Origin of the sequence: Bradyrhizobium sp. B039, assembly GCF_038965675.1 — a bacterium.
GTDB classification, from domain to species: Bacteria; Pseudomonadota; Alphaproteobacteria; order Rhizobiales; family Xanthobacteraceae; genus Bradyrhizobium; species Bradyrhizobium diazoefficiens.
The window spans coordinates 7910899-8026241 of sequence record NZ_CP152416.1 but is presented as its reverse complement, the minus strand read 5'-3'; the positions used below and the strand labels follow the sequence as shown (position 1 = coordinate 8026241).

At 61.7% G+C, this 115343-nt stretch carries 86 protein-coding genes, 1 other RNA gene and 5 pseudogenes (2 of these 92 only partly in view); 42 read left to right on the top strand and 50 right to left on the bottom strand.

The window, feature by feature from the left end; genetic code table 11:
* On the bottom strand, nt 1-536 hold the 5' end (the start) of the coding sequence (locus AAFG50_RS37800) for a diguanylate cyclase (RefSeq protein ID WP_028173459.1). The gene continues 961 nt to the left of window position 1, outside the view; the window shows 536 of its 1497 coding nt (coding positions 1-536); it begins with the start codon at nt 534-536; the stop codon falls past the left edge of the window.
* Between the two features lie 153 nt (nt 537-689).
* On the opposite strand from AAFG50_RS37800, the gene AAFG50_RS37795 reads away from it, so the two are divergent.
* A complete protein-coding gene (locus tag AAFG50_RS37795; protein ID WP_028173458.1) occupies nt 690-956 on the top strand; it encodes a hypothetical protein in 267 nt (88 codons plus the stop codon).
* Nucleotides 957-998: 42 nt separating this feature from the next.
* Here the strand turns inward: AAFG50_RS37795 and AAFG50_RS37790 are convergent, their stop codons facing one another.
* Together AAFG50_RS37790 and AAFG50_RS37785 are read right to left on the bottom strand one after the other, a co-directional pair.
* Nucleotides 999-3875: an EAL domain-containing protein gene (locus tag AAFG50_RS37790; RefSeq protein ID WP_028173457.1), complete on the bottom strand. Its 2877-nt coding sequence runs from the start codon at nt 3873-3875 to the stop codon at nt 999-1001.
* 139 nt (nt 3876-4014) lie between these two features.
* Complete coding sequence (locus AAFG50_RS37785; RefSeq protein ID WP_028173456.1) at nt 4015-5013, bottom strand: NAD(P)H-quinone oxidoreductase; 999 nt, start codon at nt 5011-5013, stop codon at nt 4015-4017.
* A 113-nt stretch (nt 5014-5126) separates the two neighbouring features.
* On the opposite strand from AAFG50_RS37785, the gene AAFG50_RS37780 reads away from it, so the two are divergent.
* Nucleotides 5127-5318 carry a DUF1192 domain-containing protein gene (locus AAFG50_RS37780; protein ID WP_011084320.1) on the top strand — a complete coding sequence of 64 codons (192 nt, stop codon included), beginning with the start codon at nt 5127-5129 and terminating at the stop codon, nt 5316-5318.
* 578 nt (nt 5319-5896) lie between these two features.
* A complete protein-coding gene (locus AAFG50_RS37775) occupies nt 5897-6406 on the top strand; it encodes a DUF1465 family protein (RefSeq protein ID WP_011084322.1) in 510 nt (169 codons plus the stop codon).
* A gap of 207 nt (nt 6407-6613) precedes the next feature.
* On the opposite strand, the gene rpmE is transcribed toward AAFG50_RS37775, so the two are convergent.
* A complete protein-coding gene (rpmE, locus tag AAFG50_RS37770; RefSeq protein WP_011084323.1) occupies nt 6614-6841 on the bottom strand; it encodes a 50S ribosomal protein L31 in 228 nt (75 codons plus the stop codon).
* A 201-nt stretch (nt 6842-7042) separates the two neighbouring features.
* Here rpmE and AAFG50_RS37765 point away from each other — a divergent pair, with 201 nt between their 5' ends.
* Nucleotides 7043-8893, top strand: a complete 1851-nt coding sequence (locus tag AAFG50_RS37765; protein WP_028173455.1) for an ABC transporter ATP-binding protein/permease — start codon at nt 7043-7045, stop codon at nt 8891-8893.
* A 196-nt stretch (nt 8894-9089) separates the two neighbouring features.
* Here AAFG50_RS37765 and AAFG50_RS37760 read toward each other — a convergent pair whose 3' ends face one another.
* Genes AAFG50_RS37760 through AAFG50_RS37750 form a run of 3 tightly spaced genes read right to left on the bottom strand, consistent with a single transcriptional unit; the run spans nt 9090 to nt 11588 of the window.
* Nucleotides 9090-9536, bottom strand: coding sequence for a GNAT family N-acetyltransferase (locus AAFG50_RS37760; RefSeq protein ID WP_028173454.1), 447 nt, complete (start codon nt 9534-9536; stop codon nt 9090-9092).
* Nucleotides 9536-10564 carry a peptidoglycan -binding protein gene (locus AAFG50_RS37755; RefSeq protein WP_011084326.1) on the bottom strand — a complete coding sequence of 343 codons (1029 nt, stop codon included), beginning with the start codon at nt 10562-10564 and terminating at the stop codon, nt 9536-9538. Before AAFG50_RS37755 ends, AAFG50_RS37760 begins: the two co-directional genes overlap by 1 nt.
* Before the next feature lie 4 nt (nt 10565-10568).
* On the bottom strand, nt 10569-11588 hold the full coding sequence (locus AAFG50_RS37750) for a hypothetical protein (protein ID WP_038965387.1): 1020 nt from the start codon (nt 11586-11588) through the stop codon (nt 10569-10571).
* Nucleotides 11589-11773: 185 nt separating this feature from the next.
* Here AAFG50_RS37750 and AAFG50_RS37745 point away from each other — a divergent pair, with 185 nt between their 5' ends.
* The 5 genes from AAFG50_RS37745 to AAFG50_RS37725 all read left to right on the top strand — a co-directional run bounded on the left by AAFG50_RS37745 (nt 11774) and on the right by AAFG50_RS37725 (nt 18491).
* Nucleotides 11774-11926 (top strand): hypothetical protein, encoded by a 153-nt coding sequence (locus tag AAFG50_RS37745; RefSeq protein WP_162185889.1) that lies wholly within the window; start codon nt 11774-11776, stop codon nt 11924-11926.
* Complete coding sequence (locus AAFG50_RS37740; RefSeq protein WP_028173452.1) at nt 11923-12963, top strand: cyclopropane-fatty-acyl-phospholipid synthase family protein; 1041 nt, start codon at nt 11923-11925, stop codon at nt 12961-12963. Before AAFG50_RS37745 ends, AAFG50_RS37740 begins: the two co-directional genes overlap by 4 nt.
* A 347-nt stretch (nt 12964-13310) precedes the next feature.
* Complete coding sequence (locus AAFG50_RS37735; protein WP_028173451.1) at nt 13311-13718, top strand: hypothetical protein; 408 nt, start codon at nt 13311-13313, stop codon at nt 13716-13718.
* Nucleotides 13719-14138: 420 nt separating this feature from the next.
* Nucleotides 14139-15332: an efflux RND transporter periplasmic adaptor subunit gene (locus tag AAFG50_RS37730; protein ID WP_011084331.1), complete on the top strand. Its 1194-nt coding sequence runs from the start codon at nt 14139-14141 to the stop codon at nt 15330-15332.
* 6 nt (nt 15333-15338) lie between these two features.
* Complete coding sequence (locus AAFG50_RS37725; RefSeq protein ID WP_271552296.1) at nt 15339-18491, top strand: multidrug efflux RND transporter permease subunit; 3153 nt, start codon at nt 15339-15341, stop codon at nt 18489-18491.
* Nucleotides 18492-18623: 132 nt separating this feature from the next.
* Here the strand turns inward: AAFG50_RS37725 and AAFG50_RS37720 are convergent, their stop codons facing one another.
* The 8 genes from AAFG50_RS37720 to tkt form a co-directional block, all read right to left on the bottom strand.
* Nucleotides 18624-19415 (bottom strand): inositol monophosphatase family protein, encoded by a 792-nt coding sequence (locus tag AAFG50_RS37720; protein ID WP_028173448.1) that lies wholly within the window; start codon nt 19413-19415, stop codon nt 18624-18626.
* A gap of 98 nt (nt 19416-19513) precedes the next feature.
* Complete coding sequence (locus tag AAFG50_RS37715) at nt 19514-20578, bottom strand: tetratricopeptide repeat protein (protein ID WP_028173447.1); 1065 nt, start codon at nt 20576-20578, stop codon at nt 19514-19516.
* Nucleotides 20579-20586: 8 nt separating this feature from the next.
* Nucleotides 20587-21273 (bottom strand): thiamine phosphate synthase, encoded by a 687-nt coding sequence (locus AAFG50_RS37710; protein ID WP_028173446.1) that lies wholly within the window; start codon nt 21271-21273, stop codon nt 20587-20589.
* A 3-nt stretch (nt 21274-21276) separates the two neighbouring features.
* Nucleotides 21277-22302: a class I fructose-bisphosphate aldolase gene (locus tag AAFG50_RS37705; RefSeq protein WP_028173445.1), complete on the bottom strand. Its 1026-nt coding sequence runs from the start codon at nt 22300-22302 to the stop codon at nt 21277-21279.
* Between the two features lie 239 nt (nt 22303-22541).
* Nucleotides 22542-23609 (bottom strand): class II fructose-bisphosphate aldolase, encoded by a 1068-nt coding sequence (gene fba / locus AAFG50_RS37700; RefSeq protein ID WP_011084337.1) that lies wholly within the window; start codon nt 23607-23609, stop codon nt 22542-22544.
* A gap of 54 nt (nt 23610-23663) precedes the next feature.
* Nucleotides 23664-24860 (bottom strand): phosphoglycerate kinase, encoded by a 1197-nt coding sequence (locus tag AAFG50_RS37695; protein ID WP_011084338.1) that lies wholly within the window; start codon nt 24858-24860, stop codon nt 23664-23666.
* Nucleotides 24861-24999: 139 nt separating this feature from the next.
* On the bottom strand, nt 25000-26007 hold the full coding sequence (gap, locus tag AAFG50_RS37690; protein WP_028173444.1) for a type I glyceraldehyde-3-phosphate dehydrogenase: 1008 nt from the start codon (nt 26005-26007) through the stop codon (nt 25000-25002).
* A gap of 149 nt (nt 26008-26156) precedes the next feature.
* Nucleotides 26157-28172, bottom strand: a complete 2016-nt coding sequence (gene tkt / locus AAFG50_RS37685) for a transketolase (RefSeq protein WP_074076589.1) — start codon at nt 28170-28172, stop codon at nt 26157-26159.
* Nucleotides 28173-28568: 396 nt separating this feature from the next.
* Between tkt and AAFG50_RS37680 the strand changes: the two genes are divergently transcribed.
* The 5 genes from AAFG50_RS37680 (at nt 28569) to AAFG50_RS37660 (ending at nt 31280) form a co-directional block, all read left to right on the top strand.
* Nucleotides 28569-28859: a DUF4164 domain-containing protein gene (locus AAFG50_RS37680; RefSeq protein ID WP_011084341.1), complete on the top strand. Its 291-nt coding sequence runs from the start codon at nt 28569-28571 to the stop codon at nt 28857-28859.
* The gene (locus AAFG50_RS37675) at nt 28856-29239 is read left to right on the top strand and encodes a cell division protein ZapA (RefSeq protein WP_028173442.1); all 384 of its coding nucleotides are present in this window, start codon (nt 28856-28858) and stop codon (nt 29237-29239) included. Before AAFG50_RS37680 ends, AAFG50_RS37675 begins: the two co-directional genes overlap by 4 nt.
* 274 nt (nt 29240-29513) lie before the next feature.
* Nucleotides 29514-29674, top strand: a non-coding RNA gene (gene ssrS / locus AAFG50_RS37670) — 6S RNA.
* Nucleotides 29675-29881: 207 nt separating this feature from the next.
* A complete protein-coding gene (locus tag AAFG50_RS37665; RefSeq protein ID WP_028173441.1) occupies nt 29882-30478 on the top strand; it encodes a 5-formyltetrahydrofolate cyclo-ligase in 597 nt (198 codons plus the stop codon).
* Entirely contained in the window at nt 30456-31280 is an 825-nt protein-coding gene (locus AAFG50_RS37660) for a TIGR00282 family metallophosphoesterase (protein ID WP_028173440.1), read from the top strand. The genes AAFG50_RS37665 and AAFG50_RS37660 overlap by 23 nt, the downstream gene beginning before the upstream one ends.
* 207 nt (nt 31281-31487) lie before the next feature.
* On the opposite strand, the gene AAFG50_RS37655 is transcribed toward AAFG50_RS37660, so the two are convergent.
* The 5 genes from AAFG50_RS37655 to AAFG50_RS37635 all read right to left on the bottom strand — a co-directional run bounded on the left by AAFG50_RS37655 (nt 31488) and on the right by AAFG50_RS37635 (nt 39467).
* A complete protein-coding gene (locus AAFG50_RS37655) occupies nt 31488-32831 on the bottom strand; it encodes a cytochrome c (protein ID WP_028173439.1) in 1344 nt (447 codons plus the stop codon).
* The gene (locus tag AAFG50_RS37650; RefSeq protein ID WP_028173438.1) at nt 32828-34996 is read right to left on the bottom strand and encodes a xanthine dehydrogenase family protein molybdopterin-binding subunit; all 2169 of its coding nucleotides are present in this window, start codon (nt 34994-34996) and stop codon (nt 32828-32830) included. The genes AAFG50_RS37655 and AAFG50_RS37650 overlap by 4 nt, the downstream gene beginning before the upstream one ends.
* Before the next feature lie 8 nt (nt 34997-35004).
* Nucleotides 35005-35469 (bottom strand): (2Fe-2S)-binding protein, encoded by a 465-nt coding sequence (locus AAFG50_RS37645; protein WP_028173437.1) that lies wholly within the window; start codon nt 35467-35469, stop codon nt 35005-35007.
* 705 nt (nt 35470-36174) lie between these two features.
* A complete protein-coding gene (locus AAFG50_RS37640) occupies nt 36175-37599 on the bottom strand; it encodes a methyl-accepting chemotaxis protein (RefSeq protein WP_028173436.1) in 1425 nt (474 codons plus the stop codon).
* Between the two features lie 119 nt (nt 37600-37718).
* The gene (locus AAFG50_RS37635; protein ID WP_028173435.1) at nt 37719-39467 is read right to left on the bottom strand and encodes a methyl-accepting chemotaxis protein; all 1749 of its coding nucleotides are present in this window, start codon (nt 39465-39467) and stop codon (nt 37719-37721) included.
* 205 nt (nt 39468-39672) lie between these two features.
* Here AAFG50_RS37635 and AAFG50_RS37630 point away from each other — a divergent pair, with 205 nt between their 5' ends.
* The 7 genes and pseudogenes from AAFG50_RS37630 to AAFG50_RS37600 all read left to right on the top strand — a co-directional run.
* Nucleotides 39673-40419, top strand: coding sequence for a YebC/PmpR family DNA-binding transcriptional regulator (locus AAFG50_RS37630; RefSeq protein WP_011084350.1), 747 nt, complete (start codon nt 39673-39675; stop codon nt 40417-40419).
* 240 nt (nt 40420-40659) lie between these two features.
* Nucleotides 40660-41187 (top strand): crossover junction endodeoxyribonuclease RuvC, encoded by a 528-nt coding sequence (ruvC, locus tag AAFG50_RS37625; RefSeq protein WP_011084351.1) that lies wholly within the window; start codon nt 40660-40662, stop codon nt 41185-41187.
* Between the two features lie 185 nt (nt 41188-41372).
* Nucleotides 41373-41990 (top strand): Holliday junction branch migration protein RuvA, encoded by a 618-nt coding sequence (ruvA, locus tag AAFG50_RS37620; RefSeq protein ID WP_011084352.1) that lies wholly within the window; start codon nt 41373-41375, stop codon nt 41988-41990.
* Nucleotides 41991-42010: 20 nt separating this feature from the next.
* The gene (gene ruvB, locus AAFG50_RS37615) at nt 42011-43042 is read left to right on the top strand and encodes a Holliday junction branch migration DNA helicase RuvB (RefSeq protein WP_171463833.1); all 1032 of its coding nucleotides are present in this window, start codon (nt 42011-42013) and stop codon (nt 43040-43042) included.
* A gap of 93 nt (nt 43043-43135) precedes the next feature.
* Nucleotides 43136-44005 carry a DUF6869 domain-containing protein gene (locus AAFG50_RS37610; RefSeq protein ID WP_028173434.1) on the top strand — a complete coding sequence of 290 codons (870 nt, stop codon included), beginning with the start codon at nt 43136-43138 and terminating at the stop codon, nt 44003-44005.
* Between the two features lie 85 nt (nt 44006-44090).
* On the top strand, nt 44091-45008 hold the full coding sequence (locus AAFG50_RS37605) for a metallophosphoesterase (RefSeq protein WP_028173433.1): 918 nt from the start codon (nt 44091-44093) through the stop codon (nt 45006-45008).
* A gap of 39 nt (nt 45009-45047) precedes the next feature.
* Nucleotides 45048-45167, top strand: a pseudogene (locus tag AAFG50_RS37600) (acyl-CoA thioester hydrolase); the annotation flags it as partial.
* On the opposite strand, the gene AAFG50_RS37595 reads toward AAFG50_RS37600, so the two are convergent.
* A complete protein-coding gene (locus tag AAFG50_RS37595; RefSeq protein WP_011084356.1) occupies nt 45140-46843 on the bottom strand; it encodes a recombinase family protein in 1704 nt (567 codons plus the stop codon). The pseudogene AAFG50_RS37600 and the gene AAFG50_RS37595 sit on opposite strands and share 28 nt — an antisense overlap.
* Nucleotides 46844-48504: 1661 nt before the next feature.
* Here AAFG50_RS37595 and AAFG50_RS37590 point away from each other — a divergent pair.
* A protein-coding gene (locus AAFG50_RS37590) for an IS3-like element ISBj3 family transposase (protein ID WP_085973330.1) occupies nt 48505-49640 on the top strand; the annotation gives its coding sequence in 2 pieces (ribosomal slippage) (nt 48505-48763 and nt 48763-49640; 1137 coding nt in all).
* Here the strand turns inward: AAFG50_RS37590 and AAFG50_RS37585 are convergent.
* The 4 genes from AAFG50_RS37585 to AAFG50_RS37570 all read right to left on the bottom strand — a co-directional run bounded on the left by AAFG50_RS37585 (nt 49637) and on the right by AAFG50_RS37570 (nt 52678).
* A complete protein-coding gene (locus tag AAFG50_RS37585) occupies nt 49637-49873 on the bottom strand; it encodes a hypothetical protein (RefSeq protein ID WP_018646715.1) in 237 nt (78 codons plus the stop codon). The genes AAFG50_RS37590 and AAFG50_RS37585 overlap by 4 nt on opposite strands.
* A 13-nt stretch (nt 49874-49886) precedes the next feature.
* A complete protein-coding gene (locus tag AAFG50_RS37580; RefSeq protein ID WP_011084360.1) occupies nt 49887-50300 on the bottom strand; it encodes a hypothetical protein in 414 nt (137 codons plus the stop codon).
* Nucleotides 50301-50969: 669 nt separating this feature from the next.
* Nucleotides 50970-52004, bottom strand: a complete 1035-nt coding sequence (locus AAFG50_RS37575; RefSeq protein ID WP_011084361.1) for an IS110 family transposase — start codon at nt 52002-52004, stop codon at nt 50970-50972.
* A gap of 470 nt (nt 52005-52474) precedes the next feature.
* Nucleotides 52475-52678 carry a hypothetical protein gene (locus AAFG50_RS37570; protein WP_131233107.1) on the bottom strand — a complete coding sequence of 68 codons (204 nt, stop codon included), beginning with the start codon at nt 52676-52678 and terminating at the stop codon, nt 52475-52477.
* 471 nt (nt 52679-53149) lie between these two features.
* Between AAFG50_RS37570 and AAFG50_RS37565 the strand changes: the two genes are divergently transcribed.
* The 3 genes from AAFG50_RS37565 (at nt 53150) to AAFG50_RS37555 (ending at nt 54119) form a co-directional block, all read left to right on the top strand.
* Entirely contained in the window at nt 53150-53383 is a 234-nt protein-coding gene (locus AAFG50_RS37565; protein WP_011084363.1) for a hypothetical protein, read from the top strand.
* Between the two features lie 246 nt (nt 53384-53629).
* Complete coding sequence (locus AAFG50_RS37560; RefSeq protein ID WP_018646717.1) at nt 53630-53755, top strand: hypothetical protein; 126 nt, start codon at nt 53630-53632, stop codon at nt 53753-53755.
* A gap of 64 nt (nt 53756-53819) precedes the next feature.
* Nucleotides 53820-54119, top strand: a complete 300-nt coding sequence (locus AAFG50_RS37555) for a hypothetical protein (RefSeq protein WP_018646718.1) — start codon at nt 53820-53822, stop codon at nt 54117-54119.
* A gap of 694 nt (nt 54120-54813) precedes the next feature.
* On the opposite strand, the gene AAFG50_RS37550 is transcribed toward AAFG50_RS37555, so the two are convergent.
* Together AAFG50_RS37550 and AAFG50_RS37545 are read right to left on the bottom strand one after the other, a co-directional pair.
* Nucleotides 54814-54993, bottom strand: coding sequence for a hypothetical protein (locus tag AAFG50_RS37550; RefSeq protein WP_074077659.1), 180 nt, complete (start codon nt 54991-54993; stop codon nt 54814-54816).
* Between the two features lie 1981 nt (nt 54994-56974).
* Nucleotides 56975-58104, bottom strand: a protein-coding gene (locus tag AAFG50_RS37545; RefSeq protein ID WP_109866565.1) for an IS3-like element ISRj2 family transposase whose coding sequence is annotated in 2 segments (ribosomal slippage) — nt 56975-57852 and nt 57852-58104 — 1131 coding nt in all. Because the reading frame shifts where the segments join, the coding sequence is not laid out codon by codon here.
* A gap of 102 nt (nt 58105-58206) precedes the next feature.
* Here AAFG50_RS37545 and AAFG50_RS37540 point away from each other — a divergent pair.
* The 4 genes from AAFG50_RS37540 (at nt 58207) to AAFG50_RS37525 (ending at nt 63020) form a co-directional block, all read left to right on the top strand.
* Nucleotides 58207-58368, top strand: a complete 162-nt coding sequence (locus AAFG50_RS37540) for a Flp family type IVb pilin (RefSeq protein ID WP_011084366.1) — start codon at nt 58207-58209, stop codon at nt 58366-58368.
* 178 nt (nt 58369-58546) lie between these two features.
* Nucleotides 58547-60109 (top strand): EAL domain-containing protein, encoded by a 1563-nt coding sequence (locus AAFG50_RS37535; protein WP_231166598.1) that lies wholly within the window; start codon nt 58547-58549, stop codon nt 60107-60109.
* Between the two features lie 388 nt (nt 60110-60497).
* Nucleotides 60498-61520 carry a cytochrome c peroxidase gene (locus AAFG50_RS37530; RefSeq protein WP_011084368.1) on the top strand — a complete coding sequence of 341 codons (1023 nt, stop codon included), beginning with the start codon at nt 60498-60500 and terminating at the stop codon, nt 61518-61520.
* A gap of 507 nt (nt 61521-62027) precedes the next feature.
* Entirely contained in the window at nt 62028-63020 is a 993-nt protein-coding gene (locus AAFG50_RS37525) for a hypothetical protein (protein ID WP_018646721.1), read from the top strand.
* Between the two features lie 4 nt (nt 63021-63024).
* Here AAFG50_RS37525 and AAFG50_RS37520 read toward each other — a convergent pair whose 3' ends face one another.
* Nucleotides 63025-63384 carry a methylamine utilization protein gene (locus tag AAFG50_RS37520; RefSeq protein WP_014498121.1) on the bottom strand — a complete coding sequence of 120 codons (360 nt, stop codon included), beginning with the start codon at nt 63382-63384 and terminating at the stop codon, nt 63025-63027.
* Between the two features lie 646 nt (nt 63385-64030).
* On the opposite strand from AAFG50_RS37520, the gene AAFG50_RS37515 reads away from it, so the two are divergent.
* Nucleotides 64031-64885: a Crp/Fnr family transcriptional regulator gene (locus AAFG50_RS37515; protein ID WP_306328939.1), complete on the top strand. Its 855-nt coding sequence runs from the start codon at nt 64031-64033 to the stop codon at nt 64883-64885.
* A gap of 208 nt (nt 64886-65093) precedes the next feature.
* Here the strand turns inward: AAFG50_RS37515 and AAFG50_RS37510 are convergent, their stop codons facing one another.
* From AAFG50_RS37510 to AAFG50_RS37495, 4 genes are all read right to left on the bottom strand, one after another.
* Nucleotides 65094-65585 (bottom strand): hypothetical protein, encoded by a 492-nt coding sequence (locus tag AAFG50_RS37510; protein WP_014498119.1) that lies wholly within the window; start codon nt 65583-65585, stop codon nt 65094-65096.
* Nucleotides 65586-65930: 345 nt separating this feature from the next.
* Nucleotides 65931-66263: an avidin/streptavidin family protein gene (locus AAFG50_RS37505; RefSeq protein ID WP_231088703.1), complete on the bottom strand. Its 333-nt coding sequence runs from the start codon at nt 66261-66263 to the stop codon at nt 65931-65933.
* A 367-nt stretch (nt 66264-66630) separates the two neighbouring features.
* Entirely contained in the window at nt 66631-67107 is a 477-nt protein-coding gene (locus tag AAFG50_RS37500; protein WP_225895088.1) for a hypothetical protein, read from the bottom strand.
* Nucleotides 67108-67336: 229 nt separating this feature from the next.
* Entirely contained in the window at nt 67337-67531 is a 195-nt protein-coding gene (locus AAFG50_RS37495) for a hypothetical protein (RefSeq protein WP_014498117.1), read from the bottom strand.
* 293 nt (nt 67532-67824) lie between these two features.
* Here AAFG50_RS37495 and AAFG50_RS37490 point away from each other — a divergent pair, with 293 nt between their 5' ends.
* The 3 genes from AAFG50_RS37490 to AAFG50_RS37480 all read left to right on the top strand — a co-directional run bounded on the left by AAFG50_RS37490 (nt 67825) and on the right by AAFG50_RS37480 (nt 72398).
* Nucleotides 67825-67962, top strand: a complete 138-nt coding sequence (locus AAFG50_RS37490) for a hypothetical protein (RefSeq protein WP_155256745.1) — start codon at nt 67825-67827, stop codon at nt 67960-67962.
* A 43-nt stretch (nt 67963-68005) separates the two neighbouring features.
* Complete coding sequence (locus AAFG50_RS37485; RefSeq protein WP_014498116.1) at nt 68006-68230, top strand: hypothetical protein; 225 nt, start codon at nt 68006-68008, stop codon at nt 68228-68230.
* A gap of 1339 nt (nt 68231-69569) precedes the next feature.
* Entirely contained in the window at nt 69570-72398 is a 2829-nt protein-coding gene (locus AAFG50_RS37480) for a hypothetical protein (protein ID WP_342714089.1), read from the top strand.
* A gap of 210 nt (nt 72399-72608) precedes the next feature.
* On the opposite strand, the gene AAFG50_RS37475 is transcribed toward AAFG50_RS37480, so the two are convergent.
* The 5 genes from AAFG50_RS37475 to AAFG50_RS37455 form a co-directional block, all read right to left on the bottom strand.
* Nucleotides 72609-73922 carry a hypothetical protein gene (locus AAFG50_RS37475; RefSeq protein ID WP_161170733.1) on the bottom strand — a complete coding sequence of 438 codons (1314 nt, stop codon included), beginning with the start codon at nt 73920-73922 and terminating at the stop codon, nt 72609-72611.
* Nucleotides 73923-73936: 14 nt separating this feature from the next.
* Complete coding sequence (locus AAFG50_RS37470) at nt 73937-74677, bottom strand: hypothetical protein (protein WP_225895087.1); 741 nt, start codon at nt 74675-74677, stop codon at nt 73937-73939.
* A gap of 166 nt (nt 74678-74843) precedes the next feature.
* Nucleotides 74844-75455 carry an amidase domain-containing protein gene (locus tag AAFG50_RS37465; protein WP_011084384.1) on the bottom strand — a complete coding sequence of 204 codons (612 nt, stop codon included), beginning with the start codon at nt 75453-75455 and terminating at the stop codon, nt 74844-74846.
* 118 nt (nt 75456-75573) lie between these two features.
* On the bottom strand, nt 75574-83694 hold the full coding sequence (locus AAFG50_RS37460) for a hypothetical protein (RefSeq protein ID WP_231166597.1): 8121 nt from the start codon (nt 83692-83694) through the stop codon (nt 75574-75576).
* Nucleotides 83695-83708: 14 nt separating this feature from the next.
* Entirely contained in the window at nt 83709-96014 is a 12306-nt protein-coding gene (locus AAFG50_RS37455; protein WP_028175392.1) for a hypothetical protein, read from the bottom strand.
* Nucleotides 96015-96162: 148 nt separating this feature from the next.
* Between AAFG50_RS37455 and AAFG50_RS37450 the strand changes: the two genes are divergently transcribed.
* Nucleotides 96163-98001 (top strand): hypothetical protein, encoded by a 1839-nt coding sequence (locus tag AAFG50_RS37450; protein ID WP_011084387.1) that lies wholly within the window; start codon nt 96163-96165, stop codon nt 97999-98001.
* On the opposite strand, the gene AAFG50_RS37445 is transcribed toward AAFG50_RS37450, so the two are convergent.
* Nucleotides 97912-99369 (bottom strand): hypothetical protein, encoded by a 1458-nt coding sequence (locus tag AAFG50_RS37445; protein WP_053815124.1) that lies wholly within the window; start codon nt 99367-99369, stop codon nt 97912-97914. The two genes, AAFG50_RS37450 and AAFG50_RS37445, sit on opposite strands and share 90 nt — an antisense overlap.
* Nucleotides 99370-99602: 233 nt before the next feature.
* Here AAFG50_RS37445 and AAFG50_RS37440 point away from each other — a divergent pair, with 233 nt between their 5' ends.
* From AAFG50_RS37440 to AAFG50_RS37430, 3 genes and pseudogenes are all read left to right on the top strand, one after another.
* Nucleotides 99603-100034, top strand: coding sequence for a transposase (locus AAFG50_RS37440; RefSeq protein WP_011084389.1), 432 nt, complete (start codon nt 99603-99605; stop codon nt 100032-100034).
* A 26-nt stretch (nt 100035-100060) separates the two neighbouring features.
* A pseudogene (tnpB, locus tag AAFG50_RS37435) lies at nt 100061-100383 on the top strand (IS66 family insertion sequence element accessory protein TnpB).
* 125 nt (nt 100384-100508) lie between these two features.
* A pseudogene (locus AAFG50_RS37430) lies at nt 100509-101075 on the top strand (IS66 family transposase zinc-finger binding domain-containing protein); the annotation flags it as partial.
* Nucleotides 101076-101081: 6 nt separating this feature from the next.
* Here the strand turns inward: AAFG50_RS37430 and AAFG50_RS37425 are convergent.
* Nucleotides 101082-101679, bottom strand: a pseudogene (locus AAFG50_RS37425) (IS66 family transposase); the annotation flags it as partial.
* On the opposite strand from AAFG50_RS37425, the pseudogene AAFG50_RS37420 reads away from it, so the two are divergent.
* Both AAFG50_RS37420 and AAFG50_RS37415 read left to right on the top strand, forming a co-directional pair.
* Nucleotides 101680-102000 (top strand): annotated as a pseudogene (locus AAFG50_RS37420) (transposase domain-containing protein); the annotation flags it as partial.
* Between the two features lie 40 nt (nt 102001-102040).
* Nucleotides 102041-102388: an HAD hydrolase-like protein gene (locus AAFG50_RS37415; RefSeq protein WP_011084395.1), complete on the top strand. Its 348-nt coding sequence runs from the start codon at nt 102041-102043 to the stop codon at nt 102386-102388.
* 165 nt (nt 102389-102553) lie between these two features.
* Here AAFG50_RS37415 and AAFG50_RS37410 read toward each other — a convergent pair whose 3' ends face one another.
* The 6 genes from AAFG50_RS37410 to AAFG50_RS37385 form a co-directional block, all read right to left on the bottom strand.
* Entirely contained in the window at nt 102554-103159 is a 606-nt protein-coding gene (locus tag AAFG50_RS37410; RefSeq protein ID WP_011084396.1) for a hypothetical protein, read from the bottom strand.
* A gap of 290 nt (nt 103160-103449) precedes the next feature.
* Entirely contained in the window at nt 103450-104571 is a 1122-nt protein-coding gene (locus AAFG50_RS37405) for a hypothetical protein (RefSeq protein ID WP_028175393.1), read from the bottom strand.
* Nucleotides 104572-104582: 11 nt separating this feature from the next.
* Nucleotides 104583-105386 carry a hypothetical protein gene (locus AAFG50_RS37400; RefSeq protein WP_014498104.1) on the bottom strand — a complete coding sequence of 268 codons (804 nt, stop codon included), beginning with the start codon at nt 105384-105386 and terminating at the stop codon, nt 104583-104585.
* Complete coding sequence (locus tag AAFG50_RS37395) at nt 105383-107116, bottom strand: ankyrin repeat domain-containing protein (RefSeq protein WP_028175394.1); 1734 nt, start codon at nt 107114-107116, stop codon at nt 105383-105385. Before AAFG50_RS37395 ends, AAFG50_RS37400 begins: the two co-directional genes overlap by 4 nt.
* 510 nt (nt 107117-107626) lie before the next feature.
* The gene (locus AAFG50_RS37390; RefSeq protein WP_011084400.1) at nt 107627-108481 is read right to left on the bottom strand and encodes a site-specific integrase; all 855 of its coding nucleotides are present in this window, start codon (nt 108479-108481) and stop codon (nt 107627-107629) included.
* Complete coding sequence (locus AAFG50_RS37385) at nt 108459-108854, bottom strand: hypothetical protein (RefSeq protein ID WP_011084401.1); 396 nt, start codon at nt 108852-108854, stop codon at nt 108459-108461. The genes AAFG50_RS37390 and AAFG50_RS37385 overlap by 23 nt, the downstream gene beginning before the upstream one ends.
* A gap of 161 nt (nt 108855-109015) precedes the next feature.
* Here AAFG50_RS37385 and AAFG50_RS37380 point away from each other — a divergent pair, with 161 nt between their 5' ends.
* Complete coding sequence (locus AAFG50_RS37380; protein WP_028170338.1) at nt 109016-109204, top strand: hypothetical protein; 189 nt, start codon at nt 109016-109018, stop codon at nt 109202-109204.
* Between the two features lie 414 nt (nt 109205-109618).
* Here the strand turns inward: AAFG50_RS37380 and AAFG50_RS37375 are convergent, their stop codons facing one another.
* Nucleotides 109619-110023, bottom strand: a complete 405-nt coding sequence (locus AAFG50_RS37375; RefSeq protein WP_161170732.1) for a hypothetical protein — start codon at nt 110021-110023, stop codon at nt 109619-109621.
* Nucleotides 110024-110146: 123 nt separating this feature from the next.
* Between AAFG50_RS37375 and AAFG50_RS37370 the strand changes: the two genes are divergently transcribed.
* Nucleotides 110147-111118 (top strand): Ku protein, encoded by a 972-nt coding sequence (locus tag AAFG50_RS37370; RefSeq protein ID WP_028175395.1) that lies wholly within the window; start codon nt 110147-110149, stop codon nt 111116-111118.
* Here AAFG50_RS37370 and AAFG50_RS37365 read toward each other — a convergent pair.
* Entirely contained in the window at nt 111105-111341 is a 237-nt protein-coding gene (locus AAFG50_RS37365; RefSeq protein ID WP_011084405.1) for a helix-turn-helix transcriptional regulator, read from the bottom strand. The two genes, AAFG50_RS37370 and AAFG50_RS37365, sit on opposite strands and share 14 nt — an antisense overlap.
* Before the next feature lie 98 nt (nt 111342-111439).
* Between AAFG50_RS37365 and AAFG50_RS37360 the strand changes: the two genes are divergently transcribed.
* Entirely contained in the window at nt 111440-111883 is a 444-nt protein-coding gene (locus AAFG50_RS37360) for a hypothetical protein (RefSeq protein ID WP_014498101.1), read from the top strand.
* A gap of 288 nt (nt 111884-112171) precedes the next feature.
* Here the strand turns inward: AAFG50_RS37360 and AAFG50_RS37355 are convergent, their stop codons facing one another.
* From AAFG50_RS37355 to AAFG50_RS37345, 3 genes are all read right to left on the bottom strand, one after another.
* Complete coding sequence (locus AAFG50_RS37355) at nt 112172-112771, bottom strand: hypothetical protein (protein ID WP_011084407.1); 600 nt, start codon at nt 112769-112771, stop codon at nt 112172-112174.
* 72 nt (nt 112772-112843) lie between these two features.
* Nucleotides 112844-113938 (bottom strand): DUF3800 domain-containing protein, encoded by a 1095-nt coding sequence (locus tag AAFG50_RS37350; RefSeq protein ID WP_014498100.1) that lies wholly within the window; start codon nt 113936-113938, stop codon nt 112844-112846.
* Between the two features lie 944 nt (nt 113939-114882).
* Nucleotides 114883-115343, bottom strand: partial view of an AAA family ATPase gene (locus AAFG50_RS37345; RefSeq protein ID WP_202557266.1) — the 3' end only. Its footprint extends 1960 nt past the window's final position; only the last 461 of its 2421 coding nucleotides appear in the window; its start codon lies beyond the right edge, outside the window; it ends in the stop codon at nt 114883-114885.

Here is a 115343-nt window from a genome sequence, read left to right as displayed (position 1 = left end):
CCGTCGGTGTCGCTGATGCGCCGGCTGAGCACGATGGAATAGGTGCCGCGGAACAGCATCGGCCGGCTGATGAAGAGGCCCGCTTCCGGATTGTCGTGATGAACCCTAAAGTAGTCCTCCTCGCTCCGGCTCTCCGGCAGGGGATCGAGCGTGGAAGCGTCGATGGTCAGCCTGCCCTCGGCATCGAACACCTGGATCGCGCCGAAATGCCGTGCCGTGGTCGCATGGTCGAACAGGATGAGGTGGCGGACCGTCTTGGAGACCGTCGCGAGCTCGGGCAGCAGCATGTTGTTGGCGACCGCCTTCAGCGACAGGTCGTAGATCTCGATGTTGCGGCTGACGTCGGACTCGATGGTCGTCGCCAGGTTTTCCAGCGTCTGGCGGGCGAGTGCCTCCTCGCCGCGGCGCATGTCGAGCATGACGTTGACGCAAATGGTGGAAAAGCCGATCACCGTCACGACGGACGATATGATCAGCAATTTCGCCGAGATCCGCCACGGCCGGCGGGCCGTGACTTCGCGCCATCCAGACAGCATCGTTTGCTCCCGATCCTAGTGGATGCGCCCGAAAGCTTGAGTAGTGTTTAAGGTAGGACGGCACTGCCGCAATGAGTTAAGAAACGGTTGATGCGGCTCACGGTTTTGGGCAGGCCTGATCGGGCAAATCCGGCTTCGGACGAGAGGACGACGGTGAACGACTACGACGCGTTGCGCGACTATCTGCTGCGGCAGAAGCAGGACGAATTCGTGCTGAGCTTTGAACAGATCGAGGAGATCATCGGCGCGGCCCTGCCGCGTGCGGCGAATCGCGCCTCATGGTGGGACAGCCTGCGCAGCCCCGACATCCAGATGCCGCAGCGCGAGGCCTGCCTCGCCGCCGGGTTCGTGGCGACACGGATGCCGGACGGCGCGAGCGTCAGGTTCACGAAAAAGAAGAAGAACGACCGGCGGCGGTGAAGCTGCCGACCTCGAGGTTGATGTGGCGCGCGAGTCGCGAGTTCAGCTCGCCGCTTCCAGCCGCACTTCCGTCAGCAGGCGCATCGCCGCATCGGCGTCCATCGGCTCGCCGAAGGCAAAGCCCTGCGCGTATTCGCAGCCCATCTGGTAGAGCTCGACCGCGTCGGAATCGGTCTCGGCGCCTTCGGCGACCACGTCCATGCCGAGATCGTGCGCGAGCGCGATGATCGACTTCAGGATCACCGGGCGGGTGCCGCGGTTGGTGGTGCGCACGAACGACTGGTCGATCTTGATCGTGTCGAACGGGAAGCGCTGGAGATAGGCCAGCGAGGAATGGCCGGTGCCGAAATCGTCGAGCGACAGCCCGGTGCCGAGTTCGCGGATCCGCGTCAGCATCTGCGCCGCGTGCTCCGGGTTCTCCATCACCAGCGATTCCGTCAATTCCAGCTTCAGCGTGCCGCGCGCCACCGACGAGCGCGACAGCACGGTGCGGATGTCGTGGATCAGGTCGTGGCGCAGCAATTGCCGCGAGGAGACGTTGACGGAGGCGAAGATCGGCTCGCGCGAGCGCATCGCGCGCTGCCAGATAGAGAGCTGCTTTGCGGTCTGGTCGAGCACGAACATGCCGAGGTCGACGATCAGGCCGGTCTCTTCGGCGATGGTGATGAATTCCGACGGCGCCATGCGCCCGAGCTTGGGGTGGTCCCAGCGCGCCAGCGCCTCGAAGCCGGCGACGGAGCGGTCCTCCAGCCGGACGATCGGCTGGTAGAGGATGGTGAGCTCCTGCCGCTCGATGGCGCGGCGCAGCTCGCTTTCCAGCGTCAGGCGGTCGGTCTTGCGGGCGCGCATCGCCGGCTTGTAGACGTCGATGCGATCGCCGCCGATGCGCTTGGAGTGATACATCGCCAGCTCGGCATCCTTGATGATCTCGTCCGTCAATTGCGTCTGAGGATCGGAAAGTGCGAGCCCGATCGAGGCCGTGAGAAAAATCTCGCGCTCGTTGAAGGCGATCGGCGCACGGATGGTCTTGCGGATGGTCTCGGCGAAGGCGGTGATGCGGGCGGGATCCTGCTCCGACAGCAGGATCAGGCCGAACTGGTCGCCGGCGAGCCGCGCCAGCGTGTCCTGCGGCTTCAGGATGCGGGTGAGACGGCGGGCCAGCGTCAGCAGGATGGAATCGCCGACCGCGATGCCGACGGAATCGTTGACCTGCTTGAAGCGGTCGAGGTCGATCACCATCAGCGTCGGCCGCAGCGTCGGCATGGTCTTGGCGAAATGCGCGACCGCGCCTAACCGGTCCATGAACAGCTTGCGGTTGGGCAGGCCGGTGAGGTTGTCATGCACGGAATCGTGCAGCAGGCGCTCCTCGGCATTGCGCAGCTCGGTGACGTCGGTGAGCGTGCCGACCACGCGCGAGACCTCGCCGTCGGAGCCGACCACGGGACGCGCCTTCAGCGCGAACCACATGAAATGACCGTCCGGGGTGCGCAGGCGGAAGTCCTGCACCAGGCGGCCGCGGCGCTGGTCGAGCACGCTGTCGAGCGCGGCGCGGAAACGGTCCTGGTCAAGCGGATGCAGCACTTCCAGCCAGGACGCCGCCGGGCCTTCCAGCGTGCCGCGCTTGAGGCCGAGCAGGGCTTCGGTCTCGGGGCTGGTGAAGACCTTGTCGGCGGAGACGTCCCAGTCCCAGATCAAATCGCCGGAACCGGCGAGTGCCAGTGCGCGCCGCTCGATGTCGGAGACGACGCCGGTGGTGGCGCCGCCGCCGGCGAAGGCGTGCTGCATCACCGTGAAGCCGATCAGCATCACGATCAGGACGAGGCCGCCGAGCAGCGCCGGGCCGACGATGTCGTTGGTGACGGAGCCCGCCACCGTCATGCCGGCCGCGACCACCCAGACCACCAGGAGGAACCAGGTCGGGATCAAGAGCACCGCGCGGTCGAAGCCGTGGGTGGAGAGATAGACGATCAGGGCGAAGCCGGCGAAGGCGATCAGCACCAGCGAGATGCGCGCGATGCCGGAGGCCACCGCCGGGTCGAACAGCGCCAGTGCGACCAGCGAGCCGAGGAAGGCGAGCCAGCCCACCGTGATGTGCGAATAGCGCACATGCCATCGACTGAGGTTGAGATAGGCGAACAGGAACACCAGCAGCGTCGCCGCCAGGATCGCTTCACCCGCCGCGCGCCAGATGCGCTCGGCGTTGTTCGACATGTCGAGCACCTTGCCCCAGAAGCCGAAATCGACGCCGATATAGACCAGCACGGCCCAGGCCAGCGCCGCTGCCGCCGGGAACATGATGCTGCCCTTCACCACGAACAGAATCGTGAGAACGAGCGCCAGCAGCCCCGAAATGCCGATCACGATGCCCTGGTAGAGCGTGAAGGAATTGACCTTGTCCTTGTAGGCTTCCGGCTCCCACAGATAGAGCTGCGGCAGCTTGTCGGTGCGCAGCTCCGCGACGAAGGTGATGACGGCGCCGGGGTCGAGCGTGACGCGGAAGACGTCGGCGGTCGGGCTTTCCTGCCGCTCCGGCCGGTCGCCGGTCGAGGGCGTGATGGTCGCGATGCGCGACAGCCCGAGGTCGGGCCACAGCAGCCCCGAGGAGACGATGCGGTAATGCGGGGCGACGATCAGGCGGTCGAGCTGGTCGTCGGTGTTGTTGGCGAGCGCGAACACCACCCAGTTCTGGCCGCCCTCGCGGGCGCGCACCTCGATGCGGCGGACGATGCCGTCGGTGCCGGGCGCGGTCGAGACCTGGATGCGGTCGGCATCGCTGCGCTGATGCTCGAGCACGCCGGTGAGGTCGATCGCGGGCGCGTCACCGCGGACGCTGACGGCGTCGAGCGCGCGCGCCGGAAGCGCGGCGACAAGAATCATGAGGCCCAGCGCGATGGGCGCGAGGCACCTGATCAGACGCAAGGTCAGTTCTCCGCGTTCGACGCAAACTTCGTGTGCAAGGCGATTTCAGACCGGACGGAATTGGTTCGGTGCGTCGCGATAGATGCCACGAAAGCAAGGAAAATCAAAGGGTTTCCGGCGTCCTCTATGGGTCAGAGGCCTAGGCCTCCAACACAATTTTGCCAATATGTGCGCTCGTCTCCATGCGCCGGTGGGCATCGGCCGCCTTTTCCAGCGGGAAAGCGCTGTCCATCACCGGTTTGACCCGGCCTTCGCGCAGAAGCGGCATCACTTTCGCCTCGATCGCGGCCACCATCGCCGCCTTGTCCGCATTACTACGGGGGCGCAGCGTCGAGCCGGTATGCGTCAGGCGCTTGACCATGACCTTGGCGATGTTGACGCTGACCTTGGGGCCGTTGAGGGTCGCGATCTGGACGATGCGGCCGTCAACCGCGGCAGCGTCGTAGTTGCGGTCCACATACTCGCCGGCGACCATGTCGAGGATCAGGTTGACGCCGGCATTGCCGGTCTCCGCCTTCACCACGGCGACGAAGTCTTCGGTCTTGTAGTTGATGGCGCGGTCGGCCCCGAGCTTGAGGCAGGCATCGATCTTGTCCTGCGAGCCGACGGTGACGAACACCTTCGCGCCGAACGCCTTCGCAAGCTGGATCGCCATGGTGCCGATGCCGGAGGAGCCGCCGTGGATCAGCAGCGTCTCGCCGGCCTTGAGGCCGCCGCGCTCAAACACGTTGTGCCAGACCGTCATCAGGGTTTCCGGCAGCGCGCCGGCTTCCTTGATCGACAGCGCCGGCGGCACGCTCATCGCCTGGGCGTCCTGGGCGATGCAGTACTGCGCATAGCCCCCGCCGGCGACCAGCGACATCACCTTGTCGCCGATCTTGTGCCGCTTGGCATTGCTGCCGACGGCGACGACTTCACCGGCGATTTCCAGGCCCGGCAGGTCGCTGGCGCCGGGCGGCGGCGGATAGGCGCCGGAACGCTGCGCCACGTCGGGCCGGTTGACGCCGGCGGCCTGCACCTTGACCAGGATCTCGTCGGGACCGGGCTGCGGCACGGTCCGTTGTTCCGGCACCAGCACCTCCGGTCCGCCGGGCTTGGAGATGGCGACCACGGTCATTTGCGCGGGCAGCTTGTCCATGATGTGTCCTTGAGCAAAGGTGCGGGAGGAGACGAGGCCATTGCTTAGCCAGCGCGGTCCAAGCTGGCAACCGCCTCAGCCGTGTGCCCGGTGCGAACGCAGGAGGAACGATCATGGCGACGGAAGACGACGACCGCCCGCGCAAGAAGATCACGCATGAAATCGGACAGGATCTCTCACTGTTGTCCGTGGAGGAACTGACCGAGCGCGTCGCCCTGCTCAAGACCGAGATCGCAAGGCTGGAAGAAGCCGCCGCCAAGAAGCGCGCCTCGCGCGACGCGGCGAACAGTATTTTCAAGTCGTAGCGGCTGTCGCTCCACTCTCGTGTCCAGGACGTGGCGCCCGAACTCTCCTCGTCGTCATTCCGGGGCGGCGCGATAGCGCCGAGCCCGGAATCCATAACCACCGGCTTTTGCAGGGGGCAGGCTGACAGAGCCGGGTCGCCTCATCCGCTCGTGGTTATGGATTCTCAGATGCACAATTGCGCATCATAGCTCGCGACTTCGGCGCGCCCCGGAATGACGAGGGGGAGTTTGTTCCGCAGTGCACTCGGCCACTGACCGACATGGCTAACGAACCCTCAAAAAATTCGCTCGTTTACCGTCGATTAAGCTTTCGGCTTTATGACTGGAACTGTCCTCGTTTGGACACCGAGTGGCTCCTGTCCACTCTGTTTGACGCCTCCCTGTTATCAACTTTCAAAGCCGCCGGTCTTCCGGCGGCTCTTTTTTGCGTCTCGTTGCGGTTGAATTCCGAGGAAAGACCCGCGGAAACCATATCCGAGCTTGTCGCTGGACTCCGCGTCCCGCCCGCGCAATGATTTGTTCATCATAAAGCCGGCGCAAAGCCGGACAGGTAAACAGTTGCGTAAGGGGCGTTAACCATGGAACGTTTGCAAGCCGACGGCGCTCTCGTTCAACTCAGCGAGCGGTTCACCAATTCGGCTGCGTTCGGCACGCTGTTCCGCGAGGGCATGGACCTCGTCGAAGAGACCGCAGCCTATCTCGACGGCGCCGGCCGTACCGAGGCCAAGGCCCTCGATCGCGCCGTCAGCCTCACCTACGCGACCGAGAGCATGCGCCTCACCACCCGCCTGATGCAGCTCGCCTCCTGGCTGCTGCTGCACCGCGCGGTGAAGGAAGGCGAGATGACGCTGGTCCAGGCCAACCGCGAGAAGACCAAGGTCAAGCTCAGCGCGGCCGATCCCGGTCCCGCCGACACCATCGAGAAGCTGCCCTCGCAGCTGCAGGATCTGATCCATCGCTCGATGAGCCTGCAGACCCGCGTGCGCCGCCTCGACACCACCATCCACACCCCGCCGGCCGAGCACATCGCGATCGGCAACCCGTTGGTGCCGCACCTCAACGCGCTGAAGGCCGCGTTCGAGCGGTAAGCCCTATCGACAATCTCGGTCGTCATTCCGGGAGGCGCCTCTTGGCGCGGGCCCGGAATCCATACTCCCGATCGTGGTTATGGATTCTCAGATGCGCAATTGCGCATCATAGCTCGCGACTTCGTCGCGCCCCGGAATGACAGCCGAAAAAACAAAAACGCCCCCGGTCTCCCGGGGGCGTTTTTCGTCGCGGCCGAAACGGCCGGATCAATCCTTCTTGAGGAAGCCCGAGAACTTCTTCTGGAAGCGCGAGACGCGGCCGCCGCGATCCATGATCTGGGCGTTGCCGCCGGTCCAGGCCGGGTGCGACTTCGGGTCGATGTCGAGGTTCAGCGTGTCGCCTTCCTTGCCCCAGGTGGAGCGGGTCAGGTACTCGGTTCCGTCGGTCATCACGACCTTAATCGTATGATAATCCGGATGAATTTCGGCTTTCATGGCAATTCCTAGGGCGACCTGCGCCTTGCTTGAGTGGCTATCGAATGACGGATTTGGCCGGCTCTATACCCCAGCGGACCCTTCAAAACAAGCCATTGTGGGCAAAGGAGAACCGGGCCGTCCCCTAAGGGACATCCCGGATTTGCCACTCCCCCCGCACCGGCCTATGTGGAGCACATCTGTCTCCCTGGGTCCGATCTCATGAGCGCTGTGGAACGGCTTGACGACCAGTACCGCGACGAGCGCGATGCCGCGCCGCCTGAGGCCCCGTCCATCGAAGCCGAGCTGATCGAGCAGCCCGCCAAGGGCCGCGCCAAGCTGCGGCCGCTGCTCGCGCTCGCGCCCTATGTGGCCCGCTATCGCGGCCGGGCCGCGCTCGCCTTCGTCGCGCTCACGATCGCCGCGCTGACCACGCTGCTGGTGCCGGTCGCGGTGCGCCGGATGATCGATTTCGGCCTGACGCCTGAGGGCATCGAGCTGATCAACAGCTACTTCTCGGTGATGATCGCGGTCGTCGCCGTGCTCGCGCTGGCGAGCGCCGCGCGCTACTACCTCGTGATGACGATCGGCGAGCGCATCGTCGCCGACCTCAGGCGCGATGTCTTCGCTCATTTGCTGTCGCTGTCGCCCGCCTTCTTCGATTCCGCGCGCAGCGGCGAATTGATCTCGCGGCTCACCGCCGACACCACCCAGCTCAAATCCGCCGTCGGCGCCTCGGTGTCGATCGCGCTGCGCAACCTGATGATGTTCTTCGGCGCGGTGGCGATGATGGTCATCACCAGCCCGAAGCTGTCGGGCTTCGTGTTGCTGGCCATTCCCCTGATCGTGCTGCCGCTGGTCGCCTTCGGGCGCTGGGTGCGGCGTCTGTCGCGCAATGCGCAGGACACGCTCGCCGAGGCCTCCGCCTATGCGGGCGAGCTGGTCGGCGCGATCCGCACCGTGCAGGCCTATACCAGCGAAGGGTTGGCTGCGAAGCGCTTCGGCGGCGAGGTCGAGCAGGCCTATGAAGCCGCGCGCACCTCGACGCAGGCGCGCGCCGTGCTCACCGCCATCATCATCTTCATCGTGTTCGCAAGCGTGGTCGCGATCCTCTGGATCGGCTCGCATGACGTGCTGACCGGCGCGATCTCGCCGGGGCGGCTCGGCCAGTTCGTGCTTTATGCCGCGTTCGCGGCCGCCGGCCTCGGCCAGCTCAGCGAGGTCTGGGGCGAAGTCTCGGCGGCCTCAGGCGCTGCCGAGCGGCTGTTCGAGATCCTGCATGTGCAGCCCGACATCAAGGCGCCCGCCTCACCGCGCGCGCTGCCGGTGCCGGCGCGCGGCGAGGTCGGGTTCGACCAGGTCAGCTTCGCTTATCCGGCACGGCTCGACGTCAAGGTGCTCGACGCCGTGTCGTTCACCGTGCGCCCCGGCGAGAAGGTCGCGATCGTCGGTCCCTCCGGCGCCGGCAAGAGCACGATCTTTCATCTGCTGCTGCGCTTCTACGATCCGCGCAGCGGCGCGATCTCGCTCGACGGCGTGCCGGTCAGGTCCGCCGATCCCCGTGATTTCCGTTCCCGCATCGCGCTGGTGCCGCAGGAATCGAACGTGTTTGCCGCGAGTGCCCGCGAGAACATCCGCTTCGGCCGGCCCGATGCGACCGATGCCGAGGTCGAGCGCGCCGCCGAGCTCGCGCATGCCGCCGAGTTCGTCCGCCGCCTGCCCGAAGGCTTCGACACCCCGCTCGGCGAGCGCGGCGTGACGCTGTCCGGCGGCCAGCGCCAGCGCATCGCGATCGCGCGCGCGATCCTGCGCGATGCGCCGCTGCTGCTGCTCGATGAAGCCACCTCCGCGCTCGACGCCGAAAGCGAGACGCTGGTTCAGACCGCACTCGAAGAGCTGATGAAGCACCGCACCACGCTGGTGATCGCCCACAGGCTTGCCACCGTGCTCTCCTGCGACCGCATCCTGGTGATGGACCAGGGCAAGATCGTCGAGCAGGGCACGCATGCCGAGCTGGTGGCTGCGAACGGGCTCTACGCGAGGCTCGCGAGGCTGCAGTTCGAGGGGGCGTGACGAGCGAGACACCCGCCGGCTGCCCTAAATTCGGTGTCGTCCCGGCGAAGGCCGGGACCCATAACCCCAAGAAGAAGTTTGTCGAAGACTCGTAGTGAAGAGTCCTCTCACGGTACGGTCACCTGCGCCTATCGATAGATCACGCGGTATGGGTCCCGGCCTTCGCCGGGACGACGCCGGAGAGATTGGCGCGCGCCTACGGCCTCCACACCATCTTCAGCACCGGCCGTCCCGAGGTCGGATTCACGTCGTCGCCGGCATGCGCAAAGCCGTTGCGCTCGTAGAAGCGGATGGCGCGCGTGTTGTCCTTGTTGACGAGCAGCGTGACGCCAGAAGGTGACAGGCGCTTGGCTTCCTCCACCAGCAGCCGCGCGGCATCCGAGCCCCAGGATGCGGGATCGACCACGAGCTGGTCGAGATAGCCCTCGCCGTCGATGGTGACGAAGCCGGTTAGCGCGCCGTCCGCCTCCGCAACCACGATCGAGGCCTTCGGCACCAGATCCTTGCGCCAGCGCTCGCGCCACCAGTCCAGCCGCGCCGCGAAGTCGATCTGCGGGTAGGCCTGCTGCCAGGTGCGATGCCAGAGGTCGATGGCGGCAGCCTCGTCCTCGGCGCGATAGGGGCGGAGGTGGAGGGCGCTCACTACCGCTCCGTCAGCTTCAGCTCGATGCGGCGGTTGCGCTTGTAGGCGTCCTCCGTGTTGGCGGTGTCGAGCGGCTGGAATTCGCCGAAGCCGGCGGCGACGAGGCGCTGGGCCGGCACGCCGAGCGAGATCAGGTACTGCACCACCGAGATCGCGCGCGCCGCGGACAGGTCCCAGTTCGACTTGAAGCTCGCACCGCTCACGGGGCGCACGTCGGTATGACCGTCGACGCGCAGCACCCATGCGATCTCGGCCGGGATCTTCTTGTCGAGCTCGATCAGCGCGTTCGCCACCGTGTCGAGCTCGGCGCGCCCCTCGGGCAGGAGCGTCGCCTGGCCGGTGTCGAAGAACACCTCGGACTGGAATACGAAGCGGTCGCCGACGACGCGGATGTCCGGGCGGTTGCCGAGGATGGCGCGCAGGCGGCCGAAGAACTCCGAGCGGTAGCGCGACAATTCCTGCACGCGCTGCGCCAGGGCGACGTTCAAGCGAGAACCGAGATCCGCGATCCGGTTCTGCGATTCCTTGTCGCGCTTCTCGCTGGCATCGAGCGCCTCTTCCAGCGCGGCGAGCTGCCGCCGCAGCGCGCTGATCTGCTGGTTCAGCACCTCGATCTGCGCCAGCGCCCGCGCCGAGACCGCCTTCTCCGAGTCCAACGCCTTGCCGAGTTCGGTGGACTTGCCCTGCGCGTCGTTGCCGGCGGCAGCCAGGCCGTCATAGAGGCCCTTGATGCGGTCGCGCTCGGACTCCGCCGAGGCGAGGCCGGCCTTCAATTGCGAGACCTGGTCGTCGAGCGTGAGCTTGCCGAGCTTCTCCAGCGAGAGCAGCTCGTTGAGCTGGGCGATCTTGGCGTTGAGCTGCTCCAGCGCCTTGTCCTTGCCGCTCACCTCCTGCGACAGGAAGAACTGCACGACCAGGAACACCGACAGCAGGAACACGATCGACAGCACCAGCGTCGACAGCGCGTCGACGAAGCCGGGCCAGTAGTTGAAGGCGCCGTCGCTGCGGCGGCCGCGCGCTAGAGCCATGTCGCTAACCCTTCTCGGGCTGGCGCGCGAGCCGCTCCAGCAGGCGGCGGATCTCGCGGTTCTGCTCGCCCTGGCCGTCGGCCCATTCGCGGATCATCTGCTGCTCGGTGCGCATGTGCGAGACCAGCGCCTGGATGGCTTCGGCAAGGCTCGCCATCGCCGCCGTGGTGCCGCGGCTGGCGCTGCCTTCCTCCAGCACGGAGCGCAGCCGCTCGACGGCCGCCTGAAGCTCGCCGCTGGCAACACCCCCGCCGGTGGCGGCCACGGTCACTTCGCCGCGGCCATATTCGCGCACGGTGGTGGCGAGCCAGTCCTCGAGGTCGGTGTAGAAGCGGTTCTGGGCCTGGCTCGATTGCAGGTCGAGGAAGCCGAGGATCAGCGAGCCGGCGAGGCCGAACAGGGAGCTGGAGAACGAGATGCCCATGCCGCCGAGCGGGGCGGCGAGGCCCTCCTTCAGCGTGTCGAACAGCGCCCCGGAATCGCCGCCGACCTTGAGCCCGTCGATCACCTTGCCGACCGAGCCGACGGTCTCGATCAGGCCCCAGAAGGTGCCGAGCAGGCCGAGGAAGACGAGCAGGCCGGTCATGTAGCGGGAGATGTCCCGGGCCTCGTCGAGGCGGGTCGCGATCGAATCGAGCAGGTGCCGCATCGTGGTCTGGGTGATCGTCATCCGCCCGGTGCGCTCGCCGCCCAGGATCATGGCCATCGGCGCCAGCAGCTTGGGGTGCCGGGCCGGGGCAAGGCCGGGATCGGCGATGCGGAAATTATTGACCCAGGACACCTCTGGGTAGAGCCGGATGACCTGGCGGAAGGCCAGCACGATGCCGATGAACAGCACCGCCCCGATCAGGGCGTTGAGGCCCGGATTGGCGAAGAAGGCCTGGATGATCTGCTTGTAGAGCACCACGCCCACCAGTGCGCAGAGCACCAGGAAGACCAGCATCCGCACCAGGAAGACGCTGGGCGAGGATAGCTTGGTGTATTCGATGTCCATGGGGGAGCGGGGCGAGGCGCCTGACGGCATGTCCGGTATCATCCGTTACGAAAGCTTGCTTGCGGCGCGCACTATGGCACAGCGCCAGCCCAAAAAAAGCGCCGGATGCGCGGATTCCGTGGAGAGCTTCCGGAACCCAAAGCCGAAACCGCGCTTTGATAAGGACGTATTTTGCAAAACTTCGGCAATCCGCAGGCTTAGGTCGGATTTTTTGCATGGTGACGGATCTCGGGGGACTGGACGTCATCGCGCCGTTGCTCGCGGTCCTGATGGCGTTCGCCTGCATCCGGCCGGGCGGCAACGCCCGAATCTGCCCGTTGCTTCTTCCGCGTCCCGAACCAGACATGACCAGGGGAGTGGCCGCATGAGCGTCGTTTCCGCGATCATCGGGACTGCCGAACGCGTGCCGCTGCCTGATGTCGTGATCCGCGCCGCGATCCAGCGTCTGTGCTCGCGGACGGCGACCCGCATCTCCGCCCTCGGCGCGGACGACGAGGCCGCCTTCGCCGGGCGGATGATGCTGCGGCCGATCGCCGAGGACGTCGATGCCGCCAATGCCGGGCACGACGAGGCGCCCGCATCCTTCATCGCGCAGGCGCTCGGCCCCAACCGCAAATACTCGTCCTGCTTCTACACGACCGATGCGACCACCCTGCGGGAGGCGGAAGAGGAGGCGCTGCGCCAGACCGTCGCGCATGCCGGTCTCGCCGACGGGCAGACCATCCTCGAGCTCGGCTGCGGGTGGGGCTCGCTGTCGCTCTGGACGGCGCGGCAGTTTCCGCACGCCAGGGTGACGGCGGTGTCGAACTCGCAAGGCCAGCGGGCCTATGTCGAGGAGCAGGCGCGGCTGCGCGGGCTTTTGAACCTGCGCGTGGTCACCGCCGACATGAACGTGTTCGCGCCCGAGGGCCAGTTCGACCGCATCGTCTCGGTCGAGATGTTCGAGCACGTGATGAACTGGCGCAAGCTGATGACGCGCCTGCGGTCATGGCTCGCGCCCGAGGGGCGCCTGTTCATGCACATCGTCACCCATCGTTCCGGCTCCCATCTGTTCGACCGGGCCAATCGCGAGGACTGGATTGCGCAGCACGTCTTCACCGGCGGGGTGATGGCGAGCCATCACCTCGTCAGGCAATTCGACGACATCTTCACGGTCGAGAAGGAATGGTGCTGGAGCGGCACGCATTATCAGCGCACTGCCAACGACTGGCTCGCCAATTTCGATGCGCATCGTGACGCGATCGAGGCTTCCTTGCGCAACGTCCATGGCGACGAGACCGCCTTGTGGATGCGGCGCTGGCGCTGGTTTTTCCTCGCGACATCGGGCCTGTTCGGCTACGCCGGCGGAACGGAATGGGGCGTCAGTCACTACCGGATGAAGGCGGCGGATGAGGGGGTTTCATAGTCCCGCGTGCCCAGCGCATGCATGAGGTCCGCTGTGCCCCCATAGCGGCGCGATGGCGGACCTCATCCGAGGTCCGAATTGGGGCCAATTCCGGACATTCCTAAGGGGCCGCAGTGTCTTCGTGCGACGCCACCTGTTTCCCGGATGCGTCAGGTGACGTAGAATGTCACTGCCCCTTGAAGCGGGACGTGCCGAAATCACCGTCCGGGCAAACGAGAGCACGGGTGCTATCGGCAGGCACACTCCTCTTAGAGGCCGTTCTTTTTTCGGTCTCGCACCACCGTTCACCACGAACTTTGCGCGCTGCGTTTGCGGCGGCTCGTTCGAGTAATGTCGGGAGGAAAGCAATGAGCAAGGTCAATCGAAGGTCCGCACTGGGAATCGGGTTGGCTGCAGTTTCGGCTGCTATGGTCAAGCCAGCGGCCGCTCAAGCCACAAGCTACAAGGATACGACGCCTTGGCCAGGTGTCGTGGTGCGTGAATATGAAGGCGAAACACCATCCCTGATCCCAGGTTTTAAGACCGTCTCAATGCGCGATATCATTATGCAGCCGGGGTCGAAGACCATGGGCCCCCCGATGATGAATGCCATGGTCTGCCATGTCACCGAAGGGGAGCTTCGGCTTGAGCAGGAGGGAAAGACCTTTACGGGCAAGAAGAATTTTGTCTGGACCTGCAACAAGGAAACAAAAGAACAGGCGTACAACGACGGGAGTGTGGTCGCGATTATGCGGATCACCGACCTGAAAGCTTAAGGCTCGTTTCTTCGCAAGAGATCTATTGTGGGAGCGGATGGCGCATGCGACGACGCGCCATCCGCGTGCAGGACCGCTTCGGGTCACGAGCGGTGATGCTATGATTGATCGCAAAACTTCCGCTTGGCCGTCAGTAGCTGAATGTCGTTTGCGCCCTCGTGAACGCACGTCCCGGCTCGAAACGTTTGATTGCGATGTTCTGTCGCAGCGCGCGGCGATGGAACTCGACTCACAATCCGGTGAGAGCCGGAAAGTGACCTGAACTCAGCACGATAGGTCATGTGACATTGGGCCGCCCGCGCCACGCGTTGCATCGCAGCAGGCGCATTCTATTTTGACGACATCAGCCGCGCGTGATTTGCCCAGAACGGGCCCGCGCGGAGCGTGACCAGTTTCAACAACATCGGGGCACTTAACTTCATGTCAGGACTTCGTGCGCGATCGGCATGCGTTGCAATGATGCTCGCGGCCTTTGCGCCGCTGCTCGCGGGCTGCGAGGAATCCAGCTCGGCCGTGTCCGCCGCCCAGCCTGCCGATCCTGACGTCAGCATCGTCGTCGTCAAGCAGCAAGCCCGCGCCGTGGTGCGCGAATTGCCCGGCCGCATCGCGCCGACGCGCGTCTCCGATGTGCGGCCGCGCGTCTCCGGCATCGTGGTCGAGCGCCTGTTCCGCCAGGGCAGCGAGGTCAAGGCGGGCGATGCGCTCTATCGCATCGATCCGCGTCCGTTCGAGGTCGAGGTGATGGCCAACGAGGCGGCGGTCGCCAAGGCCGAAGCCGGGTTGATGCAGGCCAAGCAGCAGGCGCACCGTATCGCCACGCTCACCAGCCAGCGTGCAGCGCCCGAAGCCGAGAACGAGAAGGCGGTTGCCGCCGAACGCCAGGCCCATGCCGAGGTCGAGGGCCGCAAGGCCGACCTCGCGCGTGCCAAGCTCAATCTCGACTATGCCACCGTGCGCGCGCCGATCGACGGCGTGGTTGGTGCAGCGCTCGTCAGCGAAGGCGCGCTCGCCGTGCAGAACGAGACCAACCTCGCCACCATCCAGCAGCTCGATCCGATCTATGCCGACTTCACCCAGTCGGTGAACGAGCTCAACCAGCTCCGCCGCGCCTTCGAGAGCGGCGATCTCGATCGCATCGAGGCCGATGCCGTCAAGGTGCGCCTCGTGCTCGACGACAACACCCTTTATTCGCTCGACGGCAAGCTGCTGTTCTCTGAAGCCAAGGTCGACGCCCATACCGGCCAGGTGACGCTGCGCGGCGAGTTCCGCAATCCGAAGCGCGAGCTGTTGCCGGGCATGTATGTCCGCGTCCGCCTCGACCAGGGCCTCGATAGCGACGCCATCGCGGTGCCGCAGCAGGCGATCCAGCGCAATGGCGGCGGCGGCAGCGAGGTGTTCGTCGTCAAGGATGACAACCGCATCGCGGTGCAGCCGGTGCGCACCGGCTCGGTGCAGGACGGCATCTGGTTCGTCACCGATGGCCTCAAGGCCGGCGACAAGGTCGTGGTCGAAGGCTTCCAGAAGTTCGCGGCCGGCGACAAGGTCAAGCCGCAATCCTGGTCGGAGGCGGACGCGACCGCAGATAACCGTCACGCTCAGAAGCTGACGCGGTAACGTGCCATGGCGAGTTTCTTCATCGACAGGCCGATCTTCGCCTGGGTTGTGGCGCTGTTCATCTGTCTGATCGGCGCGATCTCGGTGCCGCTGCTGCCGATCGCGCAATATCCGATCATCGCGCCGCCCTCGATCTCGATCTCGACCAGCTATCCTGGCGCCTCGCCGGAGAACCTCTACAACAGCGTCACGCGCCTGATCGAGGAGGAGCTCAACGGCGCCTCCGGCATCCTCAATTTCGAATCGACCAGCGACTCGCTCGGCCAGGTCGAGATCATCGCCAATTTCCAGCCCGGCACGGATACCAGCGCGGCGTCCGTCGAGGTGCAGAACCGCATCAAGCGCGTCGAGGCGCGGCTGCCGCGCGCGGTGATCCAGCAGGGCATTCTGATCGAGGAAGCCTCGAGCGCGGTGCTCCAGATCATCACGCTGAACTCGACCGACGGCAGCCTCGACGAGGTCGGCCTCGGCGACTTCATGATCCGCAACGTGCTCGGCGAGATCCGCCGCATCCCCGGCGTCGGCCGCGCCACGCTGTATTCGACCGAGCGCTCGCTTCGCGTCTGGGTCGATCCGGCCAAGCTCGTCGGCTATGGACTGACCGCCGACGACGTCAACAAGGCGATATCGGCGCAGAATGCGCAGGTCGCCTCGGGCAGCATCGGCGCCGAGCCGTCGACCTCGACCCAGCGCACCTCCGCGCTGGTGCTGGTCAAGGGCCAGCTCTCGTCCCCCGATGAATTCGGCGCCATCATCCTGCGTGCCAACGCCGACGGTTCGACCGTGCGCCTGCGCGACGTCGCGCGCATCGAGGTCGGAGGCCTCAGCTACCAGTTCAACACCCGCCTCGACGGCAAGCCGACCGCGGGCCTGTCCGTGCTGATGTCGCCGACCGGCAACGCGCTGGCGACCGCGAGCGCGGTCGAAGAGAAGATGAAGGAGCTGTCGCGCTTCTTCCCGGCCAACATCTCCTACGAGATCCCCTACAACATCACGCCCGTGGTCGAGGCCTCGATCAAGAAGGTGCTGTCGACGCTGGTCGAAGCCGTGGTGCTGGTGTTCGTGGTGATGTTCCTGTTCTTGCAGAACATCCGCTACACCATCATTCCGACCATCGTGGTGCCGGTGGCGCTCCTGGGCGCCTGCACCACGCTGCTGCTCGCCGGCTACTCCATCAACATGCTCTCGATGTTCGGCATGGTGCTTGCCGTGGGCATCCTCGTCGACGATGCCATCGTCGTGGTCGAGAACGTCGAGCGCATCATGAGCGAGGAGGGGCTGCCGCCGAAGGAGGCGACGCGCAAGGCGATGTCGCAGATATCGGGCGCCATCATCGGCATCACGCTGGTGCTGATGGCCGTGTTCGTGCCGATGGCGTTCTTCCCCGGTTCGGTCGGCATCATCTACCGCCAGTTCTCGGTGACCATGGTGGCCGCGATCGGCTTCTCCGCCTTCCTCGCGCTGTCGCTGACGCCGGCGCTGTGCGCCACGTTGTTGAAGCCCGTGGCCAAGGGGCACGGCGATTCCAGCAACGTCGTGTTCAGCCGGTTCAATCACATGCTGGAGGCCGCTCGGTTTCACTACGGGCGCACCGTCGGCTTCTCGCTGAAGCGCACCGGCCGCCTGATGCTGGTCTATGTCGCGCTGCTCGTCGGCCTGTCCTGGGCCTTCGTCAACCTGCCAGGCGGCTTCCTGCCCGTCGACGACCAGGGCTTCGTCACCACCGACGTGCAGACGCCGTCGGACTCCTCCTACGCCCGCACCGAAGCCGTGATCGAGAAGGTGGAAAAATATCTGGCGCAGCGGCCGGGCGTCGACAACGTCACCTTCCTCACCGGCTTCAGCTTCTCCGGTCAGGGCATGAACACCGCGCAGGCTTTCATCACCTTGAAGGACTGGTCGGAGCGTGGGCCGAAGGAGTCGGCCGCCGCGATCGTTGCCGACATCAACCGCGATTTGTCGTCGTCGATCCGCGATGCGAAGATCTCCGCGCTGCAGCCGCCGCCGATCGACAATCTCGGCAACTCCTCGGGCTTCTCGTTCCGTCTCCAGGACCGCGGCCAGAAGGGCTATCCGGCACTGATGCGCGCCGCCGACCAGCTCATCGCGGAAGCCAATGCGAGCCCGGTGCTGCAGAAAGTCTATGTCGAGGGCTTGCCCGAGGCGGGCGTCGTCAATCTCGTGATCGATCGCGAGAAGGCCGGCGCCTTCGGCGTCACCTTCGAGGACATCAACAACACCATCTCGACCAATCTCGGCTCGAACTACATCAACGACTTCCCGAACCGCGGTCGCATGCAGCGCGTCGTGGTGCAGGCCGACGCCCGCGACCGCATGCGCACCGAGGACATCCTCAACTACAACGTCAAGAACAGCCGCGGCCAGCTCGTGCCGTTCTCGTCGTTCACCACGGTGGAGTGGGCACGCGGCCCGACACAGATCGCCGGCTTCAACTACTATCCGGCGGTGCGCATCTCCGGTGAGGCCAAGCCCGGCTTCACCTCGGGCGACGCCATCGCCGAGATGGAGCGCCTTGCCGGCAAGCTGCCGCGCGGCTTCGGCTATGAATGGACCGGTCAGTCGCTCCAGGAGAAGCTGTCGGGCTCGCAGGCGCCGTTCCTGCTCGCGCTCTCGGTGTTCGTGGTGTTCCTGTGCCTCGCCGCGCTCTACGAGAGCTGGACCATTCCGCTCGCGGTGCTGCTCACCGTGCCGCTCGGCATCGTCGGTGCCGTGATCGCGGCGATGCTGCGCGGCCTGCCCAACGACGTCTATTTCACCGTCGGCCTGATCACCATCATCGGGCTTGCGGCCAAGGACGCGATCCTGATCATCGAGTTCGCCAAGGATCTGCGCAAAGAAGGCAAGCCGCTGGTGGACGCGACCATCGAGGCCTGCCGCCTGCGCTTCCGCCCGATCCTGATGACCGGTCTTGCCTTCATCTGCGGCGTGCTGCCGATGGCCATCGCCCACGGCGCCGGCGGCGCCAGCCAGCAGGCGCTCGGCAGCATCGTCATGGGCGGCATGATCGCGGTGGTGATCCTGGCGCTGCTGATGGTGCCGGTGTTCTTCGTCTCCGTGCAGCGCGTGCTGGCGGGTGATCGGGAGAAGGTGGCGGCGGAAGGCGAGGCCTACGGGCCCCCGGCGCCGGTGAAGCTATAGGGCAAACTGTCATGCCGGGGCGCGCATCGCGCGAACCCGGAATCCATCGCGCCACCATTGACTCGGATCAATGGATTCCGGGCTCGCGCCAAGAGGCGCGCCCCGGAATGACGACGTGGACGGGGCGGCGCGCTACGCAGGCTTCCGCAAAATCTTCACCAGCTCCCCGTGCACGAACTCGTTCCCGCACACCACATGCCCGGTCACCAGCGCATCGCCTGTCGTGTCGATGTCGCTCACCGTGCCGCCTGCCTCGCGCACCATGATCATGCCGGCGGCGATGTCCCAGGATTGCAGGTTGCGCTCCCAATAGCCGTCGAGGCGGCCGGCGGCGACGAAGGCGAGGTCGAGGGAGGCGGCGCCGAAGCGGCGCAGGCCCGCGACGCGGTCCTGGATCGCGGTCATCTCGCGGCGGAATTCCTCGTGGTCGCCGCGGCCGATATGGGGCAGGCCGCAGGCCACCACGCATTCGTTGAGCTGGCGGCGGCCGGCCACGCGCAGGCGCTGGTCGTTGAGGAAGGCGCCCTTGCCGCGCTCGGCGATGTAGAGCTCGTCATTGGCGGGGTTGTAGATCACGCCGGCGATGATCGTACCCTCGCGGGCGAGGCCGATCGAGATCGCGAATTGCGGGATGCCGTGCAGGAAGTTGGTGGTGCCGTCGAGCGGATCGACGATCCAGGTGTGGCTCTTGTCGGTGCCCTCGCGGGTGCCGCCTTCCTCGCCGATGAAGCCGTAGCCGGGCCGCGCCTTGGCGAGGTCCTGATAGAGGATCTCCTCGGCGCGCTTGTCGGCGAGCGAGACGAAATTCGCCGGCCCCTTGAGCGAGACCTGCAGATGCTCGATCTCGCCGAGATCGCGTTTGAGGCTGCGGCCGGCGCGGCGCGCGGCCTTGACCATGACGTTGATAGTGGCGGAATACAGCATGAGCTTCCGGTCTTGATCGGGGGAAATGGCGCGAAAACGCGCCTGTTTGGGGGATTGGGTGCCCTGTGGGGGGCCCAACGTCAAGTCATTGCGTCAGGTCATTTGGCGCCGAGCCATTTCCTGGCGGCGGCCTCGGCCTTGGCCCGGTCCTCGGCCGGCAGATCGGACAATTGCTTGTCGAGCTCCGGATCGCCCTTGCCGCCGGTCTTGGCCACCAGGTGCCATTTGAACCCCTCGACCTTGTCCACGGGCGTGCCCATGCCGTTGATCAGCACCCAGGCCAGCCGGTTCTGCGCGATCGCGCTGCCCTGGCGGGACGCCTTGCGGAGCAGGGCTACGGCCGCCGGTTGGTTCTTCGGCGTGCCGGTGCCGTTGAACAGCGCGATGGCGTATTCGACCTCGGCATCGACATTGTCGGTCAGCGAGGCCGCCTGGAGCAGCCGCACCGCGCGTTCCGGGTCCTTCGGCACGCCGGTGCCCTCCTTGTAGAAGGTCGCCAGCGCGTATTGCGCCTCGGGCAGGCCGGCGTCCGCCGCCTGCCGTAGCAGCTCGGCGGAACGCTTGACGTCCTGCGGCAGGGTCTGGCCGTCGAGATAGAGCAAAGCGAGGTTATAGGCAGCCTTGGGCTCGCCGAGCTTGGCGGCGGAAGCCATCAGCTTCACCGCCTCGCCCTTGTCGACCGGGCCGCCGCGGCCGGCGATGCGCATCATGGCGAGCGCGAACATCGCCTCGCGGTCGCCGGCGTCGGACGCACGCTTGTACCATTCGAGCGCCTTGGCGTAGTCGCGCTTGATGCCCATGGCGTTGGAATAGAGCTCGCCCAGCATGGTCATCGCCTTGGGATCGCCCGCCTGGGCGCGGGCGGTGGCGAGCTCGAACGCGGTCTTGTACTGGCCGCGCTGGTAGGCGCCGAACACCAGGTCGACATTGGAATTGTCGGTCGGAGGCGCCGGGATCACGGTCGCGGGCAGCGCCGGCTTGGGGGAGGCGGACGGCTTCGGCGCCGGCGCGGCCTCCTTCTTCTTGGGGGGCGCGGGCGGCTTGGCTTTCTGCTTCTCGGCCGGCGGGCTCGGCGTTGTGGCCGGCGGCGCGATCTGGAGTTGCGCGGCCGCGGGCACCGTGAGCAGCAGCGTGGCCAGGATGGTGATGCGCGGGAGCTTCATGTCGGGCGCTAGCCGTGCTCGCCCGCGGGATTTTGGCTTGCGAGCGCAGCCGCATGGGCCTTCTTGATCGTGGCGTCGGCCTCGATCAGTGCGGCCTTGGCCCCGCGCGGATCGGCCCAGACGAACTCGCCGACCAGCACGAAATCGGCGCCGCTGGCGGCGAAATCGTAGGCCTCTTCCAGCGAGGTCGCAAAGCCGACGCAGGGCGGCTCGAACAGCTCGGCCCACCAATCCAGCCGCTCGGCGATCGCCTCGGACGACGGACGCTGGCCCTTTGCATCGGGCTCGCCGAACAGCAAATAATCCGCGCCAATTTCGCCCGCATCCATGGAATGGTGCCGTGTCGTCAGCCCGCCGACGCCGGCGATGCGATCGGGCTTGAGCGATGGCAGCGCCTCTTTCAGCGCGGCGATGCCGGGCAGGTGCGCGCCGTCGGCACCGCCGCGCGCGACCAGTTCGGCATGGCCGTCGATCAGCAGCGCGGCGCCGGCCTTCTGGACCGGCGGCGCGAGTGCCTTGATCCACGAGATCATGGTGCGCTGGTCGGTCTCCTTCAGCCGCACCAGCACGGCCGCGACGTCGGCGGCCGCGAGCAGGCCCGGCAACTCGGCGACGAGCGAAGCTGGGTCATCGACAACAGGCGTCGCGAGATAAAGGCGCGGCGCCGGGCGCGGCGGAGGCGATTTGTTCGACAAGGTCTAGGCCGCTTTCTTTTCCAGGCTGCTTTGCCATTCGCCTTTGGAGGCGAGGCCGTTCATTCGTGCACGATGGCTGAAGGCGCGCTGGCCGGCCGCGACGTTCTCGGCCTTGCCGGACCAGGCCTTCTGCGGCGCGGCCTGAAGCGCGCGGCCGTAGGAGAAGGTCAGGCCCCAGGGCAGCGGGCCGAGCTTGTGCATGGCGTTGAGATGCGCGGTTGCCTCTTCGTCCGACTGGCCGCCGGAGAGGAAGGCGATGCCGGGCACCGCCGCCGGCACACAGGCCTTGAGCAGCCGTATCGTCTTCTCCGCGACCTCCTCGACGGGGGCCTGCTTCGCGCACTTCTTGCCCGAGATCGCCATGTTCGGTTTCAGCACCATGCCTTCGAGCGCGACGCGCTGCACGCGCAATTCCTGAAACGTCTTGTTGAGCACGCGCTGCGTGACCTCGTAGCAGCGGTCGATGTCGTGATCGCCGTCCATCAGCACTTCCGGCTCGACGATCGGCACGATCCGCGCGGCCTGGCACAGCGCCGCATAGCGCGCCAGTGCGTGGGCGTTGACGCTGATCGCCGTCATCGAAGGAATGCCGCTGCCGATGTCGATCACCGCGCGCCATTTGGCGAAGCGCGCGCCGCGCTCGTAATATTTCTTCAGCCGCTCGGCGAGCTTGTCGAGCCCGACGGTCACGAGCTCGCCCGGGCACATCGGCAAGCCTTGCGTGCCTTCGTCGACCTTGATGCCCGGGATGGCGCCGCTACTCTCGATCAGCTTCACCAGCGGCGTGCCGTCCTTCGCATCCTGCCAGATCGTCTCGTCATAGAGGATCACGCCGGAGATGTACTGGCTCATGGCTTCCCTGGATCGGAACAGCATCTCGCGGTAGTCGCGCCGGTTCGATTCCGTCGATTCCACGCCGATCGCGTCGAAGCGCTTCTTGATGGTGCCGGAGGATTCGTCGGCGGCAAGGATGCCCTTGCCGGGCGCGACCATGGCGGTCGCGATCCTGTTGAGCTCAGTCAGATCCATCGAGAGGTCCTCCCAAAACGATTCTGCCCTTGCCCGTGAAAATAGACCGTTCTCGGGCAAATGCCGAGTTAACGTTCGTCGCAGGGGTAAGGGGGTTCTCTGTCATTCCGGGATGCGCCGAAAGGCGCAGGCCCGGAATCCATAACCCCAGGCTGTGGTTATGGATTCCGGGCCCACGCTTCGCGTGTCCCGGAATGACGGGAGGGTGTGTCCGGAGGCCTTACGCCACCGCGCGATCGCTACGCGACGCGGGGGTCGAGCTCACCCTTGGCGTAGCGCTTGGCCATCTCGGCGGTGGTCAGGACCTTCTTGATCTTGGAGGCCTGGCCGGCGGTGTTGAACTCCTGGAGCCGCTGCTTGCACAGCTTGGTCATCGCTTCCATCGCCGGCTTCAGGTACTTGCGCGGGTCGAACTCTTCCGGATTGTCCTTCAGCACCTTCCGGATCTGGCCGGTCATCGCCATCCGGTTGTCGGTGTCGATGTTGATCTTGCGCACGCCGTTCTTGATGCCGCGCTGGATCTCGGTAACAGGCACGCCCCAGGTCGGCTTCATCTTGCCGCCATAGGTGTTGATGATGTCCTGGAGGTCCTGCGGCACCGACGACGAGCCGTGCATGACGAGGTGCGTGTTCGGCAGCTTGCGGTGGATCTCCTCGATCACCTTCATGGCGAGGATGTCGCCGTCCGGCTTGCGGGTAAATTTGTAAGCACCGTGCGAAGTCCCCATCGCGATCGCGAGCGCGTCGACCCTGGTCTCCTGCACGAACTTCACGGCCTCGTCCGGATTGGTCAGGAGCTGGTCGTGGCTGAGCTTGCCTTCGGCGCCGTGGCCGTCTTCCTTGTCGCCCATGCCGGTCTCGAGCGAGCCGAGCACGCCGAGCTCGCCCTCGACCGAGATGCCGCCGAGATGGGCCATGTCGGTCACGGTCTTGGTGACGCCGACATTGTAGCCCCAGTCGCCGGGGGTCTTGCCGTCGGCCTTGAGCGAGCCGTCCATCATCACCGAGGTGAAGCCGGCCTGGATCGCGGTCATGCAGGTCGCCGGCTCGTTGCCGTGGTCGAGATGCACGCAGACCGGGATGTGCGGGTAGATCTCGGTCACCGCGTCCATCATGTGCTTGAGCATGACGTCGTTGGCGTAGGAGCGCGCACCGCGCGAGGCCTGGATGATGACGGGCGCATCGACCTGGTTGGCGGCGTCCATGATCGCCAGCGCCTGCTCCATGTTGTTGATGTTGAAGGCCGGTACGCCGTAATCGTTCTCAGCCGCATGGTCGAGCAATTGACGTAACGTGATCCGAGCCATGTGTCTTTTTCTCCGGTTTGGGCCTTCAGGGCCCGCTAGCTACTTGTCGACTGACTACTTGATGCGCAGGACCTCGACGCCGGGCAGTGGCTTGCCTTCCATCCATTCAAGAAATGCGCCACCGGCGGTCGAGACATAGGTGAAGTCACCGGCCACGTGGGCCTGGTTGAGGGCCGCGACGGTGTCGCCGCCGCCCGCGATCGAGATCAACTTTTTCGCCTTGGTGCGCTCGGCGGCGTGCTTGGCGGCCGCGACCGTGCCGCGGTCGAACGGCTGCATCTCGAAGGCGCCGAGCGGCCCGTTCCAGACCAGCGTCGCCGCGTCGTCGATCGCCGCGTGCACGCGCGCGACCGATTGCGGGCCGACGTCGAGGATCATGCCGTCGGCCGGGATCGCATCAAGGCCGTAGGCGTGGGACGGCGCGTTGGCCGCGAAATGATAGGCGACGGTGGCGTCGACCGGCAGGATGATGGCGCAGTTGGCGGCTTCCGCCTTCTCAATGATGCGCAGCGCGGTCGGCGCGAGATCCTTCTCGGCCAGCGACTTGCCGATGCCGACGCCCTGGGCGTGCAGGAAGGTGTTGGCCATGCCGCCGCCGATCACCAGCGCGTCGACCTTGCTGACGAGATTTTCGAGCAGGTCGATCTTGGTCGAGACCTTGGCGCCGCCGATGATCGCGATGACCGGCTTGGTCGGCGAGCCCAGCGCCTTCTCCAGCGCATCGAGCTCGGCCTGCATGGTGCGGCCGGCGTAGGCCGGCAGCTTGTGGCCGAGGCCTTCGGTCGAGGCGTGGGCGCGGTGCGCGGCCGAGAACGCGTCATTGACCCAGATGTCGCCGAGCTTGGCCAATTCCGCGACGAAGGCGGGATCGTTCTTTTCCTCTTCCTTGTGGAAGCGGGTGTTTTCCAGGCACAGGATGTCGCCGTCCTTGAGTGCCGCCACGGCCGTGGCCGCGGGCTCGCCGATGCAGTCGTCGGCAAACGCAACGGGCTTGTTCAGGACCTTCGACAGCGCCTCGGTGACGGGCTTGAGCGACTCCTTGGCGTCGCGTCCCTTCGGCCGGCCGAAATGCGCGAGCAGGATCACCTTGCCGCCCTTGTCGGCGAGCTCGGTGATGGTCGGCGCGACGCGCTCGAGCCGGGTTGCGTCGGTGACGCGCCCGTTCTCCATGGGCACGTTGAGGTCGACGCGCAGCAGCACGCGTTTGCCCTTCACGTCGACGTCGTCGAGGGTGCGGAATTTGTTCGCCATGGGATGGCCTCAACCATTTGGACTGTCATTCCGGGGCGCGCTTAGCGCGAACCCTGGTGCGCAGTTGCGCACCTGAGAATCTCGAGATTCCGGGTCTGGTCCTTACGGACCATCCCGGAATGACGAAACCGCTGCGGAGTTAGATCACCTTCGCGATCGCGACCGCGGTGTCGGCCATGCGGTTCGAGAAGCCCCACTCGTTGTCGTACCAGGACATCACGCGCACCAGCGTGCCGTTCTGCACCTTGGTCTGGTCCTCGTGGAAGGTCGAGGAGTGCGGATCGTGGTTGAAGTCGATCGAGACGTTCGGCGCATTGGTGTAGCCGAGGATGCCCTTGAGCTGCTGCTCGGAGGCGCGCTTCATCGCCGCGTTGATTTCCTTCACGTCGGTGGCGCGCTTGGCAATGATCTTGAGATCGACGACCGAGACGTTCGGGGTCGGCACGCGGATCGCGACGCCGTCGAGCTTGCCCTTCAGTTCCGGCAGCACGAGGCCGATCGCCTTGGCGGCGCCGGTCGAGGTCGGGATCATCGACATCGCCGCCGCGCGGCCGCGATAGAGATCCTTGTGCATGGTGTCGAGCGTCGGCTGGTCGCCGGTATAGGCGTGGATCGTGGTCATGAAGCCGGTCTCGATGCCGACGAGATCGTTCAGGACCTTGGCGACCGGCGCGAGGCAGTTCGTCGTGCAGGAACCGTTGGAGACGACCAGGTGATCCCTGGTCAGCGTGTCGTGGTTGACGCCGTAGACGATGGTGGCGTCGGCGCCGTCGGCGGGCGCGGAGACCAGCACGCGCTTGGCGCCGGCGGTCAGATGTGCGGAGGCCTTGTCCTTCGAGGTGAAGATGCCGGTGCATTCCAGCGCGATGTCGACGCCGAGATCCTTCCAGGGCAGCTTCGAGGGATCGCGCTCGGCGGTCACCTTGATCTTGCCGCCTCCGAGGCTGATCGAATCACCGTCGACGGTGACGGTGCCGGGGAAGCGGCCGTGAACGCTGTCGAAACGGAGCAGATGGGCATTGGTCTCGACCGGGCCGAGGTCGTTGATGCCGACCACCTCGATATCCTTGCGGCCGGACTCTGCAATCGCCCGCAGGACGTTGCGGCCGATACGACCAAAACCGTTGATTCCAACGCGGACTGCCATCTTTCGTCTCCTTCAATGACCGTTGTCGTCCCGCCGGACGCGCGGCTAACGCGTCAGCGAGGGTTTTTTAGGGCGGACGCCCGGTTCGGCCGGGCGGTGCTTGATCATATGGGACGTTACGTAGTCCTTTTTTTTGGCAAGCTCAACTCTCAGGATACGCGCTTCAGCACGGCGTTAACCGCAGCCTCGGCGGTAATGCCGAAATGCTTGTACAGGTCCTTCGCCGGCGCGCTCGCGCCGAAGGAATGCATGCCGACAAATTCGCCATCCTGGCCGATCACAGCATCCCAGCCCCAGCGCACGGCGGCCTCGATAGCGACCTTCACCGGCGCGTTGCCGATGATCTCGGCGCGCTTGGCTTCTGGTTGCGCTAACAAAAGCTCGAGCGAGGGCACCGACACCACCCGTGACGGGATGCCGCGCTCGGCGAGCTGCTTCTGGGCGGCGACCGCGATTTCGACCTCGGAGCCGGAGGCGAACAGCGTCGCCTTGGCTTCGCCCTGCGCCGGAACCAGCTCGTAGGCACCGGCCGCGCAAGGATTGTCGTTCGGCGCGGTGGTGCGGAGCTGCGGCAGGTTCTGCCGCGTCAGCGCCAGCACCGTCGGGCCGTCGATGCGGTTGAGCGCGAGCTCCCAACACTCGGCGACTTCGACGGAGTCGCAGGGACGGAACACGCGCATGTTTGGAATGGCGCGAAGCGCGGCGAGATGCTCGACCGGCTGATGGGTCGGGCCGTCTTCGCCGAGGCCGATGGAATCGTGCGTCATCACGTAGACGACACCGGTGCCCATCAGCGCGGCAAGGCGCATCGCCGGACGCGCATAGTCGGTGAACACCAGGAAGGTTGCGCCGTTCGGCGCGAAGCCGCCGTGCAGGAAGATGCCGTTCATCGCGGCGGCCATGCCGTGCTCGCGGATGCCGTAATGGATGAAGCGGCCCTTCGGCGTCTTGGCCGAGAAGGCGGTCGCCGACTTCGCCTTGTTGTTGTTGGAGCCGGTGAGGTCGGCCGAGCCTGCGAGGAATTCCATCGGCATGGCGCCGGCAATGACTTCGATCACCGCTTCCGAGGATTTGCGGGTGGCCGCAACCAACGGCTTTTCCAGTAGCTCCTTCTTGTACGCGCGCACCGCCTTTGCGAGCGAGGCCGGACGCTCATGGCGCAGGCGGCGCTCGAACTCGGCGCGCTTGCGGCTGCCGAGCTCGCCGAGCCGTCCTTCCCATTCCTGCCGAGCCGCAGCGCCGCGGCTGCCGGCCGCGCGCCAGGCTTTCAGCACGTCGTCGGGCACCGAGAACGGCTCGAGCGAGATGCCGAGATTTTCCTTGGCGGCCTTGAGCTCCTCGGCGCCGAGCGCCTCGCCGTGCACCTTCGACGTGCCGGCCTTGTGCGGCGCGCCGAAGCCGATGGTGGTGCGGCAGGCGATCAGCGTCGGCTTGTTGGACTTCTTCGCGCGCGTGATGGCCGCTGTGATGGCGGCCTGGTCGTGGCCGTCGATCTTCTCGGCGGCCCAGCCGGCGGACTTGAAGCGCTTCACCTGATCGACGGAATCGGCGATCGAGGTCGGGCCGTCGATCGAGATGCCGTTGTCGTCGTAGAGCACGATCAGCTTGTTGAGCTTCCAGTGCCCGGCCATCGCGATCGCTTCCTGCGACACGCCTTCCATCAGGTCGCCGTCGGAGGCGAGCACGAAGGTGTGGTGATCGACGATCTTCTTGCCGAACTCGGCGGCGAGCATCTTCTCGGCGAGCGCCATGCCGACCGCGGTCGAGATGCCCTGGCCGAGCGGACCGGTGGTGGTCTCGATGCCCTTGGTGTGGAAGTTCTCCGGGTGGCCAGGCGTCAGCCCGCCGAGCTGGCGGAATTGCTTGAGCTGGTCCAGCGTCATGTCGGCATTGCCGGTCAGGTACAGCAGCGAATAGAGCAGCATCGAGCCGTGGCCGGCCGACAGCACGAAGCGGTCGCGGTCCGGCCAGGCGGGCGCGGCGGCGTCGAATTTCAGGAACTGCGTGAACAGCACCGTGGCGATGTCGGCGGCGCCCATCGGCAGGCCGGGATGGCCCGATTTCGCCTTCTCGACAGCGTCCATCGAAAGGCCGCGGATCGCGTTGGCCATACGGGAGTGGTCGACCTGCGTATGGGCCATACGGGAGGCATCGAGCTGCATCATGATGAAAATCCGTCTGGAATGAGGTGCTTGATGGCCGTGTGCGCCGCGCTGGATCGAGCCTGGCGGTCACGGGAGGTTGGGGGCTGGATAGCATCTCGGTTCCGGGAGTCCAAGGCAATCAAACGCCGGTTTGGCCGCAAAAGTTGCCTGGGGCATGATCCGGAAAAGCCGCAGCCGCGGATCATGCAGATCTGGAACCAGCCGGCCGCCATGCCGAGGGCCGATCTAGCGGTGCATAGTTTCGCGGCGACATTGCGCTGGGCTAGCTTGCCACGTAAATTTCTGCTTCTAACCGCTTGCCGAACCGAGTCTTTTGCCGGGCGGCAAGCCCCGATGCAAAGGCCACCAAGGTCCGCCGCTGACCGCATGAACGATCGCGTATCCAACAGTTCCGCCATGACGGAGTCCTCCGCCGTCGAGATCGAGATCGCGACCCGCAGGCTCATGGCGGCGCTCGACGCGCTCGAGAGCGCGGTGGAGCGCCGGCGCGACGCCGATCGCGACGAGAACGAGCTCGCCGCGCGAATCCAGGCGCTCGGCGCGGACCGCTCGCGGCTTGCCGATGAGCTCGATGGTGCGCTGGTGAAGGCGCGCAAGCTCGAGCGCACCAATCGCGAGATCTCCGATCGGCTGGATTCCGCGATCGTCACGATACGCTCGGTGCTCGATACCGGAGAGGATGGATGAGCCACATCAACGTCACCATCAACGGCCGGCAATACCGCATGGCCTGCGAGGAGGGCCAGGAGGTGCGGCTGCTCAAGCTCGCCGAAAGCCTGGAGACGCGGATTCAGTCGCTGCGCGGAAAATTCGGCGAGATCGGCGATGCGCGCCTGACTGTGATGGCGGCGCTGACCGTCTGCGACGAGCTGGTCGACGCCGGCAACCGCGTCCGCACCATGGAGCAGGAATTGACCGAGCTGCGGGATTTCCGCAATGCCGCCGTCGAGCGCGCCAGGATGACGCAGACCGCGGTGGTGAACGCGCTGAACGCCGCAGCCGAACGCATCGAGAAGTCGACCCAGGTCCTGAACCGGACCGTCGGAGGCGGCATCGCGATCGGGTAGGGACCGCGGAAGACTCGATCAGTTGGTCCGCTCGATGTAACCGCGGGCTCAACCTCTCCCGCTTGCGGGAGAGGTCGGCGCGAAGTGCCGGGTGAGGGCTCTCACCTCTTGGGGAATCTCAGTGCGGAGACACCCTCTCCCCAACCCTCCCCCGCAAGCGGGGGAGGGAGCGCACTTCCGCCGTGGCGGCAGGAAGGACTGATTTCATTGCACCGAAGCTCGGCAGCCCGTCGGCGGGCTGGCGGTTCGTCAGTATCGTTGTTACATTGCAAAGGCGAGGCTGCGACGCGCGTCCGGAGCCATATATCCCCGGGGCCTTATCGATCCTTTAGGGAACTGTCCCTGGCCGGGCCCGTGGGCCCGGACATATGGTGCCCACCTACTTTCGTAGGGAACTCCGGGATCGAGTGCTTCAACGGCGTCCGCGGCTTCGCACTTTTGTTTGCTTGGTTTGTGCTTGTCGAAATTGCGTCCCCGACACGCTTGCGGTTCAATTGAGTCTCGGTGTCATGCCCGCGAAGGCGGGCATCCAGTACGCCGCGGCGTCTCGGTTCTTGCAACTCGCGTCTCTGGAATACTGGATCACCCGCTTTCGCGGGTGATGACAGCGGAGCGAGGCTCTGCCTTCGGGGGAAAGCGCGCATGTCCAATTCGAAAGCCGAGCTCCGTGCCAAAGCCCTCGCCAAACGCGACGCGCTGAGCGAGAAGAAGCGCGCCGCCGCTGCCACCAAGCTCGCCAAGCGCGGGCTGCCGTTCAAGCTGCTGCCCGGCAGCATCGTCTCCGGCTATTCGCCGATCCGCAGCGAGATCGACCCGATGCCGCTCTTGAGGAAGCTCGCCGAGGAGGGCGCAAGGCTGGCGCTGCCCTGTGTCACCGCGCGCGGCCAGTCGCTGGTCTTCCGTATCTTTCATCCGAACGACCGGCTGATGCTCGGCCCGCTCGGCATTCCCGAGCCGTCGCCGGCAGCAAGCGAAGTCATCCCCGACATCATGCTGACGCCGCTCGCGGCCTTCGACCGGCTCGGCCACCGCATCGGTTATGGTGCCGGGCATTACGACTTCACCTTCGCTCACTTGCGCAAGACCAAGCAAATCGTCGGCATCGGGCTTGCGTTTGCCGCGCAGGAGATCGAGGCGGTTCCGGCACTATCCCACGACGTCGCGCTGGATTATGTGCTAACGGAATCGGACGTGTTCGATTTCCGGAGTTCTGAAGTTGCGCATTCTCTTCGTGGGTGATGTCGTCGGCCGTGCGGGGCGCACGGCCATCGCCGAATATCTGCCCGGCATGGTCAAGGACTGGTCGCTCGATTTCGTCGTCGTCAACGGCGAAAATTCCGCCGGCGGCTTCGGCATCACCGAAGCGATCTATCAGGAGTTTCTCGATGCCGGCGCCGACGCGGTGACGCTCGGCAATCACTCCTGGGACCAGCGCGAGGCCCTGGTGTTCATCGAGCGCGCCGACCGCCTGGTGCGGCCCGCGAACTATCCGCGCGGCACGCCCGGCCGCGGCGCGGCGCTGGTCGAGACCAAGAACGGCAAGCATGCGCTCGTCGTCAATGCTTTGGGCCGCGTCTTCATGACTCCGTTCGACGATCCCTTTGCGGCGCTGGAGCGCGAGCTCGGCGCCTGTCCGCTCGGCGTTGCAGCGGATGCGATCGTCGTCGATTTCCATTGCGAGGCGAGCAGCGAGAAGCAGGGCATCGGCTTCTTCTGCGACGGCCGCGCCAGCCTCGTCGTCGGCACCCACACCCATGTGCCGACCGCCGATCACCAGATCCTCAACGGCGGCACCGCCTACATGACGGATGCCGGCATGACCGGCGACTACGATTCCATCATCGGCATGCAGAAGGAAGAACCGCTGCGCCGGTTCACGTCGGGGATTCCCTCCGGCCGGTTCGAGCCGGCGGCCGGAGTGGCGACGCTCAGCGGCGTTGCGATCGAGACCGACGATGCAACGGGCCTCGCGCTGCGGATCGCGCCGGTGCGCGTGGGCGGCCGGCTGGAGCCGGCGACACCGAGGTTCTGGTTGAGCTGACGGTCGCGCTACACACTCGCTGTCGTCCCGGCGAAAGGCCGGGACCCATAACCCCAGGGAGAAGTGTGGGGCACAGCTCCCACTCCGAGTCTTCGCCACACTACTCCCTGTGGGTATGGGTCCCGGATCTGCGCTTCGCTTGTCCGGGACGACGGCGGAGATTGATGCGCGCGATTGCGCATCAATCTCGCGGCGGATGGCTGCGCGCTACTCCGCCGTCTGCTCCCTCAGCTCCGCCACATCCTTCGCCGTCAGCTTCGAGCCCTTCGCGCCGAACCGCGCCGTCACATAGTTCGCCACCGCCGCGATCTCGTCGTCGGTGTAGGCGTTGCCGAACGCCGGCATCGACAGCGCACCATCAGGCGTATGGCGCCTGGTGCCCGAGATCACGATCTGCGCGACGTTGGTGGCGGTGGGGTCGTTGACGGCCCAGGTGCCGGTGAGTGTCGCCATCGGCGACACCGGGCTCTCGCCGCTCCAGCCGTGGCAGCTGGCGCAGGCGCTGGCGAACACCTTCTTGCCGCGGGCGTCGGCCGTCACGCCGTCCTTGTGCGAGGCGGGCGCGACCGGCGCCGTGGTGGCGGGGAGGTCGGGCGAGGGCTGCGGCGGCACGCTGCGCAGGTAAGCAACGATGCTGCTTATGTCCTCGGGGGCGAACTGGCTGAAGCTGTGGTCGACGGCTTCACCCATCGGACCCGAGGCCGAGCCGTGGCCCGGCGCATGGCCGAGCGACAGATACGAGATCAGATCCGCGTCGCTCCAGTTGCCGAGACCTGTCGCCTTGTCCGACGAGATGTTGAAGGCGCGCCAGCCCGCCGTGATAGCGCCGGTGAACTTCTTGCGGTTATCCAGCGCGAAGCCGAGATTGCGCGGTGTGTGGCACTCGCCGCAATGCGCCAGCGCTTCGGCGAGATATGCCCCGCGATTCCATTCCGGGCTCTTCGACGTATCCGGCGCAAAGCGCGTGTCCGGATTGAACACGGCCGACCAGAAGGTCATCGCCCAGCGCTGGTTGAACGGGAACGACAGCGTGTTGTCGGGCGCCTTGGCGCGCACCGCCGGCAGGCTGAACAGATACGCTTTCACCGCGAGCACGTCCTCGTCGGTCATGAAGGTGTAGGACGTGTACGGCATCGCCGGATAGAGCCGCGCGCCGTCATTGCGTTTGCCGTGCTGGACCGCGTTCAGAAAATCCTGGTCGCTGTAATTGCCGATGCCGGTGTCCTTGTCCGGCGTGATGTTGGTCGAATAGAGCGTGCCGAACGGCAGCTTGAAGGCGAGCCCGCCGGAATAGTCCTCCTCGCCCGGCTTGGTGTGGCAGACCATGCAGTCGGCGGCCTTCGCCAGATATTCGCCGCGTTCGACCAGGCTCGCTTTCTCCAGCTTTGCCGGCACGCCGGTCGGCTTTCCGGCGCGGTAATCCGCCAGCGCCACTTTCGTGCCGCCGGCAAAGTCGAGCGGGCCGGGCCCGCGGACGAGGAAGACGCCAAGCGCCACCGCGACGATGGCGATCACAACGATACTTGTGAGGATACGCATCGTGCCGCTCATGCCTTCTTCCCCGCAGCCAGCAGTTTCCGGTCGATCGGGAGGCGCCGCAGCGCCACGCCGGTTGCGGCGTAAATCGCGTTGCGCAGCGCCGGCGGCCCCGCCGTCGTGCCGGTCTCGCCAATTCCGCCGGGTGCCTCGCCGCTCTTGACGACGTGAACCTCGATCTTGGGCGTCTGATGGATCCGCAGCATCCGATAGTCATTGAAGTTGGATTGCTGGACGCGCCCCTTTTCGATGGTGATCTCGCCGTAGAGCGCGGCGGTAAGGCCGAAGATCAGCCCGCCCTCGACCTGAGCCACGATCGTATCGGGATTGACGGCGATGCCGGTATCCACCACCGAGGTCGCACGGCGTAGATTGATCTCGCCTTGCTCGTCGACCTCAGCTTCCACAACGGTTGCGATGAAACTACCGAAAGACGGCTGCAAGCACACGCCGCGCCCGACGCGCGCCGGCAAGGGTTGACCCCAATTGGCTTTCTCTGCCGCAAGATTGAGGACGGACAGGAAGCGCGATTGATTGGCCAGCATTCCACGGCGAAACTCGACCGGGTCCTTGCCCGCCTTGCGCGCCAGTTCGTCGATGAAGCATTCGACCGCGAACACGTTGTTGTTGGGCCCGACCCCGCGCCAGAACCCCGTTGGTATTGCCGGCGGTTCGGCCCGCACATATTCGACGTGGACATTCGGGATGTCGTAGGGCACGTCGGTGGCGCTGTCGATCGCGTCGATATCGATGCCCTTCTGGAAGGCCGGCGGCAGCCAGCGCGCGATGATCGCAGCGCCGGCAATCTTGTATTTCCAGCCGACGATCTTGCCGGCCGACAAGGTCGCCGCGATCGTATCGCGATAGACCGGTCGATAGACGTCGTGCTGAATGTCCTCCTCGCGGGTCCACACGACCTTGACCGGCCCGTCGACCTCTTTGGCGATGCGAACGGCCGCGACCACCATGTCAGGCTCGAGCTTGCGGCCGAAGCCGCCGCCCAGCAGGTGCTGGTTGACGGTCACCTTCTCGACCGGGAGCCCGGCCGCCTTTGCCGCCTCCGACTGCACGCGCGCCATGATCTGCGTTCCGGTCCAGATTTCGCAAGAATCGGGCGTGCAATGCACCGTGGCGTTCAACGGCTCCATCGTTGCGTGGGCGAGAAACGGCAGCTCGAACGAAGCTTCGAGTTTTTCGCCGCTCGCGAGACCCTTGGCGATGTCGCCGGTGGATCTGGCGACCACGCCGTCCTTTGCGCTGGCGGCGCGCAAATCGTCCCAAATCGCCTTCGAATTGAGCTTTGCGTTCGGTCCCTCGTTCCACGTGATGTCGAGCGCATCCAGGCCCTTTTTCGCCGCCCACATGTGATCGCCGACGACGGCGACGAGATCGTCGAGCACGACGATCTTTCGCACGCCCGGAATCTTCTTCGCGGCACGATCATCGACCTTGCCGACCTTGCCGCCGAAAACCGGGCACTGCGCCAGCGTTGCGAACTTCATGTTCGGCACGATGGCGTCGATGCCGTAGACCGCCTTGCCGTTGACCTTCTCGGGTGTATCGAGCCGCTTGAACGGCTGGCCGATATAGACGAAATCCTTGGGGTCCTTGAGCGGGACGTCCTTGGGCGGCGTCTGGCCGCTCGCGGCAGCCGCAAGCGCGCCATAGGAGAGCGTCCGGCCGCTCGCCTTGTGGGTCACCTCACCCTTCGACGTCGTGCAACTGGCGGGATCGACGTTCCATTGCGCAGCTGCAGCCTGCACCAGCATGGCACGCGCGCTGGCGCCGGCTTCACGCAGCGGCTTCCAGAATGCCCGGACCGATGTGGAGCCACCGGTCGCCTGAATGATGAAAATCGGATTGCCGTAGAGCTTCTCGTTGGCCGGTGCGTGCAGCAGTTGGACTTTCGACCAATCCGCGTCGAGCTCTTCCGCCAGGATCATCGAGATCGCGGTGTAGATTCCCTGCCCCATCTCGACCTGCGGCATCACCAGCGTGGTCGCACCTTCAGGGTCGATCCGGATGAAGGCGTTGGGCGCGAACTTGCCATCGGTCGTATCCTTCGGCTGCACCGGCTCGTTGACGGCGGCGCGCAGCGGCAGGTGGAAGGCGAGCAGGAAGCCGGTGGCAAGGCCGCCGGTCAGGAGCGTGCGGCGGGAGACGCTGTTGTGTGCATTCATGGCGGACCTCACGACTGACGGCCGGAGGCCGCCTGCTTGATGGCCTCGCGGATGCGCACATAGGTGCCGCAGCGGCAGATGTTGCCGGCCATGGCGGCGTCGATGTCGGAATCATCAGGGTTGGGCGTTGCCGCCAGCAGTGCCGCGGCCGACATGATCTGGCCGGACTGGCAGTAACCGCACTGGATCACTTCGGCATCGAGCCAGGCCTTCTGCACCTTCGCGCCCGTAGGCGTGCTGCCGATATGCTCGATGGTGGTGATGGTGCGGTTCTGGACCGCGCTCACCGGCAGCACGCAGGAGCGCACCGCCTTGCCGTCGACATGCACCGTGCAGGCGCCGCATTGCGCGATGCCACAGCCGAACTTGGTGCCGGTCATCCCGAGGATGTCGCGCAGCACCCACAGCAGCGGCATTTCCGGCGGCGCGTCGAAGGATTTCGTTTCGCCATTGATGGTGAGAACAGTTGCCATATGCATCCCCTTGCTCGACGATCGCTTGCGGCGATCAATTCGGCGAATTTCCGCGCGACCATAATCATAACGACGCGAAACGATGAAGCGTCGAAATTCCCGGCAATGCATATTTGCGCGACTGACGCGTCAGGCCATGACGTTCACGAATTTGTGCGGCGGCTCATTGGTATGATAATCGTCATATTGTGGCGCATTTTCGCCGCGCGCGCCGTGAATCGCCGCAGATGATCGTGCGAATGCGCAAAATCATGCGATCACGAAATTCGTGCGATTGGGAAAAGCGAGCGACGGCAAGCACGGTGCACGGGATCAATTGCAACGGCCAATAGCCGGATGGCCGACGTGCGCGATGATGACATCATGCTCCTGTTTTGCCCGACGGAGCAATGGCCGCACTAGGCGCTTGGAACGTTCTCCGCAATCCCTGGCAATCCCGACGCGGAGACACCCCCACCCCAGCCCTCCCCCGCAAGCGGGAGAGGGAGCCGAGTGCCGATGCCGCCGCATCATGCACACCACATGCGATAGCCCTGCCCACAAGGGGGGAGGGAACGGAGAGGGTGCTGCTGTCGGCCGCACTAGCTTCGATCTCATCCCATGAGGCTTCTAAGCCATTGATTCCGCGTGCCCCGGCTACTGTGCATGGGGTTGTTTTTCAGGTTTTTGATTGAAGGGCCGCAGGAGCGGCCGTCGCGAGATCCTTCAGCCGTGCCGGAAGCCCATCCGGAACGCGCCCCAGTGCTTGCCGCGGATCATGATCGGCGAGGACAGATCCTTCATCAGCACGAACTGCCCGCCGCCCATGTCGCGGCGGTAGGTCTGGAGCAGGAACGGCTTGGTGTTCGCAGCGACCTTCTTCACCGCGCGATCGGTGAACAGGCGGCGGTTGCGACAATTGGCGTTGTTCCAGACCGGGTCCTTGCCCTGTGGCAGGCGGTAGTTCGGATTGTGGGTCGGCAGGTAGCCGCCCTTGGCCCAGGCGACGCAGAACACGATGCGGGGATCGGCTTTCTGGATCGGGTCCTGGATGGCGGGCAGCACGCGATCGGTGAAGTCGACGTAGCTGGTGAGATACTGCTTTGGATCGGTGCCGGGAATCTCGCGGTACTTCTCGTCCATGAGCTGGTCGAGCGTGATCTCGCCGCGATCGATCGCGGCCTCGAACTCGGCCGAGATCCGCTTGGCGGTCTCGACGACCGCGCGGATCAGCGGCGCGTCCGACGTCTCCACGCCGCTGTCGGCGATCATCGCGATCAGGCCTTCGGAGGTGTCGAGCAGCTTGGCCACCCGCTCGTCGGTGTATTTGAGGTCGCGCGAGGAGAGGTCGACGCCCTTGGCGAGCTCGTTGAGCTCGCTGATGACGGTGTCGCAATGGCCGAGATTGGAGGTCGCCGCGCGCGCGACGCTGTCGATCTCCGCTTCCACGGAGGCGAAGCCCTGCTGGACGCGCGAGATGATGCTTGAGATCTGCTGGGCGCCTTCGCCGGCGGTCTTCGCGCGCTGCGAGGCGTCGCTGCTCTCGCCGATCAGGCCTTCGATCTGGCCGTCGAGATCGCGCACGGTGTCGGAGATCTGGTGCGTCGCCTGGCGGGTGGCTTCGGCAAGGTTCTTCACCTCGCTTGCGACCACCGCGAAGCCGCGGCCGGCATTGCCGGCCCGCGCTGCCTCGATGGTGGCGTTGAGAGCGAGCAGGTTGGTCTGCTTCGCGATCGCCTCGATCGAGCCGGACACCTTGGCCACCTGCGCCAGCGCCGAGCCGACCGCGCTCAGGCGCGCCTCGATCCGTCCAACGGCCGCGACAAGCTCGGAGATGTGGCTGACGGCGGTATCGACCGCGCTGCGCGACTGCGCGATCTCGCCGACCGCCGCGGACGTCGTCGTTTGCACCGCCTGCGACGCATTGGCGATGTCGTGGTTGGCCGAGACCATCGTCTCCGCCGTCTCCTGGAGGTGATGGAACCGTTCCGACTGGTTCGCGACGCGGTTGGCGACTTCCTGGACGTTGCCGGCGATGTCGGCGAGCTCGACGCCGAGACCGCCGATGCGGTCGGCGAGCTGGTCGATCAGGCGTTCAGCCAGCGTCCGGTCCGACCCGGTGTCCAATACTGCAAGTTGTGCCAGAGACATGTACGGGTTTTCTCCAGTCAGAGCCGTGGATTGGCTCTCGGCGGCATTCCCATTCCAGTTTCGACCTTAGAGGATGATTCGCGAGCGGCGTCTTGCCCAGGAGTGCACGAGAGCGGGCACTACAGCTTGTAAGCTGTGCGGAATCCGCCCCAGTGCCGGCCCTGCACGCGGATCGGGACGTCGATTTCGCGCATCATCACCGTATTCCCGTTACCCATGTCGCGCGCATAGCTCTGGACCAGGTACGAGCGCAGGTTGCGCGCGGCCGCGAGCCCCGCCGGATCGTTGAAGATGCGCCGGTTGCGGCTGTTGGCCGTGTTCCAGGCGGCGTCGCCCGGCCGCTGCGGATGCGAATAGATCTTGTTGTGCACCGGCAGGAAGCCGTTGCGGTCGACCATGGCGCAGAACGCCATGCGCGGTTCCTTGGCGAGAAACGCTTCCTGGAACGGCGGCAGTGCGCGGTCAGCCCAGTCCAGATACCTGGTGCGGTATTGCTGTGGATTGGTGCCTGCGATCTCCACATAGTCGGTGTCGAAAAGGTCGTCGATCCCGACCTCGCCGCGTGCAACCGCCTGCTCGAAGATTTGGGTCAGCGCGTTGCCCGCTTCCATCGCGCGGGTGACGAACTCCGTGTTCTCCTCGTGGATCGACCACAGCCGGTCTTCGATCTTCTCGCGGAGCTCGGCATCGGGATTGACGAAATGCGCGCGGGCTCCGGCCTTGGACTGCTCGACGACGCGCAGGCGGCAGGCGCCGACCAGTTCGAGGCTGCCTTCGATGATCGCTTGCGGCGTCAGCCGGCCCGAGCCCGCACCGCCAATCAGCACGCCGTCCATCGCGATCTCGTAGACCGGCATCACGCCGCGCGCGCTCTCGAATTTGAGATGGCAGGGCAGCCGCTCGGTCTTGCGGCGGTCGTCGTGCTCGCTCTGGCGCAGCAGCACCGCGCAGCGCGATTTCAGCTTCTGTGCGAAGGTGGTGACCGCCTTGCCGGCGCTGGCGACGTTCTCGCCATGGGTCTCGGCCGCCTTGGTCGCGGCATCGATCTCGGCCGCGCTCTGGCCGACCGAGACGATGAACTCCGAGGCGCTGGCGGCATTGCCGGAGACTTCGCTCGTGGTGGCATTCTGCTCGGCGACCGCGCCATTGACGGTTTCGAATACCGGGCGGATCGCCTCGATCGCCTGCGAAATGCGGTGCACGGCATCGGCGGAGCCGGCGGCGTCGCGCTGCAGCGCGTCGATCTTCTTGGTGATCTCTTCCGTCGCGCCTTGGGTCTGCACCGCGAGTGCTTTCACTTCGGTCGCGACGACCGCAAAGCCCTTGCCCGCAGCGCCCGCGCGCGCGGCCTCGATGGTCGAGTTGAGCGCGAGCAGCGTCGTCTGCCGCGCGATCTGCGCGATCAGATTGACGACGTTGCCAATGGCGGCGGAGGACTCGCGCAGTCGGTCGACATTGGCGCGGGCTTCCTGCGCCGCGGCACTGGCCTCGTCGGCGAGCTTGCCGGCCGCGCGAACCTGCGCGCCGATGCCCAGCGCGGACTGGGTGAACTTGTCGGCGGCATGGGCGAAGGTGGATGCGGTCGACTGTGCGGCGTTGGTGCGGCCGGTCAGGGCGTCGGTCCGGTCGCGGATGGCCGCAAGCGTCGTGGCGGTCGCTTCGGCGCCGCCGGCCACCGAATTGGCGGCGCGCTCGAGCTGGCGAATCATCGCGCCCAGCTCGAGTTCCAGCAGTTCCAGGATTTCCCTGGCAGAATCGCTCTCAGCGGCCGGGCCGGGCTCGGAATGGGCCGGCGGCGCCGCAGCCTGCGGGGCGGCCGCGGGCGCAGCCATGTCCGGCAGAGGCTTCCGAAATAGTCCGAACGCCATCAGGTCTCTCTTGTCGGGGGACGGTCGTACGCTATTTTCGCAGGCCGGAATGAAGTCAGGGTTAACGATGCCTGACATCTGGGCAAGGGCCACTACGGTGTTACCTTAAAGTCGTAGAGCCTCTTTCATTCCGGTGGGTTGGCGGCCTATAAGGCCGCGCTTCCCACGCTCACCTTAGGCGCACGATTCCTTTACGAGACCACGCATGGCCGGACATTCCCAATTCAAGAACATCATGCACCGCAAGGGGCGGCAGGATGCCCAGAAGTCGAAGCTGTTCGGCAAGCTGGCGCGGGAAATCACCGTCGCCGCCAAGCTCGGCACGCCCGACCCCGCCATGAACCCGCGCCTCCGCGCCGCCGTGATCGCCGCGCGCGCGGAGAACATGCCGAAGGACAATATCGAGCGCGCCATCAAGAAGGCGCTCGGCAGCGACGGCGAGAACTATGACGAGATCCGCTACGAGGGCTATGGCCCCGGCGGCGTCGCCGTCATCGTCGAGGCGCTGACCGACAACCGCAACCGCGCCGCCTCCGACATCCGCTCCTTCTTCACCAAGTCGGGCGGCAATCTCGGCGAAACCGGTTCGGTCTCCTTCATGTTCGACCGCACCGGCATCATCGAATACGACCGCAGCGTCGCTTCCGACGACGCGGTGCTCGATGCCGCGATCGAGGCCGGCGCAGACGACGTCGTCTCCGGCGAAGGCGGACACGAGATCTACGCCTCGACCGAAGGCTATCGCGACGTCGCCAAGGCGCTGGAAGCCAAGTTCGGCGAGCCGCGCAAGGCCGCGCTGATCTGGAAGCCGCAGAACACGGTCGCCGTCGATGACGAGACCGGCGAGAAGCTGCTCAAGCTGATGGACCTGCTCAACGAGCACGACGACGTCCAGAACGTCTACGCCAATTTCGAGGTGTCGGACGCGCTTGTTGCCAAGATGGGCGGGTAGGGGACACACGAACGGTGTGCGCCCTCGCCCCGCTCTGCGGGGAGAGGGTTGGGGTGAGGGGCTGTTTCCGCGTCGGCGGTGATAGAGGGACTCGTGGAGAGTCCCCCTCACCCGGAATCCGCGCTTCGCGCGCATTCCGGCCTCTCCCCGCAAGCGGGGAGAGGCGAAGAGCGACACTTCCCCTGTTACTTCCGTTCTGTTTCTGTTTCCCCCGCCGCAGCCAGCCGCTATCACTGGCCCATGACTGCGCTCCCGATTCGTGGCCCCGTTCGCATCATCGGCATCGACCCTGGCCTCCGCCGTACCGGCTGGGGCGTGATCGAGGCTGAGGGCAACCGCCTGATCTATGTCGCCTGCGGTTCGGTGGAACCGCCGGACGACCTGCCGCTGTCCAGCCGCCTGCTCGCGATCCACGAAGGGCTCGCCTCTGTCCTATCCGATCACAAGCCGATGGAAGCCGCCGTCGAGCAGACTTTTGTGAACAAGGACGGCGTTGCGACGCTGAAGCTCGGCCAGGCCCGGGGCGTCGCCATGCTGGCGCCCGCAATGTTCGGCATCAGCGTCGCCGAATATGCGCCGAACCAGGTGAAGAAGACTGTGGTCGGCGCCGGCCATGCCGACAAGCAACAGATCGCGATGATGCTGAAGATATTGCTGCCGAAGGCCGAACCGCCGTCAGCCGACGCTGCCGACGCGCTCGCCATCGCCATCACCCACGCCCATCACCGCCAGAGCACGGCGCTCAGGCTGAAGGTGGTGGGAGTTTAAGTTCGAGTCATGAGGCGCAACATGAGCCGCACGCACACTCTTCTCCCTCCCCCCTTGTGGGGGAGGGTTGGGGAGGGGGGTAGCCCCGGGCGCCGGCGTCTGTGGCTTACCCCCCTCCCGGATCGCCTTCGGCGATCCGACCTCCCCCACAAGGGGGGAGGTAACAAGAAGAGCGCTGCGCAATCATGATCGGCAAGCTGAAGGGCCTGATCGATTCCTACGGCGAGGATTTCGTCATCCTCGACGTCGGCGGCGTCGGCTACCAGGTGCACTGCTCGACGCGCACGCTGCAGCATCTGCCTTCGCCCGGCGAGGCCGCCGTGCTGTCGATCGAGACCTATGTCCGCGAGGACCAGATCAAGCTGTTCGGCTTCCGCACCGACCAGGAGCGCGAATGGTTTCGCCTGCTCCAGACCGTGCAGGGCGTCGGCGCCAAGGTCGCGCTCGCCGTGCTCGGCACGCTGGCGCCCTCCGACCTCGCCAATGCGATTGCGCTGCGCGACAAGGCCGCGGTGGCACGCACGCCGGGCGTCGGCCCCAAGGTGGCCGAGCGCATCGTCACCGAATTGAAGGACAAGGCGCCGGCCTTCGCCAATGTCGATCCCGCCGTGGTGCATCTTGCCGGTGCCGTCGACGACCAGCGCGCGCCGCGCCCGGTGGCGGATGCGATCTCCGCGCTGGTCAATCTCGGCTATGGCCAGCCGCAGGCCGCCGCGGCCATTGCATCGGCCTCGCGCAGTGCGGGTGAAGGCGCCGAGACCGCGCAGCTCATTCGCCTCGGCCTGAAGGAACTCGCGAAGTGAGCGATCCCAAGGCCAACCGCATGGTCTCGCCAGAGCGCCGCAGCGACGATGTCGGCGACACCGCGCTGCGCCCGCAATCGCTGTCCGACTTCGTCGGCCAGCAGCAGGCGCGCAAGAACCTCTCGATCTTCATCGAGGCGGCGCGCAAGCGCGGCGAGGCGCTGGATCATGTGCTGTTCGTCGGCCCCCCCGGCCTCGGCAAGACCACGCTGGCGCAGATCGTGGCCAAGGAGCTCGGCGTCGGCTTCCGCGCCACGTCGGGTCCCGTGATTGCCAAGGCCGGCGATCTCGCCGCCCTGCTGACCAACCTCGAAGAGCGCGACGTGCTCTTCATCGACGAGATCCATCGCCTGAGCCCTGCGGTGGAAGAAGTGCTCTATCCCGCGATGGAGGATTTTCAGCTCGACCTCATCATCGGCGAGGGCCCGGCGGCGCGCTCGGTGAAGATCGAGCTGTCGAAATTCACCCTCGTCGGCGCCACCACGCGTGCGGGCCTCCTCACCAATCCCTTGCGCGACCGTTTCGGCATTCCGGTCCGGCTGAATTTCTACACGATCGAGGAGCTCGAAAGCATCGTCAGCCGTGGCGCGCGCGTGCTGAACGTCGGCATGAGCGCGGACGGCGCCAACGAGATCGCGCGCCGCGCCCGCGGCACGCCGCGCATCGCCGGGCGCCTGCTCCGGCGCGTGCGCGATTTTGCTTCCGCCGCGGATGCCGACACGATCGATCGCAAGATCGCCGATCACGCGCTGAGCGCGCTCGAGGTCGACGCCGCGGGCCTGGACGCCATGGACCGCCGCTACCTCACCACCATCGCGATGAACTATGGCGGCGGTCCCGTCGGTGTCGAGACGATGGCCGCAGCGCTCTCCGAGCCGCGCGATGCGATCGAGGACATCATCGAGCCCTATCTGATCCAGTGCGGCTATCTCCAGCGCACCCCGCGCGGCCGCCTGCTCACCTCGCACGCCTTCCGCCATCTCGGTCTCGCCGAACCCAATCGCGATGCGGCGCAGTTCGGCCTGTTCGGCACCGACGAAAGCGACGACTGATCGCCGAAGTCGATGAACCCGCAGGTTCCATCCCAGCACTAATCCGAACGCGCGGCGAACGGGATCGCCGTACACGGACTGGAGTGGGAAGGAATGGAGCCGACGGACGACACGAGGCTGCTCAAGACCATCGCGGCCGCGCCGCAGCTGCGCACGCCTGACGAAACCGAGGCGTTGCTGGATTCGATGCCGCTTGGCGAGCTGGCGTCGATGTGGTGCGCGCTTCAGCGCGTCAGCCGTCGCGACCAGATCGGCAGCATCTGGGCCATCAAGGTCTATTTCGACCATCTGCCGCATCGCAAGCCGCAAGCCGCGCTCAATCTCGTGCTCGATGTGCTCAAGACCGAGGCCGACAAGCCGACGGTGATGCAGCTGAACGACAAGTTCCTGCTGGCGCTATTCTATGCGCATGGCAAGGAGATGATGGCGCGTGTCGAGCAGGAAGCCGCGCACAATGACAGGCTGCGCTGGCTGCTAGGCGGCGTGCATGTCGGTCCCGACGATCCCTTGATGTCGCGTATTGCAAGCCTGGCCGATCGCGAGGCGTGGCATGCCGACCATCTGGCGCAGCGCACGCCGCGCGAGCCGCTCGATTGCGCCAACATGTCGGTTGCCGAGCTCGCGGGCGCCTGGGTCGAGCAATATTCCAGATCCGAGCGCGACCAGGACGACAATCTGTTCGCGATCATGGATTTCGAGCGCGACCTGCGCGAGGACGATCCCGACAGGATGATCGACCTGATCCTGGAGATCCTCAAGATCGAGTCCAACCCGGTGCTGCTGTCGCTGCTGGCCGCCGGTCCCCTCGAGGACGTGATCAGCGCCGGGACGATCGACCGCATCGAGCGCGAGGCGCGCGCCGACGCACGTTTTCGCGACCTGCTCGGCGGCGTCTGGTACTACCGCGCGCCCGACGAATTGAAGGCGCGGCTGGATGCGCTTATCGGCGAGAGCCGATGGTAGCGCTTGTGCAGACGGTCTGCACAAGAGTACCCCAATTCCGCTTCAATCGGACCGCATCAAGACGCCGTAGCAGAAGCGGGCTTCCATGATCACGCGCCGTCATCTCATCCGTTCCTTCGGCGGCCTGTCCGCTCTCGGCTTCTCGACCGCCGCCTACGGCGTCGGTATCGAGCCCCACCGGCTCGGCGTCACCCGCTATCATCCGACCCCGCGGCAATGGCCGGCGGATCTGCCGCTCAAGATCGCTGTGATCGCCGACGTCCATGCCTGCGATCCCTGGATGTCGCTGGAGCGGATCGAGGCCATCGTCGACCGCGCCAATGGTTTGAACGCCGACCTCGTCGTGCTGCTCGGCGACTATGTCGCCGGTCTTCACCAGGTCACGCGCATCATTCCCGCGAAGGAATGGGCCAGGGTGCTCGCGGGCCTGAAGGCGCCGCTCGGCGTCCACGCCGTCATGGGTAATCACGATTATTGGGTGGACACGGCCGTGCAGCAGGCCGGGCATGGCCCGACGGTGGCGCATCGTGCGCTCGAGGCGGCCGGCATTCCCGTCTACGAGAACGACGCCGTGCGCCTCACCAAGGACGGCCGCCCGTTCTGGCTCGCCGGCCTCGGCGATCAGCTCGCTTTTCTGCCGGCGCGGCGCTTCCGGAGCACGGGGCGCTTCGGTGCCGACGATCTCGCCGCGACGCTCGCCAAGGTCACGGACGATGCGCCAATCATCCTGCTCGCGCACGAGCCCAACATCGCGCCGCGCGTGCCCGCGCGCGTCGCGCTGCAACTGTCCGGCCACACCCATGGCGGCCAGGTTCGCCTGCTCGGCTGGTCGCCCGCCGTTCCGCGGCAGCACGGCCTCCGGCTCGCCTATGGTCATGTCAGGCTGAAATGCGACGTCATCATCTCCGGCGGCCTCGGTTGCAGCTTCATGCCGCTCCGTGTCGGCGTGCCGCCGGAGATCGTCGAGGTGACGCTGGGAAGGACGGGGCCGGCGGTGGCGTAACCCGCGCTTGCACGGCCGGCTGTTTTTGCGCAAAACGGGCTGGTTGCAAAAAGCGAAGAGGCTCGCGACGTGACTGCCCATCTCGACGGCGAGATCCGCGACGGCCGCCACCACATGCAGGTCCGCGTCTACTACGAGGACACGGATTTCTCTGACTTGACGTTATCATAGTAGACGAACGCACTGATCTCTCTCGTCTTGCGTCGATTTTCGGGGAAAAGATTCATGCTAGAAAGGGAAGCGCTGTTCAGGTACGGAGTATATTCGTAGGGCATCCGCTTGCGAACCGGATGCACCACGATGCTGTCGATCAAGTTGCGAAAGGCGACGCGGGTTTCGATGGCCTTCGGATTAATCCTCAGCGCGGTGACCAGTCTCTTGGCCTCCGAATGATATCGGTCACCGAACTTTGGATGGTCGAACGGGATCACGTTTTCGCTGCCACTACCCAGCAGCCGCAAGCGCTCCTTAACGGTTTCCCGTTCCACATCGCACTCATCGATCCGCTTGAGCAACTCATCCGGCTTGCGACGGCTGTTTGCGATGGCATATGACAAGCGTTCGATCTCAGTGGTCAACGTACGGAGTCTACGCTCTAAATTTGCGTGTTCGCTGTTCTTTTTCCGATCGTTCTTACGCTCCTCCTTCCAAGCACGCATCGCCTCTTCAATCGCTTTGGGCGAAAGCAATTTTAATTCCATTTTGCTTGAGACATCCTCAAGTAGCACGTCCATGTCAAAGCTCCGAGTGTGCTCACACGTGCCTCGTTGATGCGCATTGGCGCATGCGGCGCGCGGAGCGCCATTCCTGGAGGATTGAGCGATTCGCATATTCCCGTTGCAGACACCACACCGGAGGACCCCAGCAAGTGGGTGCTCATTATTGCGCGGGATCACAGGACGGCGCCGCGGCTTGCCCGTCGGTCCGAACATATGGATGGCGCGGCCGCTGCGAACCTTCTGCGCCCTGTCCCAAAGCACTTGCGGAACAATCCGCAACTCGGGCTTCTTGACAATGATGTGCCGGTCGTCCGGATTGCGGCGTTTCTGTTTCTTCTGCGTTTCCGGGTTCAGAATTGTTGATCGAACGTTCCAATGTATTTCGCCGATATACAGCTCGTTGCCGATAATGCCGCGACCGTGGCGACCGCCAGTTATGCACTGATGATTCCAGGTCGTGCGACCAGCCTTGTTCTTGTGACGGGTGGCGCCAGGCGAGGGCAAGCCTTGGCGCGTGAGATCGGCCGCAATATCTCGGGTTGAACGCCCCGATACATATTCGGTGAAGATGCGGACCACGATCTTCGCTTCGTTCTCATCGATCACGCGCTCACCGGGCGCGCCCGGCCTTGGCCGGTAACCGTAAGCGTATGAGCCAGGAATTCTTCCACTAGCGACAGCATTATCATGGCCACGCCGAACCTTGTCGGCGAGCTGCGGCTTATAAATCGTGTTGTAGAGACTTGCGATGCTGATGTCGGTGGCAGTCGCGTAAACGCCTTTCTGATCCATCAGCTCAACGCCATTGAACTCGAAAACTTGCTTGAGACGCTGGATGGTTGCGGGATCGCGCGACAGGCGATCGAAATGCTCAACGATCACAACATCAAAATCATGGTTTCGCACGCCATTGAGCAATTGCTGATAGCCGTCCCTCGCATTTTCGGTTAGGCCAGACTTCGCGGCATCAACAAATGCACCGATGACATCTAGGTCGTTGCGTGCCGCGATCTTCCGGCAGAGCAATAGCTGACCGTCAATCGAGGTCGCCTTTTGCATGTCGCTCGAATAGCGGGCGTATAACACGGCCCTCTTTTTTATTGGCCTCGTCATCATGCCCTTCCTCCTTTTGGCTGCTCCAAACCGTCGTTTTCGTCTCGTGCAATCTGCCGTCCGATGGCGCGCGCCAGCTCAAGCCAAACTTCCTCATTGTCAGGATTATCCCAACCCTGAGGGTGGGAAGGATCAAGCGGTCGGATGATCGCCTTCTGCCTCCGAGGCGATCGGATTCGAGTACGCATATGGACCGACCGGCAAACGTTAACGTAAATTGTCGCCCAGCGCGATAGCTGGGCTGTGATCACTTGCGGCGCCTGCTTCTGTTATTCGGAGCGTCGATCGCGCCGGCAGACACCCCCCGCTGATTTCACAATTTTCGTCGGCGTGGTGTTCAGGTTCAGATCGTCCTTCAACCACATCTTTCGTCAGCCTTGGCCGTGCGCCGACAGAAATCACAGAAGGTCCACACTTGACGTTTGCCTCTGGAGTGCTCACGGAAGTCTCGATCTGAGTAATTGTGGGTCCAATCATGTTGACCGCTGCAGCGGTTAATGAAAATGAGAGTTTTCTGGTGTCGCGGTGCTCCACATCGGGCGTTAGCGCATTCCTGCGATACCGGTCGTAGGCGAGAGAATTCTTGCCAAACAAGGCGGAGTAAAAAAACTTGCGCCTGACGGCGACGAAAGTCCGATGCCCGTGTCCATATTTAGCGGTGCAGTTATCCGCTCCGTCTGATGCCAGCGGTTGCCGCAGACGAGACGGCTTCATTGATCAGTGAAATCCGGCGGTCGGCCGACAAATCGTGGCGCACGACGCTAGATGCGGTTGTCCTGATCTGAGTATACGCACGGAGGAATTGCTGAGACGCCGCCTGTTTTAGCCACTACCTTCGACGCTTGGGGAGATATGGAAGACCACAAGGGAGGCCTTCTTCGGCCGGTGCCGCAAAATGCGGTGGAGTCTGAAAAGACAATCTTTTTGCAGGAGCCCATCCAATCGCGAAAATTTTCCACGAACCGGCCTCGCAAGCGCTGATCTTCACCGTGGAAACGCGTCTGATGGGCGATGCGGCGGCTTGTTGCTCCCGGTGGATTGCGTTGCTTCAATCCTTGTCGTCTCCGAGGAAGCGCAGGTCAGCAGATAATCGTTCGCCGCCTTCTGATCGTCGCCCGAACCAAGGAGCCGATTGGCCGCCGGCAGGGCACTCACAGCGGTGAGCGAGTAAGCAGTACCTGCTCTCCATTGTCCCCCACGTCCTCTATACAAGCCTTATTGCCGGCCTGGTCGGCGTGTTCTACTGGGGTCTCCCCGGACTCTGACACCATTGATTGGTGTGCTGTTCCCGGAAGTGGTGCGAGTGACTGTCTTCGTCGCCTCCGCCATCACGGGCGTCCTGACGCTGCGAGTTGAACCGACTAACGGGTAGTGTCTCAGTTTGAAATTTAGCGAGACTTTGTCGGGGGGCGCGGATGAAAAAGAGGAACTTTCTCAGTGACCGTCAATCTCGCGCATGAGCAGGTAGCGCCGTAGCACTGCCGCCGCCTCCTGCTCTGAGACTCCGCTCGTTTGCTTGCTGGGCTGGCCGTCGATGATCGGCGAGTAGGCTGCCGCCTGCCTGACCGCGTGAAGGTAGAGCTGGCTCCGGAAATCTGGACAGGGCGGTAAGTGGAGTTTCTGCCTGACGGCGGGCAAGATTGTCCCGCGAATCAGGAGAGACGATGAGCAGACGAGCCCGCCGGCAACACGCACCGGCATTCAAGGCCAAGGTGGCGTTAGCGGCGATCAAGGGCGAGATGACGCTGGCCCAGCTGGCTGAGCATTTCGACGTGCACCCGAACCAGATCACGCAGTGGAAGTCCCAGCTTCAGGAGGCGGCGGCCGAGGTGTTTGGTCCTGGCGGTGGCAACAGAGCGAGCGAGTCCGCGGTAGACGTGAAAACGCTGCACGCCAAGATCGGGGAGCTGACGCTTGAGAACGATTTTTTAGAAGGCGCGCTCAGCAAAGCCGGCCTGCTGAGCGCAAAGCGATGATCGACCGTGAGCACGACCTGCCGATCACCAAACAGGCGGAAGTTTTGAAGATCAGCCGTGGCAGTATCTATTATCTACCACGTCCGGTGTCGCCCGCCGACCTCGCGATCATGCAGCGGCTTGACCGGCTGCACCTGGAGTTTCCTTTCGCCGGTTCGCGAATGTTGCGAGACCTGCTGGCTGCCGAGGGGTGCAAGATCGGCCGCCGGCATGTCAAAACGCTGATGCGGCGGATGGGGATAGAGGCGCTCTATCGCCGGCCGCGTACCACCAAGCCCGAACCCGGGCACAAGATCTATCCGTATCTGCTGCGCGGGATGGAGATCACAGGCCCGAACCAGGTCTGGGCGATGGACATCACCTACATCCCGATGGCGCGCGGCTTCGTCTATCTCGCGGTGGTGCTGGACTGGTTCAGCCGCCGGGTGCTGTCGTGGCGCGTCTCGATCACTATGGAAGCCGCATTCTGCGTCGAGACGCTGGAGGACGCTCTCGCTCGCCATGGCAAGCCGGACATCTTCAATACCGACCAAGGCTCGCAGTTCACGGGCGCCGCGTTCACCGGCATGCTCGCCAGTCATGGCATCGCCATCAGCATGGACGGTCGGGGCGCCTGGCGCGACAACGTGTTCGTCGAGCGTCTGTGGCGCAGCATCAAATACGAAGAGGTCTATCTGCGCGCCTACGACACCGTGTCCGACGCCCGCGCCTCGATCGGCCGATACCTCGCCTTTTACAATGGCCGGCGTCCCCACTCGAGCCTTGACGGCGGCACCCCCGATCAAGCTTACTTCAGCCCGCTGCCGTTCCGCGCGGCAGCCTAACTCTGGCAGAAACTCCACTTATCGACGCGGAATTGCTGTTCAGATAACCGGGGCCAGCTCTGGTGCCGCATCTCGTCATCGGTCATGCGCCGGTTGAAGTAGAAGCAAAGCGTCTTCTCGCTTTCGGCATCGCGGCCAGCGGCGGGGCAGCGCAGCGGCTCCTGTTTCGCGCCGCTGACAAGCCGCAGCGCGGGCCCGGGGTGCGGTGTTCCGGTCTTGGGGGTGTCGGACACGGGACGATCTCTCTCAACGTGTGGGTGAGGCTACGGGCGGAGTTTTGGGCAGGCGGCAGGCGCGCTTCTCCGCATCCACGGCGATCGCCGAGAGCGTTTCGTTCTGATCAATGAGAAGAGAGATCGCCTTCGTCGCCCAGTCCTCGTAGGTCAGGGTGCCGGTTTCCCACAAGAAGACAAGCGCGCGGGCGACCGCGTTATGGCGGGATAGTTCCTGCAGCTTGCAGAAAAGCTCGGCGTTCATTTGTACGGGCATGATCTTCTCTTCGTCAGTGTCGGGGTTTTCAGTCGACACTAGTCCAAGCAATGCCGGCTCGAGTCTGTCGGCGCGATCTTTCGTGATCTCACGTTCGGCACGCGACACGCGCTCACCGAGTTCGCCGAGGGCTTTTCGCTGCCTAGCGAGCTGCTTCTGCAGATACGCCATGCTGATCTATGCTCGCTCTGCTTTGTCATCGCGGGCGATCCTGCGTCAGTCGTCGGTGTGTGAGCCGAGTATGCGGAGCCGGAGCATCTCCTTCGTTTCTGCCATCGTTTCGGGGCATTTAACACCACAACCGGTTCCATAATCGGCGCCGATGGGCCACCTTTTGCCGTCTTTCTGCATGATCGGCGGAGGGTTAATAAACCCGGGTGGCGCTCACCCTCATCTGGCGGTCCTTGCAGTTTTTCCAGTTGCGCCGGGTCCCAACGAAATCCCTTCAGGCGATAGGGCGGCGCGCGCGGGATTTCGGAGGCACAATGGTGGACCCAGTAGCTGCAACTCTCTGGTGCTTTTCGTGGTCTGTTTCAAAAACCGCTTGCATCTCGCGGGGCGTCCACAGATGGGTTCACGGCCTTCTGTAATGGGCCCGATGATGTCAAGCCTCCCGAGTGAACGTCTCGTCGCCGAGCTCATGCTTCTGTCCGTGGTCAACGCCTGGCCGCCACATCATGCTGTCAGAGGGAGCGGTGAGCCTATCTAGATGCGCGGGGTTCGTCAGATGACGACCACTGGCCGTGTAACGGCTTCACCGGATCCACCGTCCCGGCGACGGGACTTCGGGCACCGAGCTTCAGTTCAGCTCGGTTGCGTTCTTGATCTCCTAGACGTTTTCTATGCTGCGATCGGGCCGGCGTCAGTCCATCGGTAAGTTGTGCCGTCGATCCAGATCCGATGCAGGATCACTGCGAGCTTGCGTGCCAGGGCGACCTTTGCGCGCTTTGAGCCTCGCCGCTTGGCGACGTCCATCCCCCAGCGCTTGAGTTTTGAGAACCGCGTGATGCGCGACAGCAGAACATTGGCGGCTTCATACAACACCGTGCGCACCGTCTCGTCGCCGGCCAACGTGATCCCGCCTGTGACGTCCTTTTCTCCCGATTGATATTTCTTTGGCGTAAGCCCGAACAGCGCGCCTGCCGCCTTCGATTTTACGATGCGATGAGGGGCATCAATCGCCGATTTGTAGGTAACAGCCACCAGGGGGCCAACGCCCGGTACTGTCATCAGCCGGCGACAGACTGCATCGTCACGCACAATTGCCAGTACAGCCTTGTGCAGCCTTCCGTACTCTGCCTTCAAGGCCGATCGTGCCGAAAGCATCGCACTGGCAATACGCTCCAATGTCGCTTGCCCCGCAACCAACTCTCGGATCCGCGCTTCGAAACTCCTCCGCGTCACCGGGCCAACCTTCAGCCCGAAGCCGCGCAAAATCCCTCGGATACTTAATTCCACATCGATAAGTCGCCCGAGAAGCTGTTTGCGTGCGATCAGGAGTGCCCGGATCTCCTGGGCGCCGACCGACTTCGCGTGTACCGGCTGGAACCATCCCATCCGGATCAACTGGGCGATCCCGCGGGCATCCTTGCGATCAGTCTTCACCGTCATTGCAGACAATGCGGCCTTAACATGTCGCGTCTCGAGCAGGACTGCCTCGAGCCCCGCTCCTTTCAAGCCTGCATGCAGCCATTGCGACAGCGGCCCCGCTTCCAGCCCAATTCGCTTTGCTGCAAAGCCAAGCCTCTCGAAAAACTCGACTAAGGCGTCGGGTTCGCTCGCGACCTTCGCTTCCTTCAGGATCTTACCCTGGGCATCCACAACGCACACGCTCGACAGTTCCAATGACACGTCGATTCCGGCATAGTTCTCCACGGCTGTCCTCCGTCTCTAGATGCTTGGGGCCGACTCAAGTCGTGACCCCGTTTCATCATCTATCGGGGGACAGCCACCATCATGACCCCTTGCTCGAAGCAGGGCCCATTACGGCATCTAGTTCTACTTGGTGGGAAACAGGCTCTCCACGATTCGAAAGTCAGAAAGTTATTCGTCACGCAATCGCGCGAGACATCGGCACGACCACGCCGTCCGCAGCGCGCTTGCCATCGCAGAACGCGGCCCAATCAGCCATCATCGTGCGCCGCTTCGACCGCGCCGATATAGGTCTTGATGGACATGGTGCAATCGGGGTTCTTCGAAATCGTGCCTGACGGTGGCGTTGCAGGCAAGTCTAACTAGGGAAAACGAGCCCTCCCTCAATCGGCTCGGTGGTCCCACAACTCGGGGCGGCTGCCCCGGCAGATGATACGTCAGTAGTGGCCGAGACGTCTGATTTGGAAGCGCTGTCACACGCTTACGTAATAGGCCTCACCTCGGTCCCTGCGTGTAACGACCACGCAGGTTGTACCCCGCAGCAGAGGTTGAGCACTCGCCAGATCTTTTGCTAAGCGTTCTGCCGCACGGAAGGCTTGCAGCTCGTCTTCGAATGCTAACCCGCCGGGGTCGTCGACATTCTGCTTGCCTGCCAGATTAAAGTAGAAACGGGCCATTCGTTCGCTTCGTTGCCCCACGGGAATAATGATAGTATTGGGCAATTAAGCAGAAGTTCTCTGATGTAGGGCCTCATGATGCCGAAATTCTGCGAATGATTGGCAAAATGCGAAGCGCTTCCGTGCGTGGGCTTTGGAACGGATTGAGCCCGCACGAATTGCTGCCGACGCCGAGAACGCCTCGTTCTATGGTCCAGAGATGCAGTGCTATTTGTTCTGCTCGGCTGCGCTGGCCGAAACCGCTGCAAAGCGGATGCTGCGTCCTATCGGCTGGCGAAGGCTGTCTGCCAAGACGTCACCACGTTTCATGGCACAGAGCGAGATACGTTATCGATCGGATTCCACGGGGCGCGACAACACGGCCGGACCCAAGCTGATTGAGCAGAAAGACGGCGGATCACAACCATCAAACGCTGCTAAGCGTCATGGTTGCAATGCTAAAGTGCCTCGCCGACCGGCTGGGGGAACAACGTGGTTAAGGCAATTCGTAACACCGTCATGGCACTTACTTTTGTCGGCGTCGCCGGCAGCAACATGTTTTGGAATTTCATGAATGATTATATCGCCTGCGGCCTTGCGCTGGCGGCTTCAGTCACCGCCGGCTTTTGCGTTGAGCGCGTCTTCATCGAGCGGTCCCGTCGCGAGATGATCCGCCTCCACGGCGCGGACTGGCATTCGGCGGAGGACCGACAGCCCGGCGCATGAACGCCACTCCTCGCACGCTCGTCATCTTCATCATTGGATTCTTCGCATTCGATCCCAGGGACCTGCCCTGATGACAAAGCCGTCCCAGCCATTCCGGATCGCTCGCGTCGAGCGGCTAGTGGAGCTGCTTGAGGCAGACTACAGAATGGCAGTTGATCCGAATACCAGTGAGAGCAACACGAAATCGGAGGCGTCCGATCCGGAGGTGCTTGATTGCCAAGTGCTACCCGGTCCTGATCCAGGAGGATGCGAGCAGGCGCCTTCGTTGCGAGCGAACCCTACGGCATGGAGGTCTCGACCAAGGCGGTCGGCACGCCCGAGGAAGCGATAACGATCTGGAACGGCGACCGCCACAAGCTGACCCCGACGTAATCGAGCTACGCAATGACCAAGGGGCCGCGCTTGGCTAGAGCTGGTTTGTGCAGCAGCGCCAGGAGTGGATTCGGAAACCTTGCGCGTGTTCGGCTTCATCAACCGCGAGCACAAAGTCAAAATCTCGACGCCGCAGGGCTCGAGCGACGTGCAGTTGTTTCAGCGGCGGCGTTCGGGCGTGATATATTTCAGCACTTCCGCCAAGCGCTACCAGCCGGTGATCGAGTTTGCCTCCGGCATCGAGCCGGTGCAGCTGAGAAGGAGAGACGACCGTCAAGGCGCCGCGTTCGTCGAGAGAGTTGGCCGTCAGGGCGATGTGGACGGACTGCAAGTGATCCTTGGTCTTGGGCATGAGGAGCAGTGATAAGCGCTTCCTCCTTGGGCCACGTGACCTGGTTATCCACGCCGATCTGGAGAGGTGGGAGCCGTTGCGGACGCAGAGTGTTTCCGGCAACACTCCTGCTCGGCTTCCTCGGGGGCGTACTCTGAGGCGTCGCCGTCAAGCAGCGCGAAAAAGCGCGCGGGCAGCTCACACTCCCGAGCCAGCCGGCGAAAGTACTCTTGAGTAAACGACATTTCGCCCAATGCCGGCCCGCCCATCCGGTTGCGGTCAGGATCGAAATCCACTTCGCGCCCCATTGAGAGGAGCGAGACAGCTTCCCTTGGTACAAAATAGGCGCGCCGCTTTTCTCCGTTGCGGTGGTAGACTAGGCCTGCACCAATGGGCCTCACAACTCGCCGGCGCGGCGACGGCATTGCTTGCTGGCGTTGCCGTCGCAAATGCGAGCCACTGCTCTCGCAAGAATGTGCTCGGCACGTCGCGCGTGATCGCTGTCGATGCGAAGGAATATCCACGCGTCGGGCGACGCGCGATACGCCAAGCTCGATGCCGGTCTGAACCCTCAAAGTTCCGGCTATAAAATAGGAGCCTCGCCCCTATGGAGATAGGGGCGAGGCTGCTCCCTGCCCCCGGCGGGAGCCGCGCTGCAAAGAACAGCGCGCTACGGCGCAACGTTCGTTTCCCTCCGGGGCTGGTCGTTCGGTGGGCCGACAGAGACTCACGCGCGTTCCGATTTTCGGTCCTCGGCGGCTCTTACGACGTTGCGCAACGCAATTTCAGAAAGGCGAATAACCAGCTGTTTGAGACGAGCAATCTGTTGCTTGCAGTGCTCCAGTTCGAGCTGTTCGTCCGTCATCACAGATACTTCATGGCGATTTCCGTTGTCGTCATGATTCATATCGAACCTTTTCCGAGCAAGTGAGTACGAACGAAGAGTTTCCCTGTGCTCGCCAACCATTAATAGTCAAATCAGGGCGGCGGCGACAAACACAGCACGGGACGTACGAACGATCCCGTTACTCGCCCGAGCGTGTTGCTTCGGCCACAGATTTGAACGTTATGTACAAAATATCGTCCGCTCGGCTATGACTCTCGTGCTTTACGCAGCGGTCGCATCGCATTCTCCCCCATTAGAAGCTCGGAATCGCGCCCATGCCCCTTTTCCGGATATTGAATGAGACCTATTGCAAAATGCCTCGACACCGGAACTCTACTTTAACGCTGTACTGCGCCGAATTCGCATGCGGGATGCTATCAAGGCCTCTATCGCTTTGGTGCTTCCATCTCGGAGGGGGCGGGCACTTCCAAGCCCGGCGCAGCAGAACCTTGAAAACGTATTGATCAAATCTAGAAACTTATTGGGCGTCAGTTGCGATCGCAAACGCGACCGTCATTAACGAGAGGTGTGTGGGGTGTGCATCGAGATTGTTTGTTCCTGAATAGTGGCGAAGCTCCGCTTGACGATTATTCTCGAGCTTTCGAGCGAGCAGTACCTAATTATTCTAACACTGTGAGCGCGCTCGCCGAGCTGCGCTCGATTGAAACCCGGAGGCGCCATTCAACCCAGCCCAGCGCTTAAGTATTCATTACATTGGCCTCGGATTCTTGCGCTTGCAGCTAGCTTGATCAGTGGGTCGGCATAGTTTGCTGATCTGGAGGCTTGTTTGACATTCGGCAGTTGGCGCGAGTGGCAGCGGGGCAAACGGTCGACTGTCAGGCAACATCGGCAACCGTTCAGACGGGCGCCTTCCTGCCGATAACAGAGACGCAACTGCGCAGCAGGCCGAAACCACAAAAATGGTCGATCGCTTAGCCCTTCTCGCGACGGTACTGATCACTCCATCAAAGCTGGTCTCGATCTGTAAAGACGGAGTGGCAGATTGGGGAAGCACTTGTCGGATCGATGTAGCCAAGCTGAGAAACGTTGTCGCGATTGCGGAAGCTGGCGATAAGAGAAGTTCACTTCCTCGATGAAGTCGACGCTTCGGCGACCAACATGTGCCATCATAAAGCGGATCGCCGGCCGGTTTGACCACCTGCAATCTGCTACGGGCCTGTTCGGCTGCCTATTGCAATTATCGCCTGATCCGGTCGTCCGGCCATGAATGCACGGTGGCGGCGTCTCTGATCCTAAGGAAGCCTAGCGATCTGGTGAAGACGAACCGCCGGGACGCTGTTTCTCGCCCGAGTGCTACTCGCCGGCGAGGAAGCGTCCGGTCCCTGCACGTCGCGCAGCTCTGACAAGATTTCCCCAGCTTCCACGGCAGCAGTTCAACGAGGACGGTTGATCGAGTGTTCCGTCAACCATGCGGGGGTGACGGGTCATGCAGGTAGGCGGAGCCCAAACTCCCTAGCGTGCAGGTTTATGGCCACTGCCGAACTATCCCGAACCGTTCTCCAGGAGATATTGTGAGAGCACACGATGATCCCGATACTCTGCGGGAAATCCTTAGAAGGCCAGCAGGGGGCCTATCCTCGACCGGGCATCCGACCGCGCGGCCGTGTTCGGCGCGATACTCCTCGGGCGAGATGTCGATCGCCAACGCCGAGATCGCCACCTGCACCCGCCTGAGACTAGTAACTGGACGACGAGAGGTTCACCGCGACTTTACAAAGTGTGCGCGTATTTGTACGTTCCGTACAAAGTTTTGGCGCCACACCAAACGGATTCTCGAATGAGATTCTGCCGGCTTTAACAAATTGCCGGTAAATCCCGAGCGTTAGATCTTAGAAAGAGCTGGCCCCGGTTGTTTGGACAGCGCCCCGCTGGATTTAAGTGGATTCCTGCCGGGTTATGCTGAACGCGGGGCTTTACGATTTTGTCGTTGCGTCGGGAGGGCGTAGCCCGACCAGAGCGACGACAAAATCGTCGGCGACGGTCATGCGGCCATCACCATAGCTTGCGTGCCGAAGTAAGCCTCGTCGGGCGTGCGCCCGTCAAGGCTCGAGTGAGGGCGTCCCTGATTGTAGAAGGCCAGATACTTGGCAATTGACGCTCGCGCCTCGGACACGCTGTCGTAGGCGCGGAGATAAACTTCTTCGTATTTGACCGTGCGCCAGAGCCGCTCGACAAACACGTTGTCGCGCCAGGCGCCCTTGCCATCCATGCTGATGGCGATCTTCGCGTCCAGCAGCACATCGGTGAACTCGAGGCTGGTGAACTGGCTGCCCTGGTCCGTGTTGAAAATCGCGGGCCTGCCGTGCTTCGCCAACGCCTCCTGGACCGCTTCGACGCAGAAGGCCGCCTCCATTGTGATCGAGACGCGATGGGCCAGGACCCGTCGGCTGAACACATCGACGACCGCCGCGAGATAGACGAAGCCACGCCGCATCGGAATGTAGGTGATGTCCATTGCCCACGCATGGTCGGGCCGCTCGATCTTCAATCCGCGCAACAGGTACGGGTAGATCTTGTGACCCGGAGCCGGCTTGCTCGTGTTCGGGCGACGATAGACCGCCTCGATCCCCATGCGCTTCATCAGCGTCGCGATGTGGCGGCGACCGGCGTATACCCCCTCCCGCCGCAGCAACGATCGCAGCATACGCGCTCCCGCGAAGGGATAATCGAGATGCAGCTCATCGAGCCGACGCATCAAGGCAAGGTCCTCGGCCGAAACTGGCCGAGGTTCATAGTAGACCGTGCTGCGAGCCAGCTTCAGGACCTTCGCCTGGCGCACGATAGAAAGATCATGACCGCGGTCGATCATCGCTTTGCGCTCAGCAGGCCCGCCTTGGTGAGCGCGCCGGACAAAAAATCGTTTTCCAACGCCAGCTCGCCGATCTTGGCATGCAACGCCTTCAAATCGACCGGCGTCTCGGCCGATGTCTTGTCATGCCCAAACACGCCGGCGGCGCCTTCCAGGAGCTGGTTTTTCCAGATCGTGATCTGGTTCGGATGAACATCAAACAGTTGCGCCAGCTCCGCCAGTGTCTTGTCTCCTTTGACCGCAGCCAAAGCAACCTTCGCCTTGAATGCCGGAGAATGCGTCCGGCGGCTCTTCTTCGTCATCTTCGCTCCTGATTCGCAGCAAGAATCCTCGCCGCTGTCAGGCAGAAAATCCACTCAAGCTACTGTCCGAATTTGCGGGGCCAGCTCTGAAGGGCACGCACCGTGAAAACGCTAGTACACTTTTTACGCGATGAGTCCGGGGCTACTGCCATAGAATATGGGCTGATAGCGGCGGGTATTTCGCTTGCAATCATCGCGGTCGTGAATGGGCTAGGCACTAAACTCAATACGAAATTCGCTTCGATCAGCAGCTCTCTGAAATAATCAAAAGCCGCCTCCCTTGGCGACCTCTTTTCTCCACCGCATGTGCAAGAACAGCTCTAGTCAGAGGCGAGCTAGTTCTCTGAATTCGGCGGAACTTGAGAATTGGTGCGGCGAGGGGGTGAACGGATCGTCTCGATGCTGCTGCTCGGAAATTCTTGTTTTAGCGAAAGACACCTGGATGAGTCTTTTGGTCGTCGGCAGATTTGCCAATCAATCGAAAGTGGTCCTTGAGGCATTTCAGTCCGTGACGGCCTGTTTCTCCCGCTTTGTCTCGGCTCGAGGGTCGATCCGAATTGCGATCTTGTGCTTTTGTCTTGCGATGAGCGCGATCGCAGTGAGCCTCGGAGGGTATTCCGTCCTTGGTATCCGGCACGCAGGCGACCTGGTTGCGCGGACTTTCGATGAGTCCTTGATGTCGATCAACTACGCACGTGCGGCTGGTGCCGATTTTGCCGCGATGCGCGTGGCATCTTCACACGTCACAAGGCAGCCGTCGGCCCGTCCTCGACTAGATGATGAAATCGACAAGCTGGCGAAGACGCTTTCGGAAGATGTCACTATTGCGGCTGAAAGGTCGCAATCAGCGCGAGCTGCGAAGGCAGCCGCAAAAGTTAAAGAAGCTGCAAACGCCTGGGTCGCGATTCATCGCCGTCGCTTTCAAGCTGATGGCACCGGGAATAATGAAGCGAGCGCTCGGGAAATCGATGACGTTGACCAGCTCTCAAACGTCGTAAATCAGCAGATTGAATTGCTGGTGAACTATACGGCCGGGGATGGTTTTCTATTCCGTCAGCGAGCCCTTGCCGCGATCAAACGGGATCTGCAACTGAATGTGGTGGCGCTGACCGTTGCGCTCCTTCTGTCCGGGCTTTTTTCGTGGTTGCTGGCACGGCGGATTATCGGGCCTGTCGCCATTGCGTCGAAAGCGGCAAGTTTGCAGAGCCGCCGCGCGCTCGAACTCGATCTTCGCGAGGCCATGGACAAGGACGAGTTCACTCTGTTCTATCAACCCATTTATGACCTGCGGATGGACCGGATCAGCGGCTTCGAAGCATTATTGCGCTGGCCTCATCCGAAGCGTGGCCTGGTGCCACCCGACCAATTCATTCCCATTGCAGAAGACATCGGTCTCATCACTCCACTGGGTGAGTGGGTTCTCAACCGCGCCTGCGAGCAGGCGGCCGGTTGGCCGAGCGAGCTCAAGATTGCCGTCAATGTCTCGGCGACTCAGATTCGGGATCCAAGATTTGCAGAGGTTATCGCCAACGCGCTTGATGCTTCAACGCTGGCCCCGCACCGGCTCGAATTGGAAATCACGGAGTCTGTTCTCCTTGGAAACAGCGCCGAGACGGTTGCAACACTGCACAAGCTGAAGGCGCAGGGGCTGAGCATCGCCTTAGATGATTTTGGTACTGGATACTCCTCGCTGAGCTATCTGCGCAGCTTCCCCTTTGACAAGCTCAAGATCGATCAGTCATTCGTCCGTGATGCAACAGCGACAAATGGATCTAAATTAATCGTAAGAGCCATTACCAGCCTTGGAAGAAGCCTTGGCATAACAATAACGGCGGAGGGGGTCGAGACGATTGAACAGTTGGATCAAATAAGGGCGGAAGGGTGCAACGAGGCGCAGGGATTCCTATTCAGCCGCCCGGTCCCTGCTACCGAGATCGCATCAACGATCCTGAATCTGAGAGGCGGCCTCGCGAGACGTCATTTAAGCGGTGCGATGACCGGCTAAGACGAACCAGGACTTTCCTGAGTGTTGTTCGGTCCTGAGTTCGCTCTCGCCGTTGGGTTTCAATGCGTTCAGGATCCACATGGTGCGTCGACATGTTAGCAACCGAGCCACAAAGGTTCCGATCGTCGGGCGCGATCATAATCAACGGCGCTATCAGCGCGCCGCAGCTCCTGCCTACGGTTTTGTTGAGCGCTCTGAAATGAAACTCATCGAGGGCTTCCATTATAATGTCACACGGGCCCACTTCATCAATTGTTGGCGCGCCCCAGTCATGGAGGCGCAAGGGTTCTCTGAAGGAGATTTCGATTAATCGCCAGCATCCGATACTTGCTATTAAGGCTTTTTTTCCGGGGTTGCCATATAGGAGCACTATATCGTCGAGGAGCCGATGAGGATCTGGGTCAGCTTAGCTTTGCTCGCGGCCCTTTTTCCGCTGGGCCAACCTTTTGCCTCGGCAGCGGCGGAGACATCAGCGGATGCCACGGCGCGCGCCAGCTATCGTCGGCCGGCGGCGATCCCTTTTCCCGATCGTAATCCCTACACGGTGCCGAAAGCTGCTCTCGGGGAAAGACTCTTCTTCGATGCGCTGCTCTCGAAGTCCCGCACCCGTTCCTGCGCAACGTGCCACAATCCGTCGCTTTCCTGGGGTGATGGCCTCGCGCGTGCGGTCGGCGAGGATCCCAGCGGCCTGCCATTGCGTGCGCCGACCCTGATCGACGTGGCGTTCACCGAACCGTTGGGGTGGGACGGCAAATTCAAGACTCTCGAAGCCGTCACGTTCGGGCCGATCACAGGCCGGCCCAACATGAATTTGACGGAATCAGAATTGATCGCGCGTCTCTCCGCTATCCCGGCCTATGCTGATGCATTCGCAGCCGCATTCGGGGACGGTGCGATCACGCGACCCAGGATCGAAGCCGCGTTGGCGACTTTTGAACGAACCATCGTGGCTGGCGAAGCGCCATTCGACCGGTGGATCATGGGAGACGTGACATCCGTCAGCGCCGCGGCAAAACGCGGCTTTGAGATTTTCAACGGCAAAGCCCATTGCTCAAACTGCCACAGTGGACCATCGTTCACTGACGGATCGTTTCACGATATTGGCGTCGCAAGGAACGACGACGTTGGACGCGGTCGGCTTTTTCCGACGTCGCAAAAGCTGCGGTACGCATTCAAAACGCCGACACTGCGCGATGTCGCGCGGCGTGCTCCCTACATGCATGATGGATCGGTCGCAACCCTCGAAGAGGTCATCGAACTCTATGACAAGGGTGGGATTGACCGTCCGAGCCGCTCGCCTTCAATAAAGCCTCTATCTCTGACGGAAAGCGAAAAGGCGGATCTGATCGCTTTTCTTCAGACGCTCACCGCATCCTCGACGGATACGACTTTTCCCAGGTTGGCGCGATGACCGGTACCCCGATCGCGCGGTCGGGGAGGCTCTCAGGGGAAGTGCGGCAATGCCGCTCCCAGCAAGCCCAACACGAGGATGAGGAAACCGCCCGCCCACGTCTCCAGGGTTTCACTGCATGCTGTGAGCCGCATCGCGGTGCGGGCCAGCGCAGAGCCGACTGGCACCCTCTTCGTACGAAACGCACCAAACATGGACTACTCCGGACATCCGTTTTTTGTCTGACATTCAGTACGACACTTGCATTGAAGGCCCGTCGTCAAAATCTGTAAAATTGAAGGGACGTGCGCGATAGTCTCGCCGCACAAATCCTTGCCGGCGTGTCCCCATTAACCCAGCAAACAACCTTCGGATGCGAGCGCCGTCACATCCTTAAGATTTGTGCTAAGTTGAACAAATCGTCAGAGGCGGGCGCTTTTCCAAAAGGGGTGGTTTTTTATGTTCAGGTCTCCGACGCGGGATGCCTTTGCGGCATTCCGGAGAAGCTCCCTTTTTGCAAGGTCCATCGTGGCACTTTCTTTCTGGTTCTTGGGAACACAAGGTGCCAGTGCCCATGTCAAATGGTTCTGTGCCTATGACGCTGCCGGCCAGCCCCGATGCCTCGAAAACGTACTGTGCCAGGATTTTGAACTGCTGTTGGCTCTTGCCCTGCTCTGGTTTTTTTCCGGCTGCATGGTTGAACGGACGTCTTTGGCTGAGCTGGCGGCCCGCTCCCTCAACCGCTTCACGGACGGATTGCGACTACACACTGAGGAAATCATCCGGGCTGTCTGCGGATTTTTCTTCATCTCGCTTTGGGCGGTGGGCGGTATCTTGCTGACCCCGGAATTGAAAACGACTTCGTCAATGGTTGGGCCTTTGCAACTCGCCATCGCAGCAGGCCTGCTGTCGCGCCGCACGATGCCCTTCTCCGCGGCGGGAATTGTCGTTCTGTTCGGGCTCGCCGTTCGAGATTACGGCACGTTTCATCTGGCCGATTATCCGATCTTTTTGGGCCTTGCGGCCTACCTCGCCCTCGCTGGCTTGCAAAAAGATCTGTTCGGCGTTCCGCCACTCGATGTCGTGCGCTACGCAACCGCCGTCACGTTGATGTGGGCTTCGGTGGAAAAGTGGGCCTACCCGGAATGGAGCTTCCCACTTCTGATCGAGCACCCCGGCATGACGCTCGGGTTCGATAGTGAGTTCTATATGCGCGCCGCTGGCATGATCGAATTCACGCTCGCGTTTGCCCTAGCTTGGACGCCCTTGGTCCGGCGCGTTGCGGCTGCCATACTGCTTGGAATGTTCATCAGCGCGTGCTTCGAATTTGGCAAGCTTGATGTGATCGGGCACTCGGCGATCATCGTCGTACTGGTCGCGATACTTTCCGATAATCAGCCGAGGGAAGCCGACTATCGCGCTCCCTGGCTCGCTCCGGCCGGACTATGTGCGGCGTTGACGGTTACGCTGTTCGCCTACTATGTCGGTCATGCAGCGATCTTCAACACCTCAATTCTGTAGGGCCCTACTTTTTGACGTGCACGCCAAGCTTCATCTTGGGATGAATGCCGCACAACACAGTGTAATCACCAGCCACAGAAAAGACGACGTCGAATTGGCTGCCTGGCTGTTGATCGCCAGAATCGAACTCGAAGGTGTCTGAGCTCAAATAGGTGTGGTGCATGAGCTCACCGTCATCGTTGATAAACCGTAGGGTCTCGCCGCGCTTTATTACGATTTCTTGGGGTCTGAATTCTCGGTCCTTTTGCGAAATTACATAGGGGGTGGCGCCTAGAGCGGCTCCAGCGAGGAGCCCTCCCACTATTGCGGCTATCATCTGAAAACCGAACTTGCCTGTGCGTGAAGGTATTAGCCTTTCTCTCATTCCGACCTCACTGAAGCTAAATTCTATAAAAATGCGACCTTACCGCGGACCGCCGGAGCCCGGGACTAGCGACCCTTATGACAGATTGATCTTTATTTTGCGCCTCGGTTCCAATCATTATTAGAGGAAAACTGACGCGAGGCAGGCGGCCGGCTGTGTCCACGCAGCATGTTTGCGCTTTGGCGGTGCGAGGGGACTGCCAGTCGTCGCCAGGTGTCCCTGCGGCGAGACAAACGGTGCTCCCTCATGGCATCAGCGGTTGAAAAGGTTGATTGATTGTCTTGAGATCATCAGAGCAAAACTCGTGTGGGTCACAATGAATTTCGGCATAGAGGGAGCATGACTAAACTCTCGCCTGACATCTGAAATGTTCTCTGGCGAGGCGCGGTTGCCTTAGTGGTGCTGTGTTCGTCTCACGCAACGGACTTCGCAATCCCCGGCCAGGCGGTAACAGCGTGGCGCGCTGGTCTGACGGCGTTCCGGCGCCGACGAGTCCAAGGCGAGTTGCTCCACACCCCGGTCGGTCCCCGTCAGGCGTTGAAATTCGTCAAAGACGCCGTCTTAAGGCCGGATTTGTGCTCAACGCGCTGCACATTGCAGGAATCCGTATGGGTATTTGGCTACGTTTCCAGCAGATATCCACGCTATGAGGACGCACTGCACTATGACCAATCGGGTGCCAGCCGTCCTTGAACCGCGGGACAGCTCGGGTGACCCCGCTCTCGCAGGAGTTACCGGCACACAGCCGACGCTTCGTCGGCTCGATAGCCTGCGACCTAATACGCGGCCCCCTGTCAGAAATGCTATCCTGTCCAGAATTTCTCCGGACGGCCTCGCGGCATTGGGGGAGTGCCTTGAGCCGATCGTCCTGAAAGAGCGTATGGTTCTGCAAGAGCCGAAAAGGCATGTAGAGCACGTCTACTTCGTGGAGTCGGGCCTCGTCTCGCTAAGGGTTGTCGCGGCGGGGAGCATGCTTGAAACGGCCGTCATAGGATATCGGGGTGTGGTCGGTGCTTCGTTCTTGTGGGGAGGACATCTTTCGACGCATCAATCTGTGGTGTTCTTTCCCGGAAGCGCGTACAGGATCCGTGTTGAGGAATTGCGCCGGCTAGTAGAAGAGCGTCCTGAGATCCGAGAGCATCTCTTTGAGTACGTTCAAGCGCTGACATTTCAGTGCGTTCAGACAGGATTGTGCGGGGTTCGGCACGATCGTGAACAGAGGCTCGCGAGCTGGCTTTGTTTGGCGAGTGATGCTGCTGACGTTCGTGTGCTGCCAGTTACCCATGACTACCTTTCGTCTGTCTTGGGACTTCGTCGCGCTGGGGTGACGCAGACTCTAAGCCGATTCGAAGAACGAGGGCTGATCCGCAAGATGCGCGGTGTCTTGGAGATTGATGAACCCAAGTGCCTCGAGAAAAGGGCATGTTGTTGTTACAAGCTCATTTCAGGCGCCTATGCCTCGTCTCAGTCCGCGATTCCAGCAAAAGAGCTGATGGGGTAACAACGTCGCATAGGCTTCACCTCTCCAGTTCATATCGAGACGACTTGCCGAACACGGTATTGCTGCGCGGAGCGAAGAGCCGAACAGCATTTGCGCTTGACTCCTACTCAAACAAAGCAAGTTTGAGGATAGAGGTTCTAACATCGATGGCGCCAGAATCGCCTGGCAAGTGCACCGTCGCGAGGATTGCGGGAGGTGAGGAGCTTTTTCAGTCTTGCGCCGGCCCGTAGTCGCTCGCCAGGAACTGATCTTGTGTCCACTGCCTCAACGCATCATCGTTGATTGTCGAGTTGACTAGGGCATTCCAGTTCTCACCTGCCTCTTTCCATTTCGTTCTCCGGTCCGGAAGGCTCCGCAGTAACCGGAATGCGCTCGTTGCAATCTTGCTTGCCTCTTTACCTTCAGCAGCCTCGCGGATCACGTCCTTGAAAGTTTGCTCCGGAAAGATCCACCCGGCGCCCGTGAAGCGCTCAGCAAAGATGTATTCGAATGAGGCCCGAAACGTAACGGCTGCTAGAGCATCCTCGTGTTCCGTGCCTTCACTACGCACGTCAAACCATTGCAACAGTCTTCGGACAGCGGCAGCGGGAGCAAACTGGCGATCACCGAGAGTCAGAGATACGAACATGTACGCGATGTCTGATTGAAGTTCGTTGTCCAGGGACACGTACCAGTCTTTAATCGCTTGAATAGGTGACATAAAATAATCCCGAGAAACGACGCCAAGGCACGTGCTGAGGATCTCCTCGAGAATGAACCTAGAGCTCAGGGATGACCCGCGCAGAGTAGCGCGCTTCGAACCGAAGTATTAGCGAAGTGTCTACCACCCGAACCGCCGAATGCAACTGCTCGGGACTGGATCGGTGCTGGTCAACCTGCCGCTCGAGCTCTTCTACGAGGGCGGAGAATAGGCCGAAATCCGCCGCGTCGGCGCGACGCTGGGCCCGCGCGCGCCGGGCTCAGCGTCACACGCCGCTTCGGAGTGCAGACGTCGCGAGAGCGATCTTCAAATCTTAGGTCGCTGCGTTTGCAGGAAGATTGAAAACTACCATACGCGCGTGAATATATCCGCACCCTTCAACCTGCTAGGCTTGCCTTTGTTATCAACGTAGAACAGCGTCCAAGACGTTGGCATCTGAGACCCCTTAATTGTTCCAACCCAGCGGGTAAAGGAATTGCACTGGGCAAAGGTAACAACAAAATACAAGCCGGTTGGACTAACGGATCCCGCTGCAGGATACGGGATGCCCTGGCACGCAAACCCTTGAGCATGGTTTGTGAAAGTCCCTTGTATCGTCCCGCTATTGGCGGACCAAATAAGCAGTTCCGAACCTCGTTCATTTTTCCAGTATGAGGGAGCGGGAAGCCCCTGCGCCATGGCCTCGGCGGAAAGCAAGAAGGATTGGGCGAGCAGCAAAAGCCCCAGAAGTCTCTTCATATTGAAGCCCCAAAATTAGTCGCTTAAAGATCATGTAGTGTGGTTCAACTTGAGGTCATGTTCGCTGCTCTTATCTCGCATTAGGCAACGGAATGCGGCGCATATGCGCCAGGTAGCGCTGGATCGCGGCGGAGTCGGACTCCGTCGAGCCCCCCGGCACCGTTACCCCGACATGGTTCCTGGCGGCCGCGCGCCGAGCCCACTGCTAAAAGTGGATCAATTCGCCGGAAAGCACCAATGCGACACGGGCGGCGAAACACTGACCGACTACGACTTAATGGGATTGAACATTCATCCCGAATGGTGGCTACCGACGGTTCTTGTCCTGGCCGGTCTCAACATCGGAGACTTCGTCAGCGTGCTGATCAAGGCTGTGATGGGTCGCCGAAGCGTTTCGTCTTGATCGGCGACGGTTAACGAACTCGTTGATAGCATCGTAAGCCTGAAGCAAAGGCGGCGTCAGCGAAAAGAAGACGCCCAGCCCGATCGCGATGACAACGTGGCGAAGAGAAGAGCTATCATCCTCTTCGCTTGATGGTTCGGCGTTCTCCTTAATTAATGCGGGTGAAAGCCTACCGGCGGTGCCGTTCTGACGGCTAGATTTCCGCGGTTTGCGCGGAGGAATCATGACTAGTACAAAGAGGACGTTGATCAACAACCAAATACTTAGAGCTATAAGAATCGTTCGCATCAAGTGTCCCAACCCGCTTGCCAAACAACGCTGCGAATGATCGATCCCGTAATCGGCCTCGATCGTGTGATTATCACATACCTCAGAAATCAATCGGTTAGCCTATCGCCTCGGAGGTGCATACAGCCACGATCGAATATGACGAAGCGCGTCTGCATGTTGTCACCGCGAAGTCCACAAAAATGCAACGGCAAGCGTGGTAGACGCCAGGAGACCTATGAGCGCCGTGAAATCTCATGTGCAAATCTCTTTAGTTGGGCTGTTGGCCGCGAGCTGCACGAGATTGGCCAGCGCGAATATCCAAGAAAGATGACGGTCCCGTTTAACGCGGAAGAAGCGGCGCAGAAAGACAGCGCACGAAGGCCCTCCTGCGCTGATTATCATCGCGACTGCCATCTACCGGGATCAGTATCATCAACCATAATTGGAATGCCGCCCGGATACTTGCTGCGGCATGTGCCAAATCGGCGACAAGGAGCATCAGCGCGGCAAAAAACGCGCATATGATGCGTTTCATGAAGTTTTCCTTCACGTTATGTGGGAAATGCGTGAAATCATTGCGCGGCGATTCTAGGTCGCTAAAAAATCGGGACCGGAAAGTCGGGAGATCTGTCTGCGCCGGCGGGAGACCCCTGCGGGGCTTACTCGCGGCGATTGTGTCGGCTATAGGATTGTCCCGAGCCGTCAGTAGTTCTGAACGCCGCACCCCAGAATGACCCACCCCACTCGTCGATGGCTGCTTGCCGCACTGGCCATCCTGGCGGCCGCCGGCGTGGTCTACAGAACAAGGCGCGTGACGAACTCACGGCCATGAAACTTCAGCAGGCTTCGATCGGCCGCGCTTTAGAGGTCATCAAACATCAGCAAGCATCTACCGGCCGTGATCTAGAGGCCGTCAAACATGAGCAGGCATCCACCGACCGTGATTTAGGGGGCCATCAAACATGAGCAGAAATCGACCGATCAAGCGATCGTTGCGCTGACGAACGCTTTGCGAACCTACCGCTCCGAGGTGACCGACTTCGCCGCGCAATATCAGGCGATGTCCACTCGGCTGATGCTACTCGATGTGGCGCACCGGCCGGCATCGGCCACTGCGCTGCGCCTGATGCGCGCGAAGCTTGACGTGATCGAGGAGGCCCTGCAGCGCCAAAGCATCCTGCTCGCGCAGAAACTAGCTAATCTCAGCAAGACACCTGCGCATGCTGACCCGTAGACACCTGCTGGCAGGTTTTTCCTTGCTGGCATGCCCGACGATCTTGCGGGCCGCATCCGCCGTCGTAGTACCCGAGCCATCTCAAAAGCGCATAACCTCACCAATCAGCGTCAGCCATGCCGGGATCGACGGCGCTCAGATCGGCCGCAAAGAACTGCTTGAGGCCCACCCCTAGCCAATTCGCCCGCGGTCGGACTGTCCACGTCTCACCTACCGGCTATACCGCCGCAACTTGGCTGATGCAGCGAGCGGCACCGATGTGGGAAGCCGCGGGCTTCTTGGGTATGAGCGAAATGACGCTTCGCGAAACCTATGGTCATCACCACCCGGCCCGCCCTGCGTACCGCAGCGAACGCTATCGGAACGCATTCGGCACCGAGCAAGAACGTAGGATTGGTTGTTTCGTTGGTTGACGAAAAGACGAAGCGCGAACGGGCGGGCCAAGCCCTCCTTGAAAATACTGGTGGGCCCGGCAGGACTCGAACCTGCAACCAGACCGTTATGAGCGGCAGGATGCGGCAGGATATCGATCGGCTTCGTTGATTTTGCTGCTTTTTCGTTTGAGTTTGATCGCGTTCGTTGCGTTTTGTTGAGGTCGTTTCTGGTGCGAAACTGGTGCGGTTAGTGAATCGGGATCGAACTTGGCTAGCCCCGATCGTTCGGAACACTGCATGTCGGGGTGTGAGCCTGGCCCATGCTGGATTGGACCGGGACATCTGAAAAAGCGAAGCATCATCAGCAGTTAAAAATGTGAGTGACGTCGTGACGGCGGGCGAAGCTTCTGAAGACCGTTGAGGCTGATCTGACCGGAGACGACGACACAGGTCTGACCGATCTAACAGAAGGATCCGATGTCGATCGTACGAGAAATATTCAGGGCAGCGGAGCAAATTACGACATCATCTACTTCAGAGGGCGAGTCGAGCAAGGGGGGGCCGGTCGAGGTCTCTTTCTTGAAGCCTCGCTGCATGCACTTCGCGTCAATTTTACCCGCCTTGGGTCGTGTGGGTGCCAGATGCCCGCAATGGTAGTGCCGACGAGACGCATTGCCATTGCAACTTGGTTCGCCCCCAGTCTAGCCTGTCCGGACTTTCAGTCCGGCATATCTGATAGAGAAGCCGCAAGTTGGCTTCCGAGGTCATTTGATACCTCAGATCAGATTCTTTCACGGATTTTCGAGCGATCCGCTCTTCCACTTCTACTAGCATTGTATTACGATGCTACTTTCCTAGCATTGCAGCAAATGACTGCTAGAGCCTCTGACACAAACTTCGTCGCCTGGTTCGCCGTAGTGACGGTAGATGCTGCCATAATGGCTGAATTTTTCTAGCGAGCGAACATGTCCGCGAGCCGAACAATTCTCATAACGGTCCATGGGATTCGAACGTTTGGGGAATGGCAAGAGCGGCTTAAGAGCCTCGTTCAGGACGCAAATCCGAACATCGACGTCAAATCGTACCGTTACGGCTACTTTAGCGTTATCGCCTTCCTGATTCCGATTTTTCGCTGGCTGGCTGTCCGATCTTTCCGCAACCGGCTTCGTGAGATTATCCGGGAAAATCCAGGAAGTTCGATCACGATAGTTTGTCACTCTTTCGGAACGCACCTTGTGGCTCACGCCCTCCGCGGCATCAAGCCTGACGAATTACCTGTCATCCCAGCACTGATCCTTTCCGGAAGCGTCCTTCGATCCAATTTCAACTGGCGTCGCTTGCGTGCGACTGGAAAGTTGAAGTTGGTGGTCAATGATTGCGGAACGAACGACGGAATTCTAGTGCTGAGCCAAATGCTGGTACTGTTAACTGGTATGGCCGGACGGGTCGGCTTCTACGGATTCACCGACGACTTCATTGTCAACAGGTACTTCGCAGGCGGTCACAGCCATTACTTCCGCCCTGTCGGGAACGATCCGGATTCGTTTATGCGCGAATGGTGGGTACCCATCGCCGCTCTTGCTCAAGCTCCGAAGCCGGCCGGCGCGCTATCGCTAGGCGGGACTCTGCAAGGCGTTTTACATGCATTCATGCGGATTGCGGATCCATTGAAGGGTGGACTGTATTTTGGACTGATCGCCATTTTAGTTTTCTTCGGATACGTTCAACCGCGACGTGAGACGGCGCTTGAAGAGGGACGGCGCCAATATCAGGCCGCCGCCGGACAAGTGGGTAGCGACCGGCTCGTGTCGGATGCCGTGGCGTCCCTCGCTCGTCTGATCAATGCAGGGACATTCACTACCGAAAGGGACGTGGCCCGAATGTCCGATGTCGCGAGGTTCGGCTTGCAACGCCTGCTCACCGCGAACGAGGTTCTTGCTACAGTTCCAGCGGGAAGCATCTTCCGGTGGTCCGGTGGAATCTACCTCAAGGGGGATAGGGTTCTGCGGCTCGACGTTCCGCCGCCGCTCTTTCAGTTTCGACACTCCGACGCTGGAGTATCGGTCCTTATCACCGAGAAAGTAGTCGAGGTCGTTGAGCAGGAGCGGCAGCAACGTCAGATCGAGTTCATCGTGTTTGATCTAAAGCGTGCCACGGTTCTGATGCGCGTTCCTATCAACCACGATGGTCGCGCGAGCCGAGAATTTGTCGTGCGACCCTTGCGTGCCGACCGGAACCGCATTCTCATCGAATTTGCCGTGAGGGAAATCGAAGGAGACGACAGTACGACATACTACGTAGGTATTGACCTTGCGCGCCGAACAGCCCGGACATCGGCGATAAGGGAGGATATTGATCTCCGCTTTCATTCGAACTGCCAGAACTTGGCATGGTTCGACGATGAAGATAACGATGCAAAAAAGACAATCTCAATTGCACCACTGAGCTACCTGTTCGAGGATGCTATCGAGAGACGCACGGTGCCGCGACATGAGGATACGTCGAAATCCTATTCTGATGATCTACACCAGGACTGCGGAACGACTCTAGAGGTTCTCGGAATATCCAGGCTGCAATTCCCTCGATCGGTTCCCGAGCAGAAACTGTTCCAGATAGTGCAAGCCCCGACAATGGAGAATGAGGCAGCCGAAGATGCCTGCACGCCCGACCACAATCTGGGTACCGATACGCGGGTAGTAAAAGACATGACGTCGCTTGACTTGACGTCCATGAGCCTCATCAAAGGGACCAGCACGTCGCTTGAGCAGGCTAAGTCAGACATCCAAGATATGGGATGCCCTCAGATATTCTCCGGAAGCAAAGGGAAACAATATTTAGCGACAGCTATCGCAGTCGGACAATGGATGTACGGTCGTGTGATTTGTGAGATGATAGACGAGCGGCGGGTCGGTAGATGCGGGATCTACCCGTTTGCGTCCGAAGGTGGGGGCAGCATATGGAAGTCCGCTGCAGGAGATCTCGCAGTCCTCGGCGACGCGAGGACTGAGACGAATCCAGGCGGGTTTACAATCGTAGAACTTGCGAGTGGCACGCAGCTCGCGCCCAATGACATTCCACCTGGAACTGTTTTTGCCGCCGCGGTCGATAGCGAACGGCACGCGGTGATGGTGATCTCCGACGTGGAAGGATATCCGGGCGCCGCAGAGGTGTCCGCCTATCGCCTCGAAGCTGATGAGGTGAAATTGACTGGTCGGCGCACGTTTGAAGCGCCCTATGACGGCGTGCTCACTCACGAACGCGGTTCGGCCAACAAGAATGATGCGGCTCGGCCCAGGTTGGTGTTCACGGGCGGCGCGTTCGTCCTCTCCATGATGCCGGACACGCTAATCGCCCTCGACGTTCCAACGCCGACGAGTTGGTTTGATCAGGCCGCCGGGACGATCTCGAGCTGGTTTGTAAAACGTCAGGTGCTCCCGGATGCGTCGATCCCTCTTCGGTGGAGCGTACAACAGCTAGACCTAGGCGATACAGTTGCTGAGCTAACGGCGCGATCTGGAAGCCGAATACTAATTGCGCAGGTCGGTAGCAAGATTCGGCTTTACTCAGCACTAGACGGCGAAGCATTGACACCGCGCATCGATCTGGCTCAATTGAATCTGAGTTGCGTAGGCCGGTTGCTGTCAGCCGTAATCGAAGCGGATGAAAGTCTGACGTTCACCCTCGAAGGCTGCCGCGTACAGCGTGCTCCACCAGCGGCCGCCGAACGTGTTCCACATCTGGTCTCTAACCTCGAGCACTATTTCGAGATCGATGGAGTGAAGTCGAACGAATAGGAGTTTGCGGAGGAGCGGCTGCCTCATGCGTTGCAATTATGGGCAGGCAGAGCGCGCCGATGGACCACGGTGTAGCGCAAAGTCTGAACTCGAAACAGGAATTCGGTTTGTCTGTGCTGGCGGCGCTCAGACGGGTCCTGCTAGTTCGTACGCGGCCAAGAATGGGATGCTTTTGCAGCGCTTCGCTTGCACGTGCCAGATAGCTTGTTCTCAAGAACAAAAGCGTAGATCGCAAGCGTAGATGCGCTTTGCTTCGATTGAGTTCGGGCACGCCATTGCGCCTTTGGTCCATACCTCGTGCTCTCGTCGCTGACGGTCGGACTGCACCTTCAAACAGGAATTATAACGGGCGATTGACTTCAAAAGGGCTCCCCACGTCGGACCGCCATAGTCGCGGTTGTCCGGTTTCAGGCGAAGCGCATTGACTTCTGCCTCGGATTCGGGCCGCACCCGCACGGTTTCTCCCAAGGCACCTGACGGACGCGGCTGTCCGGCCTCGAGATTGATCTGGTCGATGAGCGCACCGAGAGGGTCGTTCTGCGACCAGTTGCGCAGTTTGAAGTTCTCGACACGCTGGAGCGCCTCAACGATTGTTCGGCGTAACCACTGATGCCGGTTGTCTTCAATGTCGATCGGTTTGGCCAAGGCCATGTGGCTCTGAGTGATTGGCTCCTGCTCGAAGCATCCGGCGGTATGGGTATATATGCGCTCGACGACAGTCAACTTGAGTGCCGGGATCTCTGCGACCGTTTCGTACGCGCACGATACGACAAAGGGTTTTCCCTGGCGCGCCTTGATTACCGAGCCCCAGTCCGTCTGCAACCCAGCCAGGAGATGATTGTGTCCTTCCAGCGTTTGCAGGTCCGTAATCTGGTGCCAGCCCGCGCCATACCATTGCGCGACGTATTCACCCCAGCAAACTTTGCGCAAGATGGCTGGAATCCAACAACCCCACGTCTTGACGAAATCAGCGAGCGGTGCACCTTCAGAGGGTGACCCGAGAAGGCCGAGGCCCACGATCCGGTCGAGACGAGCTTGCTCGCCATTCAACTGGAGACGGACAATGGCGCGTCTCAGAACAATACCGCCCATGCTATGGGCTACAAAAAGGACGTTGTTGTATTCGTCCAAAATCCGAAGGAACTCCGGATTGCGTACGAGCGATTCACCGATCTCGGTCGCAGAAATCGTTGCGGGCGCCGCATCCATATAGCTAACCGTATACAAGTCGATATCGCCGAGCGTCCTGCCGCCGGGCAGTGCTGCCGCGTGGTCCCGCTCGAAAATTGTGAACCAGCTCAGTGCTGGCTTTCCGTTCACCGTTCGCTTCCCAGGCTCGTAGCGCGGGCATTCGAAGGATCGTTCGGCAGCATCGGCATTCGTGGTGCTGCTTTCGAAGGTCGAGCAAGGACCGCCTCCAAGCCCATGGACGAAGACCAAGGCGACATCCGCGCCTTGAGGATGTTTACGAATGGTTTCGACCCCGATCGCGGCCGCGGAGCCTATCGAGGTGAGGAGAAGCATGAAGACCAGGAACCCTATTCGCGGCATCGGGTGCGTCCTACGGCTCTGGGAGACTTGACCATTAACGTGACGGGTTTCTCGCCGCGGACCACTAACTCGAGACAGCCGCGTGCGCTCATGTCGACGAACTCAAAGGAACCAGCCTTGTCCGAAATGACCTCTGGTTTTTCGGCCTGAAAGCGGGCAAGAATCATCTTGGGGTTGTTGGCAAGGTAGTCCACCAGCGCCGCTGCCACGGCGTCGCCTGCCTGGCCCGACACGGCTGGTCCCAACAAGATCAGAAGGCTGATGAGGAGCGGTTCTGGCTCGAGCTTGTTCGGATCGATGGCGAGATAGGCGGCGGCTGTCTCCAAGGGCGTTGGCTCAGGCGGCAATTTGATGTCGCTGCTCTTCACTTTCTCTTCAAGAAAATCGACGCGGAGATATGCTGTGTCCCTTGTTCTGACCGACAGGCTGCCGCTGCGCACGCGATCCAGAAATTGACGCTGCGTTGCCCCGGCTCGATTCGGATCAGTGAGCTTTTCGTCGTTGCCGCGCGCAGCATCGAACCAGCGAAGCTGGCATGCGCCGCCGCCCGGTTCGATGATCCGGCACGTCCCTCGCGGCGCGAACGATGCGATCGACCGTACCTCACGGCACGCACACTGGCACTGCGGTTCTGGGCTCGTTCGGCATTGCTCGTCCTGCGCGCGGAGCGAAACGATTGATGAGCAATACACAACTGGAAGAAGCGCGAGAATTCGTAGCCGTCCCATTGTCTATCCCCGGATCTCCGACGAAAGCCGGCCAGTCCTACCCGACCAACGGCCATCGCGGTAGTTGTGGACCTTATCATGCACGCCCTCTGCTGAACACATGCTTATCGTATTCCGGAGCCTGCGGGCGCTACGAGTGAACCGAGGGCAGCCGGTCTACGGAACGCTATGCAACCAGAGGCGCCGTGTCACGCACTCGCGCTAGCGTGTAGCTGACATTGGTAATAGCGACGCTATCCCATTCCTGGCCGGTTTCGTTGGTTTGATCGCATCGGCATCGCGTATGACATGCAATTCGTTTCTTTGCATCAGCGAGATACATCGCGGAATGACCATATGCATTCGCCGATGGATCCCAATAAAAGATCAAATCTCCGGCGGCGAGTTGAGAAAGCTTGTTCGCAGTTTGCGTGTGATTTGCCTTTTCGAGTATTGTTTCGATCAATCCGTCCTCGGTCAGTGTGCTGAACAATCGACGGGCGCTGATGACCCCATAGATCGCAGACGGGAAATCCCGGCGTATTGGCAGTCCGCCGCCGGCCTCGTTTGCCTCATGTCCAAGGCAGCATGAGAGAAAGTGGGCGCAATCATCGACATTGTCGATCTCCATCCCATCTGGTCGGCGCGCTGTTTCGTTAGTGTCAGTGCGGACGAAGATGGTCCCGTTCGGAACCTTAACGTAAGGAGTTGCTTCGCGAACGCCGATGTATCCATCAGAGCATGACTTCGTCCAATACTTGCGGGCGTACGCGAGCGCCTTGGTACGATCGTATGTCATTTTACCTCGTTATGTGCTCAGTTAAAAAACAGATCGAAGCAATGTCATTTACGACGACGTAGAAGACGTACGCAGGCATGCGATGGTATTCGAATCGGCACGCCGGCCATCCTTCCGATCAGCTCTCGGATTTCTCGAAGTCAGCCTTGGCCGAAGGCAGCTGGCCGCCGCCTGTTCGATCCACCTTGACGAGAAATCCGAACGCGTGACCCGAATCCGCTCCTGCCGGTCCGTTGCCGGCAAACGGCCAGAGAAACATTCCGCGCCGGCGAACGTGACCTGCGACCAAGTCGCTGAGCAGATCGGGATACTCGATCGCTTGGGGCAGTGGCGCCGTCGCAAACAGCGTTGTGCCGACGGCAGCGTCCACACGTTGCAGGGTTGCGAGCCCATACGTGGCGGCCGGCGGTGGTAGCACCGGTTGGGCAATGACGCCGACATTAAGTGTCAGTTGTTCTTTGTCGGCTGCTTCGTTGTTCACCGTGACCTGCAACCGGTCACCCGCCTTCAATTTTGCGGGCACGTCGGCCGACGGGCTTTTCGGATCAACGGGCTCTCGCAGCGCGGAGAGCGGAATCGCATAGATTTCGCAACCTTCCACGACATAACGCGAACCAGGGAATTTGGGGTTCGAGGGTTTGGCCTCGGTCGCCGCGATTTGCAGTGATCGCGACGGTCCGCCGTCGCCCGGCACGACCTGAACGATCAACGCCCAGGAGCCCGCAGGCTTTTCGACCTTCGTGTTGAGGCCTTTTTGCCGCTTCCAGAACGCCAAATGGATCGTCGCGGCAGGATCATATTCGGCCCGATCGACCGCAAGGACGTGCGGTACGTCTCCGATACCGACCTGATTGCTGGACGTTGGGCCGCCGAGTTCGCGATCATAGGCCGGATCGCCGAACGCCAGCGTGAACGTCTTGACTGGCAGCCATCGCTGCCGGCTCGGGATGTGCGGCAGGTCGAAAACCAGAACATGCGGCGGACCGGGCAGAAGCTGATTGACGGTTCCGGTTTCAAGCTGTGCAGAGCCGGATCCATTTATCGACGGATCGCCTTCATTCGCCTGATTGGGCCGCGTGCCGCGGATCGTTATCCGTACCGGTGTGTCTGCCGAGGAATCGCGAAGCGCCTGCGCGACGGCTGCCTGCGCCGCGTCACGCGCCGGTCCCTCGACGATGAAATCGATCATCAAGCGTGTTGGTCTGGGTCCGCTTGAAGGAAGCGGTGCCCAAATCATTTGGGTGAATACGACAATGATGTCCCCAACCCTGAGCTCAACCCGTGGACGCCGCTTCTCGGTCTGTGAAGGCAGGAGGCCGATCCGTGCCAGTGCGACGTGAGCGGCGGGATCGGGCCCGGTCAGATCAGTTGGCACGGTTGCGATCAGGCGGAGTCTTCCGTCCCAATCGGCCGAAAGACGCCCGTGATCTGGATTCTCCACGCGGATCGTCACGGCATGTGGGCTCCGCGTATCGCCTGTCAGGTGGCGATCGAAGCGTACGACTTGCGCCGGCCCCGCGACAACCTTGAAGGTTTTCAGATTCTTCGCGCCATCGATCTCGTCCATCGAGAGGTAAGTCTTGCGCCGGATCGCCAGGTCGGAGATTTCGGGGAGCGCCGATGATCGCGGGGCTCGAACCTGGCGTAGGGTTAGGGGTCCACGCCAGGCCGGGCGACCGAACCGGCTGAAATCCTTGTCGAACGGCACCATGAACGATGTCAGCAGTACGCCCTCAAACTGCGAGAGCATGACACCAGGCCGTTGTCCGGTGACAGTGGCTTCGATCGCGCCCGGAAGCATCGGCGCGAGACCGGCACGGTCCGCCGATTTGGCGGCTTCAGGCAGCGGATTTCGAGCCTGACCGAACGCCGCGGCGATCGCGTCAATGGTCGGCGCGCGGGCTCGCGGAGGAGCCAGCACGGAATGCCGGTCGGGTGGGGCGCGCAGACTCTTTGCGGCACGGCGACGGAATGCAACCCGTTGTCCGGCCGTGATGAAGGCGCTCTCGCGCATTTCTGCGGCATCGGCCGGGAGATAGCCGCCTTCAACAGTCTGGTCAGGAGCGCCGGTCGGGTCGTGCTGGATCTCGTCATCCGCAATCGCGCTGCGGTTCCATGCGATTGCTGGCCATGCCAAGCCCCGCACGCGCCCCGCCCAGGCGTGCTGCTCGTTGCGGCGAACTTCTTCCTCGCCAAGACTGACCTGCGCTTTCGCGGTGTCATCGGCACGGGTAACCAGCGGCCAACCCAGTGCCGGCGAGGCATAGATCGTATCGGACAGTCTTCGCAAAACGTGCGGCCGCTGCTCCTTCATGAGCGGCATCGCGGGCTGCGTAACCAGCCACGAAACGTGCGGTGGCGGAATCCGCGACGGCGAATCCGGATCGCGAGACGATTTAGGATCGTGAATCGTCAAGTAGCTGCTGTCGACGCTGGCGAGTATCAGAACCCGCGGATTCGCGCTCAACCCGAATGCGCGCATCGACGCATCGGCGCGTTGCTTGCCGTCAAGGACCACCTGGTTGCTGGCGGAATCGACCAGCGTGGCGGCAAGCGCGGCGGGAAGAAAGTCATTTTGCACCGATGCTGCGTCGGTCACGATAAGTGTCACCGCCGGCGCGGCAGGATCGAGGGGCGGCGAATTCGGGGGCCATGCCGTCACCGTAAACCTGACCTCGCCAGAAGCACGGACACCGTCAAGGGGTACCTCCCGTGCCGTCAAGCAACTGATCCGCCGGACAAATGGTGGCACGGGATTGCTGCTCAGCGCCTTGCCGTAGGCTTCCGCCACCGCACTCAACGCCAGCAGCGTGCGCGGGAAAAGCGGCCGGGACAGCGGGGGAACGGCCGCGGTCTTTGGCACTAGCATGGCCTGATCGACGGCGACCATCGCGCGGGCCTTGCCGCCGCCCACGATGGAAGACATCAGTGTTTCAAGCAGACTTTGCGTTCCGTCCTGAACCGCACACGAACTGGGCGGCGGTCCCTCCAGCGACCGTGGCGTGCCGGCTGTCGCGTCATACAGAGCAATATTGTAAACGCGATCGCCGTTGTCGGTGTGGGTTTGCGGACAGGCTTTCAGCGCACCAAGGGCGGCCTCGCCGTTCGCGTCTCCCCCCGGAGAACTGGACAGGGGCGACCATGGCAGGATCCATTGGGGGACAAGCACGACGCCTCGGTTCGGCGTTTCCAGCGACGTCACGACTTCGGTCAGTGCAGCGCCGGTGAGAACGAGCGAGTCCGGTGCGACGGTCCCTTTCAGCGCCTGCATGACATATTCAACGGGGAAGCCTGCATCAGCAAGCGCGCGGCGAACCACGCCGGCTATGCGGACATCGGCGTCCAGCGCGGAGTCCTTGTAGCGCGCGAGGAATGCGTATCGATCTCGCGCCGGATCCGGCTGCAGATTTGCCGCCGCAATGAGCCCGTGCATGTCGAACATAATGACTTCATCGATTGACGTCCATATCAGCGGAGTGTTCGCCAGCGTGGCTGGCGCACCCGGCCACGCTCCCTTCACGGGTGTCAATGTGTGATCGACGACAGCTCGGAACGACCACGACCTGCCAAGGAGCACGGCGTTCCCGTTGGCAACAAGGATGTCCGTCGGCAATTCATGTGCGCAAAGCCGCGGTTGTACCTTGTGCGCGAGCATCAGCTTTGCAAGCGGGTCGCCGCTGCCACGCATGGTCAGCGTTGCCGGCCAGTCCCCCGGCACGGAGGAATCGGGATCGAACGTGACGCGGCTCGGCGTCGCGTAGCCGACGGGCCACGAAACCGAACTGATGTCGAGGCCCGGCGCCGCAAATGCGGCGTCGAACAACAACCGCGAGGTCCAGCGCACCGGGTTGCCGTCAACTGCCGCGGCGCCGCTGTGACGATGCCGGATGGCGGTGATCCGTTGCGGCGATGTCGACGTATCGGCGTCAAACGCGAATTCGACCAAGGCCGAGCCGAGCGCAGGGGTTGGCCATGTCGGCCATTTCTGGCCTTCGACGGCATGTCCTTTCGGGAATACGACGGCCACCACCCCCTGCAACGTCCCGGCCGGCAGATGGAAGCCGCGGAAAAGCATCGGAGGTTGCTGCCCGTCGACCGGGCCGGCGATCTTGTCCTTGACTTCGATCGTGACCACCCCGGTTTCGTGATCGATCGATTCCGCCCCATCGGCGGGGCGAGATCCGAGGCCAAGCCATTGCAGCGTACCGTTGGTAAAGTTGCGCTTGAAAACTGGCGGGCTATTCGCGTTGCGTAGCGGAACGGTGAGGTCGCCGTCGGCGAGATAAAGCATCGGACCGCCGCGCTCCGGCCAGATCAGTTCCATCTTCTTGAGGTTCAGGATGCCTTCTACCGGCGAAGCGCTGAATGACGCGGTCAATCCGGGCGGATTGAAGCCCGCATCAGTGGTGTCGAGATTGCAGTCCTGTCCGAACAGACGCACACGAAGGTTGGCGGACGCGATGTCGGGTTTACTGTTCTGGACGTCCCGGGTGAAATGGAAATCGAGGCTCAAGCGTGTTTTCGAGGTCTTCGAGGCAGCCTGATTGGGCCCGTGATGTACCTCAACATCCGACACCAGAGAAACCGACTTCGGTTTGTCGCCGGGTTTTGGATCAACCTTGGACGGCGGAACGAACGGGTCGGAGACCATGGTCGGATCCGAAGGATCCTTGATTTCGATCCGAATCATCTTGGTCAGGGCGAGACTACCGTCCGGCATCGATCCGGGCCCAAACGTCAGCCGCACAAGATTGCCGGTCGCATAGATCGCTTCGGCGGCGAACGGCGCGGTGTCATTGTCGTCGGAAGGAGGCGACTTGTATTGCACGGAAGCCAGCAATTCGAACTGCAGCACACCGCCAGCGGAAGCGATGTCAACACTGAGCAGACGTAACGGTCGGGCGGACAAAGGACCAGCCAAGTCGAACTCAAACCGACCGCGCTTTGGTTTTTTCTGGTTCCACGATTTCCCCCCCGGCGGTCTCTCTTCTTGCGGACCGAAGAAACCCCATTCGTACACCGTGCGTGTGACCCGGTTGCGATTGATGGCGGCGGGATCGGGCCCGAGTCCGGTTTCAAGACCACCGGAGGTATCGAAGGTCAGCTGGCCGGCGTCCGTCTTGAGCGGCAGGTCACGGAACCAGAAACTGCAACCGACGTCACCGACCATGACTTTGACCGGCTTGCGCAACGTTGCCAGCACCAGGGCCAGGTCGTCGGGCGCCGCACGCAGCGCCGCGGTCCGGCTAGTTTGAAGAGGCGAAGTCAGATCCGGAACCAACGCGAGCGACAAGCCACGCGCGTCTTGCAGATGGTTGGGCTGGGTCACGGGCGTCGCTGAACCGGGTGACGTGAAGGCGACGGGGAAAGAAGATGCTGCGAAGCCCTTCACCTCGATCTGGCCGGGACCGGGCGCCGTCGAGGGCTTCAGTTCATTGCCGGTCGTGGGAATTGTGAAGTTAGTGTCGGGCAGGCCAGCCAGCGCCGCGGGTCCATACTGCCAAGTGTTACCAAGGATATAAGCGCCGAGATGGACGTCAACGTTTGGTGCCGGAGGCAGAGCACTGAAACCGAATGTCGGCGGCTTCCAGACATACGGCTCTGCGATACCGCGAACGATGCCATCGGTTACGCCGCTTAACCGATGCCAAAGTTCAACAACGGGCTTGTGGTCTTGATCTTGCAATTCACGAAGCACGACGCGATCGCCTTCGGTCCGTGCGCGCGCCAATCGTCGTGCGTTTTCGAACCACACGCCGGATAGCCGCGCCAGATCGAGTGCCGTTGGCGGTGTGTCGATCCTTTTCGGGCTCTCGGGCGCCGCATCGGACGATCCGGCTTGCGATTTCGCGTCACCGGAAATCGGCACCTTCGGCTCCGGCGCCTTGGAATCTGCGAACAGCTCGTCGAGCACCGGCAAGTCGTAGCGGAGTGACACCCGCATCTGGCTGCTCGACACAGGCGTGGCTGCATCCGCCGAAGGCGTGAACTCGATGCCCGGCAATGTCAGCGAAGCCAGCGCCACGCCCGCGCTTTCTTCGGGAGATGACGGATACGGCCCGGGCGCCACGGCCCGCTGCGGTGGCCAAGGCCAGCGCCAGCGGCCGTCGCCATAGGCCGTCGTATTCAACGGCAGTGTATCGATGTACGGCAGCCGTAGCGCGTTGCCGTCGGTGTCGGTGGCGAAAGTCAATGTCAACGGTGTGGTCGGGCTGCCGATCACTTCGGCAGGGACCAGCTCGCGTGTTGCCGAGGGCCGCTTGGCGCTTTCGGCAGTTCTGGTCATCGATACCGATGAGACCAGCGCAAGGGTCTGATGCGGCTGCCAGACCAGCAGGGGATCCACAGCAGACGGGAACAGCGGCAGCCTAAAGCTGATCGACCCAACGCCTTTTTCACGGAAGCCGGCCACCTGGACTTGCCAGTTTGTCGGACCGCTGACACCGAATGCAATTGGAGCGCTGGTCAGGGAAGCCGGACCGGCGTCCAGCGGCGGCAAGATTTCGGTCGGCGAAGGACTGGCCTCGCCCGCCCACAATACGCCTTCAAGCGTTCCGGCCGCAGCATTTACCGCAACGGCGATGCTGCGCGGCAGAGCGGTGTCGAGCGGCTTCTTCCAGATCACGGTGGCGTTGACGCTTTGCGCGCCGACGATTTCCAGACCCGGCAGCGTCGGATCGTCGGCACGTGCGGTGGAGCCGCCGGCATCGACCGCAACCCGAAGGAAGCCGCGGAACGCTGAGCCTGCGGCGAGCAGCTTGACCGGCGGTGGATCATCGGGCTTCGGCGCGGGGGGAAGCGGCATCTGAACCCAGCCGCGTTCGAGCGCAATGAAAGCATAGGGCGGCCGCGTCCCGCTGGCGATGGCGCCGGATACCGCCCAGACCTCGCCGAGACGCGCCGCGAGCGGAGAGGCGTCGACAATTCCCGAAAACGGCTTGACCTCTATCTTGTCCGGATTGAACGGCGGCTTGGCGGCCTCGCTCCATGTCAGCAGGATAGTGGGCGATGCCGTGGCAGCTTCTTCCAGCGCGGCCGGACGTTCGGCTTGCGATGTGATGGTCAGGACAACAGGATCGGTCCCCCTGCGTGCGGATAGGGTGGCCCTGTGACCGGTAAGCTCGGCGACGCCGGGTTCGCCGCCGCCATAGTCCTCGCGCGTCAGCAGCCGAGCGGCCACCGCGTCTTCAAGCATGCGGATTGACGGAATCAGATCCGCGCCGGGCACAGCAGCCGGATTGTCGCACACCCAGACCGGCGCAGCCGGTTCACCTTTGACCTGAAGCGGCCAGGCCAGCGGTGGAAGGGCGGAAGTATCGACCTGCAGCGAGATGCAGCCGCCTCGATCGGTGAGGTCGCGCGACATCCAGTTCAGGCCGGCTTTCAATTTGATCAACGATGCCGAATCCGAAACTGGATCGATCAGGTCCAGTTGCAGGCCGGTCAGTCCGTTGCCGATTTCCACCGGAACCAGACGAAGGCGCAACGGCAATCGGTCACCATTGCTGGTTCCGAACGGATTGGGGGCGAGGACGTCGAATTCGACTCCGTCTGGCGTAAGATCGAAGGTGATGGCATCCGAGACCTTGGTATGGCCGGGGATGGGCTTTGCGGTTTTCCGCCGCCGGATGAACAGCCCGCCGAAGATTCGAATGTAGTCGCCAGGCGTCGCCCATTCGATTGACAGCTGTTTGGTCAGCGCGTAGCCGACGCTAGGTTTCGGTTCGGCATCCAGCGCGCAGGCGACGGGAATCCGGCCGCGTGTAGCGCGAAGCTGAGGCGCGGCAAGTTCGAATACGTTGTCGATCTTGACGAATCCGTCCGGCCGCGGCGGCCATGCGGTTTTCGGCGCCACCCTCAAATCCGAATAGCGGGAAGGGCGGGGCGGCGGTCCAGCCACGCCGGCCGCCGCCGGCAACGGCGACAAATCGGCGAGGGCGAGCGGCGTGAATTGCGCTCTTCCGATCGTGATAGAAGGCGCCGAGCCAGGGTCGTTGCGGAAGTCGACGGTTGTTGCCGCCATCGCCAGCAACATCGGTTCCTGGAACAGGACGTCGGCCTGATCCTGGATGGGTACCTGATCGGCGCGCGCGGCCTGCAAGATCACTCGGATCGAACTATTTCGCGGCGGTTGGTCGGCCGCTTTGGGTTGCGAGCCGAGATCGAGCCAGGCCTGCCACAGCGCTCCGTTGCTGCCATAGTCAGGCCCGTCGATGCCTACCCGGCGAAATGCGGTCATGCGACCAGCCATCGCTACGCCCCTGCTCTTGCGATTGGATCAAACAACGGTACGGCTGTGCCGCGGTAGACTTTCACGCGCGGCGATCGCCCACTGCCGAAAATCTGGTCGGCAAGGCAGCGGTCCACAAATTTCACTAGGCCGGCCTTGTCCTCTTGCGGATCAGACGCGAGTTGATTGATCGCATCCATGATCGACTTGCGCTCTCCGTCGTCAGGTGGCTGCCGCAGCAATAGCGAGCAGACGCGGAGCCTTGCCATGGCGTTGCCATCGAGATCCCCCAGTGCTGCGACAATGCTCGGGTCGGACAGTGCTTGACAGGGCAGATGCATCTCCAGCACGGCGGCAACCCCGTCCTCAAAGGCGCCGAGATCGAGAATGGCGGTTGCCGTGAAATCCCTGGCTTCAACCGCCAGGATCAGTGCGTTGATCTTGGCGTACGTACCTGCCGCGCGGGTATCGACAGTGATCGGGATCGCGACAATCACATCGACAGAACTTGGCAGCGTCTTGGTGGTGGCGAGGCGATAGGCCGCCTTTGCGATGGAGCCGGACGCCGGCAGGACGGCTGGATCGGCCGGCAACACGGTGTTGAGCGGCGAATAGTTCGCAAAGCGGCTCTTGGCCTCCTTGCGCGCGGCAACGACGCGACGCATTTCGGCGCAAATGGGTCCGCTGATCATGGTCTTGAAATCTGCCGCGTTGTAACCGGTCCTTGGGATGAGAGCACGGACACTTTGGCGCTGCGTGATGCCGCCGGCGCTACTGGCGAGCGTCGGCCATGTCCATCCGCCAGTCTGGGTGGTGCTGACGTCGGCCGGCAGGGTCGATGGCCACGGAAGACCCGCGGCGAACGCGGCGGTGGTGAATTGTCTCGGCTGGTCTGCCGGCGGAGGCCAATTGGTGCGGGCCCAAAGATCAAGGAATTCCCAAATGTCCTTGGCTTTCACAATGGCCCGGTAGTCTTGATAGACATCGCGCCACGCCGCGACGGCTGCGGTAAAGGCCGGCCAGCCAGTGTTGACGGCGGGGACATGCACTTCGAAGGTGAGTGTCGTGGTCGGCGCAACGACCGGCCAGATTCCGGCCGCGCCAAAATCTTCCGGCGCAAGCACGAATTTGCGCAACGGGTCGCCGCCACCGCTTGTAGGATCCGTCGTGGCGATCGATGGCGCGAATTTTTCCGATGGCAGCGTCGCGTCGCCCTTTACCAGCACCGACGGATAGAGTTTCCAACATATCCCGTTGACGGCGGGCGGCTCGACGGGGGGAGACGTCGGCGACGACGGGTCGAACAAGGGGCCGACCAGGTTCATCCGGTAGCCGGATGCTGCGGCCGGCTGCCCGGGCACTGGTATGACTGGCCGCTGCTGTCCGATGATGTCGAGTTCAGCCGATGCGGCCGACAGCCCGGCGTCATCAGTCGCGACAACGCCGATCTCATAGCGCGCCACTGGATCGGGCAACATGAAGACGTCGGGAATATTGTTGGCTTGCAACCAGACTTTCCGCGAGTCCTGCGGCATCGAATCGAACAACCGCGCAAGGGGAAGACGGAAGGTTACCCAGACGCGATCGGGATTGTTCAGCCTTTTGACACACCAGTCAGGCGGCGGAGTGGGAGCATTGATGTCACCAGGCTTGGGCGGGACGCTCGGCCTCCACGGCAACGCGAGTTCGTAGTGCCCTTCCTCGATCGTCGCGACGACCGGCTCCGACACCACCACGCCGGCCGAGGCAAATGCTGCGACATGGGTGCGGAAGAAGAACGGAAGCGCTTCGGTGCGTAGCGCTAGAGCACCACGCCAGCCATCAGTGTAGCGGCCGGGGACAAAGTCGGTCTTGCCCTGCGGCGGAGGCAATTGCGCAAGTCCGCCGAACTCGTCGCTGCTGTCGATCAGCTTGAACGGGGCAGGGCGATGGTCCCAGCCGCCAAACGCCTCCGTGGTGTCGATATTCGCTTGCAGGTCGTTGGCCCAGCTCTGCATCGGGAATTCACGCCAGAAGCCGAACGAGACGGTCTCGAACGACAACGCGCCCTCGACGGTGACGTTGGCCTCGGAAAGAACTTCTTCCGGATGTCGTGAGTAAAGAAACTCGAGCACCTTGCGCGGCGCGGGATCGGTGGCGGCGGTCGGTGGCAGAATCTCGATGCGCCGGGCATCGACGAGGACCGGAGGCGCCAAAGGTTCGCTTCGCGGGATCACAACGTCGAAGAATCGCTGGCTCCAATTGTTCTCGAACTTTTGTTGTGCGTCGGTGCTGTCAGCCAGCACGTCGACCCAAGCGCCGCCGAGTCGCGGCGGCTTTGGCGGAACGTCGGGGTCAGTCGCGTGGGTCAGCGCATCGGTGAAAGCCTCGTACCTTCCGTATGGGCGTACCGCGTACCGCTTCAAGCGCCGCTTGCGGTCGTCATGCGTGAACAATACCTCCATCGTGCCGTCACCGGCCACGCCGACGCGCCAAGGATCCGGGCGTGTGACTTCGGCGATCGCGAACAACGGCATCTTCGTCCGCTCCGGCCGCGACGCAGGCCCGTGTTCGATGAAGCGCCGCGTCCATTCGGGAATACGCGCCACCACGGTCGGCTCGTCGGTTGCGTTTGGCCACCCATCCGGCAGGCGGCGCAGCGCGTAGCTGCGGAAGCGCTTGATTGCGTCCAGCAAGGACTTGTGCCCCCCCGGCCCGGCCAGTGCGCTGTACCGCCGTGCCGTCATCTCCGGGAAGCGACCGAAAGGCTGCACCTTGCAATCGTCGGGTGATGCGACCTGCTCGATGTCGGCGCCGGTGACCCATGCCGCGCCGGTAGGCTGGCCGAACACGGCCGCTGCATCGGCCAGGTTGACGGTGACGCGCGCAAGGGCTGCAATGTCGCCCTTCTTGAGTTTGCTAGCGTCGATTTCGAGCGTTTGCTGCTCGCCGGCGCCGTCGAGCATGGCCTCGCGCAAGGTCTTGACCGCATCGCCGGTATCGGCCTTGGCGATCAACGTCACGATCGGGGGTTTCGCCAGTCCGGACGAAAGATCGATAACCTCTGCAATGGCCACCAGCCCCTGGGCAGGATTGAGGCCGTTCAGATCGATTTGGATTTTCGCCTTGTCGGTACGGTCCGGGAAGGCTGACTTGATGGCGAAGTACGCCACGACCTTATCGATCGGCTGGCGGCTTCCGCCCCTTTCATCGCCGCTGTCGACCCAAGCGCCGGCAAATCTATCGACGGTCGGTCGCAGCGAAATCTGGACCAGCGACAACGCCTTATCGTCAAGAAGCGCAGCTACTTCGTTGGCCGCAACGCCACTCATGCCGCCGTCGAACGAGGCCAGCGACATGGTCCCGCCGGCGTGGGTGACGATATCGACGAACGGCGAGCCGAAATCGGTCAGCGGATATCTCCGCAGAATCTCATCAAAGGCGGTCCGCAGGATCTCCAGCGCATCGGCGGGAGGGACATAGTCACGGGCCTCGGTGTCGTAGAGCTTGAGGCCCGCGGCGAGCCCGAGGCTGCGCATGATACTCCAGCCGTAGGGATCGCGCTGCACCGGCGTTTCATCGAACCAGCCTGCGACCTCCTTTGCGCCGATCTTGGGCGATTGCTCCAGAACCGGTTCGTAACGGCGATACCGCGGTCCCGGCCTGGTCTGCGCCGCGATCTTGAACGGCTGTGGACCTGGACCGGGCGTACCTGGTGTTGCGCCGAGATTGATGACGAGTTTCGCCGCCGCCTGCTGCGCGCCAAGTGCTGCGACTTGTACGCCGTCGAGTCGCAGGGCCAGCCGACTGATCGCGGTCATGATCTGGTTGACGATGTCGGTCCGACTGGCTGCCGTTTTCCCTTTCGGAACTTCGAGCCGTAATTCGGTGATTTGACCCGCCGGCGGGAACTGGAAGTCCTGGCCGAGTTGGAAGCCGAGCGCCGGCACCAGGCCGCTCCAGTCTGCGATGGAGAATTGGACCGAGGGTCCGATGTTGGTTGCCGGGTCGGATAGCCACGTCTCGATCGCCTCTATAGCCGGCTTGGCCAGATCCAACTGAGGGTATCGCAGCCTGAGGCGCGGCGCGGTCTGATATCGCGCCCAGTCGATGACGTCGGCGAGCACGGGATGCACGGGCGGGTCGAGATCGATCTGCCAGTCGGTGCTACCAAGCACGATGTCCGGCGCGCCGGTCGCGCCGGGTTTGAGGGCCCGGACGGTGATGCGCGCGTTGCGGAACGGTGCGGGGTTCGCTTCAAATGCCGCGCGAATATCCGGAGCGTTCGCATTCCAGACCAGGTTTTGAAAGAGTTCGCGCAAGACCGCGGCGGTCCATTGTGCCTTCAGTCCTTCCGGATGCAGGATTTCTTCGGCTCCGTCGGCCAGAAGCCGCCGCACCTCGCCGCTGAGTTGATCGCTAATCTTGAGTGCAACGGCAATGCGTTCAGGCCGACCGTTGGAGAGCAGTTCGGTCAACAGCGGCTCGTCAACATTGATCGCCAGCGAGCGGCGCAAGATCCGCTCCGGCCAGACAAGGAAGGATTCCGCAGGTGAATACCACGCGCCCTGCCTTATGGAGCTCGACGCCAACAGCCGGCTGGTTTCACTTGGATAGTGCGCCTCGAGCTTGGCGAAATCAATGATTTCGGCTGGATCGAGCCGCGCCAGCGACGGCGGTAAGCCTTGAACGCGCGCCAGGTGGCCTGCGGGAGGATCACGTGTGAAAATCAGTGCCAGAATTTTGCCATTGGCGAAGGGAGGCTTGCCGCGTACGGGCTCGACGATGAGTTTGCGATAGCCGCGCGCGCGCACGCATAATTTGAGATCGAAGGTCAGGGCGTTCGCCAGATTGTCGATCTGGACTAGGCGGATCTGGCCTTTGGCAGCGTCGCCGGAATCGTCAAGCCGGTCCAGCGCCGCCAAATCGCCGCCGACGTAGATCGCATCCATCGTGCCATCTACGGTGTGGATGCGCAGTGCGGTGCCAGGATTGGCATCCACGGTGGAATTACTGAATGGGTAACGCAGGCTCAGCGCCGCCGGGGCACTGGTGGCGCCTTCGGCTTCGCCGGCGACATCGAGCTCGAAAATGTCGTATCCACCGAAGTACAACGCAGACCGCTTGGCACTATGGTCCGCGGCCAGCGTGTCTGATGCGGCGGGCCGGGCGTTCCATCGAACCTTCGTAGCGACGCGGCGCGCAGCATCGCGCATGCGCCGAACCGGCGGCGTACCTGTTGAGCCGTCGTTCCAGCCGAGCAATTGGGCAAGGGTGGCATCCTTGTCGGGGTGCAGGATGGTGACCCGGCCGGCGTCCCCATCGAGATCTTCCGACAGCAACGGCGCCGACTCGATTTTGACCGGGTGTTCGAATACTTCGACCGGCGCGGCGACCGCCGGTAAATTGTCCTTGGTAGCGACGCCGGTCAGATCAATCAGGATCGTTGCGTCCATCGGGCACCACGGCGGCTCAACGCCTTTAAGGCCGAGGTCAAGCTTGGGCTGGATCGCGAAGCGAACGCCGATCGGTCCGCTGTCGAGCCGATTCCGCGCTGTCCGTTTTGCTCCGATGGCCTCCCTGAAGCCATCCAGGTTATCAATCATGTACCCCGGCTTCGGCGGCAATGCCGCGGCCACGACCCCGGTCGGGTCGTCGAAGCTCGGCTCCTTTACCTTGCCTGCGTCGGGTCCGGGCAGCACTCCATCGGTCAAGGTGATGACGAAATCCCGGTCTGTCGGGCGCTTGATCGCGAAGTCGGCCGCGGACGGCCGTGCACGGGCGTCGCTCACCGCATCCGAACCATAGAGCCCGATCGGAACCGCAAGTTCATTCCGGACCCGCACGACGTAGGAGCGCGGCGACTTCAGGTCATTGCGCTTCTTCGGGTCGGCGGCCGGGTGGTCGGCAGCGTCGTCGATACCGAGCGTAAAGGTCGGTATGAAGGAGGCCGTCGAGGTAACGTCGGCGATTACCTGGTCTTTGCTGCCGCGATATTCGAAATGCAGCACCGCACGGCTGACACTTTTGCGCGCCGGCTTGACCGCTTCGGTTTGCAACACCAGCGGCGTCGGCGGTCCATCTGTGCCGGCCGTGTCGACCGGCACAACGACGTAGCGCAGCACATTGGGTGGCGGGTTCGGAATGTTCGCCGGTGGTCCGCCCGGCTTGCTCGCGGGTATGTTCGACGGCGGCAGCAGCAAGCGGCGCAGCTCATCGGGAAGGTCAGACAGATCGTCGACGAATTGCGCGTTGGGTCGCACGAAACGCCAAACGAAATTGGCGGTGACCGGGTCGCGCACCAGACGCATGGGACCGGCCGCCTTGGTCGTGATGCGCATCGGCTTGTACTGGCTGTCGACGCTATCCGGCGTCGTTACGACGCGCTCGATCCGGTAGTGCTTCAGGTTGAATTCAGGGTCGTTCCACACACCGGTCGATGCGCCGAATGCGGGCTCGAGGTCCCAGTCGAGCCGGATGCCGCTCGCGGTCGCTTCGATGACCGGATCGGCCAGCCTCGGCGCGCGCTCCCTGAACATCCGTTCCGGCGGATTGAAGAGATGGACGTTGCCATCGAGCGGAACGATCGAGCTGACTGCGGAATCCACGTTGAAATTTGCGACACGCGGAAGATCGTCGGCTGAAGCCCGTTCGAACAGCTTGTCGATGTCGCCTCGTTTCACGACAAAGGCAATTCCCATGGTCCGGATGTCCAGCCCGACCTCAGCCGCGCCCGCCTGCCAGGAAGCATCGGCGCCGGCCGCAAGCCTGGCTGCGGAATCGCACAACGAGGCGATCGCGGCCGAGCGTCGTTCCTCGATATCGTTGGCTGCGCGATATTCGATTCCGAGATTGATCTGATCTCGGCCCGCTTCGGTGAGCACTTGAGCGGCGGACTCGCGGTTATCCGGCAGTCTCTCGCGGTCAGCCTTGATATGCGTATTCAACGGCTCGTTCAGATCCGCCGCGCCGGCCGCGTTTGGCTGCCGAATGAAACATTGCGACAGGAACCGGCCCATCGGGAGCGCTTCGCCGCCGGACACGGCGATCTTCCAGTCCAGATTGTAAGTCAGCGGCACGGGAGTTGCCGGAGGGGTTCCGAATTGGATAGGCTGCTTGCCTGACTCGGCATCAAGTCGGAACAGATCGACGGGCGTCATCAAAGGAGTGCCGTCTGCTTTCGTTCGCGTCGATATGCGCAGCGCCGTCGGGTAAACACCGCCGCCCGACTCGAAAATCGTCGGCGGTGGGTAGAAGCTGCTGAAGGACTGGCCATCTCTGCTGGTCGGGAGTTTGTTGGTATCCAATCCGGTTTCGGTGTGATCCCGGGGCACGAAGACCATCACAAATCGCTCGTCGTCGCCGGTGCCTTGGTCGCCGGCGACCGGAAACAGCATCGCCCAATACGCGGTCGGCTGCAGCGGCCGCCCCTGCGCGGTCGGGGCCGCGCCGGGTGCGGGGGCGGTCACCGCGTCGTGCTTGTCCAGCGCGTCGTTGGCAGCCTGGTCGGCATCGGCTGCACTAGGTCCGCGCGGCAGCTCCGGTGCCGGCGGCGCGATGCCCTTTTCAGCGTCCGGCATCGCAACCGTAAGGCCAAGCTGCATGAAGCGTTCGACGCGCGCCCGTGCCTCGTCGAGGCGTCCGGGATTGATCGCAAACCCGATACCCAGCCGGATGTGACGACCAAACGCCCCGACGGCAACCGATGCCGCACCACGCGCTGCGATGCTGTTCGGCGTGGCGGCGGCCTCAAGTGCGATCGAGATCGTCAGCGAAATCGAAAAACCGACTTCCAGATGGATGTCGGTGAAACCGACACTGAACTCGAGCCATACGCGAACCTGCAGCGAAAGCGAGATGTCGAAAGCGATCGAGCCGTAGAACAGTGTTTCGCTGAAGCGCTTGACCGAGATGTACGCAATGAATTTTGCATCGATGGCGAAGTCCGCGCGCGCCGCCACAGAAGCGCCGAACGAGCGGCCGCCGACCTGGCCGCCAAATTGGGCGTAACCTCGGGCGCGGAAGGCGATGCCATACAGCATCGAGCCGTCCTCGATGCGGTTGATCAGCCCGCCCTCGCAGACGATCTGGAAGCTGCCGCCGCTCTGCCTCTCCTCGAACGTGAAACCGAGTTCGTAAGGCCAGCCGAATTCCTGGTGGAACAGCCCGGGACGGATGTATGTCGTCGCCGACCACCGAATGTTCTTCATGGCCTTGACGAGCGGCGCCGGCAGTTTTGGATGAGTACCCTCGACGTCGCCGGTGCCATCGGCGATTAGGCGCCCGAGAAACTCCTTGCGCGGGACTGAAAGGTAGACATAACCGCGCAGGGTCGGGTTGTTGCGCCATCCATCATTGACACTGGAATCATGCCAGTCAGCGTAGTTGCGTGCGATCCAGACCCGCGCGTTCAAGAAGAAGGTGAAGTCGCTGCGCAGGGCTGCGACGATGTCGAATAGGATCGGGTTAGGAAGCTCCTTTTCGCCGTCGGCGTTATATTCGGTTTCCTCGGAGGCGCTCTCGATCGTGATCAAGCCCCGTAGCGCCAGCGTGACGCGATTGCCCTCCGCCTCCGGCTCCCACGATTTTACCGAGGCAAGGTTGCCCTGGTATTTGGATATGTCGTCCAGGACTTTGATGAGGTCCTTGACGTTGGTCACCTGATCGGCGCGGTTGAAGGCGGCGAGCGTAAAGCGGTAGCCGAAGCCAAAGCCGACCTCCCGAAGATAGATCGGACCGACCGGGGTCGGTATTTCGATCGAAAGGTCGTCGGCCTCGCCATAAAGGAAAAACGCCTGGCGCAAATCGCCGCCCGGTTTGCGAAGCTCGAGGAAGCCCATCGCGGCGGACATAGCGCCCCAGCCCTTGATGGTCAGCTTGCCGGAAGCAAGGAAGCCGTGGACGGTGACGTCCTTTGGAAGTGCGCCCGGCGAGTAAAGACTCGGCAAGGTATCGTCCACGGTCATCGCCGTGCCTTCGATCGATGCCGCACCGCCGAAGCGTATGCCGAGCGTCAATCCGTCGAACCGGATCTGCGGGAGTGACTGGCCAGCCTTCGGCGGCGCGATCCATAGCTCGTGAAAATCAATTCTCGGGCTGACGATATCGCCGGCTTCGACGAAATTGACCTGTCCGGAAATCGACAATGCCGGCTTGCCGCCGAACGCCGGCGAAGCCGGATGGAATCCGATGCCGCGCAGCTCGAAGTTGAATAGATTGAAGAAGTTGAATCGCTTGGCCGGAACCACGGCGACCTGGAACTTAATCGCGCGCAGCAGCATCGACGAATCCCGAGCGAGCGGCGCCTTGTCCAGGGTGATGGTAATGCTACCGAGGTATTTCAGCAGCCCGTCGGTGAATTCGCCCTCCCGTGGCTGGAATACCGCGGTCCCAGTCAGGGTGAAGTAGAAATGATAGCCGGCGCCATTGCCGGTAAAGTTCTGAAATTCGAGGCCAAGCGCGGTGATAGTCAGCACGAACCGTGTGGCGTGGCAAACGATCGGATCGTTGGCCTTGTCGAGTTTGGCTTCGGCGCTCTGCACAATCAGCGAGCCGTCGCTTCCCCTTCCCATCGAGATGGAAATCGTGGCGTTGGCTTCGCCGACCAGTTCAGGAGGCAGTTGCCCGGAGCCTTTGATCGAAAATGCCTGGATTTCGCTGTTCTTGATCGAGAGCCCGCCGCCATCGAAGCGGAACGGCATGTCGACGCCGGCGAGTTGCACCGGAGTGTCACGGTCGACCTTGGCCGCCAGGTCGAGCCCGCTGCGCGACATTCCGAGCTCATCGACATGAAACACGATGCCGCGGCCGCCGCTGGCCACCTGGCCGTAGGCAAGGTCGAGCCGCGCCTCAGGAGCCAGTGAGAGGCGCACGTCGCCGCTCGAGAAATCCAGCCCGAAGAACGGAAATTTGCCGGCAGGCCAATCGGCGCTTCTGGGCGCATTCAGGACGATGTTGCCGTTCAGGCCAAGCAAACTGAAATCCGATTTGCTGGCTTCGCCGAAGATGCGGACCTTATCGCCGCCGGACAATCGTACGCTGAAATTCGTGAGGTCGATGTGGACGTTGAGATCGAAATCGACATTTGCGTCCTTGATTTTCAGCGTCACGCTGATCGGCAGATCAAAGGCACCGTTTCCGACCGGAACAGCAGATTTCTTCGCGGTGACCTGGATGTACTGGCCGAGCGCGTCAACAAACTTCGGCGTACTCTGTTTGGATGATTGAAGGAACGGCAGCAGCCTGTCGGTCTGAGCCTCGATGTTGACATCGACACTCGCCCAATCGAGCGGCGAATAGGTGATCGCGCCCGTCATGCGCGCGACCATCAAGCCCGCGGGCAGGCTGGTCCCGGCCGGCGGCATGATCGGCGTCGCCTGGACTGTCGCCTTGCAGGCCTGCATGAATTGGGCCTTGCCGCCACTCAGGCGGATGACCGCAATCGCCGTCGTAGTATTGAATTTCGCGGTGGCTTGGATCAGACGCTTATCAGCCCGTTTGCCGTCCGGGTCGGTATCCCTCACGGCTTCCACGCCGGCGTCGCGCGACAGCCAGAGATCGGTTCCCAAGGTTGCGAGTGAACCTACCGGCGGTACGGCCATCAGCGCGACGCTCGGCGAGCCATCCAGCTCGACGAGGAGCATCGGTTGCCAGTCCAGCGGTATGTCGATGCTGAGGCCGAGCTCCTGACCTGAAAAATTCCCGCCCGGCGCATTGACCCATGCCGGCGTGATGACGATTTGGCGCAGCGCATAGCTGCGCGCGTCGAGCCGCACCTCCACGACGATTGCGATGCCGGGGCCGCTCGTCCCGAGGGCCTTGATTGCATCCCACAGCATGCGCATCAGCTTCGCCAGGACCTCGGCGACCGCTTCGGCGACGCCGAGCAGCGAACTGGCGGCGGAGCCGGCCTGCTGCGCCAGCCAGCGCACTGCCGCCGCCATCATGTCCGCGAAACGTTCGAGCACCTTGAGAACATTTGACAGATCGGGGACGTTCGGACCCTGAACGTGGAGCGCCGACACGAACCGGACCAGCGCCTGGGCAAGATCGGCCGCTTCCTGCGCTGCCAGCGCGACAAGTTTGACCGGATAGGGTTCGACAATTTCCAGCGCGGTCAGTTGGCCCGACGAATTGCCGGTAAGGGTGTCGAACGTCTGTGAATAGGCGGCATGAACGGCGATCAGCAGTGCCGGATCGTTCTTGGCGCGGACCAGGATGCGCGGCATGTTGAGCGTGGCGGTGACGCCCACCGCCGTCGGATTTGAGAGGTCGACCGGGGGCATAGCGAGGCTCAGCTCCGAGGCCGCCAGTTCGATCTTGAACGGCAGCGCGTCGGGCTTTTCGATGGTGGTCGCTGGCAGATCGATGGGGGGCACGCCGGTCGGGATGACTTTCCCCGCAAGCGACAATGTGCCGGCGGCATCGAGCGTGATGCCGAAGCCGTTGATCGCAGCGATATCGGTAGTGTGGCCTGCGCTCTCGTAGATCAGCGTACCATCGCCGCGCTGCGCCGGACTGGTGGTGATCTCCAGCTGCTTCTGCGCGTTGATCGCCAGTGTGGGCTTGGGCGCGGTAGCCCATCGGATCGATATCGGCCACTTGCCGAGATCGAGTTTCGGAATCGGTAGATCGAACTTGAACAGATTGATCAGACCGCTCAAATCGAGCGCGGGCCAGCTTAGTTGGGGCCACGGGATCTTCGGCCAGCGCAGATGCAGCGCGGGAAACTGGGGCAGCGGGTGCAGCGATATCGAGGGCAGCAGATCGACCACTTCGTTGCGGGTCAGCGAGACCTCAAAGCGGACGTCAGCGCGGGTGATTTGGTTCGGCACCGATATCTGGCCAGTTCCGGTCAGCGTCGCGGTCAGCAGTGGAGTATCGTCCTGGCCAGGATCAAAAGCCGCAATGTCGATACCGAGATGGGCCTCGAAAGCTCCGGCCGCTGCGAACGGTATCCCGCTGATGCCGAAAAAGCCTGCAGCCGCAAGGTCTATCGATACGCCTTGAAGCGCTTGCCGCAGCGTGTCCCGTTCAGCTTCGGCGGCTGCGGCCAGCGCGAATGCCGCACTGTCTCTGAGGGACTTGATGTCCTTTTGGATCTGACTCCAGGACTTTAGCTTCCACGGATCGAGCGCGACATCCGCGTCTTCGATCAGGATAGATTCTAGTGGATGGCCGGGCGTCTGGGATGCATGGGACGGAATTACAAACGGATTGATTTTGATTCTTCCGCTGCCTTGCGGCGTCGTGACGAGAATCTCCTCGACCTTGAATGGATCGTTCGGGGTTAGGCCCGCGATGGTCAGCGCATTCGTTGCGCCGGAGAAAAAAATTATGCTCGCCGCCATCCACGCCCCCGGTGTCGGCATTGAGTTGGCGAAATATGCCAACAATTTTCAGTTGTATCTTGCCATTCAATCATAAATGATAGGCCATTGCCAAGCGACATCGTCAGATTTTTAGAAATGGTTTTTCAACCGCGCCGGGGGACGCAAGATGGCCGATCAGCAATTACTCGCGATCGTGTGGGGAGAGACCTCGGGGCTCGCGGCTAAGGATGGTAGCAATCAGACGCTCGCACGATTACACGCGGTGGTCGCTAAGCTGGCCGCCGCCGCTCAGCGCCGCGGTCTCGGTGGAAATCTGAAACAGCAACTGGCGCCGCGCGCCAACGACGCAGTGGCAATGGTCACCTACAACGCGATGTCGTCGACGGTGAGCGCAGTCGAGACGAACACGTATCGCGCCGAGATGGAGTTGCCAGCGCGCGCAGTGCTCTGGGAGGTCAACGAAAACGGCGCGCCGCCGCGCGACAATTTGCCGCCAACATCCGTCGCCTGGATGTTCGACGCGGATGTCACGTCCGGCGGCGATTTTGTTGCCGGTACCGGCGCCGATACGCGAACCTACCGGCTCTTTGAATCGCCCAAACTTCCTGCCGAGGACGAGTTGCCCTACGTCTCCGGTTATACCGATTCCGGTGTCGTTCGGCCTTCGGACCGGCGACGCTGGTATCGAAGCCCAGCTTGGGGGATAGGACTTTCCGGCGGCGCGCTTTTTTTTCTAGCGGCTTTCAGCTTGCTGTGGACCGCGAGCAGCTTCAGCCTAGCGTATGATCTGCTCGCGAATCGGCAGATCGAAGACGGTCAGAAGTTCAGCAGTTCCCTGCCGTTGCCGGCGTGTCCAGCTGGAGGGGGGCCGGATCAGAAGGCTTGCGAAACCGCAGCCGACACTCTAAAAGGCAAGAGCGGCACAGCGCTGGATGACGCGAGAAAGAGTCGTGACAAAAAACTGTATGACCTCTTTTCCGATCAAGGACCTACGTGCGTTGAACGGTTGACGAAATGGGCTGACGAAACGAAACCGCCAGTTGATCCGAAAACGAAGAAGCCGATTTCGGCCGACGATCAAGCCAAAAATCTGTTCTGCCTTGCCCTGCTCGGAGACGCGGTCAAGTTTGCTGCGCAAAATCTCGTCATCAAGGCCGACACGTGGGTCGGACACGCCGCACAATTCGTGGGTTGGTGGCTGTTTGGCTGGCATGTGCCGACGAGCGGAGCGCAGGCCGTGTCGCTTGGTATGCCAACGGCTCTGATGATGCTCGGCGTGATCCTTGTGCTTGTTGGGTTGGGCAAGGGCGTCAACGGTACTCCACTTGGTGCGCTGATCAGTCCAAATGGCCGATACTCGCTCGCGCTCGCCCAAGTGACCTCCTGGACTGTTCTCGTACTGACGAGCGTGATGGCGATCGCTATCTTCAACGGAGGTCTTGTCTCCGAGATGGTCCGTAATTTCCCAAGAGCGGTGAGCGACCTGCCCAATGCTGTCAAGAATGGATTCTTTCCGGATATCCCTACCGGGATCTGGGGTGTGCTGGGGATTTCGTTCGGGTCAACCGTCTTGTCCACGCTGATCAAGTCAATCAAGGGCACCGACGATTCGCCAACGGTTGTTTCGTCCGAGAGGTCGCAGCCAGTCGGCAGCGTGACCATGTTCAAGGACAAGGTCGCGGGATACGACCCGCGGCACCGCGCCTCCATTGCAGACTGGTTCCTGGGTGAAGACACCGACAACAAGGACAAGATAGACATCACGCGCGTGCAGATGGTGCTGATAACGTCCGGGCTGCTTGTCACCTACGGAAACGCGATCTTCGCGGCGGTCCGCGATCTCACTGCGCAGGAAATCTTGCTCGTGATCCAGAAGGTTGATGTCCTCATTGGCGCTTTGCCGCCGGTAGGAACGTCAATGGCCGCCATGCTGGCTGTCAGTCACGCCACCTATCTTGTGGCAAAGGCTGCTGACACGCCGTCGCCAAAACCAGTGCAGCACTAACCGCGCGGACTTTCCGGCATCGTTCGCCGATCCGCACGCCCAGACAATAGCCGGTCCAATCGGTTTCGCAAGCCTGCAAGCGCTTGAGGCGCGCAGTGTCGCGGTGCGTATCGCTCTGTCGCTCCGGGCATGGCAAGATGCGTAGCCACGATCGGCTTGATCAGGACGACTGGCTATCGGAAGCACCGGCTCTGGGTGAAGGCGGAAACTCTGTTTCCGAGACGGACGAATTTTGACGCCCTCAATGTCAGAGTTAGACTTAATGTTGAAGAGCGGATCCATCTGATCTGCTACCTCCAGCGCCCAACGCGCCCATTTTTCGAATTCTGGCACTTGCGCTACTTCTGATCTGCGTCTTGCCTCGACGTATTCACGTATTAGCCTGGCATTTCGCCAGTTCTTGGCCTCGGTTAAAAGCCCATCGCGGCGCGCCTTCTCCTCGGCTGCAATGCGTTCCCGTTCTTCGCGTTCAGCTTTCTCCTTAGCTTTGCGCCGTGCTTCGGCTTCCCCTTCCTCACGCTTGCGCTGCCACGTCGCCATCTCGGACTGCCATCGCCGCGATTCGCGTTCACTCACAACAGCAAGGCCGATCACAATTTCAGTCAGCTTGTCTTCGAGCTTACCTGCATCATCATCCATCCAACTCGAAATAATATCTGGATGGTGCCGACCACCTTCAGCCCGTAGCTCCAGCTTGTCCTTTGCGTCCGCATCGTCAGAGCGCCGGTTACGGGCCTGACGCTTCTTTGGGGAACCCAAAGTTATGCTGACGCCCGCAGGTCCGCGGATTGAAATCTCGCGTGCCTCCCGATCGCGGATGTAAGCACTTCCTCCCCCCACCCTGGCAAAGGCGAGAAAGATTGAGTTGAGAATGCGTAGACGCCGCCGTTCGTAGGATGATTCGAAACGAGGCTTCTCCCAATGGAAGGAGCTTGCTGCCATCTTCTGATGAATCGTTTCATCGCGATTGAGCAGTTTGGCGATGGCGGGATCTGCGCGCGTCAGGTCGCGGGATAAGCTTACTTTGCCGAGACGCTTCCGAAACCGCTCCGTCAGCACATCTATGTTCTCCGGTTCGCCGTCAATGCCGGGCTCACCGGTAATCCGAGCTTTTAGTTCGGGCGGCAATGCTCCACCCATTTCAATCAGATTGATCGTTGCGAGATCGCGCGGAGGAAGAGGCGTTCGCGTAACCTTTTGACCAGCATGCAGCTTGTTCCAGTATCCGCGTTCCGGGATGGGTATATCCGCCTTGCCGCAGTGCTTGGCTATCGCCACGTCAGAAATGCCGATCGCTTTGCAAATTCGGCTCATGGCCTCCGGCCAAACCAATTCATAGAGTTGTTCGCGCGTTAAGCGTAGCGTCACTTGTTTCTCTCGCGGGATTCGGATTTAGGTGCTGCAACTAGGCCCTTTTGGCAGGCGCCGCTGCAAGCGATCGGATATCCGAAGTGCGAAGCTAAGACTAGAAATCCGAGCAGGCCTTGGCCCGACTATAGCGGGCATCACCATCGAACTAGGGTAAGCGGCGTCCTGCGGCCACGTTTCGGATGAAGTGGTAATCTGCGAGCCTGCGGTTAGTTTCGACCGCTAGGCGTAGAATGGACGCAGTGCATAGTGCTATCACGGAGCCGGTTCGGCGTCTGGAAGTCTTCACCGGCGCCGGTCGTCGGCGGAAGTGGAGCGACGAAGACAGGGCGTGGATTGTTGCCGAGATCGTTGCGAGTGGTGACTCGGTCTGTGCCGTGGCTCGGCGCCATGGATTATCGCCGCAGTTTGGTTGGCGCCGCCAACTGCGAGAAGCCGCGGCCGAGCGTTCCCGATCGGAAGACTTGCAGTTCGTGCCGGCCGTGGTAGGCGCGGTCGCGCAGACGCCTGTTCTTGGCAATGAGCGCAAACCGCCGCGATGCAAGTCCAGGTCCGACGTCGGAATGATCGAGATTGAGGTCGACGGCGTCACGATCCGGGTCGGCCGTGGCGCGGATGCGACGATGATCGCGGCCATCGTTCAGGCGCTGAAGGCTGGCCGGTGACCGGTCCATCCGGGACGGTTCGAGTGATGGTGGCGACCAAGCCGCTCGACTTCCGCAAGGGCGCAGAAGGGCTGTCCACACTGGTGCGCGAGAGCATGCTGGCCGAGCCGTTCTCGGGCACGGTGTATGTGTTTCGGGCCAAGCGAGCGGACCGGATCAAGCTGATCTTCTGGGACGGAACGGGTCTGTTCTTGTTCGTCAAGCGTTTGGAGAACGGCGTCGCTGGCCGAAGATCGAGGATGGCGTGATGCGTTTGTCGGCGGCGCAATTGTCTGCGCTGCTGGAGGGGCTGGACTGGCGGCGGGTCCATGAGGCACGGGAGACGGCGACACCGACGCAGCCCGGATAATTGTTAGCAGCGCTGCGGCGAAATGAATCAGACGCCCCGCGCTCGTCGCAAAGTGCCGCCGAGTGTGATCTGATTTGCTGGTGCCGAGCGACTCCCTGCCTGACGATCCTGAGATATTGAAAGCGATGCTGCTCGCCGAGCGGTGCGAGAGCGAGCGGCTGTGCCAGATCATCAAGGAATTGCAGCGCCATCGCTTTGGCCGCCGGGCGGAGACACAGCGCGAGGAGCAGATGCTGCTTGGTCTGGAAGACGTCGAGCAGGTCGCAGCGTGCGGCGAAGCAGAGCAGGATGCGAGAGCGCCCGAAGGTCGCGTAACACGGGCCCGCAATCGTCGCATCAATCGTGGAGCCCTGCCGGCGCACCTGCCGCGGATCGAGGTCGTCGTCGACATCGACGCCAAGACTTGTCCCTGCTGCAAGGGCAAGTTGCACCGGATCGGCGAGGACAAAAGCGAGCGGCTGGACCTAGTGCCGGCGCAGTTCCGGATCTTGGTCACCCGGCGGCCCAAATAGGCCTGCCGATCCTGCGAGGACGGCGTCATGCAAGCGCCGGCTCCGGCGCGGTTGATCGAGGGCGGGCTGCCGACCGAGGCCACCGTCGCCCAGGTTCTGGTGTCCAAATGCGCCGATCATCTGCCGCTGTACCGGCAGGTCCAGATTTACGCGCGGCAAGGCATCGCGCTGGATCGCTCGATGCTGGCGTGAGAGCGCATAGCGGATGGCCTCGGCGAGCTTGCCCTTCTGGCTGATCAGGGCGAGCTTTGCGCGTAGCCAATTCTGGAACGTATCGGCGAGTGGCCGACTCTTGCGCTGCCGGATGAGGCACCGCTCTTCGGCACTGCGGCCCCGGATGTTCTTCTCGATGGCGTAGAACTCGGTTGTGCTTGAGCGCCTCGCTGGCAATTGGCGCCGGGCCGGGGGTGGCGAGTTCGTAGAAGTTGCGCCGCATATGCACCCGGCAGAACGCGAGCGCAACGTCGCCGCGCTCGGCGAGCTTGCCGTAGCCGGCATAGCCGTCGACTTGAAGAATCCCCTTGAAGCCTTCGAGATGAGCGATCGGCCGTTCGCCTTGCGGTCAGGGGCGTAGACATAAGCGACGCATGGCGGATCGGCGCCCACCCCATGGCCGGTCATCCACGGCATAGGTCCACAGTTGCCCTGTCTTGGTGCGGCCACGGCCCGGATCGAGCACCGGCACCGTTGTCTCGTCGGCGAACAGCTTTGATCTTTGCCGGAGCGTGACGAGAAGTCGTTCGTGCAGCGGACGCAGGTGCCAGGCGGCATGGCCGACCCAATCCGTTGGGAGGGACTGACGCGCTTCATCGATGATGGCCGTATCGAACTCGACAAGAATGCCGTCGAACGCGCGATCCGTCCGATCACCCTCAATCGGAAAAATGCGTTGTTCGCAGGCTCCGACGGCGGTGCCGAGCATTGGGCAGTGATCGCCTCCCTGATCAAGACTTGCAAGCTGAACGATGTCGATCCGCTTGCCTACCCGACCGATGTCCTCAACAAAATCGTCAATGGGCATCCAAATAGCGAGATACATGATCTGCTGCCTTGGGCCTATGCTGACAAGCCCGAAATCATGGCTGTAGCCAATACAGTGATCTAAGGTTGGGACGACACTGAAACGGCAGTGGGACCTTTTGCAGATGCCAGATATCTGTGTCATTTTTGATCTGGATGGAACGCTCGTTGACAGCGAGACCCTTTGTAATCAAGCCTTTCTCGACCTGCTGCCGGAGTTGAGCGATCCTGCCGAGGTATTAGTCAAAAGATACCGTGGCAAAAAGCTCTCGGCTATTCTCGCCGATATCGAACATCGTATCGGCGGAAGCCTGCCCGATACGTTTGAAAACAACGATCGCGGGCGCGTCTCAGAGTTATTTGCACGCGATTTAAAGCCTATGCCCGGCGTTGTAGCGATGCTTGATAACTTGAGCCATTACAAGTGCGTTGCATCCAGTGGACCTCCAGCGTTGACGATTTTCGGCTCGTGACGGCTTTACGTAGGCCGTGAACCCACAAACGTACAGGGCTGACGGCTTGTCGAAGTCCGCTCTGCCCCGATAGCCGACGTATTGTTGCACAGCAGCGGAACGGCGAGATGGTCCATTAACTGACTTTGTCTACTTCAATTACGAAGCTGGACTAAGGCCGCATGCCTAGCGTTTGCCGCTTGGTTTGGCAGCCTTCCTCACCGAACCTCTCTTTGCTGCGATGTTTCCCTTCGAAGTATTTGAGGCCTTGGGCTTGCTGCTTGACTTCCTATTTCTGCTGATGCCGGCGTTGGGATCAAGAAAATTCGCCGCGCCGCGAAGTCGACCTGCAGCTCGTTCAATTTCCTCTATGGCCGAACTGACGGATTGAGGCGAAACCTGATAATCACCGTCGCGGGCCTCCAGCCCATACATGTATTTGTGGCGGCCAGTTCGAGGTTTGCCATCAATGAACACGTCGGCGCTGCGTAACAAGTAGCCAATGTGGGGAAGCTGCTTCGAGAATATGTCGTCCAACTCATCAGCGTTGGGAATTTTGAACACGCCTTGTAGGGTGTCGTTTGTGAAATTGATAAGTGTTGCAACTTGGTGCGACGATTCACGCGGCACCATGCCGTTCGCTAGTTGATCCTTGGTGGTCTCAAGAAGCTCTGCAATTTCTCGAAGGTTCTTCCCCAGACGCCCTTTATGCTTCGCGTCGATTTTGAAACCCGCCCCAACAAGCTCTTTTATAAGTCCAATGAATGTCTTGACGACTTTTGGATCGATCATTTGCGCAAACTCCGCCAAGTAACAAAGTAAAGTTGGTACGGCGCCAACGCGATTGTCGGCTCAGGGAATACACTCACCTTACATCACAGAGAAATTCCAGCAATTGGCTCGCATCGTCCATTTACGTCGATTTTGGCATGTCCGCATGTCCGGTAAGGGGGCAATCTCGGAAATGCCGATTGTCCGGCTTCCGCTGATTGAAGGCATCGGTTTGGACGTGATTCAAGCGTCCAAACCGGGGCCTCGAGTCATGCTGCATGAACTCTCGGACTTTGAATGGACCTCTAAGCCTAACCCTTGTTTAGAAACTCGCGTATCCGAGTGCGACTTGTTAGAAGGAAGCCAAGAACGCTGATGATTGCACCAAATGTGAAAGTGATTGTTGTATTCTTCCATAGCCAGTGAAGAAGGCTCGGCGTGAGAGTCGATTGGGTACCACGAACGTCTACGGCGTTGCCATTAAATGCCACATTCAGCGTCGTGGCCTTGGCGCTCAGTTCAAAAGCGCCATTTCCCCTAATTACCGAAAGTGCCTGTCCGCCGAAGGGGGACGTTTTTTCGTCGCCGAAGCCCAAAAATGCGACCGTCGCTGACTGGAGAAGGTTGCTGCGGCCATTCAGTATGCCATTGACGGGCACCCGCTTGTCGAACGCGATTAGGCCCATTTGACCGCTATATTGAATGACGGACAGACGTTCACCGGCTTTTGGCCGTCTCGTCAACAGCACTTCAAGTGCGGGTCCGCTCTGAAAATGAACATTCCTCTTTGCCGTGAGCGCTCCAGCTTGGAGAGGCTTGCCATCGCCATCGAGCAATCGAACAGCTGTGCCATTGAGCGATAAGTCTATGCCGGACCCCGGACCGTGCAGGGACAACCGCATTAGATCGGAACCGAAAAGCTCCACGGAAAGTTCGTCATCCTTCGCGACGTGGATCTCGGCGATAGCTGCGTCTGCCTCAATCTTAAGTCGCTCGTTCTTTACGTTTAGCGGTAACGTGGCCCCGCCTCGGGCGTCCGTGACCGCTGCGGCTCCAGATATTTCGGTGATGTCGTATCCGACGAATGCTAGTCCTTCTCCCTTCAGCCTAACGTCTTTCTCGAATGCGAGACGAACACCTCGGGACGACGCTTCCATTGAAATCAGTCCGGCGGTGGGGTGAATGCTGAGCAATAGCGCAACCAACGCACATGCTATCCCGATAAGAAGAAACCATCCCCCTGGTCCTAGCTTGCCATCGCTCGCATCCGGCGCCTCGCCACTCAACGCAACTGTGAACTGGCTGAGGTGTATGAGTCTGTTGGCAGCTTCTTCAATTGCGTTGGCATCGTTGGCTCGACGGGCAGCGTCGAGTTCGGAGAGTGCCAATTGCTTCTGGCTTCGGGCCCAGTCCTTAGCGGCCTCCAGACCCATGCCGCGCCCCCTTATTTTCGAAAGGACAGGTAGGTACTACCTTCGACGAACTTCCCGTCAAGATTCTTGGTGCTGAAGGTAACCTCGATACAAAACATTCGGGGAATAGCAGCAGGTAGCGTCAATTCTATGGGCGTTGAAGGCGACGAGGATGCCAGGCTCAGAAGCTCGCGATCAACGGTGCACTTATTGGATAGGTCGGAGCGGCCGACGCTGACAGATACATTTCGGGCCGGCGCTGTAAGCATCATCCGAAGCGCGAGGTCGGACTGTTCGGAGGGACCAGCTGACTGTGGCTGGCGCAGAGCTATGGGGAAAAAGATCGTCTGTCCAGGTTGTGCCGGATCTTGGATCCGACCGACCAGGTCCAGGCTAGTCAGAGAGACACCAAGTGGTTTGGCAACATCGTCGAGCGGCCAAGCAACGGCCTTCGCCTTATCGAGCGCCGCGTCGAGACGATAGAAGTGTTGTGCTGTCCTCTCCAAAATGGTTGCAATGGCGCTCGCGCCTTTGGGTATATCGGCGGTGCGAGTTATCGTCACGGTCTTGACCAAAGTGAGGTCTACCCTTGGTAGGACTTCGAGACGCAATATCGCGACACCGACCGAGCCAGCTTGATCTTCCCGAATAGTCCCCTCGCATCGCTCCTCAGAGCGCCGTCCGTACGAACTCGCGCCATGTGCCGGCGATTGGTTGTCCATCGTAAGCACGGCACCACAGTCCATGGCGGCTTGTGACCGCTGAATGGACGAAAAGCTAATAACCGCGACCGGCAAGATGGTCATTAAGCGTGAGCCACTGATACAGGTGGTCATAGATTCTCGCAATTCCGTCGCTGAATGCGGAAGTCGCGTGCTTCGCTGAACTGGGTTTCTTTTAGCTTACTGCAGTAGTCCGTAGCCAGTTCTATCACCACGCGTCTGGCCTGCTGTTGTTGGACGTCTGTCAGCTTATAAAAGATAAGGTCACTGAAGATACGCTCCTTGCCGTTGCGGTACCCGAGCGGGCTACCTCCTCGCTTGGCTAGCAGCCGTGCAATTTGGAAGTTGCCGCCAAAAATCGCTGCTTCAAAAGGCGTTGGTCCATACAACCCGCCCTGATAGTCGCGAAGGTCCACGGGCACACCCATCGCTAGCAATCGCTCGACCTGTTCTGAATTTCCCACAAAAGCCGCGGCATGAAGCGGACTTCCCGTCACGTTATCGCCCACTAACCCTTTGCCAGCGCCGGTGTTCAGGAGTTTTTCAACCATGCTTGACTGCCCTTTGAGGATAGCAGAAACAAGCAGTTGGTCCTCGTCGCCTAGGCCGGCTGGCCTTAACTCGAACAAGGCTGCTGCGACGTCCTCTCTTCCAGCCTTGATCGCTGCATTCACTGGCGTAAGCCCGCCGCAGTTTCCCGTTACGAGCTCGCGGGAGTTTGCCGCTAGGATCATCCTGATCGAAGTCTCATCTCCCTTGCTGAGCGCGGTATTAAAAGGGCACGCGGTACCCATGCCTGCGTCCAGCATGATCTTCAGGGCATCGTAGCGCTGCGCTGCCATTGCCGCGCCAATAGCGGGGCCATAGTGAGCACGCGCGCCGGACTTGATCAAAGTCACGGCCATGTCGATCTGGTTCGCCCAACCGGCAACGGCAAGCGGTGGGTACGGGCTATTCTCATCGTTGAACTTATATGATCGATCGAGATTGATGCGCTTGGCCACGACCGCCTTAAATTTCTCTCGGTCGCCGCCATTGATGGCCCGTCCCAACCGCTCGCCGAACTTGAGTTCCTCGGCGTCAGTATAAATGTTCCACGGCACCCCGGCTTTTTCTGCAATTCTCCGAATCTCATCAAGCCTAAGCGCAAGCGCAAGCGATTCATCGCGCTCTCCCAGAATGTTCAATCCAACGACGTGTCCTTGCTCGTTGAAGACGACCGCGCCAGAGGTCCCGACTTGCGTCGCAAGCCTTTCAACCAGGATTCCACATGCTTTGGTTGTATAAGCGGTGTCGCAGACATCAACGACGACACCTAGCTGTTGGGGGATGATCGGCCGCTGTAAATAGCCCAGAAATGTCACAGCCGTACCGTTCGCTAGTTCGGCGGCGTCCGCCATTAACGTGTGCTTCGTTGTCCAGGTTTGAGGCTTAGGTACCGATAGGAAGGCGATGTCCTCGGAGCCACTGGTACCCGCCGCAGGCAAGGCGATCGGGTCTGCCCGGCCAAAGCTGAAAGGCTTCCCGTCGCTCGAATACCCCCCCAATTGGACGACTTCGGCAACCGGTGGAGTAAATACCCGGCAGTGGATTACGTGATCCGGCACCGCCAAGAAAAGCTTGTCGTCGTTTTCGCCAACGATAAACGCAAAGCCCTCCTTCGCGTTGCAACCCTTGAAGCTGGCGTTCACTCGAAGAAAACTGGCTAGCAGGGAGACTGCCGATGCCCTGAATGTGTCAGACGGGCGCTCCTGTGAGGCAGCACCACCTACCGAGGCTGACCAACTGATTGCGAGGACCAGTGCAACAATAACTGCCTCGCGCAACAATTCGCTCAACAGCACAGCCCTTCCCCAAGTCAAATTGGGACATTATTGTTTGTGCGAACTAGGCACTTAAGTCTATGAAATATAGCCGGATTTTTCTAGTTTCTTGCCCTCACTTAGCTGCCACGCGGTTGCGTGATGTTGGAGCGAAGCAAAGGTAGCATGTCTTGCCAGCATCAACCTTATTGCATTTTGGCCCGCCCGTCACGATCCGAAAGCGTGGACCTTTGCCCTCGGAGGATAGGCTAACGATTAGAGTGGTTGGTTCAACTAGTTCGCCGCTCGTTGGTCGTTTGATGGTCGGCGGATGGATCGGCCATTAACGGAACGGAGCCGGAATTTATCTTCAGGCCGTAGCTCAAACAGTGGTTGCTTGTCCGGCAAGATCGAAAAATGCTCTATTTTTCAATGGGAATTTCCTGATACTCTCTCTGCCTCGAACAAAGGTCTTCTGACGGACGTCGGGTGAGCTCGATAGTCATCAGTTCGGGTTGCACCAGCAATCCAATCCCCACGAACTCCATTCTTCTATCGACGCAGCGGCAGTACCGAATCGAAGTTGCCGCGGTTTCCTTCGATCTTCCTCTCTCGCTTGGCGATCTTCTCAACGGCGTCTGCGAGATAATCGGGGTGATGATGGCCGTAGGTGTTGAGCAGAACGTCAAGCGACATGCCTAGGTAGCCCGCTGCCTGCCACGGATCGGCGCCACGCTGCATCAACCAAGTCGCTGCTGTATGCCGAAGCGTATGGGGCGAAATACCCACGCCAAGGCCGGCCAGTCGCACGGCGGTTTTGAAGGCCGTCTTCACTGAGATGACGGGTTTTCCATTGAATTCCACGAAGTGTTTCGCGTGATGATCGATCCGGTGCCAACGCCTGAGATGCGCAAGCAGGCGCGGCGGGATCGGCACTGGCGGTTGCCGCTTGTTGGTCTTTGCGTCGCCCTGGCGGCGCCGATAGTATATACCGCGCTCCAGGTCGACAAACGCGCGGCCGACTGCCGGAATCGGCGAAGCGGCGGCGATAGCGCCGGCTCGCGACCCGCTGTAAACACCAATCAAAATGAACCGTGCCAGGTGCCGTAAGGGCCGCTTTCCGGTCGCGACTTTCTGGCCTTTCAGTGGCCCCCGCGACATCTTCTGCAGCTCGCGGTATCTCCAGCACGTCCAGATCAGCTTTGCGGCATCGGATCTCGTGAGCCACTTATCGCGGGGCTCGCCCTTTGCTGGCAACGTGATCTTGACGATCCCTCGATGATAACCTTCCGCCGCATGATGATTGATAGCTGCGCGTAGGTCTTCAAGATCGCGCCTTGAGCCGCCCTTGTTGCCGCGCTCCTTAGCGTATTGACGGCACTGCTCACCGTCGACCCCGGCTAGCATTTTTGCGCCCCACCAATCGTTCAGGCGCCCAATCCGCCTTGAACTTGCGGATGCCGGGAATCGTCTCTTCATCATCTTCAGCGACCTTGAAGCGATCGCGGAGCTTGGCGAGCTCTGCATCGAGGTAGATCGAGAGCACATCCCCGATCGGGATTGATTCAATGTCTTGGGCCTTGCGCTTGGGGGCGTATTTCGAGGCAATATAATCCTTTAACGCTTGCTCGGCGGCCGTAATTTCATCTGACGCGCAGCCTGTGCTGATATCCAGGCCGTTGTCTCGGATGATCCACGTTGCCCGGTGGGTAATCTTGCCGGCTTTGTCTCGTCGAGCGGCCTTGAGATGGAGCCTGGCACCCTTGCTTCGACGCGGCATAATTCCCTCATTCTCTCTATATAAAAGAGTGTTGTGTAGTCCTTGCCCGCAATGCGCTCGATGATGAGTCGTCCGCGGGCGCTCTCTCTGCGCAGTCCGGAAGCGGTCATCGAACCATCGGGGAATGCCACGGCCGCTGCTACAGCAAGACGGAGTGGATCGTGCAGACCAACGCCCTTCGGGCGCTTTGTTATCTCGATCATGTTAGCCGAATCGCGATCTGCGAGGGACTAACGGTGATCGAGCTTTATGCGGGCGGCATCGACGCGATTCTATTCGTCGGAGGAGTGCGCTTGCCGAGAAGCAAGGGGCAGATGTGGGGATTCGAAATGTGTGGCAACGCTGAGTAACGGCAACGTTCTGCTCAACGCTGCTGCTATTGCGAATCCTTCCGTTGGTGCTATCCGCCTCGAGATCGCCAGTGCCCATTGGCACATACAATCAACGCGCGGGCGATAGCTCAATTGCGACGAGCTGCTGTTTGAGCCGATATGGGCCGGCGCGGAGAAGGCTTGGTGGCGGCCGCGCCAACGTCGTCCTAGGTGCGGGTATCGATCACTTTCGTGATATGCCTCATTTAACTTTCAGTCCAACTGGTCTGTGGTTGCTTCGCTCGCTTGCTCGGTGAACGCACGCAATTTGGACGAAGCGTAATCATAGGCTTCGGGTTGCCGAGCTCCTTGCCAAGGGCTTTCCGGTCGCCGCCGGAGAGCGGCGTCGGGTGATGCTTCGGAGCCATCCGGGGCCGACGCAGGGGGGATCGGTCAAACCGGCCCGAAGGCCGGCCAGCAACCGTCCTCCTCGTGGCGGCCGGTTCGGTTCTGGCATGTGTTGTCCAGCAAACGGTGCCCGACCTCCTTCCAGCTCGCCTGTTGCCCGTAGAGACGGGCGGCATCCGCTTTCTGGATCTCAACAATGCGCTCGCACCTGCGGCAGGAAACCCGCAGGACATGCTGCGGCATCTCACAGAGGCGCTGGCCGGGGCTCGAACGTCCCGAAACCGCGGCCTGGTCATCGGCATCATCGAGGAGGGCATGCCAGTACTCGTCCGGCATGTCGTCCTTGGGACCGAGCGAACGCTCCCTCGCGGCTTTCTTTCCCATTGAGGCGGCTAGCTTTTCCATTTGCTTCGGGGTGGGCATTCGCCAACTCGCAGGCCGATCGTTCATCCCGGAATTAGAACATAAAGAGAACAAAAGTCGAGTCCGACGAAGGGAGGCTGGCCGAATTATTTGCCCCTGACATTGTCGGAACCAGCCGCTTTCGATCGTCTTGAGTCCGAGCCGTCCAACATGGAGTTCTGCGTACACGGCCCCCGTGCCAATTGGAAAGGCTTCCTGCGTCTGTCCCTCGTGACTTGTCCGGTGGCGCTGTACCCAGCGACTTCTGAGTCCGAGAAGATCTCCTTCAATCAGCTCAACCGCCAGACAGGCCACCGCATCAAGTACATCAAGGTGGACCAGGACACGGGCGACGAGGTGCCTAACGAGGACATCGTCAAGGGCTATGAACTGGAGAAGGGCCAGTTCATTGAAGTGACGAAGGAGGAGCTCGAAGAGATCGCGTTGGAATCGACCCGCACGATCGAAATCGATGAGTTCGTCGACAAGTCAGAAATCGACCCGCGCTACCTGATCCGACCCTACTACCTTCGTCCGGACGGCAAGGTCGGCCACGACGCCTTCGCGGTGATCCGCGAGACCATCCGTGAAATGAACAAGGTCGCCATCGGCCGCGTCGTGCTGACCAATCGCGAGCACATCATTGCACTGGAGCCGATTGACAAAGGGCTCGTGGGAACGTTGCTGCGTTACCCCTACGAGGTCCGCAGCGAGCAGGAGTACTTTGACGAAATCCAGGATGTCAAAGTTACCAAAGATATGCTCGACCTCGCCAGGCACATTGTGAACCAGAAGGCAGGCACGTTCGATCCCGAAAAGTTCGAGGATCACTACGAAAGCGCACTGGTCGAATTGATCAACCAGAAGCGGGCCGGAAAGTTGATCCGCCCTAAAGAGCGGCCAAAGGGTGAGAACGTCGTTGATCTGATGGAGGCGCTACGGCAGAGCGTCGGGAGAGAGAAGGCGACGGAGCCTGCAAATGCTCCGAAGAAGTCGGCCAAGAAGCCGCGCAAGGCCGCAAGCGGTCAGAAGGAGATGTTGATGCCTATCGCCGGCAAGAAGCAGGCAAAGGAGGCAGGTGCAAAAAAGCAGCCGGCAAGGTCGCAGCGTCGGTCTGCCTGGCTCGGCCCTAACGTTTGTTGAGTTTCCGAACGACCTCGGCGGGGTCAAAGCCAATGGCTCGCCCCAACTCGATCAGCTCAACGACGTCTATTCGACGTTGCCCAGATTCAAGGTGGGTTACCCAGGATTGGTAGACCCCTAGTTTGTTGGCGAGATCAACCTGACGGAGTCCCGCGCCCTTTCTTAGCTCGACCAACATGGCGGCAAGCTTCTTTTGAATGGGCGAGGTAACCGTCTTGGGCATCTGGCCTCCGGAAGGGGGCCAGACACATAGAACGACTTTTCAGATACCGATAAATTAGGTATTAGCGGAGGGAAGCTTACGTTGACGGAGTTAAGTTATTGGCTCTTGCTGCTCGACAAGCAGTTGAACCCTTTGCCGAACGCGTATGTCTCGGAAATGCGGGAACGGCGGATGATCTTTATCGGTTTGGATACAGAATCAGTGAGACCGGGGCCATTGTCGCGGCGATCGAAATTCCTGCTGAGCTCTTAGAAGAAGCAATTTCATCCAACATGGCGTTGTCGTGCAGGCTTACCCCGGACGGCGATCTGATTCCTGAGTTCTCGTTTGAACGCGGTAGGACTTCTTCGAATGGAGCTCTCATATTGCCGATTGATCAACTCATCCGCGCGACTTTAACCCCGCAAAATCTTCACATGGACGAAGCAACGATCGTGAGCTTGACGACCATGCTTCAAAGACTGGAAGCATCGGTCAACGTCGTAAGAGATGCTCTGGCTCGTTGTACTGATAGAGCGAAAGATCAAAGTTTCGAAAATTGAGTTTCGAAGCACGGCTGAAAAAGAACTGGCCAGGACAGCGTAGTCTCGCGGCTGCTGACGCGCTTTCGTCGGAACGATTGGCCGTACGTACTGGCGCTAGTCAAAGAACGCGCCCCGCTGGACTTGCGGCGATACGTCAACCAGTGGGTGCAAGGGTCATCTCTTGATCGACGCTACGTTCTTGAAGCCGAGCGCCGGCTCCTGTCGTTTCGTATGGCCCATGGCGGCGAACGGACATCCTCGAACAAGCGAAGCAGGTCCTTGTGACCATCGCTTCGGCTATCTGGGTCAGCGCGCGGTCTTGTCGCTCCTCTTCGATCGATAGGCCTCGGCGGCCTCTTCCTTCGACTTTAATGGCTTGGCGTCACGATCGGCGCCACGCCGGTACCACGTATTGAACGATTCTTCATAGACCCGCCCGTGCGCCTGATCGACCGCCGTCGTTTCGAGCGATGCGATCAGTCCTGCGGCCTCGAGTTCGAATCTGGTCTTGTGGTCTTGCTCGGGATTGCTCCTAAGAATGTCGACCCATGACCTGATCTGCGCATTTGCGAAGGATGCGTCCGGGTCATGCGCGAACTCGTTTCGAATCTTTCGGATCGTGTGAAGTGCTGTGCATTCGTCTTCGTTGATCAGATGCAACGCGCGGCAGAGATTGATCTTGCCCGAGAACGTGCCGAGCGGTGGCGAGCTGCCCGCGAAGAGCTCTGTTCGCGCCTTTCCTGGTGCAAGATACGCACAAAGCACAAGTTCCAGCGCGCGGTCCAGCTCAGCTCCGACCAGAACCGCCATGCCACGTTCACTCTCGACGCCGAGCGTCCGTATCAGCTCGTAGTTGCGCTTCCATTCCGGGTCACTATTGATCAGTTCTTGATAGGCATTGGACATGCTCGTCGCCAGGATTGGGTTAGAGGGAGTCCCTGCGCAGGGCGCGATGCTGCAGAATGCCTCACACGCGTCTCAAGGTTTGGGCTCCGGCCGTTTCGCACGCATGTTCTGCGTCAAATATTCGAGTGCGATATTGCCGTCCCAGCCCCGTCGACCGAGGCCTTCAGGCGTCACTTCCGGGACCGGCCACATCACACCTGTAAAGAAATTCTCGATCCCGGCCGCGCCAAGGCGATCGCGGTAGGCGAGGTGCTCGGCATCTGTCTTATCGAACCGCGCGAATGCCGAACACGCGCCCGCCAGAACGTCGCAAATTTGCAACTGCTTCTCCTGCGCGGAATCGCCAAAGCGCGTTTGCGTGACGTTCATCGGAAACCGCGCCACCGTGCCGGGGTTCTCGAACTTGGCCGGCGGCATAGTTTCCGCCGAATAGGCGTCCCATATCCATTTTTGCTTGGACATGTTGGAGGATTGGTCGTGCACGACGCTCCACGGACCACTGTGCCGTTCGGTCCACATATGACCGAGCTGCACGAGGCCGGTCAGCGCGATATCGAGCGCGCGCTCGGGCATACGGCGTACGTGATCGTAGCCGAGGAGCATGAACGACACGGACAGATACCTTAAAAGCTCTTCTCGGGTGGGATCGCCTGTTGCGTGCCGGCGCGCCTTCTCGATCAGGAGCTGGCACTCCGTATATCGTTCCAGGGTTCGCGTACGGAGCATGCGCTGGAAATGTTCAAGGACCTTTCGCCTGAAACCTTTCGACCAGTAGGATTCCAGACAGAAATACAGCATGTTCGCCATACCATGATTTGCGCCGTCCTTATACAAGTTCAAGCCTGCCTCGTAAGCAAGGGGCTCCATCCACCAATCGACGATCAACGTCATCATGGCGAATTCCTTGTGGGCGATCCACGCCCCGGCGCGCAGAGGATCCTGCGCAAGTATCCCGATGAACTCGACGATCCTGTCTTGGTGACGGCCGCCGCGCGCGAGCCGGCTATATTTGAGTTCGGTGCTGCCCAGACCGCCAAAGGTCGAAGCGATGAGTCGATCCGCCTCGTCTTCGCTGAGGTCGTTGGTCGCCTGCAAGAAGATCGGCTGGTCTGCCGCCAGGAGGTCCTCGCCGGTAAAGCCTGTCTCGTCGACGTAATAGGTTCTCATAACCGATCGCTTGCAGTGCCATCTTTCTATCACGGGCCGTGCGGAGGATTTGCCTTGACCGCAAGAGTTTGCGACGGCGCCGCCGCTTAGCTCGGCTTAGGTCCCTCTTATAGGTCGCCATCATCACCGCATCGATCCCAGCCTCCGATTTGTTGCGCTCGGCGAAGTTCTCGTGGTCGTACGTGTAGCTACGGACCGAGATGATCTCAGGGCCCCTGACGGCCCGCGATGTCCAATGCAGCACAGCCGCATCGTCGCCATACCCCGCTTCATGAACCATCGTGGAAATGCATGAAAAATCAAGCCTCACGCCCGCGACTTGTATGGCATCGATATAGAGCGCCTCCATGTTTTCCGGAAGCGCAACCTTGGGCCAGCTTGCCCTGAACCGAAGCGGCTGGATGCTGTTCACGCCCGAGCCTCAGATTATCGCCGGGATTTTAACTGTGTTTATTAGGGGCGCGTGCGAAGAGCCGGCGCGAAGACGGGGCAGTATGTCCGCCTAATGGTTTATTTCAGACGTCGGGCGCTTTGGCGTCCAGCAGCTTCAATGGCCTCGCGCGTGTACTGAGGGCCTTTCTTGCGCGTGTATTGGCGCGCAGCAGGGCAGTGACCGTCAGCTTGCCGTTGATGTCCAGGAGTTGAGCTCGTCCCGCCCGTCTTGCCCTGCCGGATCTACCGTATTGCTCAACACCTGCGGCCACCGCCACGACAGCACGTCGAGCTCCTTTGCTTCCGCCGGCGTCTGATAAAGGCAGCCCTTCACTAAAGGAGTGTCGGCCGGCCCTGCTCGCGGCGCGGGCGCGCATGCTCCGCTGGTAGGCTGCACGTTAGTGACCGCTCGAACCTGTCGCGGCCGGAAGGCCGCGCCGCGGAAATCGCAGCGCTTGAACTGGAGCAACATGCTGCGCTGCAGGCCGTGGCCGGCAAGGCTGGCGTCGCTTTCATGCAGCGATTGCGCGATCGGGCCGAAATGACATCAGACTCCAAGGCGCGGTGGTCATTCCATCCGAATCTCGCCCTAATTCGATCGTAATCAAACGATCGCCGTTGTAGGTCGGGCTGAGCTCAAGCGTGAGATAGTCGAAAAGCTGTCGATCGTGCACCGCGATAATGATCTGGCGCCCATGCTGCTTGAGGGTACGCAGCAAGGCCGCAAATTGGGCAATATGCACGTCATCCATGCTTTGAACTGGGTCATCCAGAACCAACCAAGGCAAGGCTGGAGAGACCGAGAGATGAAGTCCGAGAAAAAGCGTCAGCGCAGCCGTATTGAGGTTGCCGGCACTCAACATAGCTCGCGGATTTCCACCTTTTCCGCCCGATCGATAATGTGTCTCAAGGACAGCTTCGACGGCTCGACCAGGAATGGACGGCAACGCGAAAGCCGGAACGAACGCCTCGT

Coding starts and splice junctions, on each gene's coding strand:
- AAFG50_RS37680 (WP_011084341.1), top strand. CDS start 28,569: ATGACGGAGTCCTCCGCCGTCGAGATCGAGATCGCGACCCGCAGGCTC.
- AAFG50_RS37350 (WP_014498100.1), bottom strand. CDS start 113,938: ATGAGAACCTATTACGTCGACGAGACAGGCTTTACCGGCGAGGACCTC.
- AAFG50_RS37665 (WP_028173441.1), top strand. CDS start 29,882: ATGTCCAATTCGAAAGCCGAGCTCCGTGCCAAAGCCCTCGCCAAACGC.
- AAFG50_RS37475 (WP_161170733.1), bottom strand. CDS start 73,922: ATGCTTCTCCTCACCTCGATAGGCTCCGCGGCCGCGATCGGGGTCGAA.
- ruvA (WP_011084352.1), top strand. CDS start 41,373: ATGATCGGCAAGCTGAAGGGCCTGATCGATTCCTACGGCGAGGATTTC.
- AAFG50_RS37740 (WP_028173452.1), top strand. CDS start 11,923: ATGAGCGTCGTTTCCGCGATCATCGGGACTGCCGAACGCGTGCCGCTG.
- AAFG50_RS37645 (WP_028173437.1), bottom strand. CDS start 35,469: ATGGCAACTGTTCTCACCATCAATGGCGAAACGAAATCCTTCGACGCG.
- AAFG50_RS37375 (WP_161170732.1), bottom strand. CDS start 110,023: ATGAACGATCGGCCTGCGAGTTGGCGAATGCCCACCCCGAAGCAAATG.
- AAFG50_RS37405 (WP_028175393.1), bottom strand. CDS start 104,571: ATGGGTCTGGAGGCCGCTAAGGACTGGGCCCGAAGCCAGAAGCAATTG.
- ruvB (WP_171463833.1), top strand. CDS start 42,011: ATGGTCTCGCCAGAGCGCCGCAGCGACGATGTCGGCGACACCGCGCTG.
- AAFG50_RS37390 (WP_011084400.1), bottom strand. CDS start 108,481: ATGCTAGCCGGGGTCGACGGTGAGCAGTGCCGTCAATACGCTAAGGAG.
- AAFG50_RS37415 (WP_011084395.1), top strand. CDS start 102,041: ATGCCAGATATCTGTGTCATTTTTGATCTGGATGGAACGCTCGTTGAC.
- AAFG50_RS37570 (WP_131233107.1), bottom strand. CDS start 52,678: ATGGCCCGTTTCTACTTTAATCTGGCAGGCAAGCAGAATGTCGACGAC.
- AAFG50_RS37635 (WP_028173435.1), bottom strand. CDS start 39,467: ATGGCGTTCGGACTATTTCGGAAGCCTCTGCCGGACATGGCTGCGCCC.
- AAFG50_RS37455 (WP_028175392.1), bottom strand. CDS start 96,014: ATGGCGGCGAGCATAATTTTTTTCTCCGGCGCAACGAATGCGCTGACC.
- AAFG50_RS37535 (WP_231166598.1), top strand. CDS start 58,547: ATGAGTCTTTTGGTCGTCGGCAGATTTGCCAATCAATCGAAAGTGGTC.
- AAFG50_RS37630 (WP_011084350.1), top strand. CDS start 39,673: ATGGCCGGACATTCCCAATTCAAGAACATCATGCACCGCAAGGGGCGG.
- AAFG50_RS37510 (WP_014498119.1), bottom strand. CDS start 65,585: ATGTCACCTATTCAAGCGATTAAAGACTGGTACGTGTCCCTGGACAAC.
- AAFG50_RS37765 (WP_028173455.1), top strand. CDS start 7,043: ATGAGCGCTGTGGAACGGCTTGACGACCAGTACCGCGACGAGCGCGAT.
- AAFG50_RS37745 (WP_162185889.1), top strand. CDS start 11,774: ATGGTGACGGATCTCGGGGGACTGGACGTCATCGCGCCGTTGCTCGCG.
- ruvC (WP_011084351.1), top strand. CDS start 40,660: ATGACTGCGCTCCCGATTCGTGGCCCCGTTCGCATCATCGGCATCGAC.
- AAFG50_RS37385 (WP_011084401.1), bottom strand. CDS start 108,854: ATGCCGCGTCGAAGCAAGGGTGCCAGGCTCCATCTCAAGGCCGCTCGA.
- tkt (WP_074076589.1), bottom strand. CDS start 28,172: ATGATGCAGCTCGATGCCTCCCGTATGGCCCATACGCAGGTCGACCAC.
- AAFG50_RS37490 (WP_155256745.1), top strand. CDS start 67,825: ATGAAACTTCAGCAGGCTTCGATCGGCCGCGCTTTAGAGGTCATCAAA.
- AAFG50_RS37480 (WP_342714089.1), top strand. CDS start 69,570: ATGTCCGCGAGCCGAACAATTCTCATAACGGTCCATGGGATTCGAACG.
- AAFG50_RS37705 (WP_028173445.1), bottom strand. CDS start 22,302: ATGGATCTGACTGAGCTCAACAGGATCGCGACCGCCATGGTCGCGCCC.
- AAFG50_RS37460 (WP_231166597.1), bottom strand. CDS start 83,694: ATGACCGCATTTCGCCGGGTAGGCATCGACGGGCCTGACTATGGCAGC.
- AAFG50_RS37755 (WP_011084326.1), bottom strand. CDS start 10,564: ATGGCTCTAGCGCGCGGCCGCCGCAGCGACGGCGCCTTCAACTACTGG.
- AAFG50_RS37450 (WP_011084387.1), top strand. CDS start 96,163: ATGGCCGATCAGCAATTACTCGCGATCGTGTGGGGAGAGACCTCGGGG.
- AAFG50_RS37440 (WP_011084389.1), top strand. CDS start 99,603: ATGGACGCAGTGCATAGTGCTATCACGGAGCCGGTTCGGCGTCTGGAA.
- AAFG50_RS37750 (WP_038965387.1), bottom strand. CDS start 11,588: ATGCCGTCAGGCGCCTCGCCCCGCTCCCCCATGGACATCGAATACACC.
- AAFG50_RS37675 (WP_028173442.1), top strand. CDS start 28,856: ATGAGCCACATCAACGTCACCATCAACGGCCGGCAATACCGCATGGCC.
- AAFG50_RS37730 (WP_011084331.1), top strand. CDS start 14,139: ATGTCAGGACTTCGTGCGCGATCGGCATGCGTTGCAATGATGCTCGCG.
- AAFG50_RS37650 (WP_028173438.1), bottom strand. CDS start 34,996: ATGAATGCACACAACAGCGTCTCCCGCCGCACGCTCCTGACCGGCGGC.
- AAFG50_RS37735 (WP_028173451.1), top strand. CDS start 13,311: ATGAGCAAGGTCAATCGAAGGTCCGCACTGGGAATCGGGTTGGCTGCA.
- AAFG50_RS37715 (WP_028173447.1), bottom strand. CDS start 20,578: ATGAAGCTCCCGCGCATCACCATCCTGGCCACGCTGCTGCTCACGGTG.
- AAFG50_RS37640 (WP_028173436.1), bottom strand. CDS start 37,599: ATGTCTCTGGCACAACTTGCAGTATTGGACACCGGGTCGGACCGGACG.
- AAFG50_RS37775 (WP_011084322.1), top strand. CDS start 5,897: ATGGAACGTTTGCAAGCCGACGGCGCTCTCGTTCAACTCAGCGAGCGG.
- AAFG50_RS37470 (WP_225895087.1), bottom strand. CDS start 74,677: ATGGGACGGCTACGAATTCTCGCGCTTCTTCCAGTTGTGTATTGCTCA.
- AAFG50_RS37495 (WP_014498117.1), bottom strand. CDS start 67,531: ATGAAACGCATCATATGCGCGTTTTTTGCCGCGCTGATGCTCCTTGTC.
- AAFG50_RS37610 (WP_028173434.1), top strand. CDS start 43,136: ATGGAGCCGACGGACGACACGAGGCTGCTCAAGACCATCGCGGCCGCG.
- AAFG50_RS37370 (WP_028175395.1), top strand. CDS start 110,147: ATGGAGTTCTGCGTACACGGCCCCCGTGCCAATTGGAAAGGCTTCCTG.
- AAFG50_RS37550 (WP_074077659.1), bottom strand. CDS start 54,993: ATGAATCATGACGACAACGGAAATCGCCATGAAGTATCTGTGATGACG.
- rpmE (WP_011084323.1), bottom strand. CDS start 6,841: ATGAAAGCCGAAATTCATCCGGATTATCATACGATTAAGGTCGTGATG.
- AAFG50_RS37465 (WP_011084384.1), bottom strand. CDS start 75,455: ATGACATACGATCGTACCAAGGCGCTCGCGTACGCCCGCAAGTATTGG.
- AAFG50_RS37695 (WP_011084338.1), bottom strand. CDS start 24,860: ATGGCGAACAAATTCCGCACCCTCGACGACGTCGACGTGAAGGGCAAA.
- AAFG50_RS37725 (WP_271552296.1), top strand. CDS start 15,339: ATGGCGAGTTTCTTCATCGACAGGCCGATCTTCGCCTGGGTTGTGGCG.
- AAFG50_RS37560 (WP_018646717.1), top strand. CDS start 53,630: ATGCGAGCAGGCGCCTTCGTTGCGAGCGAACCCTACGGCATGGAGGTC.
- AAFG50_RS37605 (WP_028173433.1), top strand. CDS start 44,091: ATGATCACGCGCCGTCATCTCATCCGTTCCTTCGGCGGCCTGTCCGCT.
- AAFG50_RS37530 (WP_011084368.1), top strand. CDS start 60,498: ATGAGGATCTGGGTCAGCTTAGCTTTGCTCGCGGCCCTTTTTCCGCTG.
- AAFG50_RS37520 (WP_014498121.1), bottom strand. CDS start 63,384: ATGAGAGAAAGGCTAATACCTTCACGCACAGGCAAGTTCGGTTTTCAG.
- AAFG50_RS37785 (WP_028173456.1), bottom strand. CDS start 5,013: ATGGACAAGCTGCCCGCGCAAATGACCGTGGTCGCCATCTCCAAGCCC.
- AAFG50_RS37410 (WP_011084396.1), bottom strand. CDS start 103,159: ATGATCGATCCAAAAGTCGTCAAGACATTCATTGGACTTATAAAAGAG.
- AAFG50_RS37505 (WP_231088703.1), bottom strand. CDS start 66,263: ATGGCGCAGGGGCTTCCCGCTCCCTCATACTGGAAAAATGAACGAGGT.
- AAFG50_RS37400 (WP_014498104.1), bottom strand. CDS start 105,386: ATGACCACCTGTATCAGTGGCTCACGCTTAATGACCATCTTGCCGGTC.
- AAFG50_RS37655 (WP_028173439.1), bottom strand. CDS start 32,831: ATGAGCGGCACGATGCGTATCCTCACAAGTATCGTTGTGATCGCCATC.
- gap (WP_028173444.1), bottom strand. CDS start 26,007: ATGGCAGTCCGCGTTGGAATCAACGGTTTTGGTCGTATCGGCCGCAAC.
- fba (WP_011084337.1), bottom strand. CDS start 23,609: ATGGCTCGGATCACGTTACGTCAATTGCTCGACCATGCGGCTGAGAAC.
- AAFG50_RS37515 (WP_306328939.1), top strand. CDS start 64,031: ATGAGGACGCACTGCACTATGACCAATCGGGTGCCAGCCGTCCTTGAA.
- AAFG50_RS37580 (WP_011084360.1), bottom strand. CDS start 50,300: ATGGCGTATCTGCAGAAGCAGCTCGCTAGGCAGCGAAAAGCCCTCGGC.
- AAFG50_RS37720 (WP_028173448.1), bottom strand. CDS start 19,415: ATGCTGTATTCCGCCACTATCAACGTCATGGTCAAGGCCGCGCGCCGC.
- AAFG50_RS37780 (WP_011084320.1), top strand. CDS start 5,127: ATGGCGACGGAAGACGACGACCGCCCGCGCAAGAAGATCACGCATGAA.
- AAFG50_RS37595 (WP_011084356.1), bottom strand. CDS start 46,843: ATGATGACGAGGCCAATAAAAAAGAGGGCCGTGTTATACGCCCGCTAT.
- AAFG50_RS37365 (WP_011084405.1), bottom strand. CDS start 111,341: ATGCCCAAGACGGTTACCTCGCCCATTCAAAAGAAGCTTGCCGCCATG.
- AAFG50_RS37355 (WP_011084407.1), bottom strand. CDS start 112,771: ATGTCCAATGCCTATCAAGAACTGATCAATAGTGACCCGGAATGGAAG.